This window comes from Segatella copri, from assembly GCF_015074785.1.
Taxonomy (GTDB): Bacteria; Bacteroidota; Bacteroidia; order Bacteroidales; family Bacteroidaceae; genus Prevotella.
The window spans coordinates 230,687-346,029 of sequence record NZ_CP042464.1; the positions used below are offsets into that span (position 1 = coordinate 230,687).

Sequence of the window (115,343 nt, forward strand, 5' to 3'; positions counted from 1 at the left end):
GACCGCTGGTGGTAAGAGTGTATAGTTTTTCTTTCCGTAAGGGCATTCCAGAGGATCCGTCGGGCAATGGTGGAGGTTATGTCTTCGACTGCAGAAGTACCCATAACCCTGGCAGATACGAGCCTTATAAAAAACTGACGGGTCTGGATGAGCCTGTTATCCGATTCCTGGAGGATGATGGTGAGATATTGAAGTTCCTGGATCATGTCTATGCACTTGCCGACCATCATGTAAACCGCTACATGCAGCGTGGTTTCACCTCTCTGATGTTCTGTTTCGGATGTACAGGCGGTCAGCATCGCAGTGTATATTCTGCGCAGCATCTTGCCGAACATATTCACCGGAAGTTTGGTGTAGAAGTGCATATTTGTCATCGTGAACAGCATATTGAACAGGTTTTACCTGCAAAACAATAGAAAATAGCGTGCAAATTTGGCTATCTCGCAAAAAGTTAGTAAATTTGCACGCACATTTAAAAATAGCTATTTAGCAATGATGCAAGCAATGATATTCGCAGCAGGTTTGGGCACTCGCCTTAAGCCACTTACCGACCGCATTCCGAAGGCTCTGGTAAGTGTCGGGGGAGAACCTTTGCTCAAACGTGTCATCTTTCAGTTGAAGGATGCCGGTTTCACTCGCATTGTAGTGAACGTGCATCATTTCTCCCAACAAATTATCGATTATCTCAGAGCACATGACAACTTCGGTATGGACATCCGTATCAGTGATGAGAGTGAAAAGCTGCTCGAAACGGGTGGAGGTATCCGGAAGGCATGGCCGCTCTTCAACCAGTCAGAGCCTATTCTTATCCACAACGTGGATATTCTGAGTAATGTAGATCTGAAGAAATTCTACCAGATGGAGAGCAGGGATATGATTGCTGCCCGCCTGATGGTGAGCGAACGCAAGACCAAGCGCTATCTGCTCTTTGATGACAGCATGCGACTGGTGGGATGGACGAATATAGAAACGGGCGAGGTGAAGAGCCCTTATCCTAACCTCAATCCCAAAGATTATAAGATGTATGCCTTCTCTGGCATCCACATGGTTGCCCCATCGCTCTTTCCATTGATGGAGGAGGAACCGGACAAGTTCCCTATCATGGACTTCTATCTGAAGCATTGCGACAAGGTGCGCATAGAGGGATATGTAAAGAACGACCTCAAGCTGATGGATGTGGGAAAGCAGGAGACGCTGAAAGAGGCGGAAGCATTCCTGAAATCGTTAGTTAATTAGTTTATAGTTAATAGCGGCTATGCCGTATAGCAAGATTACTATAAACTATAAATTGTAAACTGTAAATTAAAATTAGATATTATGCAACAGAAGATTATTATTTTGGATTTCGGTTCACAGACCACACAGCTCATCGGCCGTCGTGTACGTGAACTCGATACCTTCTGCGAGATCATGCCTTACAACAAGTTTCCAAAGGATGACCCATCGGTCATTGGTGTCATCTTGAGCGGTAGCCCTTATTCCGTTCATGATCCGGAAGCTTTCAAGGTAGATCTGAGCCAGTTTATCGGCCGCATTCCTGTACTCGGCATCTGCTACGGTGCTCAGTTCCTCTCTTACGCCCAGGGCGGTAAGGTGGAGGCTGCTGACAGCCGTGAGTATGGTCGTGCCAACTTGGAGCATTTCGATAAGGAGAATCCTTTGTTCAAGGGATTCATCGAGAACTCTCAGGTTTGGATGAGCCATGGTGATACCATCACTGCTATCCCTGATGATTACAAGTGCATCGCTTCTACTGCTAATGTGAAGTATGCTGCTTATGCTTCTACCAAACAGCCTGTATGGGCAGTACAGTTCCACCCGGAGGTGTTCCACTCTTTGCAGGGTACACAGCTCTTGAAGAACTTCGTGGTTGATATCTGCGGTAGCAAGCAGGATTGGAGCGCTGACTCTTTTGTTGAGACTACTGTGGCTGAGTTGAAGGAACAGTTGGGCGACGATAAGGTTATCCTCGGTCTTTCTGGCGGTGTTGACTCCAGTGTGGCTGCCGTTCTCCTGAACAAGGCTATCGGTAAGAACCTTACCTGTATCTTCGTAGATCATGGTATGTTGCGCAAGAATGAGTTCCGTGACGTGATGGAAGACTACAAGTGTTTGGGCTTGAATGTAATCGGCGTGGATGCATCAGAGAAGTTCTTTGCTGACCTGGCTGGTGTTACTGATCCTGAGAAGAAGCGTAAGATTATCGGCCGCGACTTCGTAGAGGTTTTCAATGCTGAGGCTAAAAAGCAGACTGGTGCCAAGTGGTTGGCTCAGGGTACCATCTATCCAGACCGTATCGAGAGTTTGAATATCACCGGTAAGGTGATCAAGAGTCATCACAATGTAGGTGGTCTTCCTAAGGAGATGAACCTTCAGTTGTGTGAGCCTTTGAAGTGGCTGTTCAAGGATGAGGTTCGCCGTGTAGGTCGCTCTATGGGTATGCCAGAGCACCTGATTACTCGTCACCCATTCCCTGGTCCTGGTTTGGCTGTCCGTATCTTGGGCGATATCACTCCTGAGAAGGTACGTATCCTTCAGGATGCTGATGATATCTATATCCGTGGCTTGCGTGAGTATAAGGTGAAGTTGAGTGGTGAGGAAGCTCGTCGCGTCCTGGCTGCCGGTGTTCCTGCTGACATGCAGAATGGCGAGATCGAGGTTTCTCTCTACGATCAGATCTGGCAGGCTGGTACCGTATTGCTTTCTACTGTCCGTTCAGTAGGTGTGATGGGTGATGAGCGTACATACGAGCACCCGGTTGCCTTGCGTGCTGTAACCAGTACTGATGCGATGACTGCTGACTGGGCACATCTTCCTTATGATTTCATGGCTAAGGTAAGTAATGAGATTATTAATAAGGTGAAGGGTGTAAACCGTGTATGTTATGACATCTCTTCAAAACCACCTTCGACAATTGAGTGGGAATAAACAGAATAAAAAAGTCGCCTTCAAAAAGGGCGACTTTTTTTTATTCTTATTTCTGGTTCTTCAGGAGATCACGTATTTTCCATGAGGAGTTTTTCTTCATTGCTTGGCTCCGGAGCCTTAGGTGCTTCTGCCGGTTTTTCCTCTTCCTTCTTCTTCTTGGAAATCTTGTTCACCACCTTGATGAGCATGAAGATACAGAAGGCAACGATGAGGAAGTCGAAGCAGGTCTGGAGGAAGTTACCATAGTTGATGGTAGCCGCCTTCAGTTCCTCGCCTCCTACATTGACGGTAGGTAGGGTGAATTTGAGGTCAGCGAAATTCACGCCGCCAATCAGCCATCCTATAGGAGGCATGATGACGTCATCAACAACAGAGCTTACGATTTTGCCAAAGGCACCACCGATGATAACACCGACAGCCATGTCGAGCACATTGCCACGCATGGCGAATTCCTTGAATTCATTCAAAAATTTACTCATACTTTTATCTTTTTAATTATAACTATAGTTTGATAGTTCTTCTTTTTCTCTTTTCTTATATATATAATAAGATATAGAATGCTGAGTTTTTCCTTTGCTTTTTGCAATATGGAGTTGTCAGTATGGCATGTAATGAGTGAAAATAATGCCAATATTAAAACTCTACTATTCTTTTTTAACTTATTTAATACTCATTCTGGTTGCAAAGTTAGAAAAAAATTAGTAACTTTGCGCTCGAAAAGAAGAAAAATGCTCTAAGGCGTAAAATTTTGAATGTTTCAGCATCAGATGAACGCTCGAAAGCAGTTAAAAAAGTAATTTTTATTAAACTTTTAATTTAAATATTAAGAACAATGATTAAGATTGGTATTAACGGATTTGGCCGTATCGGTCGTTTCGTATTCCGTTCTACAGTTGAGGCTGAGAACGCAAAGGAAGTACAGGTAGTAGCTATCAATGACTTGTGCCCAGTTGATTACATGGCTTACATGTTGAAGTATGATACAATGCACGGTCATTTCGACGGTACTATCGAGGCTGACGTTGAGAAGAGCGAGTTGATCGTTAACGGTAACCACATCCGTGTTACTGCTGAGCGTGATCCTGAGAACTTGAAGTGGGATGAGGTTGGTGCTGAGTACGTAGTTGAGTCTACAGGTCTCTTCCTCGCTTACGATAAGGCTGAGAAGCACTTGAAGGCTGGTGCTAAGTACGTAGTACTTTCTGCTCCTTCTAAGGCTGACGCTAACGGTAACCAGGCTGATATGTTCGTTTGCGGTGTTAACACTGACAAGTACAATGGTCAGAAGATCGTTTCTAACGCTTCTTGTACAACAAACTGCTTGGCTCCTATCGCTAAGGTATTGAACGATAACTTCGGTATCGAGACAGGTTTGATGACAACTGTTCACTCTACAACTGCTACACAGAAGACTGTTGACGGTCCATCTATGAAGGACTGGCGCGGTGGTCGTGCAGCTGCTGGCAACATCATCCCTTCTTCTACAGGTGCTGCTAAGGCTGTAGGTAAGGTTATCCCTGAGTTGAACGGTAAGTTGACAGGTATCTCTATGCGTGTTCCTACTTTGGACGTATCTGTTGTTGACTTGACAGTTAACTTGAAGAAGGCTGCTTCTAAGGAGGCTATCTGCGCTGCTATGAAGGCTGCTTCTGAGGGTGAGTTGAAGGGTGTACTCGGTTACACAGAGGATGCTGTTGTTTCTTCTGACTTCTTGGGTTGCGCTTTGACATCTATCTTCGACGCTAACGCAGGTGTTTATTTGACAGACAACTTCGTTAAGGTTGTTTCTTGGTATGACAACGAGATTGGTTACTCACACAAGGTTGTTGAGTTGATCAAGATCATGAAGAAGCACAACGGTTAATTCGTTGCCTCTTAATGATTAAGTATATGGCCGTCCAGCATTTTTTCAATGCTGGACGGCTTTTTGTTTTTATAAGTGAGAATTTCTTTTCATTTTATTTTGTTTTCTCAATAATTTCATTTAACTTTGCGGCATGAAATATTCGATGATAACCATATTGGGACCTACGGCGAGTGGTAAGACGAGTCTTGCTGCCGCTCTTGCAGCCAGGATCAATAGCCTGGGTGCACATTTGTCGGGTACCCCTGCCAAGGGCGCTGAAATCATTAGTGCTGACAGCCGGCAGGTATATCGCGGCATGGATATAGGTACGGGTAAGGATCTGGCTGACTATACCATCCATGGCAAGCAGATACCTTATCACCTCATTGACATCTGTGAGCCTGGTACGAAATATAATCTCTTTGAATATCAGCAGGATTTTTATGATGCCTATCAGGATATTCAGAAGAGAGGGGCTTTTCCGATATTATGTGGAGGTACAGGACTCTATATTGAGTCGGTGCTGAAAGGTTATCATCTCTCACCTGTTCCGCAGAACCCGGAACTCCGTGAGTCATTGGCTCATAAGAGTTTAGAGGAACTTACGCTGATACTGAAAGAGCTGAAGGCGAAAACGGGTTCTAATATGCACAATCGCACAGACGTGGATACAGCACAGCGAGCTATCCGGGCGATAGAGATTGAAAGCTATAATCTGGAGCATCCGATGCCCGAACGTGAACTCCCTGCGGTTGATTCGCTGATTATCGGTGTCAGCATAGACCGGGACGCAAGAAGGGAGAAAATTTCACAGAGACTGAAACAGCGATTGGATGAGGGAATGGTAGATGAAATCAAGGGACTGCTAGATCGTGGTATTCCTGCTGAAAATCTCATCTATTATGGTTTGGAATATAAGTTTATTACAGAATATGTAATCGGTAAGACTTCATACGATGAGATGTATCGCAGTCTGGAAATTGCAATCCATCAGTTTGCCAAAAGGCAGATGACGTGGTTCAGAGGTATGGAGCGCAGAGGCTTTACTATCCATTGGGTAGATGCATTGCAGCCAATGGAGAAAAAGGTGGAGACGGTTTTGGAGCTGATGAGGAGCTAGGCTGCGGCCTGGAATCTGGCTAGGGCGCTGGCATCCGATGGAATCGGATGCAACGGTGGCTGGGCGGAAGTGATATTTTATACAACTTTCAAATTACAAAGAAGAGACAAATGGTAAACGAGAATAAATGGGGGCTGCTTTATTGCCCTAGAGGAGGCTGGCGAAGTAACAAGCGCTGGGAAAAAATAGAGAAGGTGCTCAAGCAGCAGGGCGTGGATTACGACTTTGTGCAGAGCGAGAATCAGAAGAGCGTAGAACGGCTCATCAGAATGTTTATCAACAATGGTTATAAGACCATTGTCATCGTGGGTGGAGATTCTGCGCTCAATGATGCAGTAAACTGTCTGATGCAGATAGATCCGAAAGAAAGAGAAGAGGTGGCACTGGGTGTTATTCCTAACGGACTGATGAACGACTTTGCCCACTTCTGGGGATTCAGCGACAGCGATATCGAGAAGACGGTGGCGTCGCTGAAAAAACGTCGTATCAGAAAGATTGACCTCGGTTGTATCCGCTATGTGAACAAGAAGGGGGAGAAATGCCGTCGCTATTTCCTCAACTGTATCAATATCGGACTCATCGCCGCCATCATGAACCTGAGACGAAAAACCCATCATATCTTCGGTTCACGTACCCTGTCGTTTCTCTGTTCCTTCATCCTGATGATATTCCAGCGTCTGGACTATAAGATGCATGTGAAAATCAATTCGGATGTTATCAAGCGTAGAGTGATGACGATGTGTATAGGCAATGGAACAGGATATGGACAGACTCCGAATGCTGTGCCATATAACGGACTGCTCGATGTGTCGGTGGTATCTCATCCTAAGACAACCCAGCTTTTCGAGGGAATCTATCTTTTTGTGAAAGGTAAGTTCCTCAACCATAAGAGTGTGCATCCTTACCGTACCCGAGAGGTAGAGGTGCTCGATGCCCAGCATGCCCTGATAGGTATTGATGGCAGATTGATGAATACACCGGTAGGTCCATTCCAGATTACTGTAATTCAGGAGGTTATCAACTTCCTGATACCCGTATAACCAGTATGCCCGTAATAAGGGAAATGTATCAAGAAAAACGTATAATGTAAAACATATAAATAAAAAATAGCAGAACTTTATCCGAGTTCTGCTATTTTTATGATTTCTTCTTCCTGTAAGATTTTGATTTTCCTTCCTTCTGTATTGATGAGTTCTTCTGCCGTAAAGGCTGAGAGCGTACGGATGGCATTGCTCGTTGTCATATTACAGAGATTTGCCAGATCTTCACGACTCAATCGGATGTCAAGAGTTTTTCCGTCTTTTTCTAACCCATAAGAGTCTTTCAGAAATATCAGTCCCTCGGCAAGTCGGGCACGGATATGTTTCTGGGTGAGGTTCACGGTACGGTCGTCCGATTTACCTATTTCCACACTGAGATATTTGATAAAGAAGAAGCCGATGTTGAAACTCTTGGAGATCAGTTTCATGAGAACTGCCAGCGGGAACTGGGCAACGACGCAGTTTTCCAGCGACATGGCTGCCGTCTTGTATATCTCATCTGCAAAATAGGCTCTGAAACCAAAGAACTCAATCGGTTTGATAACACGGATAATCTGGCTCTTGCCACCGATACCTTCTTTGTATATCTTCACTTTTCCCGCTATGAGACATAGTGCATATTCGGGAGTACCCTCGTTCTTGTAGATGATTTCGTTCTTCTTATACTTCTTGATTTCCAGATGCTCTTTCAGTAAATCGAACTGGTCATCAGTGATGCCTCCCCATAGCTTAGCAATCAGCATTGCTATATTTTCTTTATCGTATTTTCCTCTAGCTGCCATGTGTACAAATCTTTTAAACTGAAAACTGAGTGCAAAAGTAATGCTTTTTCTTGAAATAATCAAGCATTTTTGTCTAAAAATATGTTTTAAAACATAAAAAGGCAATTTTTTCTAAAAATGGCATACAAAAAACTTTGTTATACCATAAAAAAGTGTTACCTTTGAAAGCAATTAATTTAGTCAACAAAAATATAGAACCTTAATATAGATCTATGAGTTATCTAAAATTCGAAAAGGCCCTTATGACGAATCTTCAAGAGTCGTTGCCTAAGGAGTTGTTGAGAACAAATCGCTCGGGTGCATATTCGTGCTCAACGATTGTAGACTGTAATACCCGCAAGTATCACGGATTACTTGTCGTGCCGGTTCCAGAACTGGACGATGAGAATCATGTGCTCTTGAGTTCGCTGGATGTTACGGTGATTCAGCATGGCGCTGAGTTTAACCTCGGCTTGCACAAGTACCAGGGCAACAACTATAGTCCGATGGGCCACAAGTACATTCGTGAGTTTGATTGTGATAAAGTGCCAACTACCCTTTATCGCGTAGGTGGTGTTATCCTGAAAAAGGAAGTTGTATTCCAGCATTATGAGAATCGCATTCTGATTCGCTATACGCTGGTAGACGGCCATTCGGCTACAACCCTTCGTTTCCGTCCTTTTCTGGCTTTCCGCAGTGTCCGTCAGTTTACTCATGAGAATGCTACCGCATCTCGTGATTATTCTGAGGTAGATCATGGCATCAAGACCTGTATGTATGCAGGTTATCCTGATCTCTACATGCAGTTCTCCAAGAAGAACGAGTTTAAATTCTGTCCAGATTGGTATCGTGGCGTGGAATATCCAAAGGAGCAGGAGAGAGGTTATGCTTCTAACGAAGACCTCTATGTTCCTGGCTATTTTGAAATGGATATCAAGAAAGGCGAAACCATCGTCTTTGCTGCTTCTACATCAGAAATCAAGGCGGTCAGCCTGAAGAAGCTCTTCGACAAGGAAGTGGATGAGCGTTCGCCTCGTGACAATTTCTTCCACTGTCTGGTCAATGCGGCTCATCAGTTCCATCGTCGTGAAAAGAACGATGACCGTTATATCCTGGCTGGTTACCCTTGGTTTAAGTGTAGAGCCCGCGATACATTTATCGCTCTTCCTGGTCTCACCCTCTCTATCGAGGAAGATGACTACTTCGAACTGGTGATGAAGACTGCCATGAAGGGATACTACGAGTTTATGGAAGGCAAGCCGGTCAGCGTTCATATTGCTGAGATAGAGCAGCCTGACGTACCATTGTGGGCTGTCTGGGCTTTGCAGCAGTATGCTAAGGAAACCAGCAAGGAAGAATGCTTCAAGAAGTATGGACAGTTTATCAAGGATGTTATCAGCTTTATCCAGGATAACAAGCATCCGAACCTGAAGCTCGAAGAGAACGGATTGCTCTATACCGATGGTAAGGACAAGGCTGTTACCTGGATGAACTCTACTGCCAACGGCAGACCTGTGGTTCCACGTACAGGTTATATCGTAGAGTTTAATGCTTTGTGGTATAACGCCTTGTGTTTCTGTGCTTCTCTCGCTGCAACAGTAGGTGAAGAAGACAGCCAGCAGAAACTCCTGGCTCAGGCTGAGCTGACCAAGCAGGCATTCCTCGATACCTTCCTCAATGAATATGGCTATCTCTACGATTATGTTGATGGAAATATGATGGACTGGAGCGTTCGCCCGAACATGATATTTGCAGTGGCTTTCGACTATTCTCCATTGTCGCAAGACCAGAAGAAGCAGGTTCTTGATATCTGTACACGCGAACTCCTTACTCCTAAGGGATTGCGTTCACTCTCGCCAAAGAGCGGTGGATATAATCCTGTTTATGTAGGTCCGCAGACCCAGCGCGACTATGCTTACCATCAGGGTACGGCATGGCCATGGCTCGGTGGCTTCTATATGGAGGCAAGTCTGAAACTCTATAAGCGTACCCGTTTGAGCTTTATCGAACGCCAGATGGTTGGTTATGAGGACGAAATGTCTTCCCACTGTCTCGGTACTATCAGCGAACTCTTCGATGGAAACCCTCCATTCGCAGGTCGTGGTGCCATCTCTTTCGCCATGAATGTGGCTGAGATTCTGCGTGCGCTCGAGTTACTTGAAAAATATCAATATTAATAATAGGAGGACTGCTATATGAAAGTTTTAATGTTTGGATGGGAGTATCCTCCTCACGTATTTGGTGGTTTGGCAACTGCCAACTTTGGTATCTCCCAGGGACTTCATGCCCAGGGCGATGTTGATATCACATTGTGTCTGCCTCATCCTTTCGGTGATGAGGACCGCAGTGCCTGCAAGATTGTGGCAATGAACAGTGTGCCTATTGCCTGGCGCGATGTAAATCACGACTATGTGCAGCAGCGGGTAGGCAATATCATGAATCCGGATGACTATTTCCGTTACCGTGACCACATCTATGCCGATTTTAACTATATGCATGTAAATGACCTCGGCTGTATGGAATTTGCCGGTGGTTATCCGTCAAATCTTCATGACGAAATCAACAACTATAGCATCATTGCCGGAGTTGTAGCCCGTTCTGAGGAATTTGATATTATCCATGCTCACGACTGGCTTACATTCCCAGCCGGAATTCATGCCAAGCGCGTGAGTGGCAAACCATTGTGCATCCACGTTCATGCTACTGATTTCGACCGTAGCCGTGGAAAGGTGAACCCTACTGTTTACGCTATCGAGAAAGACGGTATGGATAATGCCGACTGCATCATGTGTGTATCCGAACTGACCCGCCAGACGGTGATTCACCAGTATCACCAGGATCCACGCAAGTGTTTCGCCATGCACAATGCCGTATACCCATTGAAGCAGGAGTGGCAGGATATTCCACGCCCAAATCATAAGGGCAAGGAGAAGGTAGTAACCTTCCTGGGACGTCTTACCATGCAGAAGGGACCTGAATATTTCGTAGAGGCTGCCAACATGGTATTGCACCGTACCCGCAATGTGCGTTTCTGTATGGCAGGTTCGGGCGATATGATGGATCAGATGATTTATCTCGCTGCTGAAAGAGGCATTGCCGACCGGTTCCACTTCCCTGGCTTTATGCGCGGCAAACAGGTTTATGAATGTCTGAAAGACAGTGATGTCTACGTGATGCCATCTGTGAGCGAGCCGTTCGGTATCTCACCTTTGGAAGCTATGCAGTGCGGCACACCAACCATTATCTCCAAGCAGAGTGGATGTGGAGAAATCCTGTCCAACTGTATCAAGGTAGACTACTGGGATATCCATGCCCTTGCCGATGCCATCTACAGCATCTGTCACAACGAGAGTCTTTTCGATTATCTCTCAGAGGAAGGCAAGAAAGAAGTAGACCAGATTACCTGGGAGAAAGTGGGAGCCCGCATCAAAGACCTGTACCTCAAGACCTTAGGGTGGAAGTAATGGGCAATTAATAGTTAAAAATTAATAATTAATAATTATGAAAACAATTTGTTTATATTTCGAGATACATCAGATTACCCATCTGAAACGCTACCGCTTCTTCGACATCGGTACCGACCATTATTACTATGATGACTACGAGAACGACCGTAGCATCAACGAGATTGCTGAGCGCTCTTATATGCCAGCCTTGAATGCCCTTCAGGAGATGATTGAAAAGAACGGCAAGTATTTCAAGGTAGCTTTCTCGCTTTCGGGTGTGGGTATGGAGCAGTTGGAACTTCATGCTCCTCAGGTACTGGAGAAGCTTCAGCAGCTCAACAATACGGGTTGTGTAGAGTTCCTGGCTGAGCCTTACTCTCACGGACTTGCTTCTCTGGTTAATGAGGCAAGTTTCAAGGATGAGGTGATGCGCCAGTGTACTAAGATTGAGGAATATTTCGGAAAGAAACCTACCGTATTGCGCAACTCTTCGCTCATCTACAGCGATGATATCGGTAACGATGTTGCCAACATGGGATTCATTGGTATGCTCACCGAGGGTGCCAAGCACGTGCTCGGCTGGAAGTCTCCTCACTATGTTTACCATTGCGCCCTGAACCCTAAGTTGAAGCTCCTTTTGCGCGATGTGAACTTGAGCGATGATATCTCTCTGCGCTTCAGCAACAGCGATTGGGACGGTTATCCACTCTTTGCCGACAACTATATGAACCAGATTGCTGCCTTCCCAGAGGAGGAGCAGGTTATCAATATCTTTATGGAACTTTCTGCTCTTGGTATTGCCCAGCCTCTGTCAAGCAACATCCTCGAGTTTATGAAGGCTTTGCCTCAGTGTGCCAAGGACCGTGGCATCACCTTCTCTACACCTACAGAAATCTGCAAGAAGATCAAGTCGGTAGGCGAGGTGAATGTGCCTGATACTTTGAGTTGGGTAGACGAGGAGCGTGATGTAAGTTCATGGTTGGGTAATCCGATGCAGCGTGAGGCTTTCAACAAGCTTTATAGTGTGGCAGACCGTGTACGTATCGCCAACGATCCACGTATCAATCAGGACTGGGATTACCTGCAGGCAAGTAACAACTTCCGCTTCATGACTACCAAGCCAAGCAATGTGGGTCTTGACAGAGGTATCTATTCAAGTCCTTTCGATGCTTTCACTAACTATATGAACATTCTTGGTGACTTCATCAACCGTGTGAACGACCTCTATCCTGCTGATGTTGATAACGATCAGCTGGAGGGCTTGCTTACTACCATCAAGAATCAGGATGAAGAGATAGAGATGAAGGACAAGGAGATTGTCCGTCTTCAGGCTAAGATTGAAAAGATAGAGAAGGAGGCTGAGAAGCACCATGGCGAGAAGCCTGCTAAGGCTCCTGCCAAGAAGGCCGCAGCTAAGCCTGCAGCCAAGAAGGCATCTGCCAAGAAGGCTCCTGCCAAGAAAACAACAAAGGCAGAGCCTACAGAAGAAAAGAAAGATTAGAATTTTTAGATTACTCATAAAGATTAATCCCCCTCGCTGCAGTGATTTGCAATGAGGGGGATTTTTTTTATTTCCCAAAATATTCTCTGAAATAACGCGTTAGCTGGAAAGCGTTATTTTTCGAAATGAATCCAGTCTACGTCGAAGAAGGCAGCATCGTTCTTCTTGGCTGTGCGGGTGTTGAAGAAACCGAGCTTGGCACCAATCCACTTGCCTTCACGCACAGTGAAAGGATTGCCTATCTTGTTGAATTTCTTACCATCCAGACTGTAGCTCCATTCAGCGATAGCCTGTATCTGGTTGGCGATGCCTTCGCTATGAACCTTCACGCGGAGCCATACATCCTGGGTAGCGATGCGGGATGAAGGAATATCATCTACGGCATACTTCACGGTGTAAGGTTGAGGCTGCTTGCTGGTCTTGATGGCCACTTGCTTTACCACCTTCTCAGCCTTTCCCTTCTCAGCCTTCTCGCAGGTTACATATTGCAATACAACCCCCTCTTCCTTGGTATCAACAAACTTGAGTGCCGCATAGTCCATGCCTTGCATGATCATGCCGGCGCTTTCGCCCAATACCTTATCTTTCTCCTTATAAGCCTCGGTGCGGTTAGGAATGAACTTCACCTTGGCTGTAGCTGTAAAGTTCTCGGTAGGGAGCTTCTGGAGCAGGAGGTTAGGAAGATCAAACAGGTTCTTTACATCTTCTGCCTGCTGTACGCCATAGAGACGCAACTTGGATTTCTTGGCATCACAGAAGTACCAGTACTGACTGTAAGGACCGTTCCACTGCCATTGCAGACCTAAATCTACGCTGTTGAAATCATCCGATTCCTTAGGCTGGAAGTTACCGCTTGATGGCAGGTTTGGCTTCTTCCATTGCTGAACAGGGTCTCCGCAGCCATCACCATCCTTGTCGTCACCGATGACGAGCCAGTCGTTTACCCATTTGGCTGGTTGCAGATGAACCACACGACCATAAGCGTGCTTATCTTGGAAGTGGAGGAACCAGTCCTCTCCGTTCTGGGTATCTACCCATGCACCCTGGTGAGGGCCGTTTACCTTCTTGTTCTTTCCCTGTGCCATACCCACATACTCCTCGTAAGGACCGTATGGATTCTTGGAACGCAGTTCTACCTGCCAGCCATACTTCACGCCGCCCGCAGGACTCATGATGTAATAGTAGCCGTTGCGCTTGTAGAACTTGGTACCTTCGATAGTAGGCTGGTTTTCATGCCCATCATATACGATGCGTGAAGGACCGATAACCTTGGTGCCGTCAGGTGACATCGGAGCAACGAAGAGCACTGACTTGATACCGGCTCTTGAACCGGCGCATCCATGCGAAAGATAAGCCTTGCCGTCTTCATCCCAGAGAGGGCAGCAGTCGATAAGACCTTTTTCCTTCATCACCCAGGTGATAGGTTCCCAAGGACCGCGTGGATCTTGTGTCTTGGTCATGAAGAGACCCTGGTCTGGGTCGCCGCAATAGATGTAGAACCATCCGTCGTGATAGCGGATAGAGGGTGCCCATACATAGTTACCATGCTGAACTTTCTTGCGCCAGTCCAAGTCTGTGCCCTGATACTCTGGCAATACAGGATAGTCATCGAGTAGGGCAGCTCCGATGATTTCCCAGTTCACCAGGTCGGTGCTGTGCAGAATCTGCAAGCCTGGGAAACACTGGAAGGAAGAGGAGGTCATATAGTAGTCATTGCCCACACGGCATACGTCTGGGTCTGAGTAGTCGGCGTCAATAACCGGGTTGCGGTACATTCCGTTCTTCAGGTTCGGATTCCATGTCTTGGATACCGCTTTCTGGGCATTCACGCTCACCGCAGAGAGTGGAGAACTCAATGCGATGGTGGCGAGAATGCACAGGAGTGAATGCGATTTTATTTTCATTGTTACCGATGTTTAAATGAATTATTTAGCTACGTATTTCTTGTTGTTGTAGATATAGATACCTTTTTTGAGACCTTGCAGGTCTTCTGCCTTGGCATTGAGCTTTACCATGCGACCGCTGAGGTCGTAAATGTTGTTATTGTTTACCTTGGCGATGGCAGCAATTGGCTGAATGCCTGTAGAAGTCTCTGTATAGAGAGTGAACTGCAGGATGCACTGCTTTACCTTTGGAGTGAAAGTAAGCGTGTGCTCTACAGGTGAATCAAACTCTACTGTATATTTTTTCAGACTTTTGTCTTTTGGAAAAACATAGGTAGAAGCATCATAGCTTGTGCCGTTTATCTCGCCGAGATAGGCATCTGCATCTGAGTAATTGTCTTTTCCCTCGATATCCATTTTGACAATCTTTATGCCGTCAGGAATGATGATGGTGTATTGATTTGCGCTATACTTGATATAGTTGGTACCAGAACCAGTATCGTATGTCTTTCCCTTCTCATTGCTGATAGCGAAGCCGTTGCTGAAAGAACCGGCTGTCTTATCCGTCAAAGTTTTTGAGTTTAATGTGAAAGGACCCTTAGTATCAGTAACGGTTGAACCTGTAGACGTAGCATCACACTCGTCTGTCCAAGTAGAATCAAACTTCTTGAGCCAGATAGAACCGCTGCTGACGGTAATCTTAGAGTTGTTCTTGAACACGAGATTATCTACGAAGCGGATATCGATACCCTTTTTTGCAGAAATCTGTACGTTGTCGAGAGTCACGTTCTTGATGTGGCTCTCAGGGCGGCCAATCAGGAAGATAGCGTTACCTTCGCAGACATCTGTAGTCTTCACGTTCTGAAGCAGAATGCCGTTGTAGGTAGGGGTAGTGCTATCCAAAGTTCTTGCGTTTGCCTTATCTACGGCAGGATCGCTGTTGTAGTTCTTGTCGTAGTAGCAGTCGATAGAGAATGGGTTCTTAACCTTGGTCATGGTGAAGTTGGTGAACTTCCAGTCCTCCTCGCCACCGCCACGCAGAGTTACCTTGTTGGTTGTTTTATCTACATCTTGACCTGTCTTCATGCGGATGCCCGCAGTAGTACCGTTCATGGTGATGTTATCGAACCATACATGCTTGATGTTGTTGGTGAAGCTACCGATAGAAGCACCATGTCCAGTTCCGAAGTAGCAGTTCCATACATGGATATATTGTGCATCATTGTCGCAAACGATATTGTCATCGCCGTTGCTGATGTTACAGTTGTAGATATTAACGTATGGACCCCAGATAGAGATTCCATCTGTGTTATGCGATGCCTTTCCCTTGCCAGCTTCAGATGAAGGTTCACTGATGGTTACATCATGGATGGTAGCATGGCTAGCCTTACCGCTGTTGCTGATGGTGATGTTTACACCCGGAGTATTCTGAATCTTGAAGTTGCGGAGCAGGAAGCGCTTGCCCTGCTCGAAGCGGATCATTGCACCAGGATTGAAGGTTTCACCATTCTCTCTTGCGAGCCACCAGCGTGCACCCTGACCGTCGATGACTGAAGTTTCACCTTCACCCTCGATAACAATGTCGGTAACGTTCTTGCCCTTGTTCTTTCCGCCGATGAAGACAATCTTATTGTTTGGCGCCTTGCCGTATTCCACGAGCTTCAATGTGGCACCTGCGCTGAGGTGAAGGATGGTCTTCGACTTGATGCTGAGTACTTCGGTCTTGCTAGTCATCTGATCTGTACTTCCAAACATCCAGATACCGGCAGGAATCACGACCATACCACCGGTAGAAGGCACAGCATCAAGTGCTTTCTGGATAGCCTTGGTGTTATCTGTAGCAGATGTAGAGGCACCATAATCCTTGATGTTAAACGTGTTTGCTGATGTGATGGCAGGCAACTGTGGCAGTTCTACGGCAGTCCATCCTTCAGGAGTGTTCTGTGCACTCTGCTCGGCTGTGATACCAGCGAAAGTTTGTGCTTTAGCGAACATTGGCAGAGCCATGAGCGCAGCCAGCACGACTGTCTTAATGATTGATTTCTTCATTTCTTCTTAGGTTTATTTATTTTATTATTTTCTTTTCTATAAGATTTTCTGCAAAGTTACGACATTTTTGCTTATCACATGCAGATTGTGAATGAAAAACTACGAAAACGATTACGTATACCTTGCCGATAGAATAAAAAAGAAAGACCGCATCCGCCGGGTATTATCTCCCTTGGGATACGGTCTTAAACCTAATGATTAACGTATGTCCTGATAGGTTTTCTTATCAACATAATGACTTTGATTAGTAACCAGGATTCTGGTCGGCTAATGTCAGTTGGTCATTGGCATCAATTGCAGCCTGTGGGATAGGGCGAAGAAGCTTCTTGCCGATATACTGGGCAGCCTTGTCTCCCATCTCATGGTTATACTTGGTGCAACGTGTTACCAGGGTCTGGGTTCTGCGAAGATCCATCCAGCGTGCCTCATTACCGAAGTTCTCGCATGCATTCTCATCAAGGATGTCATCGATAGTGATAGTTCCTGTAAGTGCAGAAAGACCAGCGCGCTGGTGAACCTCATTGAGTCGTGCCAATGCCTTAGGATTATCACCAGCCTTCAGATAAGCCTCAGCTGCTACGAGATACATCTCTGGCAAAGTGATGATATGGATGTCGCGATAGCAGGTGTTCTTCTCTGTCTTAGCAGTCTTGCTGTCGTCAAACTTCTTGCATGGACTGGAACCATATACCAGTTGCTGGTTATCGTAATATTCCATATCTCTGCCGTCCATATTCTGTGCTTCCTTGCTCTGTGAATCCATCGGAATGCGATAGGTGTTTGCTCTGTTTGCAGGATCTATAGCCTTCCATGCTTCAAAGTCGGCATCTGTTTCATACCATGCAGAATAGTATCGCGTTACTGGCTTACCTACCAGACTCTCACCATTCTTGTACCAGGTCCAGTAACCGGTACCTGCAGCATTTCCTTTGTTTATATCTGGCAATTCCTTCATGAAGGTAGCATCGTAACGCTGGTCTCCCTTCTTGAAACAATGCAAGGCATAGAGGGTTGGTACATAGCTGGAGGTTGTAGCCTTGATGTTATCCTCGTTTCCACCCAGATAGTTGCAGTAGTAACCGCTCCATTCTGTACCACCTGATGTTGTATTGTTGGCTGTAGCCAAATCATATTCCACATCCCAAAGGAACTCTTCGTTGTCATCGCCCGATCCGTCTGCCTTCCAGAGCTTGGCAAATGGGGTAGTCAGTTTTCTGCCTGCAATCACCTCATCGGCAAGAGCTGCTGCCTTGGAGAAGTAGTCTTGTTTGTTGAGGTCCCATGCTGCAGAAAGGTAGGTTTTGGCTAGGATAGCCTTGGCTGTTTCCTGGCTGATTCTGCCGCCACCCTTGGTAGCTGTAGAAGCTTGGAGCACATTCTTGCCGATGACATCCTCCAACTCGCTGATGATGTAGGCGTATACGTCAGCAGCAGAAGACTTAGGATAACCCATATCGGCAGTGGTAATGAAGTCCTTCATGATAGGCACACCACCGAAGTTGTTTACCAGAAGATAGTACTCGTATGCTGCCAGGACACGTGCCTCGCCAACGAGCTTGTTCTTCGTGGCATCATCTACCTTAGCACTCTGTGCATAGTATGACACAGAGTTGGCAGCACGGATACCTGAATAGAGATAAGTATAGAGATTCTTGATATCACTATTCTCAGGAGTCAAGGTCTCGTAAGTATTCAAAGCCTCGTTCATCTTGTTGCGGGCATCAGCATACATATCTGTACCTGCTGAGAAACAGCTGGTGAACAGAGGCGCCGCATAGACGTCTTGCAGACGCTGGTAGGCATCGTTTACCAAAGTGTTGAAACCATCCTTGGTAGCGAAGGTTTGCTTGTCGCTCACGTTCGACTTGTTTTCTGCGTCCAGGAAGTCGCTGCAGCTGGTCATGGTGCCCATGACACAGGCTGCGAGAGCTACGCTATATAATATCTTTTTCATAATTGTTTCCTTTAATTTATATGAAGTTTAGAACTTAATTGGGATGAAGCTTAGAACTTCAAGTTGACACCAAACTGGTAGGTTACAGATGATGGACCGCCATTCTGCAGATTCTGTGATGCCCACTCTGGGTCGAAGCCCTTGTAGTTGGTGAAGCAGAATGGGTTCAGAACGTTTACATAAACACGGAGATTTCTGATACCTGCCTTGTTTACTACGCTCTTAGGCAATGTGTAACCCAGGGTAATATTCTTAACCTTGGTGAAAGAGGTCTTCTGATACTGGAAACCTTCTCCCTTGGCTGAACCCTTGTCACCGAAGTAACCACCCATCGAAGTATCGCTGTTGTTTGGATAAGGATACTTTCCGTAGTGGGTCTCTGTGGCGGTTGTAATCTCACCTGTTGCATGATCGATGATTGGTGCTCCCTTTGGTATGTAGTAATCCAGTTGCATGTGAGCATTACCACGGTCGCCATACTTCATATACTTCTCATGGAAGTAGCTGCGTGACCAGAATCCGCTCTTTGTATAGAACATGATAGAGAAGTCGAAGCCCTTGAAGTAAACATTGGTAGTGAAACTACCGGTCCAGCGTGGATCTGTGCAGCCATAAATCTGCTTATCGTTGTCGTCAATCTTACCGTCATCGTTCCAGTCGTTTACTGCCATCTGACCTTCATACCACTTATACTTAGTGCCATACTTCTCGTAGAATTCCTTCAGGGTATAGTGCTTGTCACCATTCATGGTGTGCATGGTTACACCCTTGTCGGTGATGACATCGGTATGGGTATAGTCACGGAGTACGTTCAGTGGCTCGCCGATAAACCAGTTGTTGGCTACCTCATCAACCTTACCATTACTCAACTCCTTAATCTTGTTCCAGTTGCGGGCAAAGTTCACATTGGCACTCCAAGAGAAGTCTTTCTTGTTGATGATGTTAAAGTTCAAACCGAGTTCAATACCTCTGTTTTGGACAGAACCTACATTGAAGGTTGAAGTCTTCTCACCAGTTTCGATTGGCACTGAACGTGACATAATCTGACCATCTGAAAGACGGTTATAGAAGTCGGCCGTTACATTGATGCGATTCTTTAGGAAACTCAAGTCGAGACCGAGGTCAAACTCCTTCACTTTCTCCCAGATAAGGGCGGTGTTAACCAATCCGTTAGGATAATAACCCTGTACCTCTTTGCCATCTATGGTTACATAAGATGGACCTGTAGCAGAAGCGATAGTTACATAGTCACCCACATTGTTATTACCGGTAACACCATAAGAAACACGGAGCTTGGTGTTGTCGAGCCAAGAGCTGAACTGCTTCATCCATGCTTCATCTGAGATACGCCATGCCGCAGCTACAGACGGGAACCATCCCCAACGGTTGCCGTCGGCAAAACGTGAACTACCATCGGCACGGAGTGTAGCTGTTGCCATATATCTTCCCTTGTAAGAATAGTTGGCACGGAAGGCGAATGACTCCAAAGATGACTCGTTGTATGAGCTGGAGAGATTCTTATCACCGCTAGCTGAACCCAGATTGTGGAAGGTGGTATGGTCGTTGGCGATACCCTTAGCTTCCTCATACTGATATTCCGTATTGCTCTTGTAGAGTGAGAAGAGAGCCATGGCACCAATGTTATGGTCGCCGAAAGTCTCGTTGTAGTCGATCTGGTTATCCCAGGTCCAATCCATACGAGTGGTGTTACCCACAGAGGCAAAGTTAGTCTTGTTCTTCTGATAGTAGGTAGAACCTACGTCGTTGCCCTCGTTGATACCTGTGGCATAGAAGATGCCCTGGCGCTTGTGAGAATAGTTTGGAGAGAATGTTGTGGTAAACTTCAATCCCTTCATGATATTGGCACGCAGATACAGGTTACCCATCATGGTATATTTCTTGGTCTCGTCGGTATAGTTACCATCATAGAGGTCAATCAATGGGTTGTAGGTGGATGTGAACTGTGCATCCGACTCGAAGGCAGCCTTGGCGCCCGGGTTAGGAATCAGATTGCCATCTGCATCTGTAGGAGATACGAATGGGTTGAAATAGAATGCATTCACATATGGTGAATAAGTTCCATCGGTACAAACATCTTCTGTCTTACTCATAGACAAGTTGACAGAGAAACCAGCATCAAAGACTTTGTTGAGTTTGGCATCCATGGCACCCTTCAGGTTGAAACGCTCATAGTCGTTTCCTTTGAATACGTTCTCCTCGCCCTGATAACCCATACCTACACGGTAGTTGATCTTGTCTGTAGCACCGGCAGCACTGATAAAGTGGTTCTGCTGAGCAGCTGTGCGGGTAACCATCTTCTTCCAATCGTAACCGTCGAAACTTGGATCCATCATCAGTTCGTAAAGCTTTGAATCCTTGTAGCTGGTTGCTCCCTTGCGGGCAAGGAAGGCAGAATTCAAGTCGGTATTCTTGATGATGTAATGTGGATGTCCATCGGCATCAACACCCTTGCGGCTAGAGCCATCGTAGCTCTTTCCGTCGAGCGTGGTATATCTGGCAAAACGATAATCCATAAACTCGTTGGCATCCATAAACTCAGGCATGCGCGCCAACTTCTTGATACCATAATATCCGTCATAAGAGATGGTTGCCTTCTGTGCCTTGTCTGCACCCTTGCTGCCCTTGGTGGTAATCATGATGACACCGGCAGAAGCACGGGAACCATAGATGGCGGTAGAAGATGCATCTTTCAATACGTCGATGCGGTCGATATCATCTGGATTGAGGAAGTCCATGTTGTCGCAAACTACACCATCGATAACATACAATGGCTGTGCCTGCTTGTTGATAGAAGCCTGTCCACGAACCTGAATATTGAAGCCTGCACCAGCGCGGCTACCAGACTGGGTGATGTTGACACCAGGAACAGAACCCTGCAGAGACTCTGCAAGATTGGTAGTACCACGAGCGGCTATCTTTTCTGAGTTGACAGATGCGATAGAGCCAGTTACGTCGCGTTTACGCATAGTACCATAACCAACGACAACGACCTCGTCAAGGGCTGCATTGTCATCTTCAAGTACGATGTTCCATGTTTTCTGACTTCCTACTTTTACTTTCTTAGGCTTGCAGCCGATGTAGCTGAAAGTCAAGACCGCATTAGGGTCTGCGTTCTGAATGGTAAACTTACCGTCAAGGTCGGTGATGCCACCTGCTTTGCCATTCTGGTCAGTAATGGTTACACCAATCATTGGGTCGCCATTAGCATCCTTAACGGTACCTTGGATTGTTTTCTGCGCAAAAGCGAGGAAACAAACCGAACTCAAGGTCAGTGCCATGCTGGCACGTTTCAGTTGTTGATACATAACGATGTTTGTTTTGTAGGTTATTATTATTTCTTGTTAAGTTTTGGTCTAATTGAACTTATTCGCGATTAGTTGTAGTCGTGTTTGATTCTCAATAGATCATAAGGAATCTTCGATTTTTGGTTATAATCTTAGATTTCTGCTACAAAGGTAATTAAAATTTTTAAATGTTGAATAAAATAAATGAAAAATCTAACGTAAACGTTTTCGGAAGTGTTGTTTCTACAATATTGTCTTTTCGTCGTATTGATTCAGGCGGGTAAGTGAGCCCTACGTAACGTTTACTGAGGCTTTTTTGAAGTTCAGATGAGGCTTACTTGATGGGGCAGGAGTTAGCAGAAATTACATCACGACGTATCTGTTGCTGCGTCGTGACGCACTGATTGCTACATCGTGACGCATCAGAAGCTGCGTCGTGATGTAATTTCGGGAACATCGGCAAGCGGAGCCGCTTACGCTGATGAAACCATGTTCTTCATTGCGCAAGTTCATACGTTTCATTGAGCCGATACATCCGACTGCGCTGGTTTAAAGATCCGACTGCGCTGGCTTGAAGATTCGATTGCGCTGGCTTGAAGATATGACTTCGTTGTCTCGAAGATTCGAATTCGTAAGCAGAATGAGACGGATTTGTTTGCAGAATGAAGTGGCTGAGTTTGCAGAATGAAGTGGCTGTGTTAGCTGAATGAAGTGGCTGTGTTAGCTGAATGAAGTAGCGAAAAAAAAGGCATGTCATCGCACTTATGACACACTCTTCCTTATGTACTTACGCTGCAAATATACGCTTTTCTTTCGTAACTTCCAAGAAAATAATTGTAAAAATGAGATAGAGAATAAGAGAAAATAAAAAAAGTGCAATGCTCCATATAAGCATTGCACTTTTTCTTAAATTTATATGAGATGTTAATCCTTGTGGATTAATCCTCTACTACATACCAGCGTGGGTCACCAGCCTTTTCCTTCAAAGTACCAGCCTTGATGGTAAAGTCGCCATTGGTTGGGTCCTTGAACAACTGGGTAGAGCTGAACTCTGTATCATTCACGCCCTTAATCACCTTGAAGAAGTCTGTTGTTCTGAAGCTGTTTACTACAGTTGCTGGAGTCTTGCTTCTGATGTTCTTGTTGGTAGCTTCATCAGCACTCTTACCGAAGATACAGTTCTCAATAGTGAAGGTGCTTGGTCCGAATGTGTCAACGTTGAAGTCAACGAAGAACTGACCATTACCATTACAGTTGTAGAATGTGCTGTTCTTGATGGTGATGTCCTGCATATCTGTCTTCTTGCTGAAGATAAATACCTTACCGGTTACACAGATACTGTTGAATGTACAGCCGTCAATCTCTACGTTGTCGAGATGACCTTTACCGCTGCCTGCATCAATGTGGATGAAACCATAACCTGCACAGAGTTTGGTGAAGATACTGTTCTTCAAGGTAAGTTTGCCGATAGACTTAGCATCACTTCCCTGGATACGGAAGAATGATGTTTTGATATTGCTAACCTCGCAATCCTCCAAAGTGAACTCGCTTATGGTACAAGCCTTGCTCTGGTTGATGAAGTAACCAGCACCATTTTCTACCAATTTCACGTTCTGGAACTTGATGAATGCATGAGAACCTGCAATATCGAAGTTCTTGTCAAGATTGATGGTAGGCGCATCACCACCTGCCAAACCGAAGAATGTAACAGACATTCCGTCTGGGATGGTTACGTTGGTCTTGCCACCGTCTGAATCATTTGTGCCGTAGAGAGAAACTGTGGCACCTGCAGGAATACCGATGGTTGCACTATAGTTAGTCTCGTTTCCTGCTGCAGCTTTGGCCTGCTCTGCAATCTCATCAATGAGAGTCTGGGAGATAACATTCACGTCACTTGGGAGCGTGTACTTATAGTTTGCAGATGGCATTGCAGCAGGTGTGGTGAACTGCAACTGACCACGTTTTGCCTCATTGTTATATAATGTGGCGATGTAAGTAGTTGTTGGCTTCACGTTAGAGTAAGTAACTTTACCAGCAGCAATTTGGTCTGCGGTAAGTTCATGCTTGCTCTTATCCTCTGGATCTGCTGCGTTGACAATTGTGATATGGGTAACTGTCGCACCTGGAGTCCAAGAGAAATTAACGTGGTCTTCAAAGAGGTCGGCTGTAGTAAGCTCGTTGAATAACTGTTCAGCCTTTGTCTTGAATGATGAACCATCCTTGTAGTAAACCCATTTAGACTCGTTAGCAGTAGAAGACATAGCCTTTACACGCATGTAGTACTTGCTGTCGCCATCGAGACCTGAGAGAACTACTGGAGATGAAGTCAACGACTTATCTTCACCGAACTTGATGATGTTAGCATTCTCAACACCTTCGTAAAGAGAGTCCTTGCTTACCTCGAATACATAGTACTCTGGTGAAGAAACTGCTTTTGATGTGAAGGCAGAGAATGTAACCGTAGCTGATGTTTCGGCAGTTTCAACGGTGATTTTGTCACCGTTGAGACCGAACAATCTTGACAGGCTGCCATCTACGTCCCAGTCATTGCCATCGGTACAAGAAGTAGCCGACAGAGTCAATGCCATCATAGATGCTGTGCCCAATATGTTTTTAATGCTCTTCATTTTCTTGTCTTTTTTGATTAAAGATGAATTAGTCTGCATAACCATAAGAGTTGTGAATCTTACCGTTGGTTGCAGAGATGGTTGTAGAAGCGATTGGCATGAGATAGCGGTTCTTCACTGCTACGTTATCGCCAACCAAACCGCTGCTGATAGATGGCAGGTTTACGTCAACCTGTGTATCTGAACCTGTATCCAACTTAGCTGCACCGAATGAGTCGATACTGCCATCGTAGTCAGCAGATGTCTTTCCGTCAGGAATACCATACCATGTTACGCTAGAGAAGTCAATCTTGGTTTTCTTCTCATCCAGGTAGTTGAAGTAGATGGTCTTCTGGTAAGTACCGTCTGCAAGTTCAGCCAGGTAAGTCTGCTTGAACTCATTGATCTTTTCTGCGAGGAGGTTCCAACGAATCAGGTCGTACTTGCGGATACCTTCACCTGCAAACTCCCACATGTTCTCCTGAACGAGAGCATTGAAGAATGCGTCCTTGTCAGAAGCAATGTTGTTGACGTATGCCTTAGCTTCATTCTTGTCAGCCTGGTTAAAGGCACGGGTATGTACTGCTTCCAAAGCCTGGCGGGCTGTCATGCCGTTTGCTGAACCTTCGTAGTTGGCATCAGGGTTGCCTGCCAACTCGTTCATGCACTCAGCATAGTAGAGCAATACCTGAGCGTAGCGCATCTTCACTGGATTGATACCTGTAGTGTGCTTAGCTGTTGCCTTAAGGTTGTTCTTCAACCAAGTATTGTTCATCTTGCGGGCATCCCACTTACCTACATATATACCGAAAGGAGCATTCTTCAGCATGTTCTCAACAGTGTTGCTGCCGTCCTGCTTGATTTCGAAGTTGGCGCAAGTGATGTCACGGCGTGTATCCTTCTTGTCGTAAGAATAGAGCAGAGGTGCAGTAACCTTCATCTTACCAGATGAGTTGCCATAGCCATATTCTGTTGTAACACCATTCAGGCGGACACCTACAGTGTAACCCAACTCTCCTGTTACGTTCTCACCGAAAGGAATCTCGAAGAGGTTCTCGTGGTAAGTCTTGTCGAGAGAGAGCTGGTTAATCAAGTACCACTCGTTCTCGAAAGATGGGTTGAGATTGTGAGTGTTGTCGTTGATGATAGCTGACCAGTGTTTCAGGGCACGCTCGTAGAGAGCCTTGCGGTCTGCTGCACCAGGGCGCTGTGTTGGATAAGTAGCATCGCTGTAAGATGCTGTCTCATATCCGTCCTTTGACTTCTCACGGATGGCGTAGCCGGCGCGTGTCATGGCAATCTGTGCCAGGAGAGCGTGAGCATAACCCTTGGTTGTGCGCTCTGTGGTATAGCCTGTTGCCTGGTCTGCCCATGGCAAGTATTCGATAGCCTCATCCAGGTCGTTCATCAGGGAATCCATAATCACGTCGCGGTCGGTCTTCTCCAGGTAAGCGTTGCTCAAGTCAGACTTTGATGCTTCAACCTTGAAAGGAATATCACCGAAAATACGAACCAGGTCAAAGTAAACCATGGCGCGGATGGTGAGTGCCTCGCCGAGGCTACGTTCCATAGACTTCTGGTTAGCACCACCGGCAGTGAGAGTTGCGCTGCTGCGGATACCCTCGATAATCTGGTTGGCATCCTCGATGATACCATACTCAGCATCCCATACGCCGCTAATCTTGCTCCATCCCGGGTCCATGTTATAGTTCATGTTACCACGTTCACTTGAGGTGTTGGTAGCATTGCTGCCAAGACCGTCAATCAATTCGCAGTCGCTGTTCAGGTTCCATACAATAGACAGGTCCTGTGCGTAGGTACGGTCCTGAGCCATTCCGCCATAGAGCTTATTGACGCGAAGATTGGTATAATAAGGTGAGGCGTAGGTATTCTCAGCAGTCATCTCTGATGGAGAGGTCTGATCCAGGAAGTCGGAGCATGAAGACAATCCTAATACGCCTGCCAATGCAAATGCATATAATATCTTGTTCATTGTTATTATCTTATAAAGTTTTAGAATGTAACGTTAATACCACCTACGAAGGTGCGGCTCTTTGGATAAGCTGCATAATCGATACCTGGGGTCATTGGGTTCTTCTTGGAACTTGTATCAACCTCTGGATCGTAGCCTGAGTAGTTGGTGAAGCAAAGCAGGTTGTAACCTGTGAAGTAGATGCGTACGTTCTGCATATAGCACTTGTTTACCCACTTCTTTGGCAAGGTGTAACCCACTGTTACGTTCTGCAGACGCAGGAATGATGCATCTTCTACAGCATAGCTGATGAGCTGCATGGTTGATACGCCTGCTGGATTGTAGATATTGGCGTTGGCATTGATCTCGTTCAAGCGGTTCATCACCTTTTCTACACCACCATATTCTGTGATGAGGCTAGCTGATGGGCGGCCGATGTTGTTTCCGTTGGCTGGGTCAATCCAAGTATAGCGGTTGCCTACGTTGAAATCATCTACAAGGTTATAGTTCTTGGCTGAACCAGCGTAGAATGAGTTGGCAAGCTTGGTACCGTTCACAAGCTTATTGCCCAATGAGTAGTTGAAGAACAGGTTGAAGTCGAGGTTACCAACGTGACCGTCAAAGCCGAAACCACCTGTTGTGGTAGGTACGGTGTTGCCCAGACGCTGCTTCACTGCATCACCATTCTCATCAACTTCTACCTTGGCAACGCCTGGATAGAGGTTACCGCCGAAGAGCTTGTAGCTGTTGTCCTTTACGCCTTCTGCCAGTGCCCAAGTGCCGTTGGCTTTCAATACCAAGTCACCCTTGCCTGTTGCTGCATCATACACGGTGTAGAAACCATTGCTCTTGTAGCCCCAAAGCTCACCGAGGCGACCGCCTTGCTCTACGCGGAAGTCTTCATACTTGGCGATGGTAGAACCACTCCAGTTAGAACTCTGCCATGGGTTCTCCATGTTCAACTCATCAATCTTGTTCTTGTTATAAGATACGTTGAAGTTGAAGTTCAAGCCGAAGTTCTTCTTGTCTACGATTACTGCATTGAGTGCCAACTCAACACCCTTGTTAGAGGTCTTACCGAAGTTCTGGAACTGGTAAGAGTAACCTGTGTTGGCAGGAACGATACTTTGCATCAAGAGGTCCTTGGTGGTATTCCAGTAGAAGTCCAATGTACCGCTGATGCGACCGTTGAAGAAACCGTAGTCGATACCGAAGTTACGGGTCACTGTGGTTTCCCACTTCAAGTCTGGATTATAGAGAAATTTACCATGCTCAAGCATCGAAGCTCTGTTCTCATCGAAGAATGGAGCCTTTGATGTGTTGTCTGCCATAGAGTAGGTGGTAGTCAACAAACCAGAGTTGATACGGTTGTTACCTGCTGTACCGAAGCTCAGACGGGCCTTCAAGTTAGAAAGCCAGCTGGAAGCACCCTTCAGGAACTCCTCGTCAGACATACGCCAAGCCAAGGCTGCTGATGGGAAGATACCCCAACGGTTGTCCTTGCCAAACTTACTGGAACCATCGGCACGAACGGTAATGGTAGCCAGATACTTGTCGTTGAGTGTATAGTTGATACGGCCGAAGTAAGAGAGAATGTTCTCCTCTGCCTTGATATTACCTTCGTTTGGAAGTGCTGTACCTGCTGCTGTGTTTGCCAATACCTCGTTCAATGTGAATGAAGTAGGGAAGGCTACAGAAGTGTTGGTGCGGGTTACGTCCTGACTGCTGCTCCACTCCTGACCTACCAATACATTGATGTGGTCACGACCATGGAAAAGCTTCTTGTTGTCGTAAGTCAATGTATTTGCGTTACGCCAGTTCTTGTTCTCCAAGCGTACGAACTGTGCCTGTGGCTGACCGTTGTAACCATACTTAGAGTTGGTAGTTGCATTAGAACCCCAAACCTGTTCGGTATTGTTGTACTTCCAGCCATAGCCGAATTCAGAACGGAATGTGATATTTTTAAATGGCTTCCAGTTTAAGCCAACGTTGTAGTTTTGCTGGAAACGCTCCTGATACTTATAGGTATCGGTGATACGCTCTGTTGGGTTACGGCGTGTAGATGTGCTGTTCTCCTCATCATCGTCTGATGTACCAGAGAGAGGCTCTACCGGGTTCCATCTTACGGTGTTGGCAACAACTGAGTTTGCTGCACTCGACTCGTTGGTATCTGCACCACCATTCAAGCCATCCAGCTTGGTGAATGCCATACGTCCATTGAAGTCGAGAGACAACCACTTGTTCAGGTTGGCATTAATCTTGGCGTTTACATTGTTCTTGGCGTAGCCAGAACCCTGCATGATGCTCTTCTCGTCGTTGTGAGAGAAACCGATGTTGTACTTGATGTCCTTGGTACCACCGCTTACGTTCACATTATACTGCTTCTGGTTACCTGTACGGCCGAATACCTCATCCTGATAGTCACGTCCTTCGATAGACTTCCAGATGTCGAGGTCGTTGTAGTTACCATAGTCAGTGCTACCTAATTCATACTGATAGTATGCGTAGTCGTAAGGAGACATAGTCTTTACCAACTTAGATACTTTCTTCCAACCATAAGAAGCATTGAAGTTCACCTGAGTTTTACCCTCAGAACCGCTCTTGGTTGTTACGATGATAACACCATTGGCACCACGGGCACCATAGATAGCTGTAGAGGAAGCATCCTTCAATACGTCGATGCTCTGGATTTCGCTAGGAGCGATGTCGCTGATAGAGCTTACTGGGAAACCGTCTACGATGTAGAGAGGAGAGTTGTCCTGTGAAAGAGAACCACCACCACGCACACGAATCTTCACGTCAGCATCTGGTGAACCTTCAGTGGTAGTGATATTTACACCCGCCATCTTACCGGTCATCGCCTCGCTTACGTTAGAAACTGGAATGTTGGCAATCTGCTTGTCGCTGATAGATGATACAGAACCTGTGAGGTCTTTCTTTCTAACAGTACCATAACCGATTACTACGACATCATTGAGGGTGGTGTTGTCATCCTCAAGCTTTACATCGATTGATTCTTTACCTGCAACGCTTACTTCCTTCGCTTTCATACCGATGTATGAAATCTTCAGTTTCTTGCTTTTGCCTTTTAAGTTTACTGTGAAGTTACCGTCAATGTCGGTCACGCCACCATTGCCAGCTACACCTACCTCCATGACAGATGCGCCGATGATTGGCTCGCCCGTATTGTCAGTAACAACGCCTTTTACTGTTTGTGCAGATACACTTGTTACTACGAACATCAGTGCGCCTGCCAAAGCAATTTTCTTTTTTCTATAATTACCAGACATACACTTTAGGTTTAGATAAAACTTATTCTAAATTACTAATATTCTAATGTTTTTTCTTAATGTTTTTAAGTAGAATTCCAGTTCTGAGCAGATGCTTGCTGAAGGGATGTTCCTCTTGGAACCCGAAGGCTCCGATGGGGCTACCTAGATGCGTAGCAATAGCTAAGTCGTGGTTTTCTTGTTGCAAAAGTATATAAAAAATATGAGAATATAGGTATATTGGGGGTAAAAAATTACGTAAACGTTTACAGATTTTTGCGTAAATACTATGTTTCTTACATTTCGATGGTCTGTTTTCTCAGTTCCCGTTTTTGCTGTTTCGGGAGTTGAGGGAACAAAAAAAGTGCAATATCCGGCACCCTTCTGAAAGAGGATGGGGATATTGCACTCCGAATATTATCTGTCAATCTAATTACTTATGGTCTCTGTTTCTTTACTTTACGATGACCTTGCTTGTCTTCTTGCTGCCATCTGCCAGGGTCTTCACAATGATGTTGATACCCTTCTGAAGATTTGAGAGCTGGGTGCCGTCGGCTGCATAGATGGCGGTCTTGATGACTGCAGCATCTGTAGCTGCGGCGATATTGCGGATGCCGGTGCCCTGACCAACAACTGTAGCTTCGCTCAAACCGCCCATCTCGTTGGCTGCACGTACGCTCCATGTTGCAGAGGCGTCATCAACGATATAGCTAGGAGTGATGGTGACGTCTACTACCTTGCCGTTCTTGCATACTGCCCAGAGAAGCGCGTAGTCGTTATTGTCCCAAGCGAGGGTTGTGCCGTTCAACTTTACGTTGGTTGGAGCTGAAGCCTGCTCGGTAGCTGCAGTTGGATCCCAGTCATCATCCTGACCCATTACAGTTTCAATGGTGTAGGTTGCTGCTTCCTCTGCTGTGAGGATAGGGTCTCCTGCTGTTTCATTACGACGGTTTACATAATTGTCACCATCCTTTGAGTCGTAGGCATCATAAACTTTCTTTCTGTCCTTGAGGTCAACTACGCTACCTGTTGATGTGTATGAGTTGTATTCAGCGAAACGCTTAGGGTAACCGCCACTCATCTCGTTCCATCCTGCTGCTGATGGGATAGCTTCCATCTTGGTGTCGATGTAGAGTGCAATAGGTGTGCCTTTGCCCCATGGACGTCCCAAGGTGTAGTTACCATTCAGGTCTTTTGCCTCAGTAGCATCCTTGATGGTACAGTCTTTGAAGATGTAGCCATACTTCTTAGGCTGAGAAGGAACTGCGAGATAGCCTCCCTTTTCACAGATCCAGAGTTCTACATTATTATAATATACATCACCCTTACCGCAGAGGTAGTCGGTACGACCACGAAGGATTCCGTCTTCGAAGTAGAATTTACCGTTCTGGTTGTTTGATACGTAGGTGTCCTGGTAAGCCCAGAGGCTTACGTTCTTACAGATGGTCTTGTTGCTCTGGTCGTTGAGTACGATGTCGCGACCTTTGGCATCACCCATACTGCTGTACATCTTCAGATCCTGGAAATAGGTGTTTGTTGCTCCCTTCTGCAAGCAGAGTACGTCACCCTTGCCGATACCTTCCAATACGTTGGCTGATTGGCCTGAGTTTGGAACGGTGTTGGTCAGTGAGGTGTTGTCCATGCCTTCACCAATGATTGATACGTTTGGCGTATTCATATAGGTGGTTGGGTTAGCATAACTCTTGCCGTCGCTACCTGTTACCTTACTCTTCTCGTCTGCAGGAATCTTGTAGTCGCCCTGTTTGATGAAGATGCGGAAACGCTTGCTGGTATCTGTACGCTTAGCTGCTGCATCAAGTGCTGCCTTGAAGTCTCCGTCGGTTGGTACGATGAAGTCGTAGAGTGCCTTGGTTACAGCTGGCTTGGTCTTGGTAGTGAAGTTCAGAACGATTTCCTGGTCTGTGGCATTGTCTGTCAAATCGGCTACCGAACCTGCAGCGAGTTTGAAGGTATAAGCCGTAGCGTAGTTCAAACCTTTGTATGCAAAGGTGATGGTCTTGCCGGATACTGCTCCTTCAATCTTTTGTGTGCCGAGTGTAGCGGCTGCGTTGCCGGTGAGTTTTACCTTCTCATCGAAAGTCAATACAATCTTGCCGTTGGCAGATGCGTTAGTTGCGCCTTCTGCTGGTACGGTGTTTACGAGTACAGGTGCCTTGCCGTCGTTTACGAGCTGGGCAGTACCTGTGATATAGATACCTGCTATTGCAATTCCGTCGTTGTTGCCTGTTGTTCCCTTGATAGAAGAAGTCTTGTCGGCAATCCAGCGGATGTATACTTCTGCCTTGTTGTTGGCATCGGATGGGAGAGTGAACTCTCCGTCTGTCCAGGCTTTGGCTCCTGGCATCTTGATGGCACCTACTTTGGTCCAGACGGTGCCGTTGAGAGAGTATTCTACATTATATGTTTCGTATGCGTTATAATTGTAGAGCATGCTGCTCTTTACCTTGATGTCGGTAAAGGCTGTTGCGTTGACCTTGGTTTGCCAGTAGGTCTCACCCAGTGGCTTGGTTTTCTTGGAGGTCCAGTTTACTGCTGCATTCTTTCCTTCGTAGCCGCCAGCACTGTTGCTCTTGTCGAGCCAACCGTATGTATTTCCGTCTGCATCGCGTAGGATGAGCTGGTCTACATCGTTGTCTTCTGCAGCGAAGTCTGCTGTACGACCTTCTCTTGCTGACTTATAGAAGTCCCAGCCTGCGATGAAGTCTTTTGCAGAATATGCAGCAGTGAATGACTGGTCGGCGTTCATGTTTATTTTGCGTTCTGCTCCTGTTTCACCATCATTCCAGTTGGTAAAGGTGAGGATGTCGTTGCTGCTGGCTGTGAGGGTTACTTCTGTTCCCTCTTCATACATGTTCTTTCCTTCAACAACGGTTGGGACAGGAGAGGCACTTATCATATAGTCTTTTGCTCCACCTTCAACCTTGTAATTCAATGCGTAGGTGTTTATCTTCTCAAAGTTTGCCTTCAATGCTGTGTTGGCAGAGATAGAGAAGGTGTATGCTTCATCTGTAGATACCACCTGGTTGTTGGCATCTGTCCAGTTGACAAACTTGTAGCCGAAATTCTTTGTTGCTGTTACGGTGATTGATGTCTCTGCATCAAATACGGTTCCTGCAGGAGATACTTTGACTGTTCCTGCTCCTACGGTTGAAACGGCAGCCGACAGGGTGTACTGTTCAACCTGCTGAACGGTTCCGTTCAAGAGACCATTGATGTGTACATCGGCAAAGCCTTGCTCCTTAGTAGAGCCAACGCCGACGGTGCAACTTAGCGTGAAGCCTTCAGCTGATGTCAGTTGGGCTTGCTGCTCGGCAGTGAGCTGGATGACGATATGGTTGGTCAGGTTTTCATTTTTCGAAAACTTGTCAGTCTCTGTTGTCTTGCTCTCTCTTAATGCCGTGAAATTACCCAAGTCTACAGAAGTTCCGTCGCTAAGTTTTGCGGTTACGGTTACTCCATTTTCTGAATCTGTACCGAATCGGTTTACATAGGTACTGATAGATGTTGGGGTGAATGTAAGACCCTTGCTTGGTTTAACGGTCCATTCTACGGCTTTTGTTGAACCAACAGGTCTGAAACCTGCCATGACCATCTGGTTTCCGTCTTTGTCTTTTGTAGTCTGTGATGTCTTGAGAAAATACTTCAAGTCACCGGTGTTTACGGAAACCAGACTGAAACCATTTTCTGGTGATTTAGTGTACTGCGTAGCGTAGTTGTCGTCATTAAACGGCCATGAAACGCTAGCTTCTTCGTTCTGGTAGGTTTGCGCATTTGCCACTACCATAACAAACAGGGCAATGAGTGAGAGCCCAAATCTGAGTAGATTCTTTTTCATTTGTTTGCCTTTTAGGTTGTTATACTTATTATAATTTTTATTTTCAGTTTATATTTTAAGTTTATTGTTGCAAAATTACACTTATTATTTCTATTTAAGAACTTTTTGTTTCAATTTTGTTGTAAAAGCTACGCAATCGTTTTCGTACATTTCCGCCTTTTTATCTCTTTTTGCCAAATGAGAATTAAGTCGTACTTTTGCAGGCAAAAACAAACTACTAAACTTTAGTAAGGTATATAGAGGGTGCTTTCATTTCTTGATAAGTGAAAGTTAAGTTATTTGATTTTTTCTTTGGTTAATTCAGATTTTCTTTGTAATTTAGCCGCGCAAAACGTAAAGCATGTAGGAATATGGTAAAAATAGTAAATAAATATCCTGTAGGAATTCAGACTTTTGAAGAAATTCGCGAGAAAGGTTATCTCTATGTAGATAAGACCAAATACATCGTGGATTTCAGAGAAAAAGGTATGAAGTATGTCTTTCTGAGTCGTCCAAGACGATTCGGAAAGTCGCTTTTTGCCTCTACTCTTCAAGCTTATTTCGAGGGTAGAAAGGAACTCTTCGAGGGATTGGCAATAGCTGATTATGAGAAGGAATGGGTGAAGCATCCTGTGCTTCATTTTGATATGAGCGGTGCCAAGCACTTTGATGCTGATGCCTTGAACAGTTATCTGAATCTACAGCTTTTGCCCTATGAAAAGCTATACGGTAAGGGAGAAGGTGAAAAATATCCTAATGAAAGACTGGATGGTATCGTAAAGCGTGCTTATGAGCAAACGGGCGAAAAGGCGGTTGTCATCATCGATGAATATGATGCCCCATTGCTGGATGTGGTACATGAGAAGGAGAACCTGCAGCCCCTCCGCCGCATCATGCAGAACTTCTACAGTCCTCTGAAAAAGCTCGACCCATATCTGGAGTTTACCTTCATTACGGGTATCACCAAGTTCTCGCAGCTCAGCATCTTCAGCGAGCTGAATAACCTCGATAACATCAGTATGTTCGACCAGTATTCGGCTATCTGCGGTATCAGCAAGAAGGAACTTACCACTCAGATGAAACAGGATATAGAGGCATTGGGAGAAGACCTGGGTATGACGTATGAGGAGTGCCTGGCAGAGCTGACAAGATTCTACGACGGCTATCATTTCAGTAAGAAATCTGAAGATGTATTCAATCCGTTCAGCCTGGTAAAGGCACTGAATGCACGGGATATTGCTCCTTACTGGTTTTCCGATTTATACATCCATAAAACAGTAAATGAGTACCTTTGTAATTTTGATGTTGCTAAGAATTATAATATTGGGGATTTGCCTGAAATTCCTTTTGGGGAGTCAGACATAATTCCTTTCCTTTATCAATTTGGAATTCTCTCAATAAAAAAATATAACCCTATTATTGGAGTATATACTATAGGTGTACCTAATGATGATATTCGAAAAGGGATATCTGATTCCATATTCTGCTGATGGTAAACGCTTGTTCAAAATTGGTGTTAATTACGATAGTAATCAGCGGACAATTAGTGATTGGAAGATAAAGGAAGGATAAAATACTGTACTTTAGTATATAGTTCTGCAACGGGCTGAAGGGACTGCTATCTCTTCAGCCCGTTTGGTGTCTGCTAGCTAAAACTCTCTTATATTCTGGTACTTGACGTTTGAATTTACGTAATCGTTTTCGTAGTTTTAGCTCATTTTGGTTCAAATTTTTCTGAGATTCTCAAAATGATTTGCTAAATTTGCCAACGAAACAAAAGTAAATGAAGCAAACTAAAATAAAGTTATTCTGCAACTAATTAATAATATATAAACTTAAAATAAAACGATTATGAAGAAATTCTTTACTCTTATCGCAGCCGTAGCTTTGGCTGCTAGTGTTAATGCTCAGGGAACTTATGCTGTGCAGGTAGGTGACAAGGTAAATGCTGGTGATAAGATTACGTCAGTAAAAAATGTCACTTTGACTTATATGGAGAATGCTGGTACTGCTTTTGCAGATGGTAAGGCTATCGATAATTGGGCTGATGGTGATTTTACTGCTTACGTATGTGGTAAGAACAATGGTAAGTTGGTGAAAGGAGCTGAGCCAACTGGATGTGTTTATAAGTTCGAGACTGCAAATGCAGGAACTTTAACTGTAGCTATACAGATGGGAGCAACTAAAGGTTTCCATATTTTGGATGCTGATTTTGCTGAGGTGACTCCTGCTTCTTATAATTTGCCAAGCGCAAAGGATGGTGAATCTCAGAAATTCACACTGAACGAGAAAAATGAAAATATTATTGCCGCAAAGTCTAATGGTATAGTAACCTTCAACGTTGCTGCTGGTGGTACATACTATGTGCTTGCTGCAGGTACTAGAATGGGCTTCTTTGGCTTTAAGTATACGATAGGCACTAGCACCGGCATTTCTTCTGTAAACGCTGCCGCAGCCAAGAAGAATGGTAAGACCTATAACATGGCTGGTCAGGAGGTTTCTTCTTCTGCCAAGGGTATTGTTATCAAGAACGGTAAGAAGTATGTAAAGTAACAGATTGTGTAAACAGATAAAACAAAAGGGCATTCCCAAATGAGGGGATGCCCTTTTTGTTTTATAAGAAGTTTTATTCCTTTATTACCTTATCCACTACGGTCTTTCCGTTCTTAAACAACATCTTGCGGATGTTGATTCCTTTTTGAGGAGCAGAAAGGAGGGTGCCGTTGAGACTGTAATACTTTACTTCGGCTAATTCACTGGGATTGGAGGTGATAATCTGCGAGATGCCTGTAGGGTTCTTCCATGCAGGATAGTATTCATCTACCTTGTTCTCTGCATCGGCATTGCCCTGCTTCATGATGTCCTCAACCAGCGAATTGGCGTAAACCTCAAGGTTGGTGTAGTACTCCTTGCTGTCAAGCGAGTAGGTAAGGGCATCTGAGGCGTCGTTTGGATCTAAGCCGTTGGCAATCTCCCATGCATCTGGAATTCCGTCCTTATCAGTGTCGAAGTCGGCAGGGCGAGAAGCGGTGCCGAAGTTTGCCTCGGTGTAACCTTTTACATCTGATACCTTGTCGATGATACCAGGCGACAGGGTGATGCTTCCCTTATACAGTGCCGTTCCCGTTTTAGCCTCTTCCATGTAGCGTGCATCTATCTCATCGCGGTAGAGCGAGGCTCCGCCGTATGCCAGAACCTTGCTGAATGCTTCGGCTGCAGAGTGGGTGGTAATCTCTCCCGTAGGAGCAGGATTATCCATCTTGATCTTGACGCAAGACTTGCCGCTGATGGTTACATGGGCAACATTGTCACCATAAAAGTTTTTGGCATCCGGACTGTAGTATTCTCCGTTCAGGCTTGGAATGCCTTTGTCGTAGCTGATACCTTTCCAATCCTGATTCTGGGTAACAGAACCCTTGGTGGTTTCGGTGGTGTTTCCGTTGATGAAGTAACGGCTGGTCATGTCGTATAACTCAGGATGATTCTTGTCGGAATTACCGCTGTTAGATAAGGTAACCAGGGTGATACGTTTCTGGCTGCCACGTTCCTTGCCTGTGCTTACATCTACCTTGATGCCGTTCTGGGTTGTTTCTTTCAAACTGTGGCTAGGCCCTGCCTTATAGTAATTGTTGACGATATTGATCTGTCCGCCGCCCGGACCTCCGTAGCAGGTACCCTGCGCATTATACATCACGCAGTTGCGGAAGTCTACGTTTTCTGCCTGCACGGTGTTCTTCCACTGGTAGGTAGAATAATCCTTGTTGCTGGTGTAGCCTGTCCATCCGTATCTTGCGCCATTAAAACGTGGACCGCGGTTCATGAGATGACCTACGAAGTTGTGGTGGAAGTTGGCGAGCTTACCGCCCCAGATGCCTCCGTAACCATGTGCTCCCTTAGAGTGGCCCGGATTGGTGAGACTCTCGGCAACGGTACACCACTGCATGGTGAAATTGTTGTTGTCGTAGAATGAAGCCACCTCATCGATGCTCCAACTGAAGGAACAGTGGTCGAAGATGATGCCGGTCTTGTTGCGCTGCCAGGTAGCATCCGCACCGTCATTGATGTTCTTTTCCTCTCCGCGGCGTATGCGGAGGAAACGGATGATGTTGTTGTTGCCCGGTTGAACGGTGTAATATCTGAGGGTGATGCCCGGAGATGGGGCAGTCTGTCCGAGGATGGTGATGTTGTCACCTATCTTGAGATCAGACTTCAGGGCGATGACGCCAGCCACATCGAAGACGATGATTCTTTTACCAGACTTGACAGCCTCTCTGAAAGAACCCGTTCCGCTGTCGTTGAGGTTAGTTACGTGTACTACTCTTCCGCCTCTTCCGCCGGTTACGTATCTTCCGTGACCTTCTGCGCCCGGAAAGGCAGGAGTTTGTGCCAAAGCAGCAGCACTCATAAGCGCTGCTGCCATTGTTGTGAATATTTTCTTTTCCATCGGTGAGAATTCTTTAAATTCAGTTTACAGTTTAGTTAATAGTTTATAGGGCAATCTTGCTATACGGCGAAGCCGCTGTAAACTATAAACTATTAACTGTAAACTATAAACTAAGTTTTACTTATTCAGTCCCTGCATTTCCATTTCCAGACTAGCCCAGATGAAAGGACCTACGCCCTTGGCATCATTGTCGCGGATTGGCTCGCTCATGTAATAGTCGAAGCTTCCATCGCGCTTGAAGTTTGGCTTCTTGACGTATGGACCAGGGCCAGGACCGAGTCCGCTGACAGCACAGCAGCGGGTAAGGCTGATGGTCTTGTCAGAATTTACCTGGATGAAGTTGTTCAGGATTCCCTCATAAGCCTTGATACCTGCTTCCTGATATTCCTTGCCGAGGTATCCCTTGCGGTAACCCTTGAGGAGAACATAGGCAAACATGCTTGAAGCGGTGCTCTCGAGGTAGTTGCGAGGATCCTTTACGTCCATCACATCGTACCATACACCCGTCTTCTTATCCTGATATTTCACCACGCTCTTCATTGCCTTATTTAATAAGGTGATGATTTCGCCGCGGCGGGTATAATCTTCTGGCATGGCTTCCAGACATTCGGTCATGGCCATGACGTACCATCCGAGGGCTCTTGCCCAGGTATGCTGGCTCTTTCCGTCTTCCTTGTTTGCCCAGAACTGGCTGTGGGTTTCGTCCCATGCATGCTTCCAGAGCTGGGTCTTCTCATCGTAGGTACGCAGGTCGGTCTTCACAATCTGGTCTACCGCATCGTCGAGAATCTTCTTCGCCTTCTTAGGCTTGAGGTTCTGTACGGCGTAGTTGCAGTAGAAAGGCAGCCCCATGAAGATGCCGTCGAGCCATACCTGGTTGGCGTAGATAGCCTTGTGCCAGTAAACGCCTTCCTTGGTGCGAGGCTGGTTCTGGAGCTGTTTGAAGAGCGTCTTCAGTGCCAGTTCGCTGCTCTTGCTAGGGAAGAGGTTGTGCATGCGGAGGATGAACTTCGCGGTGCGCACATTGTCGAGATTGAAATCCTCATATTTGTAGCCTGTGATGTTTCCTTTTTCGTCAATCATCTTGGCTGGATATTCTTTCAGGTAGTTGATGATAGCCTCGTTGTTGGCTTCGGCATCAGCTCCCTTGAAGGTGCTCTTTCCGCCTTTGTAATGGAGATAGGTGTCGAGCATGCCTTCCATCTCAATGCCCATCACGTAGCTCCAGCGAGGTTTCTTCGGGCTGAAGTCGAGGTTGTATGGGTGGGGAGTGCGCTGCATCTCGCTGTGGGTGAGCCACTCTGAATAGGTCTGGTAAGGACGGTCTTCCTTGTTGAGAACCAGGGAACCGTTGATGATGAGGTTGTCGAACTTCACATCGCGGGTCTTGCCGGTCATCTTGACAGGCTGCTTGATGACACCATCGAACTTACAGTTCTTTACATGGATATCGTATACGTTTTCTATTTTGTTTCCACCGATGATGAGCACACCGTAGTTGCTCTTCTGGCAGGTAACATCTTCCATGCTCACGTTGCGCACAGTAGGTTCAAATCCGCGGTAGCAAGCCTCTTTTGGCTCATAGTCGAGGTTGATCTTGAGCACGGCTTCCTTGCACTGGCCTACGGTAACCTTGCGCATGTGGATGTTCTGGATGAGTCCGCCGCGGCAGTTGTTGGTCTTGATGCGGAGGATGCGCTCCAGATGAGGAGAGTCCATCTCGCAGTTTTCGGCGTATACATTCTCGCATCCGCCTGAAATCTCGGAACCGATGACTACGCCACCATGTCCGTCTTCCATCCGGCAGTTGCGGATGATGATGTTTCTGGATGGTTGGTTCCAGAGACGACCGTCGTTGTTTCGTCCGCTCTTGATGGCGATGCAGTCGTCACCGGTGTGGAAGATACAGTTCTGGATGAGTACATTCTCGCATGCTTCAGGGTCGCATCCGTCTCCGTTAGGTCCTTCGTTCCATACGGTTACGCCGTCTACTGTGATGTTCTTGCAGAGCAGAGGGTGCATCACCCAGAAAGGTGAATTGATCATCTTGACATCCTTGATGAGGATGCGCTCAGAGCGTACGAAGTTGACGAGCTGAGGGCGGAGACCCTGTCCCATGCCGAACTTGCGCTCGTCAAAAGGCACACCGTCTTCAGCCATCTTCAGCAGTCTGGTACGTGATCCCATCTTCTGGTGTTCCTTGGTTACGCCCTCCTTATATCCGAATCTGGCATTACCGTTCATTGGCCACCATGTATCGTTGTTACCACCTCCATCGATGGTACCTTTACCAGTGATGGCGATGTCGGTAACCTTGTAGGCATAGATGCATGGAGAATAGTTCCAGCATGCGATGCCCTCCCATGAGGTGCGTACCAGCGGATAGAGTTTCGGTTCGAAGGCAAACTGCAGTACGGCACCCTCTTCGAGATTCAGTTCTACTAAGCTCTTCATCTCAATGGCTCCTGTGCGCCAGGTACCCTTCGGGATGACTACGGTACCGCCACCTTTTTTAGAAACGAGGGCGATGAGCTTGTTGATAGCCTTCTGGTTCTGTGCAGCCGAAGCGTTCTGCTTGGCTCCATAGGCAGAAATAGCATACTTCTTAGCTGCCTGCTTGATGTCTGGCAACTGTATGCTCTGTTCAATGCGCTGATATTCAGCATCGTTCCATCCGTCGGCCCAAGCGCAGGCTGGGATGAGAAGCAGAGCAACGAGTAAGGTCTTAAAGAATTTCTTCATTGTCTTTGTTCTAGTTTTATGATTATTTGTATTTATGAATTCGTTTGTATTGATCTGTTTATTCGTTAGTCGGGTCTTACGTTTAACACATCGCTGCAAAGATACGAATTTTATTTGTAAAACAGGTGCTGGTAATGTTAAAATTAAATGTTTTTGGAAAAATGTTTGGTGTTTTGAAAATAAAATGTTACCTTTGCAACGATAATTAACATTATTAACGCAATAAATACTGGGTAGCCTATTAGATAGACATTTACTTAATGAATAAAATAAGATTAAGAAAATGAGTAAACTCAATGAAATGACAGACGAAGAGTTGGCCCTGGCTTATGTCGGGGGCGACAACAGAGCCTTTGACCTGTTGCTTTCCCGCAACGAGGTGAAACTTTTCTCTTATATCCTTTTCGTGGTTCACGACGAGGATCTGGCGAATGATATCTTCCAGGAGACATTCGTAAAGGCAATCAGTCGTTTACATGCTGGCCAGTATTCCAGTTCGGGCAAATTTATTTCGTGGTTAATGCGCATAGCGCATAATGTCATCATCGACGGTTATCGCAGTCAGTGTGTGTTCCGCATGGTAGAACAGGGGAACGATAATGATCTTTCCTGTCTGCGCGGCGAAGATTTTCAGGCAGACTGTGCTGAGCAGGAGATGGTACGCAAACAGGTGCTCCGTGATGTGAAGAAACTGGTAGACTTTCTGCCGGCTCCACAACGCGAAGTGGTTTATATGCGTTTTTATCAGCAGATGTCTTTCAAGGATATAGCCGAGTGTACCAATGTGAGTATCAATACGAGTCTGGGAAGAATGCGTTATGCGCTCCTTAACCTCCGCAAGATGGCTAAGGAGCACAATATTTATCTGAATCTTGATTAGTGGAGTTCTTTCAAGGCATGGATGGTAGCATAAGGGTCTGTGCTCTTGAATACATAACTTCCGCTTACCAGCACGTCTACTCCGGCTTTTACCAGTCTTGGAGCAGTTTCTGCCTGCACACCGCCATCTACCTCAATGAGTGCCTGGCTTCCGCTCTCTTTGATGAGCTGGCGCAGACGGCCTATCTTCTTGATGGTGTTCTCGATGAATTTCTGTCCGCCGAAGCCTGGGTTAACGCTCATCAAAAGCACCATGTCTACATCGCAGATGATGTCTTCCAGCACACATACCGGGGTAGAAGGGTTGAGGGTAACTCCTGCCTTCATGCCTGCTGCATGAATCTGCTGGATGGTGCGGTGCAGATGAGTGCAGGCCTCGTAGTGCACGTTCATCATCATGGCACCGAGCTTGGCAGTCTGCTCAATGTAATTTTCCGGGTGCTGTATCATAAAGTGGACGTCGAGGGGCTTGGTGCACACCTTGCTTACGGCTTCTATCACAGGGAAGCCGAACGAGATGTTGGGCACGAAGACACCATCCATCACATCGAGGTGGAGCCAGTCGGCCTCACTCTTGTTAATCATCTCTATATCACTCTTCAGGTCAATGAAGTTGGCTGAGAGCAATGAAGGGGATACCATTGTTTTCATCTTTCTTCTTCTGTTAGTTAGGATAGCACACCTTTAGCTTCCCATTTTGCACCATGGTATGATAGGAGTAGGCTATCTGCTTGATGAAGTAGATGGTCTGAGCCGAAGGTCTCATTTTCTTTGGTGTAAATACTTGCTTCATAGGCGTGAATCTTTAAATTTGAATAATACTTCTTGTTATTTGTTGATTTCAGAACGGGCATGTCTTGAGGATGAGTTTTCCTCTTTCCGTAACCTGTTCTCTAAATAAATAACGGCGTGTTGGGAAATTTATTACATTCTGGCGAAATAATTTTTTCTTTTTCTTTCTCCCTATATATAATAAGGTATAGTGGAGAAAACGTGAGACGAAAGTGGAGAAAAAGGGGTGCTGGATGATAAAATAGTGTTAAATCTTAAAATTTCTCGACAAAAAGTTTGCAGTTTAAAAGAAAAACTGTACTTTTGCAGTAGAAATGAAGAACGAAGGAGAATCTTTTCGTTAAAAAGAAAGAAACGCCTCGTTTTTGGTAGTAACAAACAATTAAAAGAAAAAGCAATATGAATACATTCGTATCTACATCATGGTGGTGGCGTAACTCAAGATTCCAAAAGTCGTGAGTCGAGACGCCGTATGTGGATGTGAACAACATAATATACTAGGGGCCTGCCGTAACTTACGACAGGCCCCTTTTCTTTTACAACGAAAAATAAAAACAAAAAATATAGGAGATATTAACTATGGAAATGAAGGACATTTTGAACAGAATGTTGAACCACGAGGAACTTTCTCGTGAGGAAACCCGAGACATCATTGTAGGAATCACCAAGAGTGAATTTCCTGAGGAACAGATTACAGCCCTGCTCACCGGTTTGCAGATGAGAGGCGTAACGGTAGATGAACTGCTCGGTTTCCGAGACGGAATTCTTGCTACAGGTGTGCCAGCCATCCTGAATTGCGACCGCTACATTGACGTGGTGGGAACCGGTGGCGACCGCAAGAACACCTTTAACATTTCTACTACTTCCTGCTTCGTCATTGCGGGTGCGGGTTACAAGGTGGCAAAGCACGGCAACTATGCGGCTACTTCGGTGAGCGGTGCCAGCAACGTCATCAAGAACCACGGTGTTCAGTTTACCGATGATATAGACAAGCTGAACCGCAGCATCAACGAGGCAGGCATCGTTTATCTTCATGCCCAGCTCTTCGCCAAGGCCATGAAGTTTGTGGGTCCTATCCGCAAGGCTTTGCAGTTTCCTACCGTGTTCAATCTGTTAGGTCCTCTTGTTAATCCTAGTCAGCCTAAGTGCCAGTTGCTGGGTGTAGCCAATCTCGACCAGATGCGCCTCTACAACCAGGTTTACCAGAAACTAGGCATTGATTTCGGCATTGTGAACAGCATCGACGGATATGATGAAATTTCACTCACCAGCGACTTCAAGGTAACCACCAACAACTATGAGAAGATCTTCAAGCCTCAGGATCTCGGTTTCGAGATAGCCAAACCGGAAGAGGTGCGAGGCGGAGCAACCGAGGAAGAGGCTAAGGACATCTTTGATGCAGTGCTTGAAAACCGTGCCCTCCCAGCCCAGAAGAACATCGTTCTCGCCAATGCAGCCTTCGGCATCCAGGTAATGGAGAAGGGACAGAAGAGCATAGAGGAATGTGTGGAGATAGCAAGAGAGAGCATTGACTCGGGTAAGGCGCTCGCTACTTTCAAGAAATTCGTAGAGATCAATAGTTAAAGGTAAAAAGGGCTTTTAAAAGTAAAAAGGTAAAAGGGTAAAAAGGTAAAAAGAGCCTTAACACCTTTGTTCCCCTTTGCGCCCCCGTTCCCAGCGATTCCATCGCTGGTCCCCCAATAAGGTTAAAAAGTAAAAACGAAAGAAATGGCTGATATTTTAGAGGAAATTGTGGCTCATAAAAGAATCGAGATTGAGCAGCGAAAGCGCTTTATCCAGCCACGGCAGATGATAACCCTCACCGAGCAGAAAATGCAGGAAGATGGGGGAAAGGTGCCGGGCGGAAGCATGAAGGAGTCGCTGATGAACTCGGAGACGGGAATCATCGCTGAATTCAAGCGCAAATCGCCTTCCAAGGGCTGGATCAAACAGGAAGGTAAGCCGAGCATCATCCCGCTCGCCTACCAGCAGAACGGAGCCTCGGCGCTCAGCATCCTCACCGACATTGATTACTTCGGAGGATATGATGAGTATATTCAGGAGGCGCGCCATGTGGGCGTTACCCTACCTATCTTATATAAGAACTTTGTGGTAGAGGAATACCAGCTGCTGCAGGCGAGATACTGCGGAGCTTCTGCCGTGCTGCTCATTGCGGCCTGCTTGACCAAGGAGGAGTGTAAGCAACTCATGAACATGGCACACCAGCTGGGCATGGAGGTACTGCTCGAGATGCATAATGAGCGCGACTTCGAGTATGCTGAACTGGAACCGGATATGTACGGCATCAACAACCGAAATCTCGGAACCTTCTTTACGGATGTGGAGAACAGCTTCAGATTGGCAGAGAAACTTCCGAAGGATGTGTGCAGGGTGAGCGAGAGTGGCATCTCCAACCCGCAGACGGTTCTCCGGTTGAGAGAAGAAGGCGGCTTCAGAGGTTTCCTGATGGGCGAACAGTTCATGAAACAGGCAGACCCGGGCGTGGCGCTTGCAGAATTTATTTCTAAATTATAGGATTGTTTGCTCCTAACGCCCTGAAAGGGCAGAAGCTCCTAGCCCAGGGCATCGCCCTGGGTATAATGGCAATCAGCAAGGCGCCCTGTAAGGGCAAAAGCTTTAATGAAGAATAAACAATAAAGAAAATGTTTGTAAAGGTTTGTGGAATGCGTGAACCTGATAATGTAAAGCAGGTTGCGCAACTCGGCGTTGATATGATGGGATTTATCTTCTATCCTAAGTCTCCACGGTATGCCAGTCATGTGGTGGCTCGCTCTGATGCTGACCGCAATGTGTGCCGAGTGGGAGTCTTCGTGAATGATTCCATTTCCAATATGTTGGATAAAATTCATTCATTCTCTCTGAATGCGGTGCAGATGCATGGAAGCGAGAGCAGGGAACTGTGTGAGCAGCTGCGTGCAGCAAAGGGGAATATGAAGATAATCAAAGCCATTAGTGTTTCCACTGCCGGGGACATTCAGAAATATAAGGAGTATGTAGGCGCTGTTGACTACTTCCTTTTCGACACCAAATGTAAGACGGTGGGCGGAAGTGGTCAGCAGTTTGACTGGCAGGTTCTGAATGAATATGATGGCGATGTTCCATTCCTGTTGAGTGGCGGCATCGGTCCGGAAGATGCTTCCCGCATCCTGTCTTTCCATCATCCCCGATGCGTAGGAATCGACCTCAACTCCAGGTTTGAGATAGAACCGGGACTGAAGGATGTAGAGAAACTCAAGGAATTCCTTTTAAAGGTAAAAAAATAAAAAAGTAAAAAAATGAATAAGATAAATGCATTATTTGCACACAATAAAGACCGCAAGCTTTTGAGCTTGTATTTCTGCGCCGGATGTCCAACTTTGGAAGGTACCGGTGATGTAATTAAGGCGATGGAGCGCAAGGGGATAGATATGATTGAGGTAGGAATCCCTTTCAGTGATCCTTTAGCTGATGGTCCTGTTATCCAGAGTGCCGGAACCGTGGCTCTGAAGAACGGAATGACGGTGAAGAAACTCTTCGCTCAGTTGAAGGAAATCAAGGATGAAGTGCAGCTTCCACTCGTGCTGATGGGATACCTGAACCCAATCATGCACTACGGCATTGAGGCTTTCTTCAAGAGCTGCGTAGAGAGCGGAGTGAGCGGCACCATCATCCCAGACCTTCCCTTTGATGATTATCTGAAGGTGGTAAAACCCATAGCCGACAAGTATGACATCCGTGTCATCATGATGATTACGCCAGAAACCAGCGAGGAGCGCATCCGTTTCATCGATGAGCATACCGATGGATTCATCTACATGGTCAGTTCGGCAAGTATCACGGGCGCCCAGAGCAGTTTCGGCGATGCCAAGCTGGCTTATTTCAACCGCATCAACGGCATGAATCTGCGCAACCCACGCATGATAGGTTTCGGCATCAGCAACAAGCAGACCCTTACCAGTGCGCAGGATAATGCGGCGGGAGCCATCATCGGCAGCAAGTTTGTAACCCTGCTCAATGAAACCGGTGATCCGGATAAGGCTTTAGATGGGCTTTTTGAGTGCCTCGAAAAGTAGTTGATAGTTAACAGCGGCTTCGCTGTATAGCAGGCTTGCTCTATAAACTATAAATAATAAATTATAAACTAAGTATTATGTATCAAGTTGACGAAAAAGGATTTTTTGGAAAATTCGGAGGTGCGTATGTTCCAGAGATATTATATAAATGTGTAACCGAGTTGCAGCAGGCTTACAAGCCAATCATTGAGAGCGAGGAGTTCAAGAAGGAATACCGTGCGCTGCTGAAAGATTATGTGGGCCGTCCTTCACCTCTTTATTATGCCAAGCGCATGAGCGAGAAGTACGGATGCCAACTCTATCTGAAGCGCGAGGACCTGAACCATACCGGTGCACACAAAATCAACAACACCATCGGTCAGATTCTCATGGCCAAGAAGATGGGCAAGACCCGCATCATTGCCGAAACCGGAGCCGGACAGCACGGTGTGGCTACCGCTACGGTATGCGCCCTGATGAACATGAAGTGTGAGATTTTCATGGGTGCCACCGATGTGGAACGCCAGCATACCAACGTAGAGCGTATGAAGATGCTGGGAGCCAAGGTGAACCCTGTGCGCACCGGCAACATGACGCTGAGCGATGCCTGCTCTGAAGCCATACGCGACTGGTGCTGCCACCCACAGGATACCTTCTATATCGTAGGTTCTACCATGGGTCCGCACCCTTATCCAGACATTGTTGCCAAGATGCAGAGCGTAATCTCTGAAGAACTGAAATGGCAGCTTGAGGAGAAGATTGGCCGCGACTATCCTGATTACCTCATCGCCTGTGTGGGTGGCGGAAGCAACGCTGCCGGAACCATCTACCACTACATTGATGATGACCGCGTGAAGATATATCTGGCTGAGGCTGCCGGACACGGAATAGATACCGATTATACCGCTGCCACCATGCACTGCGGCACAGAAGGCATCATCCACGGAGCACGCACCCTCGTGATGCAGACCGAGGACGGACAGATAGAGGAAGCCTTTACCATCAGTGCCGGTCTCGACTATCCGGGCATCGGCCCTATGCACGCCGACCTTGCCACATCGGGCAGGAGCCATGTGCTCGCCATTAAGGACGATGAGGCCATCTACGCCGGTTACGAGCTCACCCGCATGGAGGGCATCATTCCGGCTATTGAGAGTGCGCACGCCGTGGCAGCCCTGAAGAAGATGAAGTTCAAGAAGGATGATGTGGTGGTGCTCACCGTATCAGGCCGTGGCGACAAGGATGTAGAAACATATTTGAGCCATAAGGAAATGGCAGGAGAGTACGGCAATTTTTAAATAGTTAATAGTTTATAGTTAATAGTTAACAGAGGCTGCGCCGTTGAGCACGATTGTCAAAGCGGTTCATGCTATAAACTGTAAACTATATACAGTAAATCATAAATTAAATGAAGTTTAATTACAAGACAGTTACCCGCAAGATTCTCGCCGACCTCTATACGCCGGTGGGAGTCTACATGCGACTGAGAGATATTTATCCGCAGTCGGCTCTGATGGAGAGTTCCGACTATCATGGCTCCGAGAATTCGCGCTCCTTCATCGGTGTGCATCCGCTGGCAAGCATCGCCGTGAGTCATGGTGAGGTCATCAAGACCTATCCCGACGGAAGAGTAGAGAAAGAGCAGCTTCCTGCCTTCGGTGCCGGTCAGGGCGAGGAGTGCAAACTCGCCATCTCAAAGAGTATCAACGACTTCATCTCTTCCTTCCATGTAGAGGGCGAGAGCAAGGAGTTCTGCGGACTCTATGGATTCACCACCTTCAATGCGGTGAGATATTTTGAGAACATCCCTGTCAAGGATACCACCATGGAGAAGAATGATGCGCCCGACATCTATTACATCATGTATAAGGACATCATTGTCTTCGACCATTTCAACAACACCATGGAGCTCATTGCGCTCCAGGAAAGTGAAGATCCTCACTCTTCACTTCCAGAGCTCGACGAACTGCTCAAGGCGGTGAACAAGGCAAATGTGAAACCTTATGATTTCCACCCGGTGGGCGAAACCACCTCTACGCTCACCGATGAGGAGCACAAGGCAAACATACGCCGATGCATACAGCACTGCCTGCGCGGAGATGTATTCCAGATTGTGGTGAGTCGCCGCTTCGTACAGAAATATGAGGGCGATGATTTCAAACTCTACCGTGCGCTGCGCAGCATCAACCCTTCGCCTTACCTCTTCTATTTCGACTTCGGCGGTTTCCGCATCTTCGGTTCTTCGCCTGAAACCCATAACCGCATCGTGGGCAACAAGGCGTTCATTGACCCGATTGCCGGAACCACCCGACGCACAGGAGATATGGAGCAGGACCGCAAGGCTGCCGAATTCCTGCGCAACGACCCGAAGGAGAATGCCGAGCACGTGATGCTGGTAGACCTGGCGCGCAATGATCTGAGCCGCAACTGTCATGGGGTGAAAGTAGATTTCTACAAGGACATGCAGTTCTACAGTCATGTTATCCATCTCGTGAGCCGTGTGAGCGGAGAGTTGGATGAGCATGCCGACCACATCAAGGAGTTTATTGATACCTTCCCTGCCGGCACGCTGAGCGGTGCGCCTAAGGTGAGAGCGATGCAGATTATCTCAGAGCTGGAGCCTCACAACCGCGGTGCCTACGGAGGCTGTATCGGCTTCATCGGTCTGAACGGCGACCTGAATCAGGCCATCGTGATACGTACCTTCATTAGCCGAAACGGCGAACTCTGGTTCCAGGCGGGTAGTGGAGTAGTGGCAAAGAGCAATGATGAGTATGAGCTGGAAGAGTGTAACAACAAGCTCGGTGCGCTGACCAAGGCGATTCACATTGCTGAAGAGTTGTAATAGTGATTAATTATTAGTGATTATTTCTCGCTGATTGTACTCACTAATCAATAATCAATAATAAATAACAAAAGATGAAAGTAGTAATCATAGATAATTACGATTCCTTTACCTATAATCTGGCCCATCTGGTAAAGGAGTTGGGAGCTGACGTTACGGTGTTCCGCAACGACCAGTTCCAGTTGCCGGAGCTGGAATGCTTCGACAAGATCATTCTGAGTCCGGGTCCGGGCATTCCGTCGGAGGCGGGACTGCTGATGGATGTTATCCGCAAGTATGCAGGCCGCAAGCCGATGCTGGGCGTATGCCTGGGTCATCAGGCTATAGGTGAGGCGTTTGGAGCCAAGCTTACCAATCTTTCTGAGGTGTATCATGGAGTGGCAACCCCTTGCACCCAGTTTGGCAACGATGTTATTTTCGACGGGTTGGACAAGCGCATAGAGATTGGCAGATACCACTCTTGGGTGGTAGACCGCTCGGGATTCCCTGACTGCCTGGACGTTACGGCAGTAAGCGATGATGGTTGCATCATGGGTCTGAAGCATAAAAACTATGATATTCATGGTATCCAGTTTCATCCGGAAAGCGTGCTGACGCCAGACGGCAAGAAGATGGTGAGAAACTGGTTGGAAAAAGCTTAATGACCTTAATGACCAATGACCTTAATGACCACCATGACTGTATGGTGGTTGTTGAGGTTTTTTGTTTATGATAAGAAAAAGCAAAGCCTGACGCTCTCTCGAGTGCCAGGCTTTTCCTAACAATCTTAACCCTCGCTACAATCCTCTCACGAGTTTCGCGAAGCATATTACCTAAACTGATTTTTCCAAAAATGGAAAATTAAACCTTTTTGTTTTTACAACCCTTTACATATCCCAAGCCACTGCACTCGCACCGAGTACGGCAGCAGAACTGCCATCAAGGGTAGAAACAAGGAATTTAGCCTTACCCTTGAAGGTGCGGAGCACGTGCTCATCATAAGCCTTCTGGATAGGTTTCATGATGAGGTCGCCAGCCTTGGTCAGACCACCGAAGAAGACGAAAGCCTCTGGTGAAGAGAAGGCTGCGAAATCAGCACAAGCCTCACCGAGCATCTTGCCGGTAAACTCGTATACACGCAGTGCCAGCTTGTCGCCCTTGCCTGCAGCAACGCTCACATCATAAGATGTAATATTCTCAGGGTTCATCTCGCGGAGCAATGAAGGCTCATCGCTCTTCTCGAGGAACTCGCGTGCTGTGCGAGCCACACCAGTGGCAGAGCAGTAAGCTTCGAGACATCCTGTACGGCCGCATCCGCAGGTACGGCCCTCTTTGCCACGTACCATGGTAACGTGACCCAATTCGCCTGCGAATCCGTCGCAGCCGTAAACCATCTGTCCGTTGATAACGATACCAGAACCTACGCCTGTACCGAGTGTAATGTCGATGAAGTTTTTCATACCTCTTGCTACACCATATGTCATCTCGCCGAGCGCAGCAGCGTTGGCATCATTGGTCATACCTACAGGCAAGCCGCCGAGGGCTTTGCTGAACAAGTCGGCCAATGGTACCACTCCGTCGTGTGCCCAAGGAAGATTTGGAGCGAATTCAATGGTTCCATTATAATAGTTTGCGTTTGGCGCACCGATACCCATTGCCTTAATCTTGTCAATGCCGCCTACCGTATCAATGATAGGTTGGAGAGCTTCTACGGCTGCCTTCACATAGTCTTCAACTTTTTCGTAACCGCCTGTCTTGATGGCAGTTGTTGCTTTGATCTCTCCGCGAGCATCTACGATGCCGAAAACTGAATTTGTACCGCCGAGGTCAAGGCCTATTACGTACGGTTTAAGTGTATTATCTGTCATGTTAATTATTTAAAATTAGTTAGAATTATTTTATTTCTCGGCAAAGATACTGAAAACTTTTGAATCTCGTTTATTTTTAAATATAAAAAATTTTAATTTCCTTTTTTTTTCTGCCAGACGATTTGTTGTCCGAAGTTTCTCTGTTGCCCTAAATCCTGTTTATATTCATGCAGAACATCCGCATAATCCGTGTAATCCGTGCCCGAAAATATAAAAAACGGATATAAAATGAACTTTTAGGCGAAAAAATTGTGCTTTGTGCCCGAAATTTTGTAACTTTGCCGACTGTTAGAAATTGTAACGATACTAAGATGAATTTAGCATTTCCAATTGAGATAAACATCCTTGACTTCATATTCAAAGGAATTGTCATCGGTGTTCTTGCCTCAGCCCCTATGGGGCCGGTAGGCATCCTTTGCATCCAGCGTACACTCAACAAGGGTCGCTGGTATGGGTTTGTAACAGGTGTGGGTGCCGCATGCAGCGACATTGTATATGCTCTGTTTACAGGCTTGGGCATGAGTTTTGTGATGGATTTTGTGAGCAACTCCGAGAACAAGTTCTATCTTCAGATTTTCGGCAGTCTGATGCTCCTCGTGTTCGGAATCTACTGCTTCAAAAGCGACCCGATGAAGAACATGCACAAGTCGAGCAACAAGCAGGGTACCCTGATGCACAACGGCATCACGGCGTTCCTCGTAACACTCTCCAATCCGCTCATCGTGTTCCTCTTCATGGCCACCTTCGCGCAGTTTGCTTTCGTCGTACCGGATATGCCGGTAGAAATGGGAGTAGGGTATCTCAGCATCGTCTTCGGAGCCCTGCTGTGGTGGTTCGGACTCACCTGGCTCGTCGACAAGATTAGGAACAAGTTTGATACCAACGGCATCGTCATAATCAATAAGGTAATAGGCAGCGTGGTCATCATCTTCTCCATCATCGCTCTCTTCGGCACGATTTTCAATCTGTATCATCTGCCGGAATTTTAAAAGTCCTTAAACAGGTCTTTAAACACCCCTTCAATCAGAAGAAGGCAAAGCATAAAGTTCAAAAGTTAACAGTTCAAAGTTTATGTTTGTAGCACAAGAATTAAGAAAGAAAAGTATCGCAGAATACTTATTATATATGTGGCAGATTGAGGACATCATCCGAGCTTACGGATGCTCGCTGCCTGTCATCAAGAAAAATTATGTAGACCGGTTCGACTTTACACCTGAGCAGCGCGAGGAAGAACTCGACTGGTTTGGCAACCTGATTCGCATGATGAACGAGGAGGGAAAGCGCGAGGGAGGACACCTTAATATTAATAAGGTGATACTCAAGGACGTCATTGACCTGCACGGCATGCTGCTGCAGAGCACCAAGTTTCCTATCTACAATGCCGAATATTACAAGGTGCTGCCTTTCATCGTAGAGCTGCGCCAGCGGGGCGACAAGGATCTCAACGAGATTGAAACCTGCCTCGATGCCCTCTATGGTGTGATGATGCTGCGCCTGCAGAAGAAGGAAATTACGCCCGAAACCGAAAGGGCCATCAAGGAGATTACCGTCTTCATAGGTCTGCTCAGCGATTATTACATCAAAGACCGAACCGAGGGACTCAAGTTTGATGATGACGACATGTAGGGATTAGTTATTAGTGATTACTTTTTAAGAATATACATTATTATATATATATACAACAGGATGAACGAAATAGAAAGAAGAAGAACATTTGCCATTATCTCTCACCCGGATGCTGGTAAGACAACATTGACCGAGAAGTTTCTGCTTTTCGGTGGACAGATTCAGGTGGCAGGTGCCGTAAAAAATAACAAGATTCGCAAAACTGCGACTTCTGACTGGATGGATATTGAGAAACAGCGTGGTATCTCGGTATCTACATCTGTAATGGAATTTGATTATCTCCCTGCCGGACAGGAGGGAGAACCTTATAAGGTGAATATTCTGGATACTCCAGGTCACCAGGACTTCTGCGAGGATACCTACCGCACACTTACAGCTGTAGATTCAGCCATCATCGTGGTTGACTCTGCCAAGGGTGTGGAGGCACAGACCCGCAAACTCATGGAGGTGTGCCGCATGAGAAATACCCCGGTAATCATCTTCATCAACAAGATGGACCGTGAGGGACGCGACCCGTTTGATGTGCTCGACGAGTTGGAAGCAGAGCTCAAAATCAAGGTTCGCCCGCTGAGCTGGCCTATCGGCCAGGGCGCCCGTTTCAAGGGCGTTTACAACATCTACGAGCATCAGCTGAATCTCTTTACCCCTAACAAACAGCGAGTTACCGAGAAGGTAGAGGTAGACATCCAAAGTTCAGAACTCGACGAGCGGGTTGGTGAACGTGAGGCTGCACAACTGCGTGAGGAACTGGAACTGGTAGATGGTGTTTACCCTGAGTTTGAGGAAGAAACCTACCGTTCGGCCGAGGTAGCACCTGTGTTCTTCGGTTCGGCACTGAACAATTTTGGTGTTCAGGAACTCCTCGACTGTTTTGTTCATATTGCTCCATCTCCTAGACCCACCCAGGCAGAGGAGCGACTGGTGAAGCCTGAAGAACCTAAGTTCAGTGGTTTCATCTTCAAGATTACAGCCAATATTGATCCAAACCACCGCTCCTGCATCGCTTTCTGTAAGATATGCTCGGGCAAGTTTGTGAGAAATCAGCCATATTACCACGTGCGCTTGGATAAGAACGTGCGTTTCTCTTCGCCTACCCAGTTCATGGCACAGCGCAAGAGTACCATTGACGAGGCTTATCCTGGTGACATTGTAGGTTTGCCAGACAACGGTATTTTCAAGATAGGAGATACGTTGACGGAGGGAGAGAAGATGCATTTTCGCGGTTTGCCAAGCTTCTCTCCACTCCTTTTCAAGTACATCGAGAATGATGACCCGATGAAGAGCAAGCAGTTCCAGAAGGGATTGGAGCAGCTCATGAACGAGGGTGTGGCGCAGCTCTTCGTCAACCAGTTCAACGGCCGCCGCATCGTGGGCACCGTGGGTCAGCTGCAGTTCGAGGTTATCCAGTACCGCCTGGAGAACGAGTACAACGCCAAGTGCCGCTGGGAGCCCGTGCATCTTCACAAGGCTTGCTGGATAGAGGCTGATGACGAGAAGGAACTCGAGAACTTCAAGAAGCGCAAGTACCAGTACATGGCCAAGGATATTGAGGGGCGCGATGTCTTTCTTGCCGATTCGGGCTACGTGTTGAGCATGGCGCAGCAGGATTTTGAACACATCAAGTTCCATTTCACATCGGAATTCTAAATCAATGTAAAAAAGATGGATGAAGAAATTCTAGATTATAACGAGCAGAAAGAGGGATGGGTCAGTAAGATGGTGGATTGGCAGAAAAAACATATTTCTGACCGCCAGATGACCCTTATCCTGGCTTTTATCATCGGCCTTCTGGCGTCGGTGGCAGGATATTTCCTGCACGGCATTGTGCACGAAATACAGTTGCTGCTCACTTCGGGATTTAACAAGGGCACCTATAACCTGCTCTTCCTGCTCTTCCCGATTGTGGGCATTTACCTCACTATGCTCTTTATTAAATATGTGGTCAGAGATAATATTTCCCACGGTATCACCCGTGTGCTTTACGCCATCTCTACCAAAAATTCCAAGCTCAAGGCCCACAACTGCTGGTCATCGGTGGTGGCATCAGGTATCACCATCGGTTTCGGTGGTTCCGTGGGAGCCGAGGCACCTATTGTGCTCACGGGTTCGGCCATCGGGTCAAACCTGGGGCAAATCTTCCGCATGGACAAGAAAACCATGATTCTGCTGGTGGGCTGTGGCGCCTCTGCAGCCATTGCTGGAATCTTTAAGGCGCCTATTGCCGGACTCGTGTTTACGCTTGAGGTGCTGATGGTAGACTTGAGCATGGCTTCCTTGCTGCCTATCCTTATCAGTTGTGTAACAGCTACTTGCTTTACCTACATCCTGATGGGATCCAAGAGCCTTTTCGATTTTACGCTTACTAGTCCGTGGGCGCTCGACCGCGTGCCTGCCTGCTTGTTATTGGGCATCTTTTGCGGTTTGGTGAGCCTTTATTTCATGCGCACCATGTCGGCATGCGAGGGCTTCTTTGCCAAGCTTTCGCCTTATCCATACGTAAAGCTGCTCTTTGGTGGACTGATTCTGAGTTCGCTCATCTTCCTCTTCCCTTCGCTCTATGGCGAGGGATATTCGGCTGTCAACGTGCTGCTGAAGGGACAGAATGTGGAAGACTGGGGGCAGGTGATGAGCCGTTCGCTCTTCTACGGGCACAACCAGCTGCTCATCCTCTACATCGCCTTGGTAACCTTTACCAAGGTTTTTGCCACCTCGGCCACCAATGGTAGTGGCGGATGCGGTGGTACCTTTGCTCCTTCGCTCATTATCGGAGGTTTTGCCGGTTTCCTCTTTGCGCGTCTCTGGAATGTGAATCAGGTAGGTGTCTATGTTCCTGAACAGAACTTTACACTGATGGGCATGGCGGGCCTCATTACGGGCGTGATGCATGCCCCGCTTACGGGCATCTTCCTCATCGCCGAACTCACGGGCGGCTACCAGCTCTTTATGCCGCTGATGATAGTGTGCATCTCTTCGCTGCTCACCATCAGTATCTTCGAGAGTCACAGCATCTACGCCCTGCGTCTGGCTAGAGAGGGCAAGCTGCTCACCCACCATATTGACAAGGCTGCGCTCACCCTGCTGGGCATGCAGGATGTCATTGAGAAAGATTATCATCCGGTAGGTCCGGATCTGCCGATGAGCAAGCTGGTGAGTGAGATAAGTCGCAGCAACAACAACTTTCTGCCTGTTTTGGATCAGGCGGGTGTGCTGTTGGGAGTAATAGATATTACGAAGATTCGCCACATCATCTTCCGCACCGAACTGTATCAGCATTTCACCGTGCGTCAGCTGATGATGCAGCCTTCTGCCGTTCTTACCGAACATGACAGTATGGACGAGGTGATGCAGAAATTTGATAAAACCGATGCCGCCCAGCTGCCAGTGGTTGATGTGGCAGGCGTACTGAAGGGTTACATCAGCCGTACTAGAATCTATTCCATGTACAGGCAGATCGTAGCGGATATGTCGGCAGAGTAGGAGTTTTAAGTGAAGAGTGAAGAACGAAGAGTGAAAAATTCAACGGCTTTGCTGGTTTTATTTTAAAATATTAGTGTTTTATGGAGAAGAAGGATTTGAGAATTGTTTTCATGGGAACACCGGAGTTTGCGGTGGAATCCCTCAAGTGCCTTGTAGAGGGCGGATACAATGTTGTGGCTGTGGTTACGCAGCCTGATAAACCGGTGGGCAGACATCAGGATACGCTTCAACCTTCGCAGGTTAAGCAGTATGCTGTAGAGCATGGTTTACCGGTGCTGCAGCCTGTAAAGATGAAGGACCCTGACTTTGTGGAGCAGTTGCGTTCTTATCAGGCTGACTTGCAGGTGGTAGTTGCTTTCCGCATGCTGCCAGAGGTGGTTTGGGCGATGCCGAAATATGGTACTTTTAATGTACATGCAGCCCTCCTTCCGCAGTATCGCGGTGCGGCGCCTATCAACTGGGCAGTGATTAATGGCGAGAAGGAGACGGGTGTTACCACCTTCTTCCTCGACCACGATATTGATACCGGTCGCATCATCCTGCAGAAACGTTTTCCTATTCCGGAGACGGCAAATGTGGAGTATGTTTACGACGGGTTGATGCATCTTGGTGCTGAATTGGCGCTGGAAACCATTGATGCGCTCATCGCTGCCGATGGTAATATCGGTTCCATTCCTCAGAGCGAAATGATAGGACAGGGTGCCGAACTCAAGCCGGCTCCGAAAATCTTCAAGGATACCTGCCGCATCGACTTCCACAAGTCTGCCAAGCAGGTGTATGATTTCATCCGCGGTCTTTCTCCATACCCTGGTGCATGGACTGAAATTAAGAAGAAGGAGACAGTAGTATTCTTTGACGATCCTAAGGGAGATGATGATTACGTGAGGTTCCCTGAGCCTACTACTCATCCATCCCATAAGCAGAGTACACAGAAAATTCAGGTACTTAAGATATTTTCTACCCGTCTTTCATGTATGAAGCGTGGTGATGCGCCTGTGGGATCGCTCCGCGTTGAGGGGAAGTCGTTACAAGTAGCCTGCCTTGACGAATGGCTCATTATTCAGGAGTTGCAGCTCAGTGGCAAGAAACGCATGGATGCTTCTGCTTTTCTCAATGGTATGAAGGACATAGCTTATTATGAGTGTTTGAAGAAAGATGTTAGTGACGATTTTTAAGATTCAAAAGATTTTTGATTTTTTAGTTTTATAGTATTATGACTGTAGAAGAAGACATCAAGCGTGCTGTAGAGTGCATGCGAAAGGGTGGAGTGATACTCTATCCTACAGATACCGTATGGGGCATAGGATGCGACGCCACCAACCCTGAAGCGGTAAAGAAAGTTTATGAAATAAAGAAACGTGACGATTCTAAGGCGCTTATCTGCCTGATAGATTCTGCTGACCGCATGGCGCGTTATTTCCGCAATGTGCCACAGGTAGCATGGGATTTCATCGATGCTGCCATGCCTGTAAAGCCTACTACGGTTATTCTTGATGATGCGAGTGGAGTGGCTAATAATCTGGTAGCAGAGGATGGAAGTCTGGCGATGCGTATAACCTATGAGCCTTTCTCCAAACAACTCTGTTATCGTTTTCAGAAGCCTATTGTAAGTACAAGTGCTAATGTGAGTGGTGAGCCTGCTGCACAGAATTATCGCGACATCTCCGAGGAAATCCTCAATGCTGTAGATTATGTTTGCTGGAGCCGCCGTCAGGAGCATAAACCTCATCAGCCTTCCAGCATCGTTAAGATTGCTAAGGATGGTGAAGTGAAAGTAATCAGATAAGTTTTCAATTCATCCTTATAAGAATGCCTGCTAGAGGGATATTTTCTTCCCTTAGCAGGCTTTTTTGTATGTTTTCAGTCTATAATATACTTAAAGAAATACTATTGCAATTCGTTTATATGACAAAAAAGAATTTCCGCTCAATACGGATATATAACAAGAAACCCTGCAAGAAATGATTCTTGCAGGGTTTATCCTGGGTGGAAGGTGGGACTCGAACCCACGACATTCAGAACCACAATCTGACGCTCTAACCAACTGAACTACGTCCACCATATTGGTTATGTTTTGCTTTTTCAAAAATAGTTGGGTGGAAGGTGGGACTCGAACCCACGACATTCAGAACCACAATCTGACGCTCTAACCAACTGAACTACGTCCACCATATTCTTGTTAAGCGGGTGCAAAGGTACGAAAAAAAAATGGTTCTACCAAATTTTTTCGTACCTTTTTTCTTATTTTTTATTTTGCAGGGCTTGTTGGAACAACTGGAGCTGCCTTCTGGGCATCTGCACCAGCTGCAGGAACAGCCTTCTGAGCACCTGTTGCTGCATCCTTGCTAGCACCTGGCATAGCAGGAAGAGCGGTCTGCTCCTGAGTGGCTCCCTCCAAAACACTGCTTTCGCCAGCTGCCTGAGGGGCTACATAAGCACATGCCACGCTGATGACAACCAAGGCTACAGCGAGGCCCCATGTTAATTTCTCAACAATGTCAGTGGTCTTGCGAACACCCATGATTGAGTTGGTTGAAGAGAAGTTACTTGCAAGTCCACCTCCCTTTGATTCCTGGATGAGCACGATGAAAATCATCAGGATAGCTACCAGGACGATTAATACTACTAATAATGTGTAAGCCATTTTTTAAAACTAGTTTTATTTATTTATTATTCTTCTTTATTTCTTCTTGCTGTTCAGCATCAGTTTCTCAAGGAATCTGAGCTGGTCAACATAATATCCGTTCTTGTCAGGATGCTGCTGATGCAGGCGGCTGATGATTTCGTAAGCCCTCTGATACTTGCCCTGCTTGATGTAGATGCGGGCGAGGGTTTCGGTGAATACACCGCTGTTTTCCTCTTCGCCATCCTTGCCGGAATCGGTCTGAAGTTCGGGAGTAAATTCTGGTTTGTAATCTTCGTCCTGCTGGATTTTAGGCAGTTTGAAACCGCCATCCTCCATAAAGTCGTCGATGAGACTTATGGTGCGCGAAGTATCTTCTGGCTCCTGCTGGTCTTCGGTCTCCATGAGATAAGCCACATAGTCTACAGCCGCGTCAGCAGGTGTAGGCTTACGTTTCTCCTTCTTCTCTTCTTCGTCTTCTTCCATAGGAATGGATCCCAAGAAGTGGTCGATGAGGTCGCTAGTACGGTCTCCGAGTTTTTCTGCTCCTATTCCTCTTACGCCTTGCTGCTTGTTGGATTCAGCCTCTTCAGGGGCGTTTTTTATCTGATAGTGGGCTGCCTCTACCATCTCGAAGATAATCTTACGGTCGGTGATGTAGATGGCTGCACGGCGCAGTTCTTCGTCGAAACTCGGGTCGTGGAGCAGGTACAGATTCTTCAACATCAGCAGGCGTGCCGTCTGATAATACGGATATAGGGCCAAGAGGGCGCGCAAGTCGTAGAGCGTCTCTCGGTTCATTTCCTCCGGGTGTTGTATCAATCTGCTTAATTCCACGATATTTTTACTTTACTTTATTTTACTTTGAACTTTGAACTTTGAACATTGAGTTTTGAACTTTATGATTAGTAAAGCCGTTGAATTCTTCACTCTTCACTTTTCGTTCTTCACTTACTTTACCAGTTAGCTACCGTAGCGTTGAATATCTGGTCTACCAGGTCTTTGATAATCTGGGTTACCAGTTCTTCCTGCACCGAGGCAAGGCTCTGAGTGGTGTCGTAGGTCTTGGCAGATGTAAACTGCTTTTCAAAGTCCTCGGCATGGTTCTTGGTGTTGGTGAAACGTACGTTTACGGTGATACTGAGCTCAGTCTGTGCTGAGTATCCCTCAGAACTAACCGACTTGTTGCGCTGAGAATATTGGGTGATTTCGCCCTCTATCTTCAGGTCTCCGTTGCGTGACACCTGTATGAGCTGGGTGTTGCTGGCAAACTTATCCTTGAGTTCGTTGTTGAACATCGGACCCATCGGACCCCACACATACGAACTTCTGATAGGGAAGTCGGCTATCTGTATGGTCTTGGTTTTGGTGTAGTCGATGCTGGCACCGTTGAACTTGTAGCTCACGGAGCATGCTGCCATGACCGCCACCATCAGTGTGACTCCTATTATATATAGGTACGCGCGTATATGCTTCATAACTTATATTTGTTAATCTTTCTGTACAGAGTTCTGTCGGAGATTCCCAGTTCTTCTGCCGCTTTCTTTCGGTTTCCGTTGTTTCTCTCCAGTGCCTTTTCTATCATCTGCTTGCTGAGGTCGCTGAGGTTCAGATTCTCGTTTTCTTCCTTGATCTCCTCAATCTCAGCATCCTCGGCTTCGGGTTTGTAAGTGCCCCTAATGCCTCCTGTAGCTATTTCCTGACGGATGTGTTGTAGCTCGTCGAGATCGGTAATCGGAGGTACGGAAGATACCGGAGAAACCGATGAAACCGGAGATACGGATGATACTGGAGCTACCTGGGTATTCGGCTGAACCGGAGAAACATATCCGCCTGTACCGCCCAACTGGCGTGCCTCATCGAGTTGCTTGCGCAGGCTGTTCATCTCACGTCTCAGGTCACTCACGTTGCCCCTCAGTTCGTAGAGAATCTTGTATAGCAGTTCGCGCTCGCTGGCGTAGCTATGGTCGTCCTTGCCATCCTTCTGTATGGTGGCGAGCTGTGTAGACTCCTCATCTCTCGGAATAAACTGGGTGAGGGTCTGTGCATCGATTTCTCTTTCTCGGCTCAGCACTGACATCTGTTCGGTAATGTTCTTGAGCTGTCTCACATTTCCCGGCCACTTGTATTTCAGCATGATCTGCTTGGCCTCATCTGAGAGTGAAATCTTAGGCAGACGGTATTTTTCGGCCATCTGCATGGCGAAGAGGCGGAAGAGCAGGAGGATGTCGTCGCCACGCTCTCTCAATGCAGGCATCTGTATCGGGATGGTGTTGAGGCGGTAGTAGAGGTCCTCGCGAAAGCGGCCTTCGCTCACAGCCTTGCGCATGTTTACGTTAGTGGCTGCCACGATGCGGACATCCGTTTTCCTTATCTCAGTTCCACCCACGCGGATGTATTCTCCCGTTTCGAGCACGCGCAGCAGTCTTGCCTGCGTCTGTATCGGGAGTTCGCCCACCTCGTCGAGGAAGATGGTACCCTTGTTGGCAATACCGAAGTATCCTTCGCTTTCGCCTATGGCTCCAGTGAAGGAACCCTTCTCATGTCCGAAGAGTTCGCTGTCAATGGTTCCCTCCGGAATGCTTCCACAGTTGATGGCGAAATATTTCTCTCTGCGGCGTGGCGAATTGTCGTGAATCACCCTTGGAATGATTTCCTTACCCACACCGCTCTCGCCGATGATGAGCACGGAGAGATCGGTCGGCGCTACCTGTAGGGCTACGTCGAGCGCATGGTTCAATCCGTCGCTGTTACCGACGATATTGTAGCGTTGTTTTATCTTTTGTAGTTCGGAAGTATCCATTTAGCTGCCAAAATTACTCATTTTTTCTGAATTATCTGCATTTTTTTTTTTATTTTAACGTTCGGGAGGTCTGATTACAGGGCAGATTTGCCTTTTTTGCGTCATCTGCCCTCCCGAATCTTTCTTTATTCCGCTTTTTCTCGGGAATAGGGAATCTTTCTCTTATCCCTTTTTCTTAGGGATGGAGAATCTTACCTTCTCGCTCTCGTCACGCTTCTCGTGGTAGAGTTTAGGCAGTGGATTCTCGTAGGCCTCATCATAGTCTTCGCGGTTGCAGAAGGCATCCAGCGCCAAGTAGATGGCATGGCGGAAGGAGATTGCATCGGCTTCGTTGCAGCCCGTGATGCTGTAGCTAGGAGTGGTGTTGGCAGCGGTGTGGACGAGTTGCAGACCGGCAGTAAAGAGTACGCCATCCTCGGTGTAGAGAGAATGGAACGGGGTAGTAGCCTGATCATGATACATGGCCATGATGCCGTCGAACTCTACGAAATGGCCGTTGCCGAAGAACTCGTCAGCAGGGTAAGGACCAAAAGCTTGTATTTTCTGCTCGGCAAGCTGGTCAATGGCTGGGATGATGATGCTGGCTTCCTCTGGTCCGCAGCTCTCCTCACCGTTGTTGCTAGGATTCAGGGCGAGCACGGCGATGCGCGGGTTGGTAATCATGAAGTCTCGCTTCAGTGATGTGTGCATCTGCTTCACCTTCTCGATGATGAGCTCCTGGGTGATAGCTGCCGGCACGTCCTTGAGCGGAGTCTTTCCGGTTACGGATGCGATGCGAAGGTCGCCGCCGCAGAGGATGGAAAGGCCCTTGGCACCTTCGCCCAGGCAAGTTTCAATGTATTCCTTGTGGCCCTTGAACTGGAAGCCCTCAAATTGTGCGTTCTGGTTGTTTACCGGTGCGGTAACGAGCACGTCGAAGAGCTCGTCGCGGTAGTCGGTCATGGCTCGGTCAAGTGCCTTGATGGCTGCCGTACCCGATTCCTGAGTAGGCATGCCCATGTCAACCTTTACCTCCTCGTCTACGGCTGGCAGGAGGTTGATTCTTCCATCTTCAGCATCTTCTGCTTTCTGGATGATGGAGAACTGGGCAGGCAGATTCATCGCCTTGCGGTAATAAGCTGCCACTTTAGGCGAACCGTAGATGATAGGGGTACAATACTCCAACATCTCTGGCTCACTGAATGCCTTAAAAATGAGTTCGTATCCGATACCGTTGGTATCTCCGTGAGTGATGGCCACTCTAATCTTTTTGCTGTCCATTTATCGTTTTATTTTATAGTAGAAATCGCAGCTTCTAGCTGCTTGATTAATATTTTCTTTTTCATTTCGGGCGCATAGACGAAGCCGATGATGATGATTTCATCTCCCGTTTTGCTCAGGCGGATGCTCCTCATCACGTAGGGACCTCCCATGGCGTCGCCCTTCATCTCCCAGAGTCCTTTTTCTGAAAGGACCGGGATTATCATGTACATGCTGTCGGTTTCGCCGGGCATGTTTGTGCGGAGCATGCTGTCAATCTGCTGCTTCTCTTGAGCAGGAAAAGCATCAGAATTGGCTTTCCCTCTTCGTTCTTCCCTCTTCACTTTCATGAGGATGAGGTTCTTCATGCCCGAACTGGCGTTGTTTGAAATCCAGATGAAGTTCCCGGCCTTCTTGCTTGCCTGCATTTCGGCAGGGATGATTATGCTGATGCCGAAGTTCTTCTTTACCAGCTGCTGCATCTCGTGGTTCTGCTTGCTCGGGTTGGTGGAGATGATGGAGGCGAGGTGCTCCAGTTCAGTCTCATCTACGAGCTGGCGCAGTTTCTCGGGGTTGAGTTTCTCTTTGAGTTGCTGCGGCGAGCGGGCTGAGATGCGGATGACAGTCTGCGGTGAAGCATTCTCGTTGCGGCTCAGCCTGACTGAGAATTCCGCTGCCGGGATGTTCACTACGATGCGAGTTCTTACGAGCAGGTAGCTGCCGTGTATCTTGCCCTTCTTAACCTGGATGAGCCGGCAGAGCGGTTCGGGTTGGGGCAGGGCAGGCACCTCTTCCGTCAGTATCTTCGTAACGATGCTGTCGGTATCTCCCTCGAGCACCACCTCGTAAGGCTGTCCTGTGCTCTTGGGCAGTTTTCTGTTTCTTCCTCTTCCCGGGCTGCAACTTGCCAGAAAAAGGAACAAAAGACAGCCGGCAAGTAGGATCTTTAAAGATTCTCTAACCATTTTTCCCCCACCTTTCCTTACTTATTCATCTTCTCTTCATTCTCGTGCTCACGGATTTCTCCGATTTTCTTCGAGGTGCTGAGTAGACCGCAGGCAGCGTAGATGTCCTGGCCGCGGCTGGCACGGATGGTGGTGAAGACACCATGCTGGGTGAGGTAATCACGGAACTGCTCCATCTTCTCATCATCCACACCTTGCAGAGGAATGTCTGGAATTTGGTGGAAACGGATCAGGTTGAAACGGCAGTCAAGTCCCTTCACCAGCTTGATGATGGCCTTGGCATGCTGCATACTGTCGTTTACGCCCTTAAAGACGATGTATTCGAAACTCAGGCGGCGTTGATGAGAGAAATCATAGTTCCTCAGCAGTTCTACTACCTGCTCAATGCCCATGCCCCTTTCGGCAGGCATCAGTTCAGCGCGCTCAGAAGGGATAGGGTCGTGCATGCTGATGGCCACATGGCAGTCGCTCTCTTCCAGGAACCGCTTCAGCTTGTTCTTCACGCCCACCGAACTTACCGTGATGCGCTTCGGGCTCCATGCCCAGCCGTAGTCGGCGGTGAGAATCTCTGTGGCGCGCAGCACATTGTCGAGATTATCCATCGGCTCGCCCTGACCCATGAACACGATGTTGGTAAGCTTGTCCACCTCCGGCAGCGAGTAAATCTGGTTCAGAATGTCGCCTGCAGGCAAGCTGCCCTCAAACCCCTGCTTGCCGGTCTGGCAGAACAGGCAGTTCATCTTGCATCCCACCTGCGAAGAAACGCACAGCGTGGCGCGGTCTTTGTCGGGGATGTAAACCGTCTCGACAAATTTGCCGCTTCGGGTAGGGAAGAGGTACTTGATGGTACCATCCACCGAATGTTGCGCATCGGAATATCCGAAGCATCCTATTTCGTATTCGGCAGCGAGTTTGGCACGGTTCGCCTTCGAGATGTTGGTCATCTCATCAATGCTCTTCACATGCTGCTCATAGAGCCACTTCGCCATCTGCCCACCGGTGAAGGCGGGCATGCCTAAGTCCTTTGCCACCTGCTTCAATTCGGCAAGTGTAAGGCCCAAAAGATATTTTTTTTCATTATTCATACTGCAAAGATAGTGTTTTTTGCCGAAAAATTAGTATCTTTGCCACATATTTTAATATAATAAGATAAAATAAAGATAAAAAACACAGATTTAGCCCCCCGAAAAGGGCTGAAGTGAACAAAAATAACGTAAGAAAATGAGAGAAAAAATAGACCTTTTCTTGCCTTGCGAATACATCGACGATGCGCAGAATGCCTTGTCGGTGCTTCATGAGTACAAGACTGTACAGCATATCCACTTCCTGGTGAGTGCTGATTTTGCCGCTCATCATCAGGTGCCCGAAGGATGTACGTTTGTCATCACCGACCGCCTGGAAAGCAGTAACACCATTGTCAGCATCGCTGAAAATACAGATGCCGACTACGTGATGATCTGTACCCGCCACACCACCATAGGATGGGGAAACAACACGCTGGAGCGATTCCTCAGAGTGGCAGATGATACGGATGCCGTCATGGTTTACGCCGACCACTACAAGATGGTGGAAGGCAAAATGGAGAAACATCCGGTAATTGACTACCAGTCAGGTTCTTTGCGAGATGACTTCGACTTTGGAAGCCTCTGGTGCATCAAGGCACAGGCGCTGGCCGACTACATCGCCCAACCCGACCGCGAAGAGTATCAGTTTGCCGCCCTCTACGACCTCCGTCTCTATCTGAGCCGCATTGGCGAAATCTTCCATCTCAACGAATTCCTCTATTCAGAAGCCGAACTCGACACCCGTAAGAGCGGCGAGAAGCAGTTTGACTATGTAAACCCGCGCAACCGCGAGGTGCAGATTGAGATGGAAAAGGCATGCACCCAGCATCTGGGCAAGGTGGGCGCCCTGATAGACACCACCTTCTACCGCCAGCCCGACTTCGGTGAGCAGGATTTTGAATACGAGGCATCTGTCATCATCCCCGTCTTCAACCGCGAAAAGACGGTGGCTGATGCCGTGAAGAGTGCGCTGGGACAGAAGGCCAACTTCAAGTTTAACGTCATCGTGGTAAACAACCATTCTACCGACCGCACCGGCGAAATACTGGATGAACTTAAAGCCGACAACCTGATACAGATTGTGCCGGAGAGAACCGATCTGGGAATAGGCGGATGCTGGAACGAAGCCATCAACAGCAGTTTCTGTGGAAAGTTTGCCGTACAGCTTGACAGCGATGACCTCTATTCTTCACCAAAGACACTCCAAAAAATAGTAGATGCCTTCTACAAGCAGAAGGCTGCCATGATTATAGGCTCGTACCGCATGTGCGACTTCGACCTCAATACCCTGCCACCGGGACTGATAGACCACAAGGAGTGGACCGATGAAAACGGATGCAACAATGCGCTGCGTATCAACGGATTGGGCGCTCCGCGCGCCTTCTTCACTCCGCTGGTCAGACAGATCCAGTTTCCTAACACCTCGTATGGTGAGGATTATGCGCTCGGCTTGGCATTTTCGCGCCGTTACCGCATCGGCAGAATCTACGACGAACTCTACCTCTGCCGCCGCTGGGGAGGTAACAGCGATGCAGCCCTCAGCGTAGAGAAGGTGAACGCCAACAATCTGTATAAGGACCGCCTGCGCACCATGGAACTGAAGGCACGCCAGCACCTGCTGCAGGGCAAGGCCGACATTATGGAAGACAGCAGCATCTCGCGTTTCTTCAACCGTCAGCTGGAGGTTTGGACCGATGCGCGCCACCGCTTCCGCGACCTCAAGCATGTAGAAACCCGCCAGTTCTCCGACCAGCTGAAACTGCAGTGGAACCCAGCCCGCATCGTAAGTACGGGCGCCAAGATAGATAAGAAAACCCTGGGCGAGCGCCCTTGTTTCCTTTGCGACAAGAACCGTCCTAAGGAACAGATGTCGAAGCAGATAGACGAGAAATTCCATCTTCTGGTGAATCCGTTCCCGATTCTGCCAGTCCACTTCACCATTCCGGCACGCAAGCATCAGCCTCAGCTCATCTACAAGAACTACGGCGAGATGCACCGCTTCATCAGTCTGCACAGCGACCTGATGGTGTTCTACAACGGTCCGAAGTGTGGTGCATCGGCTCCAGACCATCTTCATTTCCAGGCAGGAACCAACGGCATCCTTCCTCTTCAGACTAACTGGCAGCGTCTCTCCCGCAACCTGACCGATATCATCTCTCTCAATGATGAGGAGAAAATCTCAGTGGTTCGCGACTTCATCGTTCCCGCCTTCGTCATCATCTCGAAGAGTGCTGAGAGCGATGAGGCCCTCTTCCGCCGTCTCTACAAGGCAATGCCTCAGCGTGGCGACGAAACCGAACCGATGATGAACATCATCTCCTGGCGCAAGGGCGAGGAATTCATCAGCGTGGTCATTCCGAGAGAAAAGCACCGTCCGGAAGCCTATTTTGCCGAAGGCGATGCCCAGTTTGTGGTTTCGCCGGGAGCACTGGATATGAGCGGACTCATCATCACCCCTCGTGAGGAAGATTTCCGAAAGCTGACCGAGGAGAAAGCCCTCTCGCTGCTGCAGGAATGTGGCGTTTCGGAAGAAAAGATGAACGCCATCATCGCCAAACTGAAGGCATCTAAGGATGCCGAGGATGCAGCCGAAGCCTCTTCCACCTTATATAATAAAGGTAAGCAGCCCGACGTAACGGTGGGCATCGTGAGTGCGCAGAAGATTCATTTCTCGCTCAACAAACCTTATCTTGCCAAGGGCGAAAAGGTGCTGGGCGAACAGGTGGTAGAATTCTCAGAAGGCGGTGTGCTCTGGAACGGCAACCAGTACAGCCAGCTTACCTTTCATCCGCAGAGTGCCGACGCCTCGTTTTCGCTGAGCGACGTAACCATCGGTGTCAACTTCCACTGGGAGCGCAAGGAAACCCAAACCTTCCTGGGCACGCTCCGCTTTGTGGTAGAATCGGATAAGATTGTGGCAATCAATGAGTTGCCTGTAGAGAAATATCTGGAGAGCGTCATCAGCAGTGAGATGAGTGCCACTTCGAGTCTCGAACTCCTGAAGGCGCACGCCGTCATCTCCCGTTCATGGCTCCTGGCACAGATGAAGAAGCGCCGAGAGGTGGCTGAGAGCGGCAACAACTTCTTCTCCTTCACCAAGAAGGAAGATACGCTCATCCGCTGGTACGACCGCGAAGACCACACCCTCTTTGATGTATGTGCCGACGACCACTGCCAGCGCTACCAGGGTATCACCAAGGAAACATCGCCCCATGTAGCTGAAGCCATCCGCCAGACCAAGGGACAGATTCTGATGGACGGCGAAGAAATCTGCGATGCAAGATTCTCGAAATGCTGCGGCGGAATAACCGAGGAATTCCAGTATTGCTGGGAGGATACGCCGAAGACTTATCTCACGGCGGTTCGCGACATTGCCCTGGGCGTAGAACATACACAGCCTAATCTGACCAATGAGGAGGAGGCTGAGAAATGGATCCGCTTCAATCCGCCAGCTTTCTGCAACACGCAGGACAAGAAAATCCTGTCAGAAGTGCTCAACGACTATGATCAGGAAACCGTCAATTTCTACCGCTGGAAAGAAACGCTCAGCCAGGAGAAGTTGCAGCAGCTCATCGCCGACAAACTGAAGATGGACCTGGGTGCCATCCTTGACATGAAGGCCGTGGAGCGCGGAAAGAGTGGAAGAATCAGCAAACTCCAGATCATCGGAACAGAGAAGACCTTTACCATCGGTAAGGAACTCGAAATCCGCCGTACGCTGAGCGACAGTCATCTGCTGAGTTCAGCCTTCGTGGTGGATAAATATGATAAGGATGAGCAGGGAGTGCCTCAGCGTTTCGAACTCATCGGAGCCGGTTGGGGGCATGGAGTAGGCCTCTGCCAGATTGGTGCTGCCGTGATGGGCGAGCAGGGTTATCATTATGATGCCATCCTGTTGCACTACTATCAGGGTGCTGAAATCAAGAAACTTTATAAATAGTGATGTAAAATGGTAACAAAGAAAAACAGTCGGAGTCCATGGGCATGGATTCCGACCCTCTATTTTGCCGAAGGACTCCCCAACGTCATCGTTACCGCCCTCTCTGTGGTGATGTACATGCAGTTGGGGCTGACCGATGCTGAGGTGGGTCTCTATACCGGATGGCTCGCCCTTCCCTGGGTCATCAAACCCTTGTGGAGTCCGTTCATAGATTTGCTGAAGACTAAGCGCTGGTGGGTGCTCACCATGCAGGCTCTCATCGGAGCTGCCCTTGCCGGCATCGCCTTCTCGCTGCCTACAGCCTTCTGGTTCCAGGCAACGATGTGCTTCTTCTTCCTCATCGCTTTCTGTAGTGCCACCCACGACATTTCGGCAGATGGTTTCTACATGATTGAGCTGGATGAACATACGCAGACTAAGTTTGTAGGCTTGCGAAATACCTTCTACCGCCTCGCCATCATCTTTGTAAATGGGTTTCTGGTGATGCTGGCAGGTGTGCTTCAGGTTCTCTTCCGCAACCAGATTCGCTTCTCATGGGCGCTTATCTTTTACGGACTGGCAGGTATCTTCATCGGTTTGTGGCTCTACCACAGCCGCTTCATGCCGCGCCCGAAGGATGATGTGCAGACCGACAGAACGGTGGGTGAAGTGGCTCATGAACTGAAGAACATGTTCCGCACCTTCTTCGTGAAGTTCGGATTGGGTGAAACCGTCTGTGTGATGCTCTTTCTCTTGCTCTACCGATTCCCTGAAGCGCTTCTGAACACCATGACCAAGACCTTCATCCTCCGTCCTAATTCGCAGGGTGGACTAGGATTGTCACCTCAGGAATATGGCTTTGCCAATGGTACTGTGGGATTGATAGGTTTGCTGCTGGGTGGAATTCTTGGTGGTATTCTGGTGAGCAGGGATGGAATGAAGAAATGGCTTTGGCCTCTGGTTTGTGCCATCACCTTGCCTGATGTGGTTTACATCTATCTGAGTTACTCGCTCAATAGCAACCTCATCGTGGTTTCCAGCTGTCTTTTTGTCGAGCAGTTGGGTTATGGTCTGGGCTTCACGGTTCTTACCCTCTACATGCTGTTCTACAGTCAGGGAAAGTTCAAAACCTCCCATTATTCCATCTGTACGGGCATCTCCTATCTCGGATTGATGCTGCCGGGCATGGTTTCTGGATATCTGAAGGATATGGTAGGTTACCGCATGTTCTTTATCATCGTGATGGCATGTTGCGCCATCACCTTCCTGGTTACTGCTTTCCTGAAGATTGATCCTAATTTCGGAAAGAAAGAGGAGAAGGAAGAGGATGAAGTGGAATTGGACGCGATAGAATAAATGATGATGTTAACGTAAAAACGAGGATGTGCGAACATCCTCGTTTTTATCTTTATTCCCCGATAATCGTTGCGATGAGGTGTCGGCTTCCGCTTCCCTCTCTGAATTCACAGAGGTAGATTCCCTGCCATGTTCCGAGGTTTAATCTGCCGTTGGTAATGGGAATGGTGAGCGATACACCCACCATGCTCGATTTGGCATGAGCCGACATATCCGTCGGTCCTTCATCCTGGTGCAGGTATCTTGGGTCGCCATCTGGAACCAGTCTTTCGAAGATACCCTTCAAGTCATGTCTCACATCCGGGTCGAAGTTCTCGTTCAGCGACAATCCGCAACTGGTATGTCTTACGAAGAGATTCAGAATCCCTGTCTTAGGCAGCGCTGGCAGGTTCCTCATCACCTCATTGGTTACGAGGTGAAAGCCGCGAGGAAGCGGACGCAATGAAAATTCTACTTGCTGTATCATATCATTCTTTGTTTTTATATCCTTAATTCCGCAACACTATAATTTAACTTTATTTATAAGTTCCTGAGCAACAAAAAGTTGCCCAGGATTTTGCCATGTCAGAATTTTCACTTATCTTAGTGTTGCAAAAAGAAAACAAGCAAAACTCTAATATGACATGGCAAAAATACAAATTAAATCTGAGAAACTCACACCTTTTGGAGGAATTTTTTCAATCATGGAGAAATTTGACTCCATGCTTTCACCCGTTATCGACTCAACACTGGGTCAGAGATGCAGCAGTATCTTCGGATATCAGTTCAGCGAGATAGTCCGTTCGCTGATGAGCGTTTATTTCTGTGGCGGCTCATGCGTGGAAGATGTAACGTCACAACTGATGCGCCATCTCTCGTATCATCCTACCCTTCGTACATGCAGCTCTGATACCATCCTCAGAGCCATCAAGGAACTGACACAGGAAAACATCTCCTATACTTCCGACCAAGGCAAGACCTATGATTTCAATACTGCAGACAAACTCAACACATTGCTTATAAACGCTTTGGTTTCTACAGGCGAGTTGAAGGAAATTGAGGAATACGATGTTGACTTTGACCATCAGTTCCTTGAAACGGAGAAGTATGATGCAAAACCGACCTACAAAAAGTTCCTCGGCTACAGGCCTGGCGTATATGTTATCGGTGACAAGATAGTCTATATCGAGAACAGCGATGGTAACACGAATGTGCGTTTTCATCAGGCAGACACCCATAAGAGATTCTTCGCTCTTCTGGAATCCCAGAACATCCGTGTAAATCGCTTCAGGGCAGACTGCGGTTCCTGCTCGAAGGAAATCGTCAGTGAGATAGAGAAGCATTGCAAACATTTCTACATCCGTGCCAACCGATGCAGTTCGCTCTACAATGACATCTTTGCTCTGAGAGGATGGAAGACGGAGGAGATTAACGGCATCCAGTTCGAACTCAATTCCATTCTCGTTGAGAAATGGGAAGGCAAGTGCTATCGTCTTGTCATCCAGAGACAAAGACGCAACAGTGGCGACCTTGACCTGTGGGAAGGCGAATACACTTACCGTTGTATTCTGACCAACGATTACAAGTCATCGACAAGGGACATTGTTGAATTCTACAATCTGCGTGGCGGCAAGGAACGTATCTTTGACGACATGAACAACGGATTCGGTTGGAGCAGGCTCCCCAAGTCATTCATGGCGGAGAATACTGTCTTTCTTCTGCTTACTGCATTGATACACAATTTCTACAAGACCATCATGAGCAGGCTTGACACCAAGGCTTTTGGGCTCAAGAAAACGAGTCGCATAAAGGCTTTTGTCTTCAGATTCATCTCCGTACCTGCCAAGTGGATCATGACTGCAAGGCAATACGTGCTGAATATCTACACAGAGAACCGAGCTTATGCAAAACCCTTCAAAACAGAATTCGGATAAGAATCCTTTCTTTCCGGTTTGAATCTGCGTATTACCTCAAGTCGCATCGTGGGGTAAGGGGATGGTGGCTACATATTGATGTTGTGCTGTTGCTTTTTACTGAAAGCTGCTACTAACGACTCATAAATCTACCCTTAATCGTGTATTGGATGATAGTTGCGGATTTTAGGTATATTTCAATTGTTTGTATCTTTCTGATTGTCAATTTACAAAGGTAATTATAATTTTATTATTATAATACTATTATAATGCAAATATAGGAAAGTTTAACCATTAAAGGATTTCTCTTCCTTACTATCTGCTACCCCGAAAAATCTTCTTCTTTAGAAGAAGGAAAAAAACAGGAAAAATAATCCCGAAAAAATTTGGTGGTTTCAGAATAATGATGTACTTTTGCACCCGAAATCAAGCATTAAGAGTTGCCCAGTTGTGGCACACCAACCGAGTTTCGCATAGAGATAACCACGGTGGTAAAAGAATGTGTAAGTGTTTAACAACTTAAAATAATTATCTTTATGAATCCAAATTCAGATTTAAAGAACAATGAGAATGTAATGGCAGCTAATGCCGAGTCATCAACAATTAAGACAGTTATTGCTGAGTCATCAACTGTTGATGCAGGCTATGCCGAGTCAAGAATTTCAGAGTATGCAGCCCGCTTTGCCGCTTACAGCGATGAGCTTTTGAAGCAGACCATAGATCATGAGCGCAAGGTTCGTGGTTGGGGCAGCGAGCGCAGTTACTTCCTTGCCGCCTTGCGAGGAGAGTGTGAGAAACGAGGCATTGATTACTGCTGGAAATAGGGGGATGCTTTTCTGATGCATAGCACCAACCAGTCACAAGGATGCTGTCTTTTTACGCAGCCAAAATAAAAATCATTTTTCCATCAAAAAAATACGTTATTTCGAAATTTTTTCGTAATATTGCACCCAAAATAACATTAAAAACTATTGATATGAAACGAATCTTTATTTCAATGACAGGTATCATCACTTGTATGAACCTGATGGCACAAACTCCAGTCAGTTTTTATCCTCAGGAGAATGCCCAAGACATCAACATCGATACACATCTGGTCATCGTGTTTGACAAGACTGTAAAGACTGGCAGCAAGGGCATAATCACTGTTACGGACAAGACAACTCGAAAGGTGGTTGATAGAATCGACATGAGCATTCCGGCGGGACCAACCGAAGGACAGCCCAAGAATCCAAATGCTGTCTATACTCCCGTTCCCTATATATATAAGGTGGAGAATGTAACCAATCGTAATACCCGTCCTGGAACTCCATCAGGTGCTGCCAAGGAAGACAAGCGCAAGTATCAGAAGACCATCATTGGTGGATTCTCTGATGCCTTTCACTTCTATCCTGTCATCTGTCATGGGAACAAAACAACCATTTATCTGCATAACAATATGCTGGAATATGGACATGAATATGAAATCAAGATTAGCGAGGGTACAATTGAGGGATGGAATGGCAAGAAGTCATGGACGTTTAGGACTAAGAAAAACGCCCCTTCTGCAGATTTGCGCCATATAGTTGTGGCAGCTGATGGCAGCGGAGACTTCTCCACTCTGCAAGGTGCCATGGATTGGATACCAGATTCATTGCCTTCTGAAGCCAGCAGGAAAAAGGTCTTCGTGAAGAATGGAGATTATGAAGAGTTGGTTTATTTCCGCAATAAGCGATTTGTAACTATCCAGGGAGAATCCATGGATGGGGTAGTGGTACATTACTCCAATAACGAGGTGTTCAATCCTCACCCGGTTGATATCAAGACCAATGAGCAGAAAGGAACATTCCCTTCTCGCCGTGCAGCTGTGGCAGCAGACAACTGTGCCGACATGATTTTCAAGGATATCACCTTCAAGACGGATTGCAAGGGACAGGCTGAGGGATTCCTGCTCAATGGTGAAAGAAACTTTGCTGAGAATGTGCATGTAATCGGTGATGGTGATGCTCTTCAGGTGAATGGTTCTGCCTACTGGCTCAACTGCGTGATTGATGGAGGAGGTGACACGGTGCTGGGTAGAGGTCCATCCTATTTCAATCACTGTACCCTTTCCAGCTATGGTGCTTTCATGTGGATTAGAAATACCAGGGAGAACCATGGTAACATCTTCAATGACTGTACCTTCAAGGGATTGGGCAAGGATGCCGTGATAGTCCGCCTTCCTGACAACAAGGGCAGAAATTATCCTGATGCGGAATGCGTGCTGCTGAACTGTACGCTTGATGGTGTGCCTTCGGAAGGCTTTGGCCCCATAGATGAGTCGGCATCTACGGCAAATCTCCTGGAATTTAACAGCCATGACAGGAAAGGTAAAACCATAGATATCAGCAAGAGAAACAAGCATGTCCGTCAGCTTGACGCCCTCAAGGATGCTGAGACTATCGGAAAATACTCCAATGCAAGTTGGGTACTGAATTGGTAAGAAAGGAGATGAATATAAATACCGGATGCCTACATATCTAGCATGGTTTGCCCTTGATTTTTTATTTTTCATACAATTCAATCGGCAAACCATCTGGATCACTGAAGAATACAAATCGCTTGCCTGTATATTCATCCGTGCGTATAGGCTCATGCGCGATGCCTTTACTGTCAAGTTCATCAATTGCATCCGAAAGATCATCTACCTCAAAAGCAAGATGGCGCAGTCCGGCAGCTTCCGGATAGGAAGGACGTGCTGGTGGGTTAGGGAAGGAGAATAACTCGATGACATAGTTGTCATCAAGCCAGCAGTCAGCTTTCCAGGAATCACGTTCCTTACGATAGTTTTCACTCATAATCTTCATTCCTAGCGCATCAGTGTAGAAATGCTTGGATTTCACATAGTCGGAGCAAATTACGGCTACATGATGGATTTTGTTAAGTTTCATATTTTTTATTTCTTATGTTATATGTTATATTCAGTAATCAATGACAAGTTTTCAGAATATGCTTCGTTCATTTCATTGATTATTTGATGATTGTAAATCTATCTATATCCGTACGCCACCGCCAGGGTTGCGACGGCTGGCAAGGTTGAGCACCACAGGGTTATATCCTTCTTGCTGCAATTGATGTCCGCAATGTATGCTGTCATCATTCTCCACAATGATCTTTGTTTCTCCCTCAATGGTAGGTATGCTTGTAGCATCTAAAGCCTTGGTATAGAATCTACTACCCTTCAGCATCTTTGCTTTCTTTTGTGGCAAAAATACGATTATTTTATCAATATACCAAATATTTATCCAAAAAATGTGTATATTTCGATATTTCTTTGTATATTTGCCATGGCTTAATATAAAAAATATAAGATGGGCAAACTGGCATTGATATAGTGTTTCATTCTTTTTGTTTTCCTTGCTGATGCAAGTGAGAACAGAAAGCATATCCATGTGGTAAAACGTGGAAGCAAGAAGTCTCATCGAGGACATACTGTAGCTAAGATATGGATAGAAGAGAATGGACAAAAGAAAATAGAGATAGCTTGGTCTGAACTGTCGGCATCAGAAGAAGCTGTGATTATTGAAGCTATAGATAAACATTGGGATGAATTCAATAGAATGATTGACGATGTCTTTGCTGGCAAGAAAATTAGAATAAAAACAATAAAATAAAGGGAGGTCTATTATGTGCAAATATAAAGATACAACTTTAGAAATCAAAAAGTTAGATTTCAATGTGAAACGTGGAGCAATGGCAGTTTTCTTGACCGATGGTTGAGAGGTGATAGTTCCTGTAAAGATGTTTCCCGAGATAAAGAATATGAGCAAAAAGCAGAGGGAGGATTATATGATAATGGATGATCAATACTTCTCCTTTGATGCAATCAGCAAAATCTTCTCTGTTAAGGATATTTTGCGCCTTTGAGTTGCAAGTAAAAGATATAATAGAAGTCGTTGGAATATTTAGGGGATGTCTTCAGAAGATATAGGTTCGTCGGTCGCACAACAGCTGATGTGCACATGCACAACCCGTGTTGTGCACATGTCAATCAACTGATGGACGGCTATCTTATGGCTAATCATGTGGCTTCTTCTAGTTTTATAGCCTTCTTGGATTATACCATTTCCAATATCTTATCCAGTATCCCCACATAATAGAAGGGAAGATTGATAAGGCGGAAGGGATGACCTGTAGGGGATACCACTTCGTCTATGCTATATTCTCCTGGCCAAATGCGGATGGCAATGCTTGGGGCATCAGGCTGAGACATGAAGGAGTGGAGGGATCGAAGATGGGCATTTGTGCCAGACTTCACTTCTATCGGGAGAATCTGTGAGTGATGTTGCCAAACGAAATCTACCTCTGCTGAAGAACCCTTTTTGTCTCTTACCCAGTAATATTGCTCGTTGCGGAAGTTGCGATCCAAAACAATGCGCAGCTCTTGGGCTATGATTTGTTCCGCAGCATGTCCCTTCCATACATCCAAGAGAGAATTGCCTTGCAGATATTCTGCCTGAATGTCAACGGAGAAATTCATGATGCCCGTATCTACCCAAACTAGCTTGGGTTGTCTTGCTATGGCTGGTACAGCTGGGGCTTTCACTGATGTGACGGGATAGTCCAAATTGAGCAAGAATGCTTTCTGCATCACTTCCAATGCCTCATGTACCTCCTTGCTTGTGTAGTTGCTACCTCCAAATCGGGCGAAAGTAATGGATTGTCCTGCCTCTGCCCAGCCATGTGTAAGCAGATGGCGGATAACCTTTACTTGGTTTTCATTACGAGCATATTTTTCTACATCTTCATTGTAACCATCAAGCAGTGAACGATAGATAGGGGCTAACTTGGTTAAGTTATGAGTCTTGGCATATTCCACTAAGGCTTCAGGCATACCACCTATCAAAGTGTAATGATTGAAATGGTTCAGTAACATCTCGTGATATAGAGGTGATACGCTGACTTCTTTCACCATTTGTACCAATTGGTCTTCACCTATAGCATCGAGATATTCCAAGAAGGAGCATGGACGGAGGGATAGATAATCCACTCTTCCCACAGGGAAAGAGATGCGCTGCTTGATGAGGGTTTGAAGTCTGGAACCTGCTGCTATGATGTGCAACCAAGGCATCTCTTCATAGAAGTATCTCAGCAGACCAACTGCTTTTGGTTCGTTTTGTATCTCATCAATAAAAAGTAGAGTACGCTTACGTTCATCTACCTTGATTTTCTTCTTGAGGCAGATGTATTGATATATCTCTTTTACATTGTCTGATTTGGTAAAGATTTCTGCATCTGAGCTTTGTTCTAGATTCAGTTTGATATATACATCGTATTTCTTACCCAATTCATTGACCAATGTTGTCTTTCCAACTTGTCTTGCGCCTCGTAAAACCAATGGCTTCCTGTTGTCTCTTTCACTCCATTTCAGGAGTTCTTCTGTTAATTGTCTATATATCATAACTTTTCCTTCTCTTTAAGTTATGCTGCAAAGTTACTCTTTTTTCCTAAAACATAGGCAAAAATATAGTGAAACTTTCCTAAAACATAGGCAACTTATATGAAAACCTTCCTAAAACATAGGCAAAAAACGCAGGAGCTTACCTAAAACATAGGCAAACTCCTGCGAAAAATTACACTTTTTAATATAAAATAGGGGTGAAATAATACACTTTTCTATATCCGCTGCCCCTTCTCTAGAAGTCGCAAGGCAGGGAGGATAGCTGCTGCATGATGGTCTTTGCCATGCGGGAGTGACCGGCATCGTTTGGATGAAGACGGTCGGTATTCGGCTTGTTAAACATCTGCGCACCAGCATCGTAAAGAGGGAAGAGACCCGAAAGAGAGTTGAGGTCGATGACCGGAACTGCCCAGACATTGCCTGTTTCCTTGATAGCTTTCACGTATCCATCGAAGAAGATGCCACGCGCATTCTCGTACATCTCATCTGGCTGGATGTTCTTGTCACCACTGGCAAAGAGAGCACGATGCACAGGAGTCATCACCACGATTTGCTTGGTAGGATACATCTGCTTCAGCTTCGACATGGCGATGTTGATGCGGCCTTTCAATGTATTCTTGTCCATACAGAAGTGGCGGTGGCGGCGCTGTACCATTTCGCTTGGCTTGTGGCGGGCTACTCTCACGCTGTCGAAAGTCTCCGTGTACCATTCGCCTACAGGCACACCATTGTTGTAATCGTTGGTACCCATAAAGATGAGAATGGCATCAAAATCATCACCATGTTCCTTCTGAAGTTGGTCTGCCTGACGGGGAATATCGTTCCACTGTCTGCCGCTCACACCATAAACGTAAGGGGTGATGCCGAGCCAATCCTGCAGGAATCCCCAGTATTTTACTTTTGATGCCTTGATGTTAGGGTCTGTGATGGAGTCGCCGAAGTAAGCCACCTTCTTTCCCTTCCATGGATGCTGAAGGTTCTTGAAAGCCTTTTCTTTTTCGGCAATTTCTTTTTTGCTCATCGCCTTCTGGGCGAAGGCGGGTAGGGTTGGCATCGCCAAAGTCAAGGCGAGTGCCAGGGTAATCATTGTTTGTTTCTTCATTGCTAGTTTGTTTTTAATTCTTTTTCTGAGTGCAAAGGTACGGCAAAAATCTCAAACGGCGCAACATTTATTGTTCAAATATCAGTCTTTTTCTGTTTTTTTTTGTAATTTTGCAGCCGCTAATAGAAATGAGTATTTATAATAGGTATATTATTAAGGATGACAGTCAGTTTGAGTAATTTGAGTAATTTAAGTGATTTGGCGCGCAAGCGAGTGGCGGTTGCGGCTTATTATTTTGTTCCGGGAGTAGTGTTTGCCAGTTGGGCAAGCCGTATTCCGGATGTAAAACAGATGTTGCATCTGAGCAACGGCCAGTTGGGAACGGTGCTTTTCGCCATTCCTATCGGCCAACTTCTGATGATGGCTTTCTCGGGTATCCTGGTGAGTAGATTTGGCAGCAAGAAGATGCTGGTTCTCTCTGAGGTGCTCTATGTTCTGGTTCTTTTCTGCATCGGTAGCAGTACTACGGTTTTTCATCTGATTTTGAGTCTTATTGCTTTCGGAATGATGGCGAATCTGATGAACATTGCCACCAATACGCAGGCATGTCTGGTAGAGAAGATGTATGGGCGCAACATCATGTCGTCGTTTCATGGTCTGTGGAGTCTGGGTGGATTCTCCGGTGGTATCATCGGTGCCATCTTTGCCAACACTTTGCTCCCGATAGATGTCCACTTTGGAACTATCCTGGCTCTGAGTATTCTCATCGTTGCTGTCGGTTTCCGCTTTCTGATTAATGATGCCATGGCGAAAGCAGAAGAGGAGGATGTTCCGAAGTTCTCTTTCAAGACCATCGACCCGATTCTGTTCCTTTTGGGACTGATGGGATTTGCAGGCATGTTCTGTGAAGGTACCGTTTACGATTGGAGTAGCGTATATTTTTCATCAGTAGTAAAACCCGATGAGGCTTTTATCCGTGCGGGCTATGTGGCTGGTATGGGTGCGATGACGTTGGGTAGATTCATGGCTGATGGGTTTGTTACGAAATACGGCCCAGCCAGAGTATTGAAGGTTTGTGGTGGTTTGATATTGGGCGGTTTGTGACTGGCTGCTGCCTTGCCTTATCTCATTCCTGCCACCTTGGGTTTCCTGCTGGTAGGTTTCGGCATCTCTTCGTCGGTTCCTATCTGTTACAGTATCGCCGGAAAATTGGGAACCATCAAGGCGAGCATCGCTATTACCATCGTTTCAAGCATCAGCTTCTTCGGTTTCCTTGTAGGTCCTCCGGTTATCGGATGGCTTGCTGAGGCTACCGGTCTCCGCATTGCCATCAGCATTGCCGCCTGCCTGGGTCTGATGATAGCGTTTGTTGCCGCAAAGGTAGGAAAGAGATTATCCTGAATAAGGAAACGGTTGATGTCTTCTAATGATATGATTGATGTCGTTCAGGTATATGACTGATAACGTTCTAGTATATGACTAAAATCTTCCAAACAGTTACTTGAAGTCTTTCAGATATATAGAATAAGTCTTCTGGATATATTATATAGTAAGCCGCACAACAGCTGATGTGCGCTTGCACAACAGGTGTTGTGCAAGCGTCGCTCAGCTGTTGTGCGGCTGTCGTTCAGGTGTTGTGCGCTCTCTTTGTTTGTTTTCTTAAAGCAGACACCTTGATTAGATAAACAAACATCCTATCTGGAAGACCAGGGCTGATACTACCCATGCCAGGAGCGTGGTGTAGCCGGCGGCGAAGCCTGCCCATTTCCAACTGCCCGTCTCGCCCTTGATGGCAGCGATTGTGGCGATGCAAGGGAAGTAGAGCAATACAAAGAGGAGGAAACAGTAGGCGGTGAGCGTTGCCTTCGCTGCTGCCTCGGCATCGCTGTAACCGTAGGTCTTCTTCAGGTCTGAAGTCATCTGTTTCTTCAAAACCTCGTATTTTCCGTCTTCATCGTTGTAATCCTGATCATCAGAGAAACTGTCGTTGTTGCTGTAGAGCACGCCCATTGTTGAGGCTACAATCTCCTTGGCACCCACACCGGAAACCAAGCCCACATCCAGTTTCCAGTCGAATCCCTGTGGGGTAAAGATAGGCTCGATGGTCTTACCGATTCTGCCGATATAGCTTTGCTCCTGCTGGGCCTGGTTATCAAGTTCTTCATTATGAGGAAAATACCCCAAAGCCCATACGATGATACTTGCCACAAGGATGATACCACCCATCTTCTTCAAGTACTGCTTACCCTTCTCCCAGGTATGGCGGCCTATCGCCTTCCAGGTAGGGAAGCGGTAAGGAGGCAACTCCATTACGAACGGGGTATCTTCGCCCTTCACCACGAAACTGGCAAAGATGCGGCTCAATATCACGGCTAGGAAGATGCCGATGAGATAGAGCGATACCATGATGAGCGAACGGTATTGGATGGCAAAGAATGTTCCGATGACCATGATGTAGATTGGCAGACGAGCCGAACAGCTCATCAATGGCAATATCAGCATCGTAATCAGACGCGAACGGTGACTCTCGATGGTTCTCGTTGCCATCACCGCAGGTACGTTACATCCGAATCCCATAATCAGCGGGATGAATGACTTGCCATGCAGGCCCATCTTGTGCATCAGCTTATCCATGATGAAGGCTGCACGAGCCATATATCCCGAATCCTCCATATAAGAAATGAAGAAATACAGAATCAGAATCTGTGGCAGGAACACGATCACGGCACCTACACCACCAATCACACCATCTACCAGCATATCCTTTACAGGTCCGTCCGGCATCGTATTACTGATGAACTCGCCCAGCCATGCTACGCCGTCCTCAATCCATCCCTTAGGAATCTCGCCCAGAACGAAGGTGGCTGAGAACATGATGAACAGCAGGAGGACGAAGATAGGGAAGCCTACATATTTATTGGTCAGGATTCTGTCGATGAGGTGGGTTACCTGATAGGTATCCTTCGCCTTGCCCGGTTCATAGCCTGCTTCCTGCAATGCGCCATGGATAAAACCGTATTTGGCATCCATGATGGCGGTTTCGCTATCCTCCAGGGTCTCTTCCTTCACACGCTTGGCTGCCTCGTCACGGGCTGCGAAAATTTCCTTGGCCGATTTCAGATGACTTACGTATTCCTCGGCGTGCTTATCATTCTCCAACAACTTGATAGAGAGGTATCGGGTAGAGTAGCGCTGGCGGATGGAATCATCTGCCTTCAGATATTTCTGGATATGCTCGATACCATGTTCTATCTCATGTCCGTGGTTGATGTGGATATGGCGATAGTGAGCGCTGGAATCTTCCTTGCCTTCGTAGAGTTCGATGATGGTCTCGAAGAGCTTATCTACGCCTCGGCCATTGGTGAAGACGGTAGGAATCATCGAGATACCAAAGAGTTCGCCCAGTTTGTCGTAGTCGATGTTATCGCCACGCTTCTCGGTTTCATCAAACATATTGAGGGCGCAGACCATGCGGATGTGCATATCTATCAATTGTGTGGTGAGATAGAGATTGCGCTCCAGGTTGCTGGTGTCGATGACGTTGATGACGATATCCGGCGTATGCTCGATGAGCTGCTTGCGCACATAGAGTTCTTCTGGCGAATAAGCCGAGAGGGAATAGGTACCCGGCAAATCTACCAGATTGAAGTGGTAGCCGTTGAAATTGGCTTCACCTACTTTCGCATCCACGGTTACACCGCTATAGTTTCCTACGCGTTCGTGAGCACCCGAAGCAAAGTTGAAGAGGGAAGTCTTACCGCAGTTTGGATTTCCTACCAGTGCCACGTTGATGACGCGGTGGAGTCTTTCTGCTTCCTGTTCAGCCAGGGCTTCGTTGCTGGCATTGTCTTTTCTTTCAGCTACGAGCATCTTGTCGCCGAGCGCCTGCTCGTCGCTATCGTTGGAATCTATTACTTTTGAGTTAATTACCTGTTGGCGGTCTTCTTCTTCCGCCTTGCTGAGCTTTGCATCGTTCTTGGCTTCATCAATGGAAACCACCTCGATATGGTCGGCTTCGCTGTGGCGGAGAGAAACTTCATAGCCCATGATCTTGTATTTTACAGGGTCCTGGAGTGGGGCGTTAAGGAGTACATCTACCTTCTTGCCTTTGATGAATCCCATCTCGATGACTCTCTTTCTGAAGCCACCGTGTCCTGATACCTTGACGATAACGGCGCTTTCACCTGTTTTAAGTTCTGATAATTTCATATATCTTTCCTTGTTTTAATCTTGTTCTTTTCTTTGGGGCATGACCTCATGGTCAGCTCTTTTTTCTTTTCGACTGCAAAAATACTAATAATTTTTTGCAACTTGGTAGCAATAATGTAGTTTTAAAACAAAAATACCTAGAAATGATGAGAGTATCATCAAATCTAGGTATTCTTATCATTATTTCTGATGATGGATGTTCTTATACCTTATTATATATATAAGAGCATCATCATTTTCTGTGATTACAGGTTTCTGCCGTGGCAGTTCTTAAACTTCTTGCCGCTTCCGCATGGACATGGGTCGTTAGGACGTGGCATGTGCTCTGCACGGTAAGGAGTGCGGTTTACCTGTGCGCCCTCTCGGGTATCCTGGTTAGCAGCTGCCTCCTGTGCCTCACGCTCTGCATCCAAATCTACCTTGCTTTCTACATAGTTCTGCTGAGTGTGCTGCTCAGGAGCTGCCTCCTGAACTGGCTGCTCTTGCTCCATTACTGGAATCTGACCACGCATCAGGATACTTGCAATACGGTCGTACATGTCATTGATCATGGCATCCCAAACCTTGGCACTCTCCAACTTAAAGATGAGGAGAGGATCCTTCTGCTCGTAGCTTGCATTCTGTACAGAGTGCTTCAGTTCGTCGAGCTTGCGGAGGTTCTCCTTCCAGTCGTCATCGATAATCTGGAGAACAACGCTCTTCTCAAACTCCTTAACTACGTTCTTAGCCTCGCTCTCGTATGCCTCCTTGAGGTTGCAAGGAATATTGTACATGCGCTTGCCGTCTGTGATAGGCACCATGATGCGCTCGTATATAGCACCCTGGTTTTCGTATACCTGCTTGATGATAGGCATAGCTGTAGCCTGGATGCGGTCTGTCTTACGCTTGAATGTAGCCATAGCCTCCTGGAAAGCACGCTCTGCCAAATCCTCACGTCTGCCGTTCTCATACTCATCCTCGTTGAATGGAATCTCCATAGCGAGAACTTTCAGGAACTCTTCCTTGGCACCGAAGAAGTCGTTGTTGTTGACGATGTTCAATACGCGGTCCCAGATGATGTTGGCAATATCCATACCGATACGCTCACCCATGAGGGCGTGGCGACGCTTCTCGTAGATAACGGTACGCTGACGGTTCATCACGTCATCATACTCCAAGAGGTGTTTACGGATACCGAAGTTGTTTTCCTCAACCTTGCGCTGAGCACGCTCGATGCTCTTGCTGATCATTGGGCTCTCGATACGCTCGCCATCCTCGAAACCGAGACGATCCATAACCTTGGCGATACGCTCTGAAGCGAACAGACGCATCAGCTTATCCTCCAATGATACATAGAATACAGAAGAACCTGGGTCACCCTGACGACCGGCACGACCACGGAGCTGACGGTCTACACGGCGGCTCTCATGACGTTCTGTACCGATGATGGCAAGACCACCTGCAGCCTTTACCTCAGGAGTCAGCTTGATATCGGTACCACGACCTGCCATGTTGGTAGCGATGGTTACGGCACCCTTACCGTTTACTGAGCGACCTGCCTCGGCTACAATCTGAGCCTCCTGCTGGTGCAGCTTAGCGTTCAATACATTATGAGGAATGTTGCGCATCTTCAACATCTTGCTCAACAACTCAGAAATCTCGACAGATGTTGTACCTACCAAGACTGGGCGGCCAGCATTACGTGTTTCCTCGATTTCGTCGATAACTGCACGATATTTCTCGCGGGCAGTCTTGTATACACGGTCATCCAAGTCCTTACGCTGGATAGGGCGGTTGGTTGGAATCTCAACAACATCGAGTTTGTAGATATCCCAGAACTCACCTGACTCTGTACTTGCTGTACCGGTCATACCTGCGAGTTTGTGGTACATACGGAAGTAGTTCTGAAGTGTGATGGTAGCAAAGGTCTGTGTAGCAGCCTCTACCTTTACGTGCTCCTTAGCTTCAATAGCCTGGTGCAAACCATCGCTCCAGCGACGGCCTTCCATGATACGTCCTGTCTGCTCATCCACAATCTTCACCTGTCCGTCCATGACAACATATTCGTCGTCCTTATTGAACATGGTGTAACCCTTCAGGAGCTGCTGCAAGGTGTGAACACGTTCGCTCTGTACACCATAGTGAGCCAGCATCTCGTCTTTCTTGTCAAGACGCTCCTGGTCGGTAAGGTCTGTACGTGCCTCGAGTTCACTCATTTCTGTTGTGATATCAGGCAATACGAAGAGTTCCTTGTCGTTTACCTGCTTAGCCAACCAGTCGGTTCCCTTATCGGTAAGGTCGGCAGAATTCATTTTCTCGTCTACTACGAAGTACAATGGCTCAGTAGCCTTAGGCATCTCACGGTTGTTGTTTGCCATGTAGTACTCCTCGGTCTTCAGCAGACCAGCTTTGATACCTTCCTCAGAAAGATACTTGATCAATGGCTTGTTCTTAGGCAATGCCTTGTAAGAACGGAAGAGTGCGAGGAAGCCTTCATCAAGGAGTTCCTGATTCTTAGCTTTTGTACCTTCGTTAATCTTCTGCTTAGCCTCGGCGAGCAATTCTGTAGCCTGCTTGCGCTGTACCTCGTAAAGTTTCTCAACCAATGGCTGATACTGCTCGAACATCTGATCATCGCCCTTTGGAATAGGACCAGAGATGATCAATGGGGTACGGGCATCATCAATCAATACTGAGTCGACCTCATCGACGATGGCGTAGTTGTGCTGGCGCTGTACCAGGTCGGCTGGGTTGGTAGCCATGTTATCACGAAGATAATCGAAACCGAACTCGTTGTTGGTACCGAAGGTGATATCTGCCAGGTATGCCTTGCGACGCTCGTCGGAATTAGGACGGTGCTTGTCGATACAATCTACAGAGAGACCGTGGAACATATAGAGAGGTCCCATCCACTCAGAGTCACGCTTAGCCAAATAGTCGTTCACGGTAACGACGTGAACACCATTGCCAGTCAAGGCATTCAGGAAGATAGGTGTTGTACCTACAAGGGTCTTACCCTCACCGGTAGCCATCTCGGCAATCTTACCCTGATGGAGAACAACACCACCGAAGAGCTGTACATCGTAGTGAATCATTTCCCACTTCATATCATTACCGCCGGCTGTCCAGTGGTTGTGATAGATAGCCTTGTCGCCATCGATGGTAACGAAGTCGTTAGCTGGATTAGAAGCCAACTCGCGGTCGAAGTCGGTAGCAGTAACTATTGTTTCCTCGTTCTCAGCGAAACGGCGAGCAGTATCCTTAACGATAGCGAAAACCTGAGGCAAAACCTCGTTGAGGGCTTCCTCATACTTGTCGAGTGCTTCCTGCTCTAACTTGTCGATCTGGTTGAAGATACCTTCACGCTCATCGATAGGAGTGTCTTCAATTTTAGCCTTGAGTTCAGCAATCTTAGCCTTCTCTTCCTTGGCGTACTCCTGTACGTACTTCTGAAGTTCTTTTGTTTTTGCACGAAGTTCGTCATTGCTTAAGGCCTGCATCTTAGGATACTCTGCCTTGATCTTTTCTACGATTGGCTGGATCAACTTCATATCGCGAGTTGACTTGTTGCCAAACAATGACTGGAGAATTTTGTTAAAGTTCATTGTATATTTATTTTTTATTATTATTCGATGATGTTTGGGAGTAAAATCTCCTGTTGTTTATTACTAGCTTGCAAATTTACTAAAAATATCTGTAAATCTGCAAGGAATTGCCAATTATTACCTGTTTTTATGGCAAATCTTCTGAGTTTTGCTTACAGAAAGCATAAAATCAGCAGTTTGGACCTCGAATAACAATACTCCCATACGGAACTTTGTATCTATGCTCCGTAGGGGAATCATAATAAATATGTGAATGAATGTCTGTCAGAATGTCAGAAGAATTGGCGGCAAGTGTTGCCGCCAGGATAGGATGATGCGTTGCGATGCTCTCATCTTCTGATGCCGCTTTGATGGCTTTGAGCACGCAGAGAATGTCCTCCTCCAATGCCTTCGCCTCCGGTTGCTGGATGAATTCATCGTAGGATATATCCGTAAGCGCAAACTTCAGCGCCTGCTGATAAGTCTGCGCCTCCATGCCGGTTGCCGCCAGGACAACCAAAAGGGCTGTGATATATCTGTTTACCATCATTGTTGTTTATCTTCTTCTTCTGTACGGAAAACGATATTGTGCCAATCGTTTCCTTACGTATATTTTAATGTCTATTTATTCTTTCTGAATTTCTTTACGATATGCTTCTGCAAACCATAATTGTTTGGACTTAAATCCATCATGGTCGATTTGACGCAGTATCTCGCTAGCAAAGAAAGTGCCAAAATACTCATACCCTCAGCATAGTTCTGCCATATCTGCATGAACAGGGCAATGAGCAGAAGCCATCCCAGAAGTTCGAAATACCAATACTGACGACCTGCTTTCATCCTCTTGACAGTCTTCCAGGCAAAGATGAGGTTGAGCGGATTCAGTATCAGAATCTGGAAATTTATCTGTACGGTAGGATGCTGCGAGAAGATCATGGTAAAGAGAATCAGTCCCGGTAATCCTGTCAGGACAAGCAGGATGGCATCAAACCACCAGTAGTTTTTCTTTTTTACACATTCTCTTACCGTTGTTCCTATGATGATGATTGCCAGAGCTATGGCTATCATTTGTGGTGTAACAGGAGTATCGTCTATTATTTGTGCCTGGGCTGGGATAATATCGGATGTTTCATCTACCAGAGTGATATAGCCGCTGGCACTTGTTGCATTGGTCTTGCCGTCTGCAGTCTGAGATGCATCAATAAAGTCGGTTCTTCCTTCTGTGGCAAAGTCCTTGCTCAGATTGTCTGGCAAGAATTCCCATTCTCTTTGTGTGATAGGGCGGTCTGCCTGACAACCCAAAAGAAGGTCATTGCCGAATCTTGCCCAGCGGTGCTGTCCGTTGAGTTTGTGAATCTCTTCCCTGTAGGTAAAAGTGGTAGGGGTATCTTTAAAGTTGGTACTCTGGTTCCCAATGTTGGAGAGAATCATCTCGCGTGCCCGGGTCGTACAGTTATCATAGAAGAAATTGTAGCGGTATACGCGGTTCTCCGGCTGTGCATTCTTGTCGATGCTTCTCAGAATTCCCAGTTTCTCTGTACGGGAGAGACGGAGGCGCTGCTGTCTTACCCATCTGCCTTCATGTGCATATTCGGCAATGAAGTCGCTCATCGGGTAGATGCCAATCTGATAGTCGGTGAGTCCGAAAACAAAACGGAGTACGAAGCAACTTTGGTTAAAACTAAACATACCCCAGTTGACGGCAACATCCGTTCCCATAGCTTTGTTCTGGATGCGTAGAGCGGTATGTCCATAATACGACCACACCTCCTGACCTGGTCCGCAAGTCAGGAGAGAAATGTCAACAGAATCGAGCCACGCAGTAGCTTCTTCATTGACACGACTGTTCTGCACAGAAATATCAGAGTCTTTGTCTCTTGAAAAATCCTGTGCAGCCACTTCAGTAGTTAAATTGATTAAAATTACTGCTAAAATGGCACTAAAAATATGCTTAAAACGTTTCACGATGCAAAAATACCTTATTATTTTCAATTATCCTTCTTTTTTCTAGATTTTTTTTAATACTTTTGCACTCTGAATATAATTTTGAATGATTATTAAAGAATGAGAAAGCTTTTTTTAGCAACCCTATTGTTGGGTTCAGCCCTTATGGTTAATGCCCAAAGTGGTACTAATTCGCCATACAGCCAGTATGGTCTTGGCATCTTGTCGGACCAGACTTCTGGTTTTAATCGCGGTATGAATGGAGTCGGTCTTGGCTTTCATGAGCATAATCAGGTAAACTATCTCAACCCTGCATCTTATGCTTCGATTGATTCGATGACTTTCATCCTTGATGCCGGTATCTCTGGTCAGGTGACAAATTTTGAAGAGAATGGTGTGAAGAAGAATGCCAACAACTCAAATTTTGAGTATGTTGTTGCAGGCTTCCGCTTGCTGCCACATGTAGGTATGAGCTTCGGTATCATTCCTTTTACCAATGTTGGCTATAATTATTCTGCATCAGAATGGGTGAATGCTGACAAGGAAGCTTACTATACTAATACTTATTCCGGCGATGGTGGTTTGCATCAGGCATACATCGGTGCGGGTTGGGAACCGGTCAAGGGCTTGGCCGTAGGTGCCAACTTCTCATATCTCTGGGGTAGTATAGACAGAAGTGTAGCAAACAGCTACAGCAATTCTTATTACAAGACCCTCACCCGCTACTATTCTATGCAGGTGAACAGCTATAAGGTTGATTTCGGTGTACAGTATACCCATCAGTTCTCAAAGAAAGATTGGGCTACCGTGGGTGTCACCTTCTCGCCAGGACATGGTCTCGGGGCTTCTGCTGATATGAAAATCATTTCTAATGATACCCAGAACGGTGTTACCGATACCACCGCTTACTCTATCGGCAAGGCTTACAAGTTGCCTACCATGATTGGTGCGGGTGTGATGTGGAATCATAACAACCAGTGGAAGGTTGGCTTTGATTACAGTCTGCAGAAGTGGGGTAGCTTGGGCTATCCTAGTTTCGATGGAACCAACTACGCCTTGAAAAATGGTATCTACAAGGATAGAAGCAAGTTCAATCTCGGTGCCCAGTATTGCTATGGAGAACGCAGCCGTGCTTTCTTCAAGCGTGTTCAGTATCGGGTAGGTGCCAGCTACGCCACACCTTATTATAAGATGAATGGTGTTGATGGTCCGAAGGAAATCTCTGTAAGTGCCGGTTTCGGTATTCCTATCATGAACTCTTATAACAACCGCTCTATGCTGAATATCAGCGGTCAGTGGGTGAAGAGTTCGGCTAAGGATCTGATTAAGGAAAATTCTTTCCGTATCAATATCGGATTCACATTCAACGAGGATTGGTTTAAGAAGTGGAAGATGGATTAATCTTCCACTTATATATAATAATGTATAGAATCTCTATATAATAATGTATAGAATAAAAGGCTCTTATGTTGTCGGTATCCTGATGTTCCTGATTTTGGCTGGTTGCCAGAACCAGGTAGAACATACTGCGCCCGCCATCCGTCCGCAAGACTCGGTGGCGATGATGACGTCGTATGGCGTAAATACATTGGTAAGCGACTCTGGAGTTATGAAATATCGCATCGTAACAGAACGGTGGGAGGTGAATACCAGCAAGAATCCATCTTTGTGGATCTTTGATAAGGGACTTTTGCTGGAGCAGTTTGATGAGAAATTCCATATTAATAGTTATATCCAGTGTGATACAGCTTATTATTATGATCAGCAGAAGATATGGAAACTTTATGGTAGGGTGAGCATCCTGACCAAAGATGGTTTGCGCTTCAATAGTGAGCAACTTACCTGGGACCAGAATAAGCACGAATTGTCAAGTAACGTATCCAGTAAACTTGTTACTCCTGAAAGAACGCTACAGGGTTCTCATTTCTGGAGTGATGAAAAGATGACGCGCTATTATGTGAGCAATTCGAAGGGTAGCTTTGAAAAGGGAGACCTGACTGGAGGTGGTGGTGGTGCCGATACGTTGAGCAGCCAGCCTGATTCTGTCAAGAATAACTTCCGTCAGCCGGCTACACCAGTCAGAGCCACTACGATTCCTATCATGCACTAATTAAAAAGAAAAAGATATAATGAATGAACAGGTGGATATGAGTTTAGTCGTAGGCATTCTCATTACGATGGTCTTCTCTGCATTCTTCAGTGGAATGGAGATTGCCTTCGTCTCTTCCAACCGTATGTTGGCGGAGATGGATAAGGAGAAAAACGGCCTTACGCAACGACTGTTATCTTTGTTTTATAATCATCCGAATGGCTTTGTCAGTACCATGCTCGTGGGCAACAATATAGCCCTTGTAGTTTATGGTATTCTGATAGCCCGTCTTTTTGACAATACGATTTTCGCAGGTTTTGATGCAGCCTTTACGGTGCCTGCAGATACCATTCTGTCTACGCTGATAGTACTCTTTACAGGTGAGTTTCTGCCAAAGACGCTTTTCAAGTCTAATCCGAACCGCTTGCTTTCTATTTTTAGTCCGATAGCTTATCTGTGCTATGTGGTATTGTGGCCTATCAGCAAGTTCAGTACTTTCTTGAGTAAGTGCCTGCTGCGTCTGGTGGGTATGAAGATGGATGCAGAGGGGACAGATGAAGGCTTTTCTAAGGTAGACCTTGATTATCTTGTGCAGTCAAGTATCGATAACGCTACCAATGAAGATGAAATTAATGATGAGGTGAAGATATTCCAGAATGCCCTTGATTTCTCCGATACTAAAGTACGCGACTGTATGGTGCCCCGTACTGAGATTCAGGCTGTTGAAATGGATACTTCTCTCGAAGAACTGCAGCAGAAATTCATAGAGAGCGGTAATTCGAAAATCATTGTATATGAAGAGGATATAGACCATATTGCGGGATATATTCACAGTTCCGAACTCTTCCACCATCCTTCACGTTGGCAGGATCATATCCGTACACTTCCTTTTGTGCCGGAAACGATGCAGGCGCAGAAACTGATGCAGACTTTTTTGCAGCAGAAGAAGTCTTTAGGTATCGTTGTAGATGAGTTTGGCGGTACTAGCGGTTTGGTGAGTCTGGAAGATATCGTGGAGGAAATCTTTGGTGATATAGAAGATGAGCACGATTCAGCCAAATATGTAGCTAAGAAAACCGATGATGGTGACTATCTCCTTTCTGCACGACTGGAGATTGACAAGGTGAACGATATGTTTGGTCTTGAACTGCCGGAAAGTGATGAATATATGACTGTAGGTGGTTTAATACTGCATGAATATCAGAGTTTTCCTAAACTCAACGAGGTGATTAAGTTTGATAACTTTGAGTTCAAGATTATCAAGTCAACATCCCGTAAAATAGAGCTTGTTAAACTCCATATCATCAAATAGCTGAGCGGGAAAAGGGAATTTTTTGCTTTTTTTGAGGTAATAGTCAAAAAAGATAGCAAAAAATTCCCTTTTCTCGTATTATTTTTGTATTTTTGCAGACAATTGGCTACTAGCATCAAAAGTGGTTCAATCTAAACTTAGGAAAAAATAAAAATAATAATAATAATTAAAACGTAATGGCAGCATTAGGAACAATTAGAAAAAGAGGCGTGATACTGGTTTGTATCATCAGTTTCGGCCTTTTCGCCTTTATTGCCGAGGAAGCTTTCCGCTCTTGCGATTCAGCAAAGAATAATGAGCGCCAGCAGATTGGTGAAGTTTTGGGCGAAAAAATCAGCGTGCAGGATTTCCAGAAGCTCGTTGATGAGTATTCAGAAGTTATTAAAATGCAACAGGGTCAGGAAAATCTTCCTGAAGAGCAGATGAATCAGGTGAAGGATATGGTATGGAATACCTACATCCAGAACCAGATTATCGCTAAGGAAGCTAGCAAGTTGGGTCTCACTGTGACCGACGAAGAGCTTCAGGACATCTTGAAGACAGGTACTAACCCTATGCTTCAGCAGACTCCTTTCGTTAATCAGCAGACTGGTCGTTTCGACGCATCTTCTCTCCAGAAGTTCTTGGCAGACTACAAGGCACAGAAGGCTAACCCATCTGCTAACGCACAGATGATGGATCAGTATACCAAGATTTACAACTACTGGTCATTCATCGAGAAGACTCTCCGCCAGCAGACTTTGGCTCAGAAGTATCAGGCTCTTCTCGCCGGTTGCTTCCTGTCAAACCCTGTAGAGGCAAAGATGGCTTTCAAGGAGGAGAATGAAGAGAGCCAGATTCAGTTGGCTGCTTTCCCTTACTCTGACATCCAGGATGATAAGGTAAAGATTTCTGAAAGCGATCTGAAGGCTAAGTATGATGAGATTAAGGCACGCTTCAAGCAGCCTGTTGAGAGTCGCGACATCAAGTTCGTTGATATCGAGGTGCAGGCTTCTAATGCAGACCGTGCTGCTCTTAACAAGGAGTTTGCAGGTTATCACTCACAGTTGGCTGCTGCTGCAGATCCTACAGAGGTTGTACGTAAGTCAGCTTCTACTGTAGCATATCTTGGTATTCCTGTTTCAAAGGATGCTTTCCCACGTGATATCGCTGCTCAGCTTGATTCTATGGCTGTAGGTTCTACCTCTACTGTAAAGGCTAATGCCGGTGACAATACATTGAACATCGTTAAGTTGGTAGCTAAGCAGGAATTGCCAGATTCAGTACAGTATCGTGTTATCCAGGTTGCTGCTAACTCAGTAGCTGAGGCTAAGACTAAGGCAGATTCTATTCAGGGCGCTATTGCCGGTGGTGCTGATTTCGAGGCTATCGCTAAGAAGTATGGCCAGACAGGTGACAAGGCATGGATGACTACCAAGCAGTATGAGTATGCCCAGTCTATGGATAAGGACAACAAGACATTCATCAATACATTGAACACAGCAGCTGTCAATTCTTTGAACCAGCTTCAGCTGGGTCAGGGATATGTAGTTCTTCAGGTTCTTGACCGCAAGGCAATGGTCAGCAAGTATACTGCTGCCGTTATCAAGAAGCCTATCGACTTCTCTCAGGGTACTTACCGTACAGCTTACAACAAGTTCTCTAGTTTCGTAAGTGCTAATCCTAAGTCAGAGGATCTCTTGAAGAATGCAGCTAAGGAAGGTTACAAGGTTCAGGACTTGAAGGATATTACAACTTCTGTTCACTATGTAGCAAACATCCATTCTACACGCGAGGCTTTGAAGTGGATTTTCGATAGCAAGGAGGGTGAGATTTCACCTCTCTATGAGTGTGGTGACAACAACCACCTGTTGGTTGTGGTTCTTGATAAGATTCATCATATCGGTTATCGTGATTTGAATGATGCAGTTGTCAAGGAGACTGTTAAGGCAGAGGTGCTCAAGGATAAGAAGGCTGAGATGATTGAGGCTAAGTTGAATGGTGTTAAGAACATCGCAGCTGCTAAGGCTAAGGGTGGTAAGGTTTCTTCTGTAAACCAGATTACTTTTGCTGCTCCTGTATTCATCGCAGCTACTGGCGCTAGCGAGCCAGCTCTCTCTGGTGCTGTTGCAGGTACTAAGAAGGGTGCTTTCTCTGCTCATGCAGTGAAGGGTAACGCTGGTGTTTATCTCTTCCAGGTTACTAACAAGACTAACCGTCCTGTTAAGTTCGATGACAAGACATACGAGCAGAAGTGCCGCCAGAAGGCTATGCAGTATGCAGGTAACTTCATGAACGAGCTTTATCTGAACGCTCATGTAGTAGATAACCGCTACTTGTTCTTCTAATTCAGACTAGTAAATTCATTCCAATAAAAAAAGGTGTATTGCTCTTGGCAATACACCTTTTTTATTTATTGGGATATCTTTTATTGTATCTACAAGAATATCTTTTGGAGAAGCATTTTATCCGCGGCTCCACCAATGTTTCTTTTTGGGAGCTTCCTGCTGTTCGCCGAACTTCTGTTTCAGTACTCTGCGATAACTGGTATGGTTGGTGATAATCTGATAAATCTCCCCCCAATCAGGCAAACCGCCGATACCTCGGTCGTCAATGAACCAGTCGGCTTTGAGCTTGCGGGAGAAGTGGTTATTGTTCTCCAGACTCTCTTCAGGATAATCCTTGTTTACAGCCCAGAATTCAACTCCTCTTTCTCTACACCATTCTACTGCCTCGTCCAGGAGCTTTCCTTCGCGTACGCTCCATAGAATAAGCTTGTGGTGGTCTCTAATCAACATCTTTAATGTTTCTGTTGCGAAAGGTAGCTCTGTACCAATCTTCGGGTACTCGTGGGTTACGATTGTACCATCAAAATCTACTGCAATTGTTGCCATATAGTCTTAATGTTTTTAAAATCTAAAAGAGTCTTCCTATCTGGATAGAAAGACTCTTTTCTTTGTTGTATGTATGTTCTTGATTACTTCTTGATACTGTTGTCGTTGGCATTGCCATAGTGGCTGTTGCTATAGTTGCCATAGCTGCCATACTGGCCGTAAGTTCCATATTTGCCATACTTGCCGTATGATCCATAAGAACCATAGTTGCCATATTTACCATATTTGCCGTACTTACCGACACCATAATAGAAGCTGTGCTTCTTCTTAGAGAGGTCGACGCCATTGAGTACTAAGCACATGTTAGGCAATTTATTCTCGGCTTTCAAACCATTGATCATGCCGAAACTAGCCTTTGGAGTATAATCTGCGCGGCAGACGTATACACAGAGATTAGCCAGACGTCCAAGCTGCAAACTGTCGTTTACAAGACCTACAGGAGCCGTATCGAGGATAACATAGTCGTAATGTTCCTTCAACTGACTGATAATGTCGTCAAGGCTTGCTCTGGTTACTAACTCTCCTGGGTTAGGAGGAACAGGACCAGCCATAAGGAGGTCGAGTTTACTGTTGATACCCGAAGAGAGAATCTGTTTCTGAATGTCATCCCATGTATTATGGTCGTGTATAATCAGATTGGTGATACCATTATGGTGGTTGTCAATCTCGAAGAGCTCTGCCAGACGTGGCTTGCGGATATCCAGACCTACCATGATAACCTTCTTGCCCAGCAAGGCGAGCGAGATACCGATATTGGATGCCACGAATGTTTTACCTTCACCTGATGTAGAAGAGGTAAACATCATCACCTTCTCACCTTCTTTCAGCATAAACTGAATATTGGTACGCAGGCCACGGAAAATCTCCTCCATCAGGTTGTTTACATTCTGGTGAACCACAATGTCAGCCTTTCCTTCCTTCTTGGCAGCGTCGCTTGCCACAGGAATATCGGCAATGACAGGTATCTGAGTGAGTTTCATCACGTCTTCATGTCCCTCAATCTTGTACTTGAAGAATTCTCTCAGGAAGAGGATGCCGGCAGGGATTGCAATACCCAGTACCAGTGCTATCAGCATAATGATAGGATTCTTAGGACTAACCTTTCCTTCCAATGAAGGAGCATCGATAACCTTACCCTTGTCTGCCGTTGCTGCTAGCGAAATGGAGTTTTCCTCACGTTTCTGAAGAAGCATCAGGTAAAGACCAGATTTTACTTCCTGCTGGCGACCAATCTGTGTAAGAACTCGCTCTTGTTCTGGCGAGTTACCTATCTGGCTGGCATACATGGCAGCTTGTTTGGCAATGCTGTTACGCTGGATTTCCATACCAAGCTTAGCCTGGCGCATGGCGCGCTTGATAGATTTTGTAAGGTCATCCAACTGGGCTGATAATGGTGTGACGGTTGGAGAATTCTCACTGGCAGAATGCAACATCTGGTTGCGGTTCAGAGCTATCTTGTTGTATTCGTTAATCAACTCTGTTGAACTTTCATCAGTCAGACCTACGTTTGATGGGATAGGCTGATATCTGTTGCCAGGTTCGTTCATGTATTTGCCAAGCTCATTCAGAAGTTCAACCTGTGTGTTAGCCTCCTGGAGTTTCTGGGCGTATGTGTCTGAGTTAGCGATGGCAGCTGTTGCGTTGAGCTTCATCTCTACAACATTGTTACGCTTCTTGTAGCTTTCGAGCTGGCCTTCTGTATTGCCCAGTTCGTTGTTGATCTTCTCCAGACGCTGGTTGATGAACTGTTCTGTGCGGAAAGAAATTTCATTCTTGTCCTCGTTGGCCTGGCGGTTATAAACATTTACCAGAGTTCTCAGATAGTCGATACTGCGCTGAGGATCTTCATCTTTCATCACCAGTTCGGCTATGGTTGTGGTCTTTGAAGTTTGGCTGACAGTCAGTGCTTTTGTATAGCCCTTAGCCGCCATTTCTGGTGACACGATAATCACCTTCAGGCTCTCACCGTCTTTTAATGCGTATTTGCCGTTCTGAGTGAAGTGGAGGGTTCCTACACGTGTATTGATGCTTGCTGGCAGACCAGCTAAAGTCTTTTCAATCTTTACAGGATCCTTCTGATAGGAGAAGGCATCTACAGGTATGTAGTATGAACCTGTAACCTGATACTGGCTGCCAGTTTTCTCTATAAGAAGCTTGATAGGAGCATTCAGTTTCTTGAGATGAGCCAGGTCTAAGTCAACGCTGACCTCCTGCTCTTTGTAGACTAACTGATCCCTGAAGGTTCCTTTATGGTAATAGTTCACGTAGCATTTCATGTCTACTACAGCCTGGTTAGCCAAGTCTTGAGCCGAAAGAATTTCAATCTCATTGTCTATACCGTTTGAGTTTGAAATAAAACCGAGGTTTGCAGCATTCTGAATCATGCTGTTACCCATTCCTCTGTTCTTTCTCTGGTCGTCATCCTTTATCAGTACCTTGGCGGTTGCCTGGTATTGCGGTCTTGCATGGCGTATGTAGAGATATCCCAATCCCAAACATACAATGAGTGATAGAACGAACCATTTCCAGTTGAGGATAAGAGTAGAATAAATCAGCTGGAAGTCAATAGATGACTTTTCTTCCTGCTCTTGATCACGTCCTAAATCAAAGTTCTTTGTTTCTTCCATTATTTTATATTCTATTGTGTTTACACCTTTTTATATTTGTATAAGATAAATGATAGAATCTGTGCTATCTGCTTGCCGCTAGTTCTTTCAGATACTGTCCATACCCGTTTTTGAGCATCGGTTGGGCAAGTTTCAGCAACTGTTCTTTGTCAATCCATCCTTGTTTGAATGCGATTTCTTCCAGACATGCCACTTTCAGACCCTGTCTCTTTTCGATGACTTCTATAAAGGTGCTGGCTTCCGAAAGGCTATCGTGGGTACCGGTGTCAAGCCAGGCGAAACCGCGCTGTAAGGTTCTTACCTTCAGAGCCTTTTCTGTCAGATAGTGCTGGTTTACTGTTGTTATTTCCAACTCACCTCTTGCGCTAGGCTTGATGTTCTTAGCCACATGCACCACGCTGTTTGGATAGAAATAGAGTCCTACAACCGCATAGTTGCTCTTAGGCATATCCGGTTTTTCTTCTATGCTCAGGCAGTTGCCGTTTTCATCAAACTCTGCCACACCATATCTTTCCGGATCGTTGACATAATAGCCAAATACGCTTGCCAGTCCTTCTTCTGCAGCTTTTACGCTTTCCTTGAGTAAACCCGTAAAACCGGCTCCATAGAAAATGTTGTCACCCAAAACCAGACAGGCTGTATCATTACCGATAAACTTCTCACCAATGATGAAGGCTTGAGCCAGACCGTCGGGTGATGGCTGTTCTGCATATTCGAAGTGTACACCCAATTCGCTGCCGTCGCCTAACAGACGTTTGAAACCAGGCAAGTCGAATGGGGTAGATATAATCAAAATCTCCTTGATTCCTGCCAACATTAGCACGGAAACAGGGTAGTATATCATTGGCTTATCAAAAATTGGTATCAATTGCTTACTGATACCTTTGGTAATAGGGTAAAGTCTTGTACCCGAACCTCCCGCTAATACGATTCCTTTCATATCTTCTCTATTTCTAATATAATGAAGTTGGATAGTCTTAATCTTAAAAACGCGGCAAAGTTACTAAAAAAAGTTGAATGCGTGAAATCATAAGCCATAAAAATGCATTTTTTGATAAAAAAAACACCGTTTTAGATAAAAAACATCGCTTTGATTTGGGTATTTACTGATTTTATTGTATTTTTGCAGAACAATTTAAATAGATATAGAAAATAAAATAATAAAGGAATGGGAATTTTTGCAAAACTATTCGGTCGTAAAGACGACGATAAAAAGGTAGGTGGAATGGAAGATTACATGACCTTGGTCCGTGTATACTTTCAGGCTGCACTTGCTTCTCAGTTAGGTATCACCAATTTGGCCATGTTGCCAGACTTGCGTGTCTTCAAGACAAGTCTGCATGTTCCGACGGTCAACAATCGTCTGGGTATTGGTGAAAAGGCACAGGTGAAGAAAATGATGAAGAATATCTATGATACGGATGATGCCTTCTTCAAGGAAATAGATTCCAGTATCCGTAAGAACTGCCACAAACTGCAGGATGTAAACGTATATCTCATCCAGTTCCAAAACTTTACGCAGGATCTGATGATGCTGATGGGCAATCTGATGAAGTTTAAACTCCGTTTGCCTAGCTTCATGAAGAATTCGCTATATAAGATGACTGCTAAAACTGTAGAAGATATCTTTACCAAGAACGATTTCTCTGATGCCAGTGTGCTGAAAACCGTGCTTCAGTTGCGCCAGTTCAACAAGCGCTTGGCATTCAGCCAGCAATGGGTAACCGACTTTACCTTCCAGGTATTGATGCTTGCCAAAAAAGAGCCACGTCCATCAGATGAAGACGTAGAAAAGGCGAAGCAGAAGATGGGAAAGTAACAAATGTTGCGCCCAAAATGAAAAAAAATAGCAGAATATTTGTTTTATTCAAATAATTCTCTTAAATTTGTAGCCAAAAATAATAGTCATGAGTGCAAATGAGAAAACAATTAATACGTTTGCCACAAGAGTAAGGCAGATGATTCTTAAGTTTGACGAGGTCAAGCAGGAGAATGCTGAACTCTATGCGATGGTGGATGAGCGTGATGCCAAAATCAAGGCATTGGAGGAAAAGTTGGCTCAAGCGCAGAGTGATTACGACAGCTTGAAGATGGCGAAGATGATGACGATTTCTGACAATGATATGGAAGCTACTCAGAAGCGCATCGCCAAGCTTATCAGAGATGTCAATAAGTGTATCACACTATTGGGTGAAAAGTAAAAATCGGAACGATGGCAGAACAAGAACAAGATAAATTACTCATACGATTACACGTCTATGATACAGATCTTTCGGTAAGAATACCTAGGGAAGACGAGGAGTATTATCGTAAATCAGCTAAGCTGATAGATGATATTGTAAACTCATATACCAAGATTTTCAAAGGCAGAAAGAGCGATAAGGAAATCCTGTATATGGCGCTCATTGATGTGGCATTGAGATATGAGAAGGAATCGGATCGGAATGATACGAAACCTTATGATGATATTCTTGAGAAGCTTACCTCCGAGATTGAAGACGCTTTGAAATAAGAATATTAATAAACATATATATAATATAATGATAGTAACTATTATAGCAGCCTTGGTGGCGCTTGTTATCGGCGGTGCTGCTGGGTATTTCATTTTCCGTTATGTCATTAAGGGAAAATATAATGAAATGATAGAAGCTGCCAACAAAGAGGCAGAAGTAGTAAAAGAGAAGAAGCTTTTGGAAGTGAAGGAGAAATTCCTCAACAAGAAGGCGGAACTCGAAAAAGAAGTGCAGCAGCGTAATTCTCGCATCCAGCAGAATGAGAATAAGTTGAAGCAGCGCGAGATTTCTCTCAATCAGCGTCAGGAAGACCTCGGTCGACGCAAGATGGAGATTGATCAGTATCAGCAGCGTGTTGACAACGAGAAGAAACTCTTGTCTGTCAAGCAGCAGGAACTTGATAAGATGCAGAAACAGGAGCAGGCTAAACTGGAAGAACTTTCTGGTCTGAGTGCTGAAGAGGCTAAGCAGAGATTGATTGAGAGTCTGAAAGATCAGGCTAAACTCGATGCTGCAAGCTATGTGAATGAGATTATGGATGATGCCAAACTCAATGCTAACCAGCAGGCTAAGAAGATTGTGATTCAGACAATCCAGCGTGTTGCTACTGAAACAGCTATTGAGAACTCTGTCAGCGTTTTCCATATCGACAATGATGAGGTGAAGGGACGTATTATCGGTCGTGAAGGTCGTAACATCCGTGCCTTGGAAGCTGCAACTGGTGTAGAAATCGTAGTGGATGATACTCCAGAGGCAATCGTTATCTCAGCCTTCGACCCTGTTCGTCGTGAGGTTTGCCGTCTGGCTCTCCATCAGTTGGTTGCTGACGGCCGTATCCACCCAGCCCGTATCGAGGAGGTGGTAGCCAAGGTGAAGAAACAGTTGGATAATGAAATCATCGAGACTGGTAAGCGTACAGCTATCGACCTCGGCATCCATGGTCTGCACCCAGAGTTGATTCGTATCATCGGTAAGATGAAGTACCGTTCTTCTTATGGTCAGAACCTCTTGCAGCATGCCCGTGAAACAGCTAACCTCTGTGCTGTCATGGCTTCAGAATTGGGCTTGAATCCTAAGAAGGCTAAGCGTGCCGGTCTTTTGCACGATATTGGTAAGGTGCCTGATGAGGAGAGTGAATTGCCACACGCATTGTATGGTGCCAAGATTGCAGAGAAGTATAAGGAAAAACCAGATATCTGCAATGCCATCGGTGCTCACCATGATGAGATGGAGATGAACACATTATTGGCTCCTATCGTACAGGTTTGTGATGCTATCTCTGGTGCTCGTCCTGGTGCCCGTCGTGAGATTGTAGAGGCTTATATCAAGCGTTTGAACGATCTTGAAGCTATCGCCATGAGTTATCCTGGCGTAACCAAGACTTACGCTATCCAGGCAGGTCGTGAGCTCCGTGTCATCGTTGGTGCGGATAAGATGAACGATGAAGAGAGCATCAAGCTTTCTGATGAAATCGCAACCAAGATTCAGAATGAGATGACTTATCCTGGTCAGGTTAAGATTACTGTGATTCGTGAGACTCGTAGTGTAGCTTACGCTAAGTAAGATAGAATTATATTTGAAGTTTAAATTGTCGTTTCTCTTCTGCAAGGTAGAGAGATGTATCTTGATAAAGCCGTACTCTGTTTATAGGGTGCGGCTTTTCTTTTCCCTTTTCAGAATATGATGAAAGCAGAACAGAAAGTATTAAAGCGATTCAATAAAGGATGTGTTGACTATCATCTTTTGGAGGATGGGGACCGGATTCTCATTGCCTTGAGCGGTGGAAAGGATTCTCTGGAACTGGTGCGTCTCTTGGCTCAGCGTGCCCGCATCTATAAACCTCATATCGAAGTGGAGGCGGCGCATATCATTATGGATAACATTCCTTACGAGACCGACCGTTCTTATCTGCAGGCATTTTGTGCAGAGAATGGCATCAAACTCCATATCCTGCATAGTTCTTTCGATGAATCCACCGATCCCCGAAAGACCCGTTGCTTCCTCTGTGCCTGGAACCGTCGCAAGACGCTCTTCGAGTTTGCTGTAAATAATGGTTTTAACAAGATAGCCTTGGGCCATCACATGGATGATATCCTCGTTACCCTGCTGATGAACATCACCTTTGAGGGTTCTCATTCCACCATGCAGCCCAGTCTTCCTTTAAAACATTATCCGCTCACCATCATCCGCCCCCTTTGTCTGGTGCATGAGGCGGATATCCGTCAGGTGGCAGAAGAGTTGCATTTCACCAAGCAGAAGGCGTTGTGTCCTTACGAAGAGACTACTCGCCGTTCGGATATGCAAGCCGTCTTCCTTCATTTGGAGCAGCTGAACCCAGAGGCGCGTTACAGTCTTTGGCGCTCTGTCTTTATGGAATAAAATATAGTAGAAAAAGCAATAAAAAACGAAAGTACTTTCATGAGCACATGAAAGTACTTTCGTTGGACAATGAAATAGGCTTCATTTGCCATTGAAGCCTATTGTATTTGTTCCTGGGGTAGATCTAGTAAATGGCAGTTACTAATTTTGGGGAGCTGCCCAGAAACGTGAAGTATCTGTTGTCAGTACTGAATGGTCGGGAAGTTCAAAACCTTTGAATCCAGAAGGAACAAGCACGATATGGCGATTATTGTTTCGATAAGCAGGATTATTATCTTCGCGACCATAGCCTGTTGTCTCCCAAGTATCAAACCAGTATAAGTTTTTTGCCCAATATGCCCTGTAATAAACAAAATCATTATCTGAATTCAAGAGAGGACGGTAAACGATTTCTCTGCCGTCAATATATCGCTCACGCATTTCTGCAAGAGAAAGTGGAGTGCCTTTTTCATCTTCTGCCCAAGCATTCATATCCGAGTCTAGCATAGCCCATTTCTGTAATTCTGGCAGCCACACCAGGTTAACAACATGGCAGTCGGAATCCTCGGAATCTGCGGGATGACAAGTTACAAAGCGGTTTACAATACCCTCAGACAGCAATAGTTCGTGTAAGAGGATGGAGTGTAATCGACAGTTGAATGCAGGCTCTATCGATCGAGTGTATTTCCAGAGATCTATAGCATTACGTCTCTTAGGATTAATCTTTTGATTGGCATGAGGAATGTTTTCCGCTACAAAACGTGCCAGTGAAATGGCCTTGTCCCATGTTGGCATTGTGGAAGATACAACAGTATCGAGTTTGAAATATTCACGGATTTTTTGTGATTGGACAGAATCTTTCTGATATGCAAAATTATAGGACGTAGTATCTGGTACATATTTGCCAGCGTCTTTTAATTTTTCTACCATTTCATTCTTCAGCGAATTGCAAAGATAAGCTTCCACTTGTTTATTGAAAACAAAGCGTGCCAACAGTAATGTTGCTACAGCTATGAGCAGGATTCCCAAGATGCTCCAGCCTACCAACTTGATTTTTTCCTTCATTTTTTTATTCTATTAGTTATTTCATTTTTTCTATCTGTTCCTGGGTTAGTCCGGAATACTTCTTGATTAGATTGATGTCAACACCATCGGCAAGCATGTTCTTGGCAATTTCCAAGGCTTTCTCATTCTTACCTTCTTGCTTTGCCGTATCAATAGAGTTTTTGATATCACGATATGCCATCTTACTTGCCTCCTACGTGCTCTGGATTCAGATACGACACGTCCTTCACAACCTGTCTGCCATTAAACAAGCTGTTGAGGAAGCTGATGAGCAAATCCTTGTTCATTGCCGTTCCGAATATTCGCTTGAAGCCGAAGTCGGTCAGCAAGCTGATGTATCTTTCTTCTACCTGTTTCATACGCCATTCGTTTAGTTCAACATCTAGTTTCACTGCAAAATTACGCTTTTTTTCAAAAAAACTCTTAATAAACTGTTAAAAAAATGATTGAACATTCATTCCTGCTCCTTATTTCATTTCATCCGAGTTGAGTATGGTGATGGTCTTGCCCTCAATCCTGATGGCACCCTTCTCCTCGAATTCGGAGAGGCAGCGGAGGAGCGAGAACTTCTGGATACCGAAGATATCCGCCATTTCCTGGCGGCTGACATCCAGTCGGATGGTTCTGCTCTGCTGTTCGGTAGCCATCTTGATGAGGTATTGCGCCACCTTCTCCTTGACGGAGAAAAGGGAGAGCATGCGCATTTTCTGCGAAAGGAAGATATCTATCCTTGACAGGTGCTGGATGAAGTTCCAGCGTATGCGCTCATCAGTATCTATTAGCAGTTTCAGTTCCGAAGGCCTCATACGCAGGAGGGTGGTCTTCTTGCTTGTCTCCACGCTTACGGGCATCTCGTTATTATGTGCGAAGATATAGGCAGGGGCTATCAACATCGATTCTCCCAGCCTATCTATCTGAGCCTGCTTGCCCGACAATCCCGACATGCGGGCTATCATCTCCCCCTCGACAATGATGTCGGCATATCTGCAGGGCATTCCTGCCAGCACATAGGTTTCCCTGGCAGCAAGCTCCACCATCCGGTAGCTTACCATCGACAGTGCCTCTCTGATTTCCTCTGGAGTAAACCCCTCAAACACCGTGCATTTCTGCAAGGTAACGAATATTGATTCTTTCATACATTTAAGTTTTATATTCAATAACGCATTTTCCCCCGATTTATTGTTTGCTCCATTTAGAATCTTGAAGGCAGAATCTCCACACGCCCTATAAGAGTGGAATCTTACTAGCTAAAGTTCTGGTAATAAGCAAGAAAAATACGAAAAAACTTTGGTGTCTTAAAATAAAGTCGTAACTTTGCAGCTGAATATTAATAAATGGAGGAAGAATATGGCAAATTATATCAGATTTGACTGGGCGATGAAGCGCCTGCTTCGCAACAAGGCAAACTATGCCGTGCTGGAAGGCTTTATGTGTTCGCTGCTGAACGAGAAATTCAAGATCAACCGATTCCTGGATAGTGAGAGCAATCAGCAGACCGAGAATGATAAATTCAACAGAGTGGATATCCTGGCGGAAAATGAGAAGGGAGAATTCATCATCTTCGAGATACAGAATACCCGTGAACATACCTATTTCCACCGTATGCTCTATGGAGTTTCCAAGGTCATCACAGACAATATCAGTCTGGGCGATGATTACGACAAAGTGCGCAAGGTATATTCTATCAATATCGTGTATTTCACATTGGGACAGGCTAAGGATTATGTATATCATGGCAAGACGATGTTCCAGGGACTGCATCAGCCGAATGATATTCTGAAACTCTCCAACCGACAGAGTGAACTCTTCTTCGGTGATGAAAACCCTCAGGGGCGCAAGACTAATCGCGAAGCCGGAGACATATTCCCGGAGTATTATCTGCTCTGCGTGAACAACTTTGACAAGCTGGCGGTGAACAATCTGGATGAATGGATCGAGTTTCTCAAGACCGGCGAGATCAGCGAGGCAGCCCAGGCCCCAGGTTTGGCAGATGCCCGCAAATGCCTGGATATAGATAAGTTGACCGTAGCGGAAAAGAATGATTATGTCCGTCACATGGAGAATCTGCGCTATCAGCGCAGCGTTATCAAGACGGGGTATGATGATGGCTGGCAGAAAGGTCTTGCCGATGGTCGAGAAGAAGGACGAGAAGAAGGTCGTGCTGAAGGACGAGCTGAAGGACGAGCTGAAGGACGAGCTGAAGGACGAGAAGAAGGACGAGAAGAAGGTCGTGCCGAAGGAGCCAAAGATGAGAAGAAGGCTACAGCCCGTCGTCTTCTTGCAATGGGCTTGTCTGCCGAGCAAGTGGCAGCAGCAACCCAGTTGTCATTAGATGAAATCAAGAAATTATAGCTGCTTTTTGCAATAGATAAAGGGAGATTTCGCCAAGAAATCTCCCTTTATTGTTGTATGCTCTGCATGGACGTTGTCTAACGGCTGCAAATTCTCCCTTAACTCAGTAGCTGCTGTTCCAGCAGCTGACTGCGAGGGAAGATGATCTCATTCTCTATATAGACATGCTCGTTCAGATCTTCTGCGAAATTCTTCAGCAGACTCAGTAGCAACTTATAATCTCCGCTGGCATCAGCTGCCGGGGTGTAGTTGTTTGTGAGCTTTCTGAGGCGCTGCTGGCGCTTGGTCTCATTATCATGTTCCAGTATCATCACGTGAATAGGCATGGCTACAGAGCCGCAATGTATCGGCGCTGCAGGCTGACCCGTAAGCTGCGATTCCATCAGTTGATAGGTGAACGGAAAGAGAACCTGCTCTTCCTTCTGCAGATGGTTCTCCAGGTCAAGCATGCACTCGCTGAAGAGACTCTCTATTTCTGCCATTAACTGATTCTCACCCATCATCGAGTGGATGAGACTGAGGATTTCCGGACCCTTCTCACGGATTCCACGGTGATGAATCTTGAGGGCATAATCGATCAGCAGATCGGTTGGCCACTCCTCGAATTGATATTTTGATGCTCTCATATCCTATTGTAATATAAAATTATTAAATTCCTTTTATCCTATATATTTTTTGATGTCCTCTTCTACCGTTCCGTTTCCGGCAATGCCAAAGGTATCTACCAGTACCTTCAGTACGGCTGGTGAACAGAAGGCTGGGAGCGTAGGACCCAGATGGATGTTCTTTACGCCCAGATGCAGCAGGGCAAGAAGTACGATGACAGCCTTCTGCTCGTACCAGGCAATATTGAAGAAGATAGGAAGGTCATTGATGTCGCTGGCTCCAAAGATCTCCTTCAGCTTCAATGCCACAACCGCCCAGGAATAGGAGTCGTTGCACTGACCTGCATCCAGCACACGAGGAATGCCGTTGATGTCGCCCAGATTGAGCTTGTTGTACTTGAACTTAGCACAGCCGCTGGTGAGTATCACTACATCCTGAGGAAGCGCCTTGGCAAACTCCTCGTAGTAGTTGCGACTCTTCATTCTGCCATCGCAGCCACTCATCACCACAAACTTGCGGATGGCTCCGCTCTTCACTGCCTCTACTATCTTGTCTGCCAGGGCAAAGACCTGGGCATGCGCAAAACCGCCGATGATCTCGCCTGTCTCTATCTCCCTAGGTGGCTGGCAGGTCTTGGCAAGCGCAATCACCTCGGAGAAGTCCTTGTGGCCGTCGGCACCCGCCTGGATATGCTTCCAGCCAGGGAAACCGGTAGAGTTGGTGGTGAAGACGCGGTTCCTGTAGCCTGCCGATGGCGATGGCGGTACGATGCAGTTGGTGGTGAAGACTACAGGACCGTTGAAGCTCTCGAATTCCTCCTTCTGTTTCCACCACGCATTACCGTAGTTGCCCACCAGATGCTTGTACTTCTTGAGCTGCGGATAGTAGTGGGCAGGAAGCATCTCGCCATGTGTATAGACGTCGATGCCCGTGCCTTCGGTCTGGATGAGGAGATCTTCGATATCCTTCAGGTCGTGACCGGAGATGAGGATGCCCGGATTGCTGCCTGTGCCGATGTTCACTCTGGTGAGTTCCGGATTACCGTATGCCTGGGTGTTGGCCTTGTCGAGGAGTGCCATCACATCCACGCCGTACTTTCCTGTTTCGAGCACCACGCCCAGCAGCGTGTTCATATCAGCATCAGGGTTGCTGATGGTGGCGAGAGCACGGCAGATAAAGCTGATAATCTCGCTGTTCTCTTCTCCCAGATGGGCTGCGTGCTCGTAGTATGCTGCCATACCCTTCAGACCGAGCATGGTGAGTTCCTTGAGAGAGCGGATATCTGCATTCTCGTGGCGGAGCACGGATTCACGGGCGCCCTCTGCCTCATAGTCTGTCTTCTCGCCACCCCAGGTTACCTCCTGATAGGCAGGGAGGTGGATATTCATGCTTGCTGCCTTTTGCAGCAGCTGTTTCTTCAGTACGATGCCCTTATCTACCTTTTGCAGGATATCCTGGTCGTTGAAGTTGGCGTTGGTGATGGTGGTGAAGAGTGCATCCGTGAGGAAATGGGTTACCTCTGGTGTCGGTTCTTCGCTTATGCTATGCTGTATGGTTCCTATGCCACGAACCACGCTGAGCAGCAGATCCTGCCACTTGGAAGTTGTAGCCTCCTTACCGCAAACACCCTTGATGGTACAGCCTGTACCCTTAGCTGTTTCCTGACACTGGAAACAGAACATCTTGTTTTCTGCCATATTGCTATAAATTAATGAGTTATTTTAATGTTTTCTTCCAGGCGGCAATCTGCCATTCCTGGTTTCCGGCTGCAAAATTACGGCTTTAAAAATAATCCTACGGTAACAATTGTGACCGTAGGATATTAAAAAAACATAAAAAAGTGTGGGGGAATGGATTTCGTTTTCTGCAGGGCTATTATTGCTGCTGCGAAATCTTCTGCATCAAATCATTCAGGCTCATGGCTCCGCTCTGTCGCCAGAGCATTTCTCCCTTTTTGAAGAGCATGAGGGTAGGGACCGACTGAATGCGGTACTGCATGGACAGTGCCTCGTTCTTATCTACATCTACTTTCAGGATTCTGATGTCATCGCCCATCTTCTCCTTCAGCTGTTCCAGGATAGGGTGCATCATCTTGCAAGGTCCGCACCAGGTAGCGAAGAAATCTACCAATGTCAGCTGTTCGCCGTTAATCATTTCATTGAATTTTTCCATCATTATTGATATTTAAAAGTTATTACTTGTTTTTATCGGTGCGAAGATAAGAAGAATCCGGCATTCCACCAAATCACTCAGTCAATGCGGCGATAGATGGAGTCTATTCATTTTAAGGTTACAACCTGATGCCGTATTTCCTGATGCCTTCTCCCATCATCTCCTCCGGAATGAATATCTTGAGGGTATCGACTAGGGTGTTCAGCATCCGCTCACGGATGTAATCCTCCCTGATATAGAGCGATATGCGCCGCTGCGACAGATAATCTCCTTCTATCTTTCTTACATTCCTCTTCTGCTCCTCACTCAGGAAGGGGAGGTGCATCTCTGGAATGATGGTGAAGCCACCATTCTCATCCACTATCCTTATCAGGGTCTCGATGCTGCCTGCCTCATAGATATGATGACCCTTGCTGCGCGCCTTGCAGAACGAAAAGGCACTGTTGCGCAGACACTGTGCCTCCTTCATAATCCACATGTTCTCATACTCCAGATTCTCAGGCTTGAAAACAGGAAGCTTGCGCCAGCAGCTCTCAGCAAGATATACATAGAACTTCTCCGTGTAGAGCGGTATCTCCAGAATGCCTTCACGGATATTGTCGGAGATGGCTATGCCGGCATCCGTCTCACCACGAAGCAGGGAATCGAGCATGAAATCAGCCTTCAGTTCCTGGATGTTGAGATCCACCGATGGATAGTTTTCCCGATAGTGTCTGATGAACTTGGGCAGAATGTAGGGGGCAATGGTTGGTCCCACGGCGAGCGACAGCTTTCCGCCTATCTCTCCCTTATCTTCCATCACGATTTCCGAGATGCGTTCTATCTCCTGCAATGCCGTTTCTGCCTGACGGATAATCTTCTTGCCTGATGCAGTGGGAGATACAGACTTATTGCTTCGTTCGAAGATACGGGTATCCAGTTCTTCCTCCAGTTTCACAAGCATAGCACTGAGCGTGGGCTGCGAAACCTGGCAAGCCTCTGCCGCTCTCGCAAAATTGCGAAAGCGGTTGAGTGCCACAATATATTTCAGTTGCTGTACATTCATATCGTTATTCTATTTATATCAGCCAAGTACAGGGCTTATCTTGCCTTGAGCTTGCAGATGAGTTGAGTCATGTTGCCCATCGGACAGAAAACACACCAGGTTCTCGGACGGTAGAAGATGGTGAGAAGCACACCCACTATCAGGGAAGTGAGCATGATGCCATAGAGACCGAAGGCAAATTGAGCCTTCCAGGGTTCTATCTCTACAGGATATGCCCAGTGCCAGGGAACATCAAAGGTCCAGAGCAGATGAATGGTCTGATGGAGATTCTCTGCTCCCTTTGCCACCATCACTGTGAGGATGATCATCTGGATGAAGAAGAACATGAAGAACAGCAGGAATCCATGACGGAACCATTTGGATGATAACCATCTTGGCGCTACCTTCCTGCGCGACCCTCCCAGGGTATTTCCTATCTGCAGGAAAAGCTGACCTCGTCCACAATAGTTGTTGCAATATCCCTTGCCGCCTCCGAAAACTGCCATAAACAGCGGAATCATAAAACAGATGACTCCCAGCCACGCAAACACGATGTTGAAGAATCCAAGGGTGAAATAGGTGGCGGATACCAGCCACAGATAATCACTCCACTTCTTGCTTTTTTGTCTTGCCATAAAAATGCTTTTTATCTGTTATCTCAATACCTTGTGCATGACTCCTGCCGGACAATTCCTTTCACAGATGCCGCAACCTATGCACAGATCCTCATTCACTACTGCATAACATCCCCGGTAGATGCTGAGGGCATCCTTGGGACACACCTTTACGCAAACACCACATGCCACGCAGCGGTCGTGCTCGCTTTGAGCCTTGTATTTTGCCATCGTTTTCTACTGATCGGTTAGTTTATCCAACAGCTCTTCCAGAAATTCTGCCGCATCGGCTACGCAGAGCGGGCATTCTCTGAGGACCTTTCCCGTACCTACGCCCTTGAGAAGCCTGCACTGGGTAGCTCCGTTGCGCTGCTGGAATTGGGTCATAATCTGTCGCATCGCCTTGATAGCCTTTGCCTTATCTTTGGTGGCAAGACCCAATACCACACCTGCTCCTACGAGGGCACCGCAGGTTCCTTCCATATTTCCCATTCCCGCTGCAAAGGCATTGCCCACATTTTTGAGGGTATCTTCGTCGATACCTGTATAATCATAATAGGTACAAACCACTGCCTGGGTACAGTTATGAGATCCACAACGCTTCTTTTCTGCTGCAATTTCTTTTCTTGTTTCCATTTTAATCTTGTTTATTTGAAATTTGCTGCAAAGATACGGCTTTTATGATAGATAAACGAAAGATTATGGCTATTATTTCATAGCATCTATCTATTATATTCTGCTTTCCGGCGGGCTATGCATATGAGTGCATGCCCGTGAGGAAATAGTTCACACCGAAGTAGGTCATGGCGATACTCAGGAAGGCAAGGGTGACGTATGCCTGGTGCATGAGGCGGATATCCGGCAGGTAGCATATAGTAGAAAAAGCAATAAAAAACGAAAGTACTTTCATGTGCTCATGCAAGTACTTTCGTTGTATGATGAAATAGGCTTCATTTGCCATCGAAGCCTATTTCATTTTTTTATGCATACGAGTGCATACCCGGCAAGAAGTAGTTCACACCGAAATAGGTCATCAGTACGCTGAGGAAGGCGATAAGCATATAGATATGTATATGCAGCGGCTTATGCATCCACCTGATGTCGTTGTGAAGAGGAGCTGCATAGATGAGCATGGTGATGAGAGCCCATGTTTCCTTGGCATCCCAACTCCAGTATTTTCCCCAACTGACATTTGCCCAGATGGCACCGATGAAGATTCCTACTGCTATCAGCGCTACGGCAGGGTAGAGCAGAAACTGGGAGAGGGCTGCAAGCTTTGACTCCAATGCCGTGTCCTTTCTGATATGGGCGATAATGCCCTGAATGCCTATCAATGCCATCAAGCCGAACAGCGCATAAGAAAACATGATAACCATGACATGTACCGACAGTAATGGTGACTGCAATACCGGCATCAGCTGGGTGAGCTGCGGATTGCTGTCTGTAATCATGGCTACCAATAGCGCAAATGCAGCCAATAAAGGTCCGTAGTGCAGGATGATGCTGAATCGTTTTCTCAACAATAAGGTAATCAACAATACCGACCATGCCAGAAACTGCATCGTCTCATAACCATTGGATATAGGCAGATGGCCTGAGATATACCATCTTAATCCGATAACAATGGTAGTCTGCAGCAGCATGATTCCTGCAAGCGATGTACTGATGATGGTCTGAATCTTCCTCTTCCTGTCGTTGAGTCTGATGGTAGAAGCGATGACAGCCAGGAGTGCCACGGTAAGATAGAGTATGATAGGCCAGCGCAGGGTGTTGATGACGTTGTATGTCAGTTCTGCATAGATGGCAGTCTGCGAAGGAATCACCTTTTCTCCACGAATGTGCTGGTAATCGTATATCTTGCTGATCAGTGTCTTGGCACGATCCTCATTGTTCATGATGATACTTTCGGCAAGATAATCCATGGATTTCCTTACAAAGTACCACTCCTTAGGTGGCAGGTAGCCATGGACGTTCTTTTCGCCCGGTGCCAGCCATGTGATATTGCCATTCTTGTCGGTATAGGGATACATGCGAAGCAGTTCGCCATTATAGAGCATTCTGATGATGTTGAATTTTTCATCTGCATCACGGAGGTTCTTCTGCAGTTCCTTGTTGCCGCTACGGTAAGCCTCCTTCAGCGGCTTGTCGAGTTTGTACTCGTTGTATTGGTTCCAGAAATCAGAAAAACTAGCCCACTTGCCGGTTATTCCCAGTACCTCCTGAGCCTCTTTGCTTTTCACTTCAATCATTTTAGCATTTTCCCAGTTGGCTACATCAAATACCCAGCCGCAGAAAATCTGGTTGGCAGTCATCCCGTTCCAGGATGGTTTGCCGCTGAGTTTGGTGACGAAGGTGGTGGCTACTGTATTGATAGGGCAGATGCGGCTGTTGTAGAGTACGCAAATTTTGCCGAAGTCATCAGCTATCTGATTATCTACTTTTCTCAGTTCCTGTGCCTGGACAGGTGACAGGAATGCCGGCATAGCCAGCAATATGGTAAGCAGGAGCGTCTTGGCTGCCTGCTGATCTACGGCAAGATGATAGAATCTTCGCATGTTGGTACGCTTGCTGATGAGCATATTAAGCAATGCTACGAACAGGATGAAATAGCCTATGTAGGTGATGGCTATCCCATAGGGATCATAATATACACCCAGGTGAGTGCCCTTCATGTCCTCATCATAGCCAGCCTGGGTGAATCTGTAGCCTTGATACTGTCCGATATTGTTCATTGAGATATTCACGGGTTCGTTGTCGGCTGTGATTTCCGAAACATAATCCATCGGTGCATCGGTGCCCGGATAGTTGATGACCTTGAAGTCTTTCAGCTTCAAGGTGAAGTCAAGTTGTTCGATGGTCTTGTCTTTCAGCACCAGTTCCTTGCTTGGTACTCCCTGACGCAGATAGACATCGCCGCTCTTAGAGGTAAGCCAGGAGGTGAGTGCACCCAGCAGGATGATAAGGAATGCCATGTGGACCATCCATACAGAGATACGGCGGAACAGGCGATGCTTCAGCATATAGATGAAGCTGACTACCGCCAGAATAGCCCATGCTATGACAAACCATAGCGAACTGTAGATATGGGTCTGGGCAAATGCGGTTCCCTTGGAATTCTCAACAAAGGTAGCTGCCATCATCACAATGATGATGATGGCGGCTAAACTGATTATAAAACTCTTAAGCTTGTTCATTTAAATTGAATCTACAAATTTGATAACTTGTTGGCGCTGTTCTTTGCTCAGCTTGCGGAAGTTTTCTACCGCCCAGTGAGCATCGCTCTTGCCTCCTTCTGAGCAACAACCATGCCACATGATGGCTTCCAGTGTGTTGCGTGCCCTGCAGTCGTGCAATCTGTCAGAATGTCCTGCACATATCTGCATGAGTCCACGTCCCCAAAGTGGTGCCGTCTTGCACCAGCCAGTACGAAGATCGTTCTTCATGAACAATCGATGCTGTACCAGATCGGTATAAGGCCAGATTTTCTGGTTGGGATAGTGAACCATACGGGTATCATCTGAACTGAAACGATTGTATGGGTCTCTTATCTTGTCTTCTCCGGTTGTCCAGGTTGGTCGGTGACAGTTGGCACAACCTATCTGGCTGAAGAGACGCTTGCCTTCCTTGAAATCTTCTGTTGTCGTATTTCGGGCAGCAGGAATACCAATACCACGGTGCCATACCATATAGTTGATGTAGTCTGATTCTTTCATCTCAACGGGTAGGTCTGTTGCGTTTCCGAAGGTAATGATGTCTTTGGCAGGGTCTCCTGTTTTGTTCCATTCTGGATAATACTCGTAGAATTTGCTGGTTACCTCAGGATCCTGTGCGGCAAACTGCCAGTATTCCTTAGGTATATAATGCGAACGGAAATCATCTCGTGTTACGTTTTGAACTTCCCAGAACGAAGCATCACTCATCACTGAGGCACGGTCTAGTGCATAGTCAAACTTATAAACGATACCTCCATTCTCTACAGCCAATGTTCCGTCGGAATTCTTCACGAAATCTTTAGTATCATTGTTCCAGAATTGAGGATTAAGTGTAGCATGCTTGCCTTCGTTGCGATATTGTTGCAGGATGTCCTCGTCTGGGATGGCATCAATGAGACCTGTGCCTATAAAACCGATGGTTGATTCCAGTCTTACTTTTGCCTTCGACATCGGCACTTCCTTTCCATCCTTGTCTATGAGCTTTCCATAGATGCAACCTTCTTCCAGAGTTACCTCTGGATAGATGAGAGAGTAAGTCTCGCCGTCGTCAAATTTATTGCCCCATTCGTCGGTGTATTCATTCCAGTCGATATTTACTTTCTTCTCATCAAACTGTGGCTTGAAAGGAGCCGTAGCCTTTCCCATGGCTACCCATCCGAATGACTGGACTACTATGTCGTTTTCGTCTGTAATCATGAGGATATAGCCGTTTCCCTGTTGGCTTGAATCATATTTGGTTTGTCGCTTGCCATGTCCGTAGCCTAAGTGGCAGTGTTGGCATGATGAGCGTATATAGAGTGGGCCTAAGCCCTTGAACGGTTCTTCTGTTTGTGTGAAAGGCTTTTCAAAGAAGTATTCTCCCATAGAGAATGCATGGGAAAGGCCCTGTTTCTCAATAGCCGGAGCTGGTTGCTCGTAAGCGGCTGAAGAGAGATTGAAAACTGTTCCGAGTTCTCCGCCAGTATAGTAGTCTTCTGGCATATCTGTCTTTTCGGTTGGTTTACCTATGTCGATGATGTCATCTATGGCTGACGTTGATGTACTGTTGCTGCAAGAGATGCATGCTAGGCTTAATGATAGTAATCCTGCTGTTTTTGTATATTTTGAAATCATATAATGTATTGTTGTAGCACAGTGAAGGCCACATGCTTCTTTCCCCTGTCTGGGGTAGAAAGCATGTGGCTTTTTATGATAGAAGTTTAAATGGATTCACAGAAGAAGATGATGGCTGCTCGCTGATCTGAAGTGAGGTTACGGAACTTCTCGATAGCGAAACGGGCATCACTCTTAGCATTGCCATGCCACATGATAGCCTCCAGCGTGTTGCGGGCACGGCAGTCGTGCAGACGGTCTTCAGCACCTGTACAGAGCTTAGACAAGCCACGGCCCCAGAGTGGAGTGGTGCGGCACCAGCCGGTACGGATGTCGTTCTCCATGAAGAGACGGTGCTGTACGAAGTCGGTATATGGCCAGATCTTCTGGTTGGCATAACGAGGCATATCGCTGTTGGTCAAGTACTTGTTTGGATCCTGAATGTTGTCGTCGCCAGTTGTCCAGGATGGACGGTGGCAAGATGCACAACCAATCTCATTGAAAAGTTTCTTGCCCTCCTCGTACTTCTCTGTACCCACATTGCGGGCTGCAGGAACAGCAAGACCACGGTGCCATACCATGAAGTTCTTATACTGCTCGCCAGTCATCTCTACATCGAGGTCTTTTGCCATCAAGTAGTTGTAGATGTTTTGCTTTACATCGTCGGTGTGCCAGT

The 115,343-nt window shown here is 46.4% G+C and carries 91 protein-coding genes, 2 tRNA genes, 2 pseudogenes and 1 riboswitch (2 of these 96 running past the window's edge); of the genes and pseudogenes, 43 read left to right on the top strand and 52 right to left on the bottom strand.

Translation table 11 applies throughout. The annotated features are described in order from the left end of the window. From FO447_RS00975 to guaA, 3 genes are all read left to right on the top strand, one after another. Nucleotides 1-416, top strand: partial view of a RapZ C-terminal domain-containing protein gene (locus tag FO447_RS00975; protein WP_117692142.1) — the end only. The gene continues 1,129 nt to the left of window position 1, outside the view; the window shows 416 of its 1,545 coding nt (coding positions 1,130-1,545); its start codon lies off the left edge, out of view; it ends in the stop codon at nt 414-416. Nucleotides 417-492: 76 nt separating this feature from the next. Next, entirely contained in the window at nt 493-1,236 is a 744-nt protein-coding gene (locus FO447_RS00980; protein ID WP_118064286.1) for a nucleotidyltransferase family protein, read from the top strand. An 81-nt stretch (nt 1,237-1,317) separates the two neighbouring features. Then, a complete protein-coding gene (gene guaA / locus FO447_RS00985; protein WP_022121641.1) occupies nt 1,318-2,928 on the top strand; it encodes a glutamine-hydrolyzing GMP synthase in 1,611 nt (536 codons plus the stop codon). Nucleotides 2,929-2,974: 46 nt separating this feature from the next. Here the strand turns inward: guaA and mscL are convergent. Then, a pseudogene (mscL, locus tag FO447_RS00990) lies at nt 2,975-3,407 on the bottom strand (large-conductance mechanosensitive channel protein MscL). Nucleotides 3,408-3,760: 353 nt separating this feature from the next. On the opposite strand from mscL, the gene gap reads away from it, so the two are divergent. The 3 genes from gap to FO447_RS01005 all read left to right on the top strand — a co-directional run bounded on the left by gap (nt 3,761) and on the right by FO447_RS01005 (nt 6,934). Further along, nucleotides 3,761-4,792, top strand: a complete 1,032-nt coding sequence (gene gap / locus FO447_RS00995; RefSeq protein WP_006846296.1) for a type I glyceraldehyde-3-phosphate dehydrogenase — start codon at nt 3,761-3,763, stop codon at nt 4,790-4,792. Nucleotides 4,793-4,925: 133 nt separating this feature from the next. Next, on the top strand, nt 4,926-5,894 hold the full coding sequence (gene miaA / locus FO447_RS01000; protein WP_200757288.1) for a tRNA (adenosine(37)-N6)-dimethylallyltransferase MiaA: 969 nt from the start codon (nt 4,926-4,928) through the stop codon (nt 5,892-5,894). Nucleotides 5,895-6,004: 110 nt separating this feature from the next. Continuing rightward, the gene (locus FO447_RS01005; protein ID WP_022121645.1) at nt 6,005-6,934 is read left to right on the top strand and encodes a diacylglycerol/lipid kinase family protein; all 930 of its coding nucleotides are present in this window, start codon (nt 6,005-6,007) and stop codon (nt 6,932-6,934) included. 77 nt (nt 6,935-7,011) lie between these two features. On the opposite strand, the gene FO447_RS01010 is transcribed toward FO447_RS01005, so the two are convergent. Further along, nucleotides 7,012-7,716, bottom strand: coding sequence for a Crp/Fnr family transcriptional regulator (locus FO447_RS01010; RefSeq protein ID WP_118079039.1), 705 nt, complete (start codon nt 7,714-7,716; stop codon nt 7,012-7,014). A gap of 212 nt (nt 7,717-7,928) precedes the next feature. Between FO447_RS01010 and FO447_RS01015 the strand changes: the two genes are divergently transcribed. The 3 genes from FO447_RS01015 to FO447_RS01025 are packed head-to-tail and all read left to right on the top strand — an operon-like array spanning nt 7,929 to nt 12,642. Then, the gene (locus FO447_RS01015; RefSeq protein WP_118064296.1) at nt 7,929-9,872 is read left to right on the top strand and encodes a glycogen debranching enzyme N-terminal domain-containing protein; all 1,944 of its coding nucleotides are present in this window, start codon (nt 7,929-7,931) and stop codon (nt 9,870-9,872) included. Nucleotides 9,873-9,890: 18 nt separating this feature from the next. After that, a complete protein-coding gene (locus FO447_RS01020; RefSeq protein WP_006846301.1) occupies nt 9,891-11,159 on the top strand; it encodes a glycosyltransferase family 4 protein in 1,269 nt (422 codons plus the stop codon). A 37-nt stretch (nt 11,160-11,196) separates the two neighbouring features. Further along, nucleotides 11,197-12,642, top strand: a complete 1,446-nt coding sequence (locus FO447_RS01025; RefSeq protein WP_200757290.1) for a glycoside hydrolase family 57 protein — start codon at nt 11,197-11,199, stop codon at nt 12,640-12,642. A 113-nt stretch (nt 12,643-12,755) separates the two neighbouring features. Here the strand turns inward: FO447_RS01025 and FO447_RS01030 are convergent, their stop codons facing one another. The 9 genes from FO447_RS01030 to FO447_RS01070 form a co-directional block, all read right to left on the bottom strand. Next, the gene (locus FO447_RS01030; RefSeq protein WP_200757292.1) at nt 12,756-14,546 is read right to left on the bottom strand and encodes a glycoside hydrolase family 43 protein; all 1,791 of its coding nucleotides are present in this window, start codon (nt 14,544-14,546) and stop codon (nt 12,756-12,758) included. 21 nt (nt 14,547-14,567) lie between these two features. After that, nucleotides 14,568-16,574: a glycoside hydrolase family 28 protein gene (locus FO447_RS01035; RefSeq protein ID WP_200757294.1), complete on the bottom strand. Its 2,007-nt coding sequence runs from the start codon at nt 16,572-16,574 to the stop codon at nt 14,568-14,570. 244 nt (nt 16,575-16,818) lie between these two features. Continuing rightward, nucleotides 16,819-18,528 (bottom strand): RagB/SusD family nutrient uptake outer membrane protein, encoded by a 1,710-nt coding sequence (locus FO447_RS01040; RefSeq protein WP_118415088.1) that lies wholly within the window; start codon nt 18,526-18,528, stop codon nt 16,819-16,821. Between the two features lie 50 nt (nt 18,529-18,578). Further along, nucleotides 18,579-21,854, bottom strand: a complete 3,276-nt coding sequence (locus FO447_RS01045) for a SusC/RagA family TonB-linked outer membrane protein (RefSeq protein WP_119226852.1) — start codon at nt 21,852-21,854, stop codon at nt 18,579-18,581. Nucleotides 21,855-22,196: 342 nt separating this feature from the next. Then, nucleotides 22,197-22,355 carry a hypothetical protein gene (locus tag FO447_RS01050; RefSeq protein ID WP_200757296.1) on the bottom strand — a complete coding sequence of 53 codons (159 nt, stop codon included), beginning with the start codon at nt 22,353-22,355 and terminating at the stop codon, nt 22,197-22,199. A gap of 416 nt (nt 22,356-22,771) precedes the next feature. Beyond that, entirely contained in the window at nt 22,772-24,460 is a 1,689-nt protein-coding gene (locus FO447_RS01055) for a DUF5123 domain-containing protein (protein ID WP_200757298.1), read from the bottom strand. 28 nt (nt 24,461-24,488) lie between these two features. Continuing rightward, a complete protein-coding gene (locus FO447_RS01060; RefSeq protein WP_118064310.1) occupies nt 24,489-26,432 on the bottom strand; it encodes a RagB/SusD family nutrient uptake outer membrane protein in 1,944 nt (647 codons plus the stop codon). A gap of 20 nt (nt 26,433-26,452) precedes the next feature. Then, the gene (locus tag FO447_RS01065) at nt 26,453-29,701 is read right to left on the bottom strand and encodes a SusC/RagA family TonB-linked outer membrane protein (protein WP_200757300.1); all 3,249 of its coding nucleotides are present in this window, start codon (nt 29,699-29,701) and stop codon (nt 26,453-26,455) included. 433 nt (nt 29,702-30,134) lie between these two features. After that, a complete protein-coding gene (locus FO447_RS01070; protein ID WP_200757302.1) occupies nt 30,135-33,536 on the bottom strand; it encodes an Ig-like domain-containing protein in 3,402 nt (1,133 codons plus the stop codon). A 350-nt stretch (nt 33,537-33,886) separates the two neighbouring features. On the opposite strand from FO447_RS01070, the gene FO447_RS01075 reads away from it, so the two are divergent. Together FO447_RS01075 and FO447_RS01080 are read left to right on the top strand one after the other, a co-directional pair. Then, nucleotides 33,887-35,005 (top strand): ATP-binding protein, encoded by a 1,119-nt coding sequence (locus FO447_RS01075; RefSeq protein WP_200757304.1) that lies wholly within the window; start codon nt 33,887-33,889, stop codon nt 35,003-35,005. Between the two features lie 361 nt (nt 35,006-35,366). After that, entirely contained in the window at nt 35,367-36,068 is a 702-nt protein-coding gene (locus FO447_RS01080; RefSeq protein ID WP_200757306.1) for a hypothetical protein, read from the top strand. Between the two features lie 73 nt (nt 36,069-36,141). On the opposite strand, the gene FO447_RS01085 is transcribed toward FO447_RS01080, so the two are convergent. Both FO447_RS01085 and FO447_RS01090 read right to left on the bottom strand, forming a co-directional pair. After that, nucleotides 36,142-37,959, bottom strand: a complete 1,818-nt coding sequence (locus FO447_RS01085) for a pectate lyase (RefSeq protein ID WP_200757308.1) — start codon at nt 37,957-37,959, stop codon at nt 36,142-36,144. 117 nt (nt 37,960-38,076) lie between these two features. Continuing rightward, nucleotides 38,077-40,701 carry a glycoside hydrolase family 88 protein gene (locus FO447_RS01090; RefSeq protein WP_200757310.1) on the bottom strand — a complete coding sequence of 875 codons (2,625 nt, stop codon included), beginning with the start codon at nt 40,699-40,701 and terminating at the stop codon, nt 38,077-38,079. A gap of 283 nt (nt 40,702-40,984) precedes the next feature. On the opposite strand from FO447_RS01090, the gene FO447_RS01095 reads away from it, so the two are divergent. Next, a complete protein-coding gene (locus FO447_RS01095; protein ID WP_022120800.1) occupies nt 40,985-41,581 on the top strand; it encodes a sigma-70 family RNA polymerase sigma factor in 597 nt (198 codons plus the stop codon). Here FO447_RS01095 and rpe read toward each other — a convergent pair. Together rpe and FO447_RS16160 are read right to left on the bottom strand one after the other, a co-directional pair. Further along, nucleotides 41,578-42,231: a ribulose-phosphate 3-epimerase gene (rpe, locus tag FO447_RS01100; RefSeq protein ID WP_117727141.1), complete on the bottom strand. Its 654-nt coding sequence runs from the start codon at nt 42,229-42,231 to the stop codon at nt 41,578-41,580. The genes FO447_RS01095 and rpe overlap by 4 nt on opposite strands. Before the next feature lie 13 nt (nt 42,232-42,244). Further along, entirely contained in the window at nt 42,245-42,373 is a 129-nt protein-coding gene (locus FO447_RS16160) for a hypothetical protein (protein ID WP_022120798.1), read from the bottom strand. 578 nt (nt 42,374-42,951) lie between these two features. On the opposite strand from FO447_RS16160, the gene trpD reads away from it, so the two are divergent. From trpD to FO447_RS01135, 7 genes are all read left to right on the top strand, one after another. Beyond that, nucleotides 42,952-43,956: an anthranilate phosphoribosyltransferase gene (trpD, locus tag FO447_RS01105; RefSeq protein WP_181975250.1), complete on the top strand. Its 1,005-nt coding sequence runs from the start codon at nt 42,952-42,954 to the stop codon at nt 43,954-43,956. A gap of 144 nt (nt 43,957-44,100) precedes the next feature. After that, nucleotides 44,101-44,907 (top strand): indole-3-glycerol phosphate synthase TrpC, encoded by an 807-nt coding sequence (gene trpC, locus FO447_RS01110; protein WP_117727140.1) that lies wholly within the window; start codon nt 44,101-44,103, stop codon nt 44,905-44,907. 128 nt (nt 44,908-45,035) lie between these two features. After that, a complete protein-coding gene (locus tag FO447_RS01115; RefSeq protein ID WP_200757311.1) occupies nt 45,036-45,656 on the top strand; it encodes a phosphoribosylanthranilate isomerase in 621 nt (206 codons plus the stop codon). 12 nt (nt 45,657-45,668) lie between these two features. Next, complete coding sequence (gene trpA / locus FO447_RS01120) at nt 45,669-46,445, top strand: tryptophan synthase subunit alpha (protein ID WP_117727138.1); 777 nt, start codon at nt 45,669-45,671, stop codon at nt 46,443-46,445. A gap of 77 nt (nt 46,446-46,522) precedes the next feature. Then, nucleotides 46,523-47,722, top strand: a complete 1,200-nt coding sequence (trpB, locus tag FO447_RS01125; RefSeq protein ID WP_022121018.1) for a tryptophan synthase subunit beta — start codon at nt 46,523-46,525, stop codon at nt 47,720-47,722. Between the two features lie 110 nt (nt 47,723-47,832). Beyond that, the gene (locus FO447_RS01130) at nt 47,833-49,269 is read left to right on the top strand and encodes an anthranilate synthase component I family protein (RefSeq protein ID WP_117727136.1); all 1,437 of its coding nucleotides are present in this window, start codon (nt 47,833-47,835) and stop codon (nt 49,267-49,269) included. Nucleotides 49,270-49,343: 74 nt separating this feature from the next. Beyond that, the gene (locus FO447_RS01135; RefSeq protein ID WP_117727135.1) at nt 49,344-49,910 is read left to right on the top strand and encodes an anthranilate synthase component II; all 567 of its coding nucleotides are present in this window, start codon (nt 49,344-49,346) and stop codon (nt 49,908-49,910) included. Nucleotides 49,911-50,135: 225 nt separating this feature from the next. On the opposite strand, the gene FO447_RS01140 is transcribed toward FO447_RS01135, so the two are convergent. Then, complete coding sequence (locus tag FO447_RS01140) at nt 50,136-51,116, bottom strand: ROK family protein (RefSeq protein WP_200757312.1); 981 nt, start codon at nt 51,114-51,116, stop codon at nt 50,136-50,138. Nucleotides 51,117-51,427: 311 nt separating this feature from the next. Here FO447_RS01140 and FO447_RS01145 point away from each other — a divergent pair, with 311 nt between their 5' ends. The 6 genes from FO447_RS01145 to FO447_RS01170 all read left to right on the top strand — a co-directional run bounded on the left by FO447_RS01145 (nt 51,428) and on the right by FO447_RS01170 (nt 58,005). After that, nucleotides 51,428-52,105, top strand: a complete 678-nt coding sequence (locus FO447_RS01145; RefSeq protein WP_118253816.1) for a LysE family translocator — start codon at nt 51,428-51,430, stop codon at nt 52,103-52,105. A gap of 82 nt (nt 52,106-52,187) precedes the next feature. Next, nucleotides 52,188-52,742, top strand: a complete 555-nt coding sequence (locus FO447_RS01150; protein ID WP_006846332.1) for a DUF4924 family protein — start codon at nt 52,188-52,190, stop codon at nt 52,740-52,742. A 60-nt stretch (nt 52,743-52,802) separates the two neighbouring features. Further along, on the top strand, nt 52,803-54,389 hold the full coding sequence (locus FO447_RS01155; RefSeq protein ID WP_117727133.1) for a peptide chain release factor 3: 1,587 nt from the start codon (nt 52,803-52,805) through the stop codon (nt 54,387-54,389). Between the two features lie 69 nt (nt 54,390-54,458). Beyond that, nucleotides 54,459-56,219 (top strand): chloride channel protein, encoded by a 1,761-nt coding sequence (locus tag FO447_RS01160; protein ID WP_200758438.1) that lies wholly within the window; start codon nt 54,459-54,461, stop codon nt 56,217-56,219. Between the two features lie 80 nt (nt 56,220-56,299). Then, nucleotides 56,300-57,394, top strand: a complete 1,095-nt coding sequence (gene fmt / locus FO447_RS01165) for a methionyl-tRNA formyltransferase (protein WP_200757313.1) — start codon at nt 56,300-56,302, stop codon at nt 57,392-57,394. A 38-nt stretch (nt 57,395-57,432) separates the two neighbouring features. Then, nucleotides 57,433-58,005, top strand: coding sequence for an L-threonylcarbamoyladenylate synthase (locus FO447_RS01170; RefSeq protein ID WP_154481640.1), 573 nt, complete (start codon nt 57,433-57,435; stop codon nt 58,003-58,005). Between the two features lie 198 nt (nt 58,006-58,203). Here the strand turns inward: FO447_RS01170 and FO447_RS01175 are convergent. The 9 genes from FO447_RS01175 to rlmN all read right to left on the bottom strand — a co-directional run bounded on the left by FO447_RS01175 (nt 58,204) and on the right by rlmN (nt 64,934). Further along, nucleotides 58,204-58,279: transfer RNA gene (locus FO447_RS01175), tRNA-His, on the bottom strand. Between the two features lie 34 nt (nt 58,280-58,313). Then, nucleotides 58,314-58,389 (bottom strand) — tRNA-His (locus FO447_RS01180). A 78-nt stretch (nt 58,390-58,467) separates the two neighbouring features. Further along, nucleotides 58,468-58,863, bottom strand: coding sequence for a preprotein translocase subunit SecG (gene secG, locus FO447_RS01185; RefSeq protein WP_200757315.1), 396 nt, complete (start codon nt 58,861-58,863; stop codon nt 58,468-58,470). Between the two features lie 36 nt (nt 58,864-58,899). Then, complete coding sequence (locus FO447_RS01190) at nt 58,900-59,679, bottom strand: tetratricopeptide repeat protein (protein WP_200757317.1); 780 nt, start codon at nt 59,677-59,679, stop codon at nt 58,900-58,902. A 119-nt stretch (nt 59,680-59,798) separates the two neighbouring features. Next, nucleotides 59,799-60,320, bottom strand: a complete 522-nt coding sequence (locus tag FO447_RS01195) for an LptE family protein (RefSeq protein WP_006846339.1) — start codon at nt 60,318-60,320, stop codon at nt 59,799-59,801. Further along, a complete protein-coding gene (locus FO447_RS01200) occupies nt 60,317-61,645 on the bottom strand; it encodes a sigma-54 interaction domain-containing protein (RefSeq protein ID WP_200757318.1) in 1,329 nt (442 codons plus the stop codon). Before FO447_RS01200 ends, FO447_RS01195 begins: the two co-directional genes overlap by 4 nt. A 162-nt stretch (nt 61,646-61,807) precedes the next feature. Next, nucleotides 61,808-62,905, bottom strand: coding sequence for a PdxA family dehydrogenase (locus FO447_RS01205; protein ID WP_200757320.1), 1,098 nt, complete (start codon nt 62,903-62,905; stop codon nt 61,808-61,810). 8 nt (nt 62,906-62,913) lie between these two features. Further along, entirely contained in the window at nt 62,914-63,849 is a 936-nt protein-coding gene (locus tag FO447_RS01210; RefSeq protein WP_200757322.1) for a DUF4837 family protein, read from the bottom strand. Nucleotides 63,850-63,866: 17 nt separating this feature from the next. Further along, complete coding sequence (gene rlmN / locus FO447_RS01215) at nt 63,867-64,934, bottom strand: 23S rRNA (adenine(2503)-C(2))-methyltransferase RlmN (protein ID WP_200757324.1); 1,068 nt, start codon at nt 64,932-64,934, stop codon at nt 63,867-63,869. A gap of 136 nt (nt 64,935-65,070) precedes the next feature. Between rlmN and FO447_RS01220 the strand changes: the two genes are divergently transcribed. Both FO447_RS01220 and FO447_RS01225 read left to right on the top strand, forming a co-directional pair. Then, on the top strand, nt 65,071-68,853 hold the full coding sequence (locus tag FO447_RS01220) for a DUF4922 domain-containing protein (protein ID WP_200757326.1): 3,783 nt from the start codon (nt 65,071-65,073) through the stop codon (nt 68,851-68,853). A gap of 9 nt (nt 68,854-68,862) precedes the next feature. After that, complete coding sequence (locus FO447_RS01225) at nt 68,863-70,188, top strand: MFS transporter (protein WP_200757328.1); 1,326 nt, start codon at nt 68,863-68,865, stop codon at nt 70,186-70,188. A 52-nt stretch (nt 70,189-70,240) separates the two neighbouring features. On the opposite strand, the gene FO447_RS01230 is transcribed toward FO447_RS01225, so the two are convergent. Next, nucleotides 70,241-70,654, bottom strand: a complete 414-nt coding sequence (locus tag FO447_RS01230) for a secondary thiamine-phosphate synthase enzyme YjbQ (RefSeq protein WP_200757329.1) — start codon at nt 70,652-70,654, stop codon at nt 70,241-70,243. Nucleotides 70,655-70,811: 157 nt separating this feature from the next. Here FO447_RS01230 and FO447_RS01235 point away from each other — a divergent pair, with 157 nt between their 5' ends. The 3 genes from FO447_RS01235 to FO447_RS01245 all read left to right on the top strand — a co-directional run bounded on the left by FO447_RS01235 (nt 70,812) and on the right by FO447_RS01245 (nt 74,541). Then, complete coding sequence (locus FO447_RS01235; protein ID WP_005814044.1) at nt 70,812-72,101, top strand: IS1380-like element IS612 family transposase; 1,290 nt, start codon at nt 70,812-70,814, stop codon at nt 72,099-72,101. Between the two features lie 404 nt (nt 72,102-72,505). Continuing rightward, nucleotides 72,506-72,617, top strand: a riboswitch (SAM-I-IV-variant riboswitch). Further along, a complete protein-coding gene (locus FO447_RS01240; RefSeq protein WP_200757330.1) occupies nt 72,617-72,904 on the top strand; it encodes a hypothetical protein in 288 nt (95 codons plus the stop codon). (Overlaps the previous riboswitch by 1 nt.) Nucleotides 72,905-73,056: 152 nt before the next feature. Further along, nucleotides 73,057-74,541, top strand: a complete 1,485-nt coding sequence (locus tag FO447_RS01245; protein ID WP_200757331.1) for a pectinesterase family protein — start codon at nt 73,057-73,059, stop codon at nt 74,539-74,541. 61 nt (nt 74,542-74,602) lie between these two features. Here FO447_RS01245 and gloA2 read toward each other — a convergent pair whose 3' ends face one another. Continuing rightward, nucleotides 74,603-74,989, bottom strand: coding sequence for an SMU1112c/YaeR family gloxylase I-like metalloprotein (gene gloA2 / locus FO447_RS01250; RefSeq protein WP_117692076.1), 387 nt, complete (start codon nt 74,987-74,989; stop codon nt 74,603-74,605). Nucleotides 74,990-75,091: 102 nt separating this feature from the next. Next, nucleotides 75,092-75,529: a poly(ADP-ribose) glycohydrolase domain-containing protein gene (locus FO447_RS16165; protein ID WP_117692077.1), complete on the bottom strand. Its 438-nt coding sequence runs from the start codon at nt 75,527-75,529 to the stop codon at nt 75,092-75,094. On the opposite strand from FO447_RS16165, the gene FO447_RS01260 reads away from it, so the two are divergent. Further along, entirely contained in the window at nt 75,440-75,712 is a 273-nt protein-coding gene (locus FO447_RS01260; RefSeq protein WP_418330493.1) for a hypothetical protein, read from the top strand. The two genes, FO447_RS16165 and FO447_RS01260, sit on opposite strands and share 90 nt — an antisense overlap. 443 nt (nt 75,713-76,155) lie before the next feature. Here FO447_RS01260 and FO447_RS01265 read toward each other — a convergent pair whose 3' ends face one another. Both FO447_RS01265 and FO447_RS01270 read right to left on the bottom strand, forming a co-directional pair. After that, complete coding sequence (locus FO447_RS01265) at nt 76,156-77,499, bottom strand: ATP-binding protein (RefSeq protein ID WP_117692079.1); 1,344 nt, start codon at nt 77,497-77,499, stop codon at nt 76,156-76,158. Nucleotides 77,500-77,734: 235 nt separating this feature from the next. Beyond that, nucleotides 77,735-78,601 (bottom strand): SGNH/GDSL hydrolase family protein, encoded by an 867-nt coding sequence (locus FO447_RS01270; RefSeq protein ID WP_234699035.1) that lies wholly within the window; start codon nt 78,599-78,601, stop codon nt 77,735-77,737. Nucleotides 78,602-78,781: 180 nt separating this feature from the next. Between FO447_RS01270 and FO447_RS01275 the strand changes: the two genes are divergently transcribed. Next, nucleotides 78,782-79,645 carry an MFS transporter gene (locus tag FO447_RS01275; protein WP_200757333.1) on the top strand — a complete coding sequence of 288 codons (864 nt, stop codon included), beginning with the start codon at nt 78,782-78,784 and terminating at the stop codon, nt 79,643-79,645. Between the two features lie 12 nt (nt 79,646-79,657). Continuing rightward, a complete protein-coding gene (locus FO447_RS01280; RefSeq protein ID WP_200757334.1) occupies nt 79,658-79,942 on the top strand; it encodes a hypothetical protein in 285 nt (94 codons plus the stop codon). Between the two features lie 276 nt (nt 79,943-80,218). Here FO447_RS01280 and feoB read toward each other — a convergent pair whose 3' ends face one another. From feoB to FO447_RS01300, 4 genes are all read right to left on the bottom strand, one after another. Then, entirely contained in the window at nt 80,219-82,750 is a 2,532-nt protein-coding gene (feoB, locus tag FO447_RS01285; protein ID WP_118065608.1) for a ferrous iron transport protein B, read from the bottom strand. 245 nt (nt 82,751-82,995) lie between these two features. Beyond that, the gene (secA, locus tag FO447_RS01290) at nt 82,996-86,334 is read right to left on the bottom strand and encodes a preprotein translocase subunit SecA (protein ID WP_022120998.1); all 3,339 of its coding nucleotides are present in this window, start codon (nt 86,332-86,334) and stop codon (nt 82,996-82,998) included. 169 nt (nt 86,335-86,503) lie between these two features. Beyond that, nucleotides 86,504-86,863, bottom strand: a complete 360-nt coding sequence (locus tag FO447_RS15920) for a hypothetical protein (RefSeq protein ID WP_234699036.1) — start codon at nt 86,861-86,863, stop codon at nt 86,504-86,506. Nucleotides 86,864-86,934: 71 nt separating this feature from the next. Further along, nucleotides 86,935-88,212 (bottom strand): Lnb N-terminal periplasmic domain-containing protein, encoded by a 1,278-nt coding sequence (locus tag FO447_RS01300; protein WP_234699037.1) that lies wholly within the window; start codon nt 88,210-88,212, stop codon nt 86,935-86,937. 165 nt (nt 88,213-88,377) lie between these two features. Between FO447_RS01300 and FO447_RS01305 the strand changes: the two genes are divergently transcribed. The 4 genes from FO447_RS01305 to FO447_RS01320 all read left to right on the top strand — a co-directional run bounded on the left by FO447_RS01305 (nt 88,378) and on the right by FO447_RS01320 (nt 93,985). Beyond that, entirely contained in the window at nt 88,378-89,658 is a 1,281-nt protein-coding gene (locus FO447_RS01305) for a hypothetical protein (protein ID WP_153085030.1), read from the top strand. A gap of 82 nt (nt 89,659-89,740) precedes the next feature. After that, nucleotides 89,741-90,367 carry an LPS export ABC transporter periplasmic protein LptC gene (gene lptC, locus FO447_RS01310; RefSeq protein WP_437182716.1) on the top strand — a complete coding sequence of 209 codons (627 nt, stop codon included), beginning with the start codon at nt 89,741-89,743 and terminating at the stop codon, nt 90,365-90,367. Nucleotides 90,368-90,386: 19 nt separating this feature from the next. Next, a complete protein-coding gene (locus FO447_RS01315) occupies nt 90,387-91,658 on the top strand; it encodes a hemolysin family protein (RefSeq protein WP_117727113.1) in 1,272 nt (423 codons plus the stop codon). Between the two features lie 176 nt (nt 91,659-91,834). Beyond that, on the top strand, nt 91,835-93,985 hold the full coding sequence (locus FO447_RS01320) for a peptidylprolyl isomerase (protein WP_200757337.1): 2,151 nt from the start codon (nt 91,835-91,837) through the stop codon (nt 93,983-93,985). A 117-nt stretch (nt 93,986-94,102) separates the two neighbouring features. On the opposite strand, the gene FO447_RS01325 is transcribed toward FO447_RS01320, so the two are convergent. From FO447_RS01325 to rfbA, 3 genes are all read right to left on the bottom strand, one after another. Next, nucleotides 94,103-94,531: a BT0820 family HAD-type phosphatase gene (locus FO447_RS01325; protein ID WP_006846429.1), complete on the bottom strand. Its 429-nt coding sequence runs from the start codon at nt 94,529-94,531 to the stop codon at nt 94,103-94,105. A gap of 83 nt (nt 94,532-94,614) precedes the next feature. Beyond that, a complete protein-coding gene (locus FO447_RS01330; protein WP_118152633.1) occupies nt 94,615-97,158 on the bottom strand; it encodes a GumC family protein in 2,544 nt (847 codons plus the stop codon). Nucleotides 97,159-97,222: 64 nt separating this feature from the next. Next, the gene (gene rfbA / locus FO447_RS01335) at nt 97,223-98,098 is read right to left on the bottom strand and encodes a glucose-1-phosphate thymidylyltransferase RfbA (RefSeq protein ID WP_118152635.1); all 876 of its coding nucleotides are present in this window, start codon (nt 98,096-98,098) and stop codon (nt 97,223-97,225) included. Between the two features lie 228 nt (nt 98,099-98,326). Here rfbA and FO447_RS01340 point away from each other — a divergent pair, with 228 nt between their 5' ends. The 5 genes from FO447_RS01340 to FO447_RS01360 all read left to right on the top strand — a co-directional run bounded on the left by FO447_RS01340 (nt 98,327) and on the right by FO447_RS01360 (nt 102,050). Then, nucleotides 98,327-98,977, top strand: a complete 651-nt coding sequence (locus FO447_RS01340; RefSeq protein ID WP_118065623.1) for a hypothetical protein — start codon at nt 98,327-98,329, stop codon at nt 98,975-98,977. Nucleotides 98,978-99,065: 88 nt separating this feature from the next. Beyond that, the gene (locus FO447_RS01345) at nt 99,066-99,359 is read left to right on the top strand and encodes a hypothetical protein (RefSeq protein ID WP_022120986.1); all 294 of its coding nucleotides are present in this window, start codon (nt 99,066-99,068) and stop codon (nt 99,357-99,359) included. A gap of 11 nt (nt 99,360-99,370) precedes the next feature. After that, nucleotides 99,371-99,670 carry a cell division protein ZapA gene (locus tag FO447_RS01350; RefSeq protein ID WP_022120985.1) on the top strand — a complete coding sequence of 100 codons (300 nt, stop codon included), beginning with the start codon at nt 99,371-99,373 and terminating at the stop codon, nt 99,668-99,670. A gap of 28 nt (nt 99,671-99,698) precedes the next feature. Further along, complete coding sequence (rny, locus tag FO447_RS01355) at nt 99,699-101,234, top strand: ribonuclease Y (RefSeq protein ID WP_117586134.1); 1,536 nt, start codon at nt 99,699-99,701, stop codon at nt 101,232-101,234. A gap of 117 nt (nt 101,235-101,351) precedes the next feature. Beyond that, on the top strand, nt 101,352-102,050 hold the full coding sequence (locus FO447_RS01360) for a tRNA 2-thiocytidine biosynthesis TtcA family protein (RefSeq protein ID WP_200757340.1): 699 nt from the start codon (nt 101,352-101,354) through the stop codon (nt 102,048-102,050). Between the two features lie 141 nt (nt 102,051-102,191). Here FO447_RS01360 and FO447_RS01365 read toward each other — a convergent pair whose 3' ends face one another. The 4 genes and pseudogenes from FO447_RS01365 to FO447_RS01380 all read right to left on the bottom strand — a co-directional run bounded on the left by FO447_RS01365 (nt 102,192) and on the right by FO447_RS01380 (nt 104,230). Then, nucleotides 102,192-103,094, bottom strand: coding sequence for a transglutaminase-like domain-containing protein (locus FO447_RS01365; RefSeq protein ID WP_200757342.1), 903 nt, complete (start codon nt 103,092-103,094; stop codon nt 102,192-102,194). A 16-nt stretch (nt 103,095-103,110) separates the two neighbouring features. Then, nucleotides 103,111-103,275, bottom strand: coding sequence for a hypothetical protein (locus tag FO447_RS01370; RefSeq protein WP_153073933.1), 165 nt, complete (start codon nt 103,273-103,275; stop codon nt 103,111-103,113). A 10-nt stretch (nt 103,276-103,285) separates the two neighbouring features. Next, a pseudogene (locus FO447_RS01375) lies at nt 103,286-103,453 on the bottom strand (PD-(D/E)XK nuclease family transposase); the annotation flags it as partial. Nucleotides 103,454-103,561: 108 nt separating this feature from the next. After that, the gene (locus tag FO447_RS01380) at nt 103,562-104,230 is read right to left on the bottom strand and encodes a Crp/Fnr family transcriptional regulator (RefSeq protein WP_200757344.1); all 669 of its coding nucleotides are present in this window, start codon (nt 104,228-104,230) and stop codon (nt 103,562-103,564) included. Nucleotides 104,231-104,441: 211 nt separating this feature from the next. Here FO447_RS01380 and FO447_RS01385 point away from each other — a divergent pair, with 211 nt between their 5' ends. Beyond that, nucleotides 104,442-105,446 (top strand): Rpn family recombination-promoting nuclease/putative transposase, encoded by a 1,005-nt coding sequence (locus FO447_RS01385; RefSeq protein WP_200757346.1) that lies wholly within the window; start codon nt 104,442-104,444, stop codon nt 105,444-105,446. A gap of 98 nt (nt 105,447-105,544) precedes the next feature. On the opposite strand, the gene FO447_RS01390 is transcribed toward FO447_RS01385, so the two are convergent. The 11 genes from FO447_RS01390 to FO447_RS01440 form a co-directional block, all read right to left on the bottom strand. Then, nucleotides 105,545-106,072: a hemerythrin domain-containing protein gene (locus FO447_RS01390; RefSeq protein ID WP_089542967.1), complete on the bottom strand. Its 528-nt coding sequence runs from the start codon at nt 106,070-106,072 to the stop codon at nt 105,545-105,547. Nucleotides 106,073-106,105: 33 nt separating this feature from the next. Beyond that, entirely contained in the window at nt 106,106-107,749 is a 1,644-nt protein-coding gene (gene hcp, locus FO447_RS01395; protein WP_200757348.1) for a hydroxylamine reductase, read from the bottom strand. A 178-nt stretch (nt 107,750-107,927) separates the two neighbouring features. Further along, nucleotides 107,928-108,224 carry a thioredoxin gene (gene trxA / locus FO447_RS01400; RefSeq protein ID WP_118139228.1) on the bottom strand — a complete coding sequence of 99 codons (297 nt, stop codon included), beginning with the start codon at nt 108,222-108,224 and terminating at the stop codon, nt 107,928-107,930. 118 nt (nt 108,225-108,342) lie between these two features. Beyond that, complete coding sequence (locus FO447_RS01405) at nt 108,343-109,269, bottom strand: LysR substrate-binding domain-containing protein (protein WP_118139192.1); 927 nt, start codon at nt 109,267-109,269, stop codon at nt 108,343-108,345. 35 nt (nt 109,270-109,304) lie between these two features. Beyond that, nucleotides 109,305-109,883, bottom strand: coding sequence for a 4Fe-4S binding protein (locus FO447_RS01410; RefSeq protein ID WP_200757350.1), 579 nt, complete (start codon nt 109,881-109,883; stop codon nt 109,305-109,307). Between the two features lie 18 nt (nt 109,884-109,901). Continuing rightward, nucleotides 109,902-110,093: a 4Fe-4S binding protein gene (locus FO447_RS01415; protein WP_200758442.1), complete on the bottom strand. Its 192-nt coding sequence runs from the start codon at nt 110,091-110,093 to the stop codon at nt 109,902-109,904. 6 nt (nt 110,094-110,099) lie between these two features. Continuing rightward, nucleotides 110,100-110,498 carry a C-GCAxxG-C-C family protein gene (locus FO447_RS01420; RefSeq protein WP_118139191.1) on the bottom strand — a complete coding sequence of 133 codons (399 nt, stop codon included), beginning with the start codon at nt 110,496-110,498 and terminating at the stop codon, nt 110,100-110,102. Between the two features lie 115 nt (nt 110,499-110,613). Further along, on the bottom strand, nt 110,614-110,823 hold the full coding sequence (locus FO447_RS01425; protein ID WP_118139190.1) for a hypothetical protein: 210 nt from the start codon (nt 110,821-110,823) through the stop codon (nt 110,614-110,616). Nucleotides 110,824-110,842: 19 nt separating this feature from the next. Continuing rightward, nucleotides 110,843-113,056 carry a cytochrome c biogenesis protein CcsA gene (ccsA, locus tag FO447_RS01430; RefSeq protein WP_118139189.1) on the bottom strand — a complete coding sequence of 738 codons (2,214 nt, stop codon included), beginning with the start codon at nt 113,054-113,056 and terminating at the stop codon, nt 110,843-110,845. After that, nucleotides 113,057-114,688 carry a di-heme oxidoredictase family protein gene (locus FO447_RS01435; RefSeq protein WP_118139188.1) on the bottom strand — a complete coding sequence of 544 codons (1,632 nt, stop codon included), beginning with the start codon at nt 114,686-114,688 and terminating at the stop codon, nt 113,057-113,059. An 86-nt stretch (nt 114,689-114,774) separates the two neighbouring features. After that, on the bottom strand, nt 114,775-115,343 hold the final stretch of the coding sequence (locus tag FO447_RS01440) for a di-heme oxidoredictase family protein (protein ID WP_118139187.1). The gene runs 1,123 nt beyond the window's last position; the window shows 569 of its 1,692 coding nt (coding positions 1,124-1,692); the start codon falls outside the window, past its right edge — the gene reads right to left on this strand; the stop codon is at nt 114,775-114,777.

Bases quoted from the DNA above. Each gene is read 5' to 3' on its own strand.
- FO447_RS01145 (WP_118253816.1), top strand. From the start codon at position 51,428: ATGAATTTAGCATTTCCAATTGAGATAAACATCCTTGACTTCATATTC.
- FO447_RS01060 (WP_118064310.1), bottom strand. From the start codon at position 26,432: ATGAACAAGATATTATATGCATTTGCATTGGCAGGCGTATTAGGATTG.
- FO447_RS01050 (WP_200757296.1), bottom strand. From the start codon at position 22,355: ATGAAACGTATGAACTTGCGCAATGAAGAACATGGTTTCATCAGCGTA.
- FO447_RS01360 (WP_200757340.1), top strand. From the start codon at position 101,352: ATGATGAAAGCAGAACAGAAAGTATTAAAGCGATTCAATAAAGGATGT.
- FO447_RS01270 (WP_234699035.1), bottom strand. From the start codon at position 78,601: ATGAAGAAACAAACAATGATTACCCTGGCACTCGCCTTGACTTTGGCG.
- FO447_RS01350 (WP_022120985.1), top strand. From the start codon at position 99,371: ATGGCAGAACAAGAACAAGATAAATTACTCATACGATTACACGTCTAT.
- FO447_RS01030 (WP_200757292.1), bottom strand. From the start codon at position 14,546: ATGAAAATAAAATCGCATTCACTCCTGTGCATTCTCGCCACCATCGCA.
- FO447_RS01315 (WP_117727113.1), top strand. From the start codon at position 90,387: ATGAATGAACAGGTGGATATGAGTTTAGTCGTAGGCATTCTCATTACG.
- FO447_RS01410 (WP_200757350.1), bottom strand. From the start codon at position 109,883: ATGGCAAGACAAAAAAGCAAGAAGTGGAGTGATTATCTGTGGCTGGTA.
- rlmN (WP_200757324.1), bottom strand. From the start codon at position 64,934: ATGAATAATGAAAAAAAATATCTTTTGGGCCTTACACTTGCCGAATTG.
- FO447_RS01150 (WP_006846332.1), top strand. From the start codon at position 52,188: ATGTTTGTAGCACAAGAATTAAGAAAGAAAAGTATCGCAGAATACTTA.
- rny (WP_117586134.1), top strand. From the start codon at position 99,699: ATGATAGTAACTATTATAGCAGCCTTGGTGGCGCTTGTTATCGGCGGT.
- FO447_RS01075 (WP_200757304.1), top strand. From the start codon at position 33,887: ATGGTAAAAATAGTAAATAAATATCCTGTAGGAATTCAGACTTTTGAA.
- FO447_RS01065 (WP_200757300.1), bottom strand. From the start codon at position 29,701: ATGTCTGGTAATTATAGAAAAAAGAAAATTGCTTTGGCAGGCGCACTG.
- FO447_RS01340 (WP_118065623.1), top strand. From the start codon at position 98,327: ATGGGAATTTTTGCAAAACTATTCGGTCGTAAAGACGACGATAAAAAG.
- FO447_RS01195 (WP_006846339.1), bottom strand. From the start codon at position 60,320: ATGAAGCATATACGCGCGTACCTATATATAATAGGAGTCACACTGATG.
- FO447_RS01090 (WP_200757310.1), bottom strand. From the start codon at position 40,701: ATGAAGAAATTCTTTAAGACCTTACTCGTTGCTCTGCTTCTCATCCCA.
- FO447_RS01170 (WP_154481640.1), top strand. From the start codon at position 57,433: ATGACTGTAGAAGAAGACATCAAGCGTGCTGTAGAGTGCATGCGAAAG.
- FO447_RS01015 (WP_118064296.1), top strand. From the start codon at position 7,929: ATGAGTTATCTAAAATTCGAAAAGGCCCTTATGACGAATCTTCAAGAG.
- ccsA (WP_118139189.1), bottom strand. From the start codon at position 113,056: ATGAACAAGCTTAAGAGTTTTATAATCAGTTTAGCCGCCATCATCATC.
- FO447_RS01200 (WP_200757318.1), bottom strand. From the start codon at position 61,645: ATGGATACTTCCGAACTACAAAAGATAAAACAACGCTACAATATCGTC.
- FO447_RS01155 (WP_117727133.1), top strand. From the start codon at position 52,803: ATGAACGAAATAGAAAGAAGAAGAACATTTGCCATTATCTCTCACCCG.
- FO447_RS01320 (WP_200757337.1), top strand. From the start codon at position 91,835: ATGGCAGCATTAGGAACAATTAGAAAAAGAGGCGTGATACTGGTTTGT.
- FO447_RS01435 (WP_118139188.1), bottom strand. From the start codon at position 114,688: ATGATTTCAAAATATACAAAAACAGCAGGATTACTATCATTAAGCCTA.
- FO447_RS01095 (WP_022120800.1), top strand. From the start codon at position 40,985: ATGAGTAAACTCAATGAAATGACAGACGAAGAGTTGGCCCTGGCTTAT.
- guaA (WP_022121641.1), top strand. From the start codon at position 1,318: ATGCAACAGAAGATTATTATTTTGGATTTCGGTTCACAGACCACACAG.
- FO447_RS01240 (WP_200757330.1), top strand. From the start codon at position 72,617: ATGAATCCAAATTCAGATTTAAAGAACAATGAGAATGTAATGGCAGCT.
- FO447_RS01035 (WP_200757294.1), bottom strand. From the start codon at position 16,574: ATGAAGAAATCAATCATTAAGACAGTCGTGCTGGCTGCGCTCATGGCT.
- FO447_RS01205 (WP_200757320.1), bottom strand. From the start codon at position 62,905: ATGGACAGCAAAAAGATTAGAGTGGCCATCACTCACGGAGATACCAAC.
- FO447_RS01010 (WP_118079039.1), bottom strand. From the start codon at position 7,716: ATGGCAGCTAGAGGAAAATACGATAAAGAAAATATAGCAATGCTGATT.
- FO447_RS01020 (WP_006846301.1), top strand. From the start codon at position 9,891: ATGAAAGTTTTAATGTTTGGATGGGAGTATCCTCCTCACGTATTTGGT.
- rpe (WP_117727141.1), bottom strand. From the start codon at position 42,231: ATGAAAACAATGGTATCCCCTTCATTGCTCTCAGCCAACTTCATTGAC.
- FO447_RS01235 (WP_005814044.1), top strand. From the start codon at position 70,812: ATGGCAAAAATACAAATTAAATCTGAGAAACTCACACCTTTTGGAGGA.
- FO447_RS01225 (WP_200757328.1), top strand. From the start codon at position 68,863: ATGGTAACAAAGAAAAACAGTCGGAGTCCATGGGCATGGATTCCGACC.
- gloA2 (WP_117692076.1), bottom strand. From the start codon at position 74,989: ATGAAACTTAACAAAATCCATCATGTAGCCGTAATTTGCTCCGACTAT.
- fmt (WP_200757313.1), top strand. From the start codon at position 56,300: ATGGAGAAGAAGGATTTGAGAATTGTTTTCATGGGAACACCGGAGTTT.
- rfbA (WP_118152635.1), bottom strand. From the start codon at position 98,098: ATGAAAGGAATCGTATTAGCGGGAGGTTCGGGTACAAGACTTTACCCT.
- gap (WP_006846296.1), top strand. From the start codon at position 3,761: ATGATTAAGATTGGTATTAACGGATTTGGCCGTATCGGTCGTTTCGTA.
- FO447_RS01330 (WP_118152633.1), bottom strand. From the start codon at position 97,158: ATGGAAGAAACAAAGAACTTTGATTTAGGACGTGATCAAGAGCAGGAA.
- FO447_RS01415 (WP_200758442.1), bottom strand. From the start codon at position 110,093: ATGGCAAAATACAAGGCTCAAAGCGAGCACGACCGCTGCGTGGCATGT.
- FO447_RS01365 (WP_200757342.1), bottom strand. From the start codon at position 103,094: ATGAAGGAAAAAATCAAGTTGGTAGGCTGGAGCATCTTGGGAATCCTG.
- FO447_RS01070 (WP_200757302.1), bottom strand. From the start codon at position 33,536: ATGAAAAAGAATCTACTCAGATTTGGGCTCTCACTCATTGCCCTGTTT.
- FO447_RS16160 (WP_022120798.1), bottom strand. From the start codon at position 42,373: ATGAAGCAAGTATTTACACCAAAGAAAATGAGACCTTCGGCTCAGACC.
- FO447_RS01055 (WP_200757298.1), bottom strand. From the start codon at position 24,460: ATGAAGAGCATTAAAAACATATTGGGCACAGCATCTATGATGGCATTG.
- FO447_RS01025 (WP_200757290.1), top strand. From the start codon at position 11,197: ATGAAAACAATTTGTTTATATTTCGAGATACATCAGATTACCCATCTG.
- FO447_RS01405 (WP_118139192.1), bottom strand. From the start codon at position 109,269: ATGAATGTACAGCAACTGAAATATATTGTGGCACTCAACCGCTTTCGC.
- FO447_RS01140 (WP_200757312.1), bottom strand. From the start codon at position 51,116: ATGACAGATAATACACTTAAACCGTACGTAATAGGCCTTGACCTCGGC.
- FO447_RS01345 (WP_022120986.1), top strand. From the start codon at position 99,066: ATGAGTGCAAATGAGAAAACAATTAATACGTTTGCCACAAGAGTAAGG.
- FO447_RS01085 (WP_200757308.1), bottom strand. From the start codon at position 37,959: ATGGAAAAGAAAATATTCACAACAATGGCAGCAGCGCTTATGAGTGCT.
- FO447_RS15920 (WP_234699036.1), bottom strand. From the start codon at position 86,863: ATGATGGTAAACAGATATATCACAGCCCTTTTGGTTGTCCTGGCGGCA.
- trpB (WP_022121018.1), top strand. From the start codon at position 46,523: ATGTATCAAGTTGACGAAAAAGGATTTTTTGGAAAATTCGGAGGTGCG.
- FO447_RS01245 (WP_200757331.1), top strand. From the start codon at position 73,057: ATGAAACGAATCTTTATTTCAATGACAGGTATCATCACTTGTATGAAC.
- FO447_RS01425 (WP_118139190.1), bottom strand. From the start codon at position 110,823: ATGGCAAATGAAGCCTATTTCATCATACAACGAAAGTACTTGCATGAG.
- feoB (WP_118065608.1), bottom strand. From the start codon at position 82,750: ATGAAATTATCAGAACTTAAAACAGGTGAAAGCGCCGTTATCGTCAAG.
- trpC (WP_117727140.1), top strand. From the start codon at position 44,101: ATGGCTGATATTTTAGAGGAAATTGTGGCTCATAAAAGAATCGAGATT.
- FO447_RS01130 (WP_117727136.1), top strand. From the start codon at position 47,833: ATGAAGTTTAATTACAAGACAGTTACCCGCAAGATTCTCGCCGACCTC.
- FO447_RS01230 (WP_200757329.1), bottom strand. From the start codon at position 70,654: ATGATACAGCAAGTAGAATTTTCATTGCGTCCGCTTCCTCGCGGCTTT.
- FO447_RS01040 (WP_118415088.1), bottom strand. From the start codon at position 18,528: ATGAAAAAGATATTATATAGCGTAGCTCTCGCAGCCTGTGTCATGGGC.
- FO447_RS01370 (WP_153073933.1), bottom strand. From the start codon at position 103,275: ATGGCATATCGTGATATCAAAAACTCTATTGATACGGCAAAGCAAGAA.
- FO447_RS00980 (WP_118064286.1), top strand. From the start codon at position 493: ATGATGCAAGCAATGATATTCGCAGCAGGTTTGGGCACTCGCCTTAAG.
- FO447_RS01385 (WP_200757346.1), top strand. From the start codon at position 104,442: ATGGCAAATTATATCAGATTTGACTGGGCGATGAAGCGCCTGCTTCGC.
- FO447_RS01045 (WP_119226852.1), bottom strand. From the start codon at position 21,854: ATGTATCAACAACTGAAACGTGCCAGCATGGCACTGACCTTGAGTTCG.
- FO447_RS01160 (WP_200758438.1), top strand. From the start codon at position 54,459: ATGGTGGATTGGCAGAAAAAACATATTTCTGACCGCCAGATGACCCTT.
- FO447_RS01380 (WP_200757344.1), bottom strand. From the start codon at position 104,230: ATGAAAGAATCAATATTCGTTACCTTGCAGAAATGCACGGTGTTTGAG.
- lptC (WP_437182716.1), top strand. From the start codon at position 89,741: ATGTTCCTGATTTTGGCTGGTTGCCAGAACCAGGTAGAACATACTGCG.
- FO447_RS01220 (WP_200757326.1), top strand. From the start codon at position 65,071: ATGAGAGAAAAAATAGACCTTTTCTTGCCTTGCGAATACATCGACGAT.
- FO447_RS01080 (WP_200757306.1), top strand. From the start codon at position 35,367: ATGAAGAAATTCTTTACTCTTATCGCAGCCGTAGCTTTGGCTGCTAGT.
- trpA (WP_117727138.1), top strand. From the start codon at position 45,669: ATGAATAAGATAAATGCATTATTTGCACACAATAAAGACCGCAAGCTT.
- FO447_RS01135 (WP_117727135.1), top strand. From the start codon at position 49,344: ATGAAAGTAGTAATCATAGATAATTACGATTCCTTTACCTATAATCTG.
- FO447_RS01005 (WP_022121645.1), top strand. From the start codon at position 6,005: ATGGTAAACGAGAATAAATGGGGGCTGCTTTATTGCCCTAGAGGAGGC.
- trxA (WP_118139228.1), bottom strand. From the start codon at position 108,224: ATGGAAAAATTCAATGAAATGATTAACGGCGAACAGCTGACATTGGTA.
- trpD (WP_181975250.1), top strand. From the start codon at position 42,952: ATGGAAATGAAGGACATTTTGAACAGAATGTTGAACCACGAGGAACTT.
- FO447_RS01115 (WP_200757311.1), top strand. From the start codon at position 45,036: ATGTTTGTAAAGGTTTGTGGAATGCGTGAACCTGATAATGTAAAGCAG.
- FO447_RS01325 (WP_006846429.1), bottom strand. From the start codon at position 94,531: ATGGCAACAATTGCAGTAGATTTTGATGGTACAATCGTAACCCACGAG.
- hcp (WP_200757348.1), bottom strand. From the start codon at position 107,749: ATGGCAGAAAACAAGATGTTCTGTTTCCAGTGTCAGGAAACAGCTAAG.
- FO447_RS01390 (WP_089542967.1), bottom strand. From the start codon at position 106,072: ATGAGAGCATCAAAATATCAATTCGAGGAGTGGCCAACCGATCTGCTG.
- secG (WP_200757315.1), bottom strand. From the start codon at position 58,863: ATGGCTTACACATTATTAGTAGTATTAATCGTCCTGGTAGCTATCCTG.
- FO447_RS01305 (WP_153085030.1), top strand. From the start codon at position 88,378: ATGAGAAAGCTTTTTTTAGCAACCCTATTGTTGGGTTCAGCCCTTATG.
- miaA (WP_200757288.1), top strand. From the start codon at position 4,926: ATGAAATATTCGATGATAACCATATTGGGACCTACGGCGAGTGGTAAG.
- FO447_RS01210 (WP_200757322.1), bottom strand. From the start codon at position 63,849: ATGGTTAGAGAATCTTTAAAGATCCTACTTGCCGGCTGTCTTTTGTTC.
- FO447_RS01420 (WP_118139191.1), bottom strand. From the start codon at position 110,498: ATGGAAACAAGAAAAGAAATTGCAGCAGAAAAGAAGCGTTGTGGATCT.
- FO447_RS01265 (WP_117692079.1), bottom strand. From the start codon at position 77,499: ATGATATATAGACAATTAACAGAAGAACTCCTGAAATGGAGTGAAAGA.
- FO447_RS16165 (WP_117692077.1), bottom strand. From the start codon at position 75,529: ATGTCCTCGATGAGACTTCTTGCTTCCACGTTTTACCACATGGATATG.
- secA (WP_022120998.1), bottom strand. From the start codon at position 86,334: ATGAACTTTAACAAAATTCTCCAGTCATTGTTTGGCAACAAGTCAACT.